The following is a 112,746-nucleotide window of genomic DNA, read 5'->3' on the forward strand; positions in this document are numbered from 1 at the left end:
GGAAGCTGCCGAAGGCCAGGATGTAGGCGCCCACCAGCCACTGGGCGGTGGCCGCGCTCATTCCGAACACACTCTGGATCTCCGGGAGAGCCACTCCGATCATGGATATGTCGAGCCCGTCGAGCAGGATCACCCCGCTGGCGACGGACAGCGCGGCCCACCACTGCGCGGGCCAGCGCACGGATGTGTCAGCCATGGAAGACGTCCCCCTCAAAAGTCGGCGTGGGCGGAATGCCCGCACACGCCGGGACGTTAAGGCCTGACATCGGTGAGAAGGTCAACTTCGGAACGGGCGGAGCACATGCTGATCGGGGAGCTGTCCCGGCGTACAGGAGTCAGTGCGCGGCTGCTGCGGTACTACGAGGAACAGGGGCTGCTCGAAGCCGGGCGCGGTGCGAACGGCTACCGGGACTACGCCGAGGATTCCGTGGTCACGGTCCGGCAGATCCGCGCGCTCCTCGACGCGGGTCTCACCAGTGAGGTGATCCGCGCGGTGCTGCCGTGCGTGTACGGCGAGCTGCCCGAGTTCGACTGGTGCGTGGATGTCCGGGCGATCCTGGACCGGGAACTGGCGGCTGCCGAGGAGCGCATCGAGGACCTCCGGCGCAGCCACGGCACGCTGGCCGGCTACCTGGCGCAGCCTTGACGCGACACCGTGCGCGTTCGGCTCCGGTCCGCGCCGAACGGCCGTCGCGGGAAGGCGGCCGGGCGGGTGATCGTCGGCCTGGGCGATGCCGACCGAGCCGTACCGGCACTGGCCGCTGTTGGTCGGCGGGTCGGCGGGTCGGCGGGTCAGCGGGTCGACGGGGCAGGGGTTCGGGGCTGCCATGCAGTCGGGCTGACGGACTCAGCTGACGGCTCATGGTTCGCACTGTGATCGACTGGCTGCTTCATCCGTGTGGTGTTTTTCCCTCTATCGGTGATCGGGGCTGGTCAGATGGGGTGAAGGGGCCGCGTGCCTCGTGTCCTGAGGCCGGCTGTGAGGTGTTGTTGGGGATGTGAGTACCGCAAGCACTGCCCCGATACTGCCCACCGCTCTCGCACCCTTGGCTCCTCCTGTTGTGCACGACTTGGGCGCGGACGCCGCGCCCGGCGTCATAGTCATCGACGCCTGCGCCACGCTCGGAACGACGCTCGTCGTCCACCTCCGCGGGGAGATCGACCGGTTCAGCGCGGCCCCGCTCGGCGCCCTGCTGATGTCGGCAGCCGCGGACGGATACACCGGCCTCCTGCTCGACGTCGCCCGTGTCACCTTCTGCGACTCAGGCTTTCTCGCCGTTCTGCGCTGGTGGCCCCGTGGCGGACGCGACCTCAGGCTCATCAACCCCTCCCGAGCCGTGGACCGGCTCTTCAGGGCGGCCGGGGCCGCAGCGCGCGGGCCGGCCGTGCTCGGCCCGCTGTCCGGGGTGATGGCGACGTGATCTTCACGGTCCTGACCTGCGTCCCGATACTCGCGGCGCTCCTGCTCGCGTACGGCCAACCGCGGCAACGTCGGCGCCGCAGGTCCACCAGGAACAGCGCGCCGCGCAGGACACTGATCCACTGTCACCTGGCGTTGCCTCTCCTGGCGCCCACCGCGTAGCCACGAAAGACACCGAGGGGCCCGCGCCCGGCGCGGGCCCCTCAGCTACTTCGCCCCACCCGTGTCCCGCGGTCAGTCGGCTAGGCGGCGGGCTTGCTTGAGTTCGTCGTGGACGGCCCAGGCGTCGGCGGTGGGACCGAGGTGGTGGAGTTTGTCGGGGTTGGTGATGGAGCGAATGGTGTGGATGTGACCGTCGAGGATGTCGAGGGTCATGGTGTGAAGGATTCTGTGGTCGCGGTCGTAGAAGACGGCACCGGGTTGACCGTTGATGTCCCGCGGTTCGACAGTGATGTCGATCTCCATCAGCCGGGGGAAGACGGCGCCCAGCAGCCGGGCGATGTTCTGTGCTCCGGCGACGGCGTTGGCGAGCTGCGGGGTCTTGCCGCCGCTGTCGCCGACGAGCTGGGCGTCGGCGGCGAGGAGGTGTTGCAGGCCGCGGATGTCGCCGCTCTGCAGCGCTCCGAAGAATCGTGTCGCCAGTTCCTGGCGCTCCTCGCGGTCCGCGGCGAACCGGGGCCGGCCGTCGTGCATGTGGCGCCGTGCGCGGACGAGTAGCTGCCGGCAGGCGTCCTGTGACCGCCCGACCGAGGTGGCTATGTCGTCGAACCCGAAGGCGAACACCTCCCGCAGGAGGAACACGGCGCGTTCCGCGGGGCTGAGGCGTTCGAGGAGCAGCAGCGCGGCCATGGACACCGAGTCGGCCAGTTCCGCCGATCGTGCCGGGTCCTGGTAGGGGTCGTTCAGCAGCGGTTCGGGGAACCAGGGGCCCACGTATTCCTCCCGGCGGACGCGGGCGGAGCGCAGCACGTCGATCGAGATGCGTGTGATCGTGGCCGACAGGAACGCTTTGGCGGATGTGGGCCGGGTCGCCGTGCCGTCGTAGCGCAGCCATGTCTCCTGTACGGCGTCCTCGGCCTCGCTGACGCTGCCCAGAATGCGGTAGGCGATCGAGAACAACAGCGGCCGCAGCTCCTCGAACTCCTCGACCTTGCTCACGCCGGCTTCCCCTTCCCCTGACGTCCCCCCACCCGGCCGTCGTGTTCGACGGCGCTCGGGCGGCCCTCTGTGATCATGAAGACCCACGGCAGGTCAGGGTAACTCCCCCCGACCCGGCTCCCGGTGGTCCGGCACCGGTGGTCCGACTCCTGCCCTGCCGGCCGGGCCGGGCCCATCGGCGATGCCCAGGGCCCGTGCCGCTTCCCGCGCTTGTGTGTTCGGTGTTCAGTGGAACTTGCCGGGGACGTAGTCTCCGGCGGGCTGCTGGGTGATGACGTTGATCCGGTTCGCCAGGTTCATGAAGGAGATCAGGAGAACGAGGGCGTGGAGCTGCTCCTCGTCGTAGTGCTTGGCGGCGCGGGCCCACACGTCGTCGTTCACTCCGCCGGCGGCGTCCGCGGTACGGGTGCCCTGTTCGGCCAGTTCCAGCGCGGCGCGCTCGGCGTCGGTGAAGACGGTGGCTTCGCGCCATGCCGCCACCAGGTTCAGGCGTACCGGGGTCTCGCCCGCGAGGGTGGCTTCCTTGGTGTGCATGTCGATGCAGACGGCGCAGCCGTTGATCTGGCTCACGCGCAGCGACACCAGTTCCTGCGTGGCGGCCGGCAGCGTCGAGTCCTTGATGACCTTGCCCGCCGACATGAGGTGCTTGAAGGCCTTGCCGGTGGTCGGGCTGGCGAAGAGGTTCAGTCGCGCGTCCATGATGTGCTCCTCAGCGGTACGTGGCCTGTGGCCCGTGGTTGTTGGCGGCTACATCCCCTGAGACGAGGTAGCCCGGCCCCCTGTGACATGGGTGGATGTGACCTGCGTCTCCCTGCCGGCTGGTGTGTGGGCGGCCGGAGGGGAGGGGCTCGGTGCCCGGGTTTGCCGTCTTGGGTCGGCAGCAATCAGCCGGCGGGTGGACGACGTGCCGTGCAGGTTGATGAAATGCTCGGCCTTGGCGCTCGTATCGCCGGTGCAGGCGGCGGCAGCCGGCGAGTCAGGACATGGTGCAGGAGGGTGCGGATGCTCACCGAGTCGATCGGGCACCTGGACCAGGTGAGTTGGCCGCGTGAGCCGAGCTCGTCCAGGAGCACCCGGTAGAGGCGGGCCGACACACGCTCACCGTCGCGTCCGCCGTCAAAGACGGCGAGCGTTGAACCAGGCGTGGGATTCAGGCTGGTTCGGGCGGACGATGGCCAGCACCGAGGGCACCAGCCAGATCAGTCCCAGGACGGGGACCACCCAGAAGAACACCAGCGCGAAGGGGAGCGCTGTCCAGCCGTACGCGAACGCCGAGATACGTAGGGCCGATTGGCGCGTCGGGAACTTCAGAGCCGTGGTGATGCCCCATGCGGCCACCGCCAGTACGAGCAGCCCGGCGAAGACGACGATTCCCGAGTGGGCTTCTCCCGGCGTGGTGCAGCACGGTGTCGAGGCGTCCGCCTCGCCCCAGATGGCAGTGGCGATGGCGACGCTGTCGGTCAGCAGTTTCAGTCCGAGCAGGGCCTGAATGCTGCCAAGGACCCACATCAGGACGCGAAGGCTCTTCACGGGTTGGGGCATCCCGCCACCGGGACGAACCGCCCCGGGTCCACCGAACCCACCAGGCCCACCGGGATCACGAGGCCCTCCAGGCCCTCCAGGCCCTCCAGGCCCTCCAGGCCCTCCAGGCCCTCCAGGCCCTCCAGGCCCTCCAGGCCCTCCAGGCCCTCCAGGCCCTCCAGGCCCACGAGGTCCGCCAGACCTACCGGTGGGGCCGGGGCCACCGGATCCTCTCGGTCCTCCGGGATTGCCGGTTGCCCGGGGGCGTCGCGCCGGTGGCTGTCCGTCCTGATCTCCTGTGCCGCTGACTCCCACCGGACCATCCCCCTGGCGCGACCCTCGACTATGAGCGTCATGGTCCGGCGGCCCGCCCCGGCTGTCCAGCCGCAATTCGGCCAGGCAGCCCGTTGCGCGATCGCCCGCGCGTTGAGTGTCCAATTCTGCTTGCTGCCAACGGATTTCGAGAGTGAATCCAGGTCTCTCCCGGGCATCTTGGACGGCGCCAGCAGGGCGCCCTGGCCGTGCTCCTGGGATACGTCCTGGCCGCGCTCGGTGGGACTCACGACCGAGCGGCACTGCCGCTCGTCGAGCGGGCAGAACTTGGCATCGCTCTGGCCGACGTCACGTCCGTGCTGAACGAGGTCGTGAAGGGAGACCGCTCAGGCACGATGCCCGAGGATCTGGCGCCGCGCCCCGCCCGGTCCTGGGAGGACCCTCGTACGGATGCATACGAATGTCCCGCCGGGCCCCGGCCGGGGGCGTGCGACGATTTCCCGGTGCGTGAGATCAACGAACTGACCGATGTCGAGGACCCGGCGTGGCCGGTCCTGGGCGAGGAGCTGCGGAAGGCGGCCGTGCCCGTCGAGGTGCTGGACGCCGACCCCGGAGGGGGAACGGCCGCGCTGCTCCAGATGCAGGTGACGGTCCGCTCCTACCTGGGGGCCGTCGTTCTGCACAGCGGTGGGATGTTCCTCGACGGCGGATGGCTGCGGGTGTACGGCAGCCCGGCCGCCGGCAACCCCCGGCGGATGCCGGGCTTCGCCCGGGTCAACGCCTTCCCCTCCGATACGGACCCCGCCTGGCTGCCTGAGGCCGGGCTCGTCGTCGCGCACGACGTGCTGGGCGGTGTCTTCGCGATCCAGGGCGGCCCGGGGGCGCGGGCCGGGCTGCCGGGGCAGCCGGGCGAGATGGTCTACTTCGCCCCGGACTCCCTGCGCTGGGACGCGCTGGGCGCCGGGTACGGGGCGTGGCTGTCGTGGATGCTGTCCGGCGGCACCGAGGAGTTCTACGAGGGGCTGCGGTGGCCCGGCTGGCGGGAGGAGACCCGCGGCCTGGACGGGGAGCAGGGGCTCAGCCTCTTCCCGCCGCTGTGGTCCGCTCAGGCACACCAGGATCTGGCGGCGACCAGCCGCAAGGCCGTACCGATGGCGGAGCTGCTCGGTTTGGAGCGGGAGACGGGCCGGGAGCTCGACGAGGCCGATCCGGGCTTCCTGGGGGAGTGGTGAAGGTGCGGACCGTCACCGCGCGGACGGAGCGGCTGGATCTGGTTCCGCTCGCGGTCGAGCATGCCGAGGAGATGGCGGGTGTGCTGGCCGACCCGGCCCTGCACACGTTCATCGGCGGCGCCCCGTCGACCGGGCCGGAGCTGCGCGCCCGTTACGAGCGGCTGGCCGCGGGTTCGCCGGACCCGGAGACGCTCTGGTGCAACTGGGTCGTGCTGCTGCGAGGCGAGGGCCGGCTGACCGGGACCGTGCAGGCGACCGTCACGGACGGCGGGCGCGTCGCGGAGGTGGCCTGGGTGACGGGGACGGCGTGGCAGGGGCGGGGGATCGCCCGGGAGGCTGCGATCGGTCTGGTGGCCCTGCTCGTGGACGAGGGCGTGCGTACCGTCGTCGCCCATGTCCATCCCGAGCACACGGCCTCCGCGGCTGTCGCCCGCGCGGCCGGTCTGGCCCCGACCGGCGAGATCCAGGACGGCGAGGTCCGCTGGGAGCGGCGGGTTTCCTGACGGTACGGACGCCACGGAAGGTCCGGTCGGCCGAGGCGTCCTCGTGCTGCACCCTGGACTGGCCGGGGCGTCCCCGTGCCGCACCCCGGACTGACCGGGGCGCCGGCCCGCGGTCCTCAGCCGCAGCGGTACGTGAACGAAGCCGAGGCCGAAACCGCAGCCCCAGATGAGGCCGGAGCCGAGGTCGTGTGTCCGGTCGGCGATTCGATCACGAGGCGTGCCGTGGCCCGGTGGGTGCCCGAACCGTGGAACGTCCACATCAGATGGAGCTCGGCCTCCTTCTGACCGCGCGACAGGCGCTCGCGCAGGGGCGCGGAGCGGGTGCCGTCGCTGCGCTCCCAGCGGTAGGTCACCGTGCCCGGCCGGCCGTCGGTCCGTACCAGGGCCACGACATCGGCCGTGCTGTCGCAGCCGAGCTCCCGGCCCGGGGCGGTGACCGTGACCTCCCGTACCGCCACGCCCGGACCGTAGTGCTGCCAGGCGAGGAAGACCAGGACGAGAGCCAGTACGGCACAGGCGGGGGCGTACCGCCACGACCGCCGACGACGTACGGGTCCCGGCGGCGGGCTGCCGGGCAGGGTGCCGTGCCAGATCTGGGCGGCGGTGGGGGTGTTCGCGGCGCGGCCTACCGCTGCTGCGGTCACCCCCGGGCCGAAGCGCAGTACTTCGCCGTCCACACGGTCCGGCTTCGCGTCCGGCTCGCCCTCCGGCCGTTCGAACCAGTGGCTGCCGAGTTCGGTTGCGCTGTAGGCGTCGTCGTCGCTCATGAGATCGTGCACCGCCGTATGAAGATCTGCTGCAGGGAGTCGCCGTTCGAGGCGGCGACCGGGTCCGTGCCGGCGCGCACCCCCCAGTAACAGCCGCCGCCCCGGACGGTGTGGGGGAGTACGAGCGTGTAGTGGGTGGCTCCCTCGCGCCGGAAGGTCTGCGAGCCGTCCGCCGCGCCCGGTGTGCCCTTGTCGTCACCGGTGAACCACTCGACGAGGACGGTCAGTGGCCCCGTCGAATCGGTCGTGATCTCGACGACGGCCTCGGCGGCCGTCGGCCCGGTCTGCCGCAGGCTGGTGACGGAGACCGCGGTGACGGAGACGGGCGGGACGGTCGGGGAAGCGGTCGGAGGGGTGGCCGTGGGGGTGGTCGGCGTTCCGGTCGGGGTAGTGGTCGGTGGGTTCGAGGACGGGACGTCGGTGGGTGGCGTGGTCGGCGTCGGTGGCGAACCGTCCGAGGGCGTCGGCGGGCCGGCCGTGGCGCTGCCCGTCGGGGACGCGCCGGGGCTGATCGCCGGATCGGCGGTGCCTGGAGAGGACGAGGCCCCCGGACCGGCCGTCGCCGTACCCGTGGTCGGCGTGGATGTGGGAGTGGGAGGGCCGAGGGCCGGAGGACCGGTGGCCGGGGCCGGGCTCGGCAGGGCGCTCGTCGTCGCGAAGGCCCGTGCCACCTCGCCGTCGTCCGCCCGCTCGACGCCGGCGAGGGCGGCGAGCGCGAGCAACAGGGCCAGGAGGAACGCGGCCGCACCCGCCGGCAGTCCGTGCGGAATCCGCCACCGCGGGCGCGGTGGCGGAGTCGGCAGCGTGGTCGTGGCGAGCGCGCTCGTACCCTCCGCCGTCGTGCGGGAGGAGGGGAAGAGCAGCGGAACGAGCGCGGCCAGCGCCGCCAGGCGGCCCCGGCCCCGCTCCTCCCAGTCCGGCCCGTACGCGGCGGTCGCCACCGACTCCAGTTCGGTGACGAACGCGGCCGCGTCCTCCGGCCGTTCCCCCGGTGCCTTGGCCAGTCCACGCCGGATGAGCGGGCGCAGGGGCTCCGGCGCCTGCCCGTCGGGCACGGGCGCACCCAGGTGTTGCAGGGCGAGTTCCGCGAAGTTCTCGCCCGCGTACGGCTTGCGGCCGGTCAGGCACTCGAAGAAGGTCGCGGTCGCCGCGTACACGTCCGCCGCCGGAGAGGCGGGAGCCCCGCCCCACTGCTCCGGCGCCATATAGGCGGGTGTTCCGGCGATGCCCGGCGTGCTGCCGTGGCCGGTCGCGATGCCGAAGTCGACGAGTTTGGACGCTCCGTCGGCCGAGACCAGCACGTTCTCAGGCTTGTAGTCGCGGTGTACGACGCCCGCTCGGTGCGCGGCGGCGAGGCCGAGGAGCGATCCCTTCAGCACCACGAGCGCCGCCTCGGGGGCGGTGGCCCCCTCCCGCGCGAGCAGCGCACGCAGCGGGACACCGTCCACGAGTTCCATCACGATGGCCGCACCGCCGGGCGCCTCGACGTACTCGTAGAGCGCCACCACGTACGGGCTGCCCAGAGCACCGAGCAGCCGCGCCTCGGACCGGAATCCGCGCACGAACGCCTCGTCCGACCGCAGCCGCTCGCTCAGGTACTTCACGGCCACCGGCAGGCCCGTGGCCTCGTGCACGGCCAGGACCACACGTCCGCTCGCGCCCGCACCCAGCTCCTGGGACTCGGTGTAGCCCGGCACCACCCACGTGCTCATCCCCGTACCCCCCTGGCGCCATGGTTCGTCTCCCCACAGGGACATATTCTGGCCACGGCCGGTTCCGCGCGGAAGCCTACGGGCGTTGGTGCGATGCCGGCTCGGAGGGTCTCATGGCGAGTCGGATTCTCTGCGGCGAGACGGCGGCACGAGTACGACACCTGGCGGGAGCACCGATGTCCATGAAGCCCGGCAGCTCAGCGAACCGATAATCGGTTGCCTCTTGGCGATGGCGGTGGATCCAATGGCGCGCATGATCACCCGGGCGCGCCCGCCGCGGCGAGACGTGACGACCGCGAACCGCCGGCCCCGGCCGGTGCGCGATCCGGGCGGACCGCGACCGCATCGCCCCAGGGGAGACGCCACCCGATGAACACGCCACCATCGCCGTCCGGAGCGGAGCCCACAGACGGGTCGCCCGTCCGCCTGGGCGCCCTCGTCCCTCTGACGCGGCCCGGCTGGGCCGAGGCGGGCCGACACCTGCTCGCGGGGCTCGACCTGGCCGTTCGCGAGGTCAACGACGCCGGCGGGATCGGCGGGAGACCGCTGGAGCTGGTGGTCCGGGACACCGCGGCCGACCCGGGGCGGGCCGCGGCGGCAGTGGACGAACTGGCGGGCCTGGGCGTGGCCGCCGTGGTGGGCGAGTACCACAGCGTCGTCGCCCGTGCCGCCGCCGCCCGTGCCGACGCCCTCGGCGTGCCCTTCCTCTGCTCGTCCGCGGTGCTCGACGCGCTCACCGAGGCGCCGACGAAGTGGGTCGCGCGCCTGGCCCCGGCCCAGTCCCACGGCTGGCGGATCTACGCGGACTTCCTCCTCGGCGCGGGCCGGCGTCGGATCGCCGTGGCGGCCCAGCCGAGCGTCTACTGGGCGTCCGGGACGCGCATCCTGCGGGACCACCTCACTCCCCGCGGTGGCACCGTCGTCGAACTCGACACGAACGCGCTCACCCCCGAGGCCCTGTGCGACGCCCTCGTCGACCACGGCGCGACCGCGCTCCTCCTGCTGGTCGGCCATCCGGAACCAGCGGTACCGATCGTCAGGGCCGTCCGGGGAGACCGGCGGCTCGCGGAGATCCTGATCGGCGCTCCGGCCGGACAACCGGAGTTCGCCGAATGGGCCGCGGAACTGGGCGAGGACGGCGCCGGGATCCCGTTCCTGCGCTACCTGCCCGAGCGCCTCGGTCCGCTCGGCGAACGCGTCGGGAAGGAGCTCCGCGAACGGCTGGGCGAAGCTCCCTCCTTCGTCGCCTTCGAAGGCTGGGACACCGTCGCCGTCCTCGCGGAGGCGCTTCGCTCCCACGGCACGGACCGGGCGGCCATCGTCGATGCATGGCCGCGTGTGGCGATCGAGGGCACCCGCGGGCCGATCCGGTTCTGCCGCACGCCGGGCATCAGCGTGTGGCAATGGGCGTGGACCCCGGTCCAGGTCGTCGATCGGGACCCGGCGGAACCCGATCGCTTCCGGACCCTCCACACCGGCTGAGAGTGCAGGGAGGTCCGACAGCCCAGACCTGTCGAGGCCGAGCGTGAGGCGGCGGCCTTTCTGCCTGCCTGCTTGCCTGCCTGCCTGCCTGCTTGTCTGTCAGTCTGTCCGTCGGCCTGTCTACGTGCGGGAGGTCGTGCCGGGTGGCTTTCCGGTCCGCCGTCTCCGCTCATGAGAGGGCCCGCCCGGTGACAACGTGCGAAGTGGCTTCCCGGGCGGGCTCGTGAACCCATCATGGACGCTGACGGGCAAGCGTGCATGTCAGCAATTCGGAGACGGGCGCAATGGCTTCGTCGTACGTGATGGCACGGACCGCCTCCCACTTCCGGTCTCCTGCCTCCAACGGAATGCGGATGGCGTCAGAAAGCCGTCGCGCTGCCCTTGGTCACCCTGATACGACATGGGGATGACTGCTGAAGTCCTTGATCCCACGGACCGCCTGGTTGCCGAGCGCGCTTGCGAGCGCCTCATCGTCGAGTTCGTCCACAAGCTCGACCTCGGCGACCCGGGTGAGGTGGCCGAGCTGTTCACGGATGTCGGAGTCTGGGAGTGGGCGGAAGGCGACCGCCGGATCCAGGGCCGTGACGCACTTCGGTCGTATTTCGCCGGTCGACCCGCGGACCGGCTCTCACGCCGGATATGCACGAACATCCTGGTTACCGTCACCTCAGAGGCAACGGCCACAGCGACCACCTACTTTACGACCTACCGTGTCGATGGACATACGGGCGGCTTCGTGCCCCCACGGGCCCCTACGCAGGTGGGCCACTATGAGGACACGTTCCTCAAGGTCGACGGCGTGTGGCTGCTCAGTTCCCGTTCCTTGTTTCTGGCCTTCGCCGGACCGACCGAGCGAATCGAACCAGCTGACGCGCCGGTTCGATCCGAGCCCATCGCGCATCGGCCAACGCCACACTCAGATCAACGATCTTGACGAAGTGATGCCTGGCTCAGACTGACCGGCACGAGGTGGACGCCCCGGACCTGCAGGGTCCGGGGCCCGGTCACCCGGTCACCCGGTCAGGCCAGCGCCTCGCGGAGCCGGGCCGCCACCCTCGCGGACTCCGCCGGTGGGACTTCCAGTACCCCGTGCTCCGGCATGAGGCTGTGGAACTGCTGCTGCGCGTACGGCACTCCGCGCGGCAGCGCGGCGACGTGCCAGTGCACGTGGGCGTTGCCCTCCTTCGCTCCCAGTGACAGCAGGTAGACGCGTTCCGGAGCGAAGACCGCCTCGACCGCCAGGGCGACCCTGCGCACCACGAGCATCATGCGGGTGTACGCGTCCTCGGTGAAGCCGCTGACGACATGGTCGACGTGCTGCCTGGGGGCGACCAGCACCTTGCCCGGGAGAGTGGGCCACCGGTCGAGGAACGCCACGTGGTCGGCGTCCTCGTAGACCATCTCGTGCCGGTAGTCCGGGTGCCCGGCGAGGAAGGCGCACACGAAGCAGGGCCCCCGACGGGCCCGCTCCTCGTACGCGGGGAGGTCCATCGGCCTTCGGACACTCCCCGTCATCCGTCTCTCCCTTGGGTCTTGGGCATGGTGGATCGACTGTCGTGCGAAGGGACGTCAGTAGGCGTGTCCCACGTAAGCAAGGGCCTGCTTCAGCAACATCCCGCGGCCGCCGGGCATCTCGCCCTGCACAGCCGGGGAGGCTGCTTCCTGCGGGCTGAACCAGACCAGGTCCAGCGCGTCCTGTCGTGGGCGGCAGTCGCCGGTCACCGGCACGATGTACGCCAGGGACACCGCGTGCTGGCGGGGGTCGTGGTACGGGGTGACACCCGCCGTGGGGAAGTACTCGGCGACGGTGAAGGGCTGCAGGGAGGCGGGGACGCGGGGCAGCGCCACCGGCCCGAGGTCCTTCTCCAGGTGGCGCAGGAGCGCGTCACGGACCCGCTCGTGCTGCATCACACGGCCGGACACCAGGGTCCGGCTGATCGTTCCGTCCGCGCCGATCCGCAGGAGCAGACCGATGCTCGTGACTTCGCCGCTGTCGTCCACGCGCACGGGCACGGCCTCGACGTAGAGGATCGGCATTCGGGCCCTGGCCGTGTTCAGCTCGTCCGTGGTCAGCCAGCCGGGCGTGGTCTCCGTCATGTCAGACATCGCTTGATCATACTTACCCGACCGCGTCTCGGCCCAGGTTGCGTGTCTGCCGGCCGGGTGGGAGTTCGGGCAGTCCTCGAACGAACCCGGCGACCGGCTCGACGGCGGCGCCTACCTGGATCTGCTCAGCGGCGACGCCACCGACCACGACGCGATGACTGCGGGGCTGGACCGGGCGCTCTCCACGCTGTCGTACCGGTTCCGCCCGGACGGCGCCGACCACGACCTCCGGTTTCGGCCCCGCGACGACGGCGTTCCCCACCTGCCGGAGCACCGCTCCTACGCTCCCTTTACGCCGCGCGGCTCCGGCCGTCTGTCCGGAACGGGAGTTTTTCCGCGGGCTCTTGATGGTAGGAGTTGATCGTTTGCACACGGCGGGAAGGGGAGAGGCGTGGCAGAGAGCGATGGCAAGGGGACCCTCGGGGCGGAGTTCTTCACCCCGGGGTCCTCCTCCTTCACGAATTTCCTGGCCGCCCACCGGCCCGAGCTGCTCAGCCTGGGCAGGCTGCTCCCGGAAGGGGTGCACGCCGGAGAGGACCAGGTGCCGCACGGCACCACGATCCTGGCCCTCACCTACCGCGACGGGGTGATGATCGCCGGAGACCGCAGGGCCACCATGGGCAACCTGATCGCCCAGCGCGATCTGGAGAAGGTGCATCCCGCCGACGACTACTCGGCCGTCGCCTTCGCGGGCAGCGTCGGTTTCGCGATCGACCTGGTCAAGCTCTACCAGGTGGAGCTGACGCACTTCGAGAAGATCGAGGGCGTTCCCATGACCATCAAGGCGAAGGCGACCCGCCTGGCCACGATGGTCCGGCAGAACCTCCCCCAGGCCATGCAGGGCATGGCCGTGGTCCCCCTGCTGGTCGGCTACGACCAGCAGGCGCCCGAGGGGCGGCACGGCCGGATCTTCAGCTTCGACGTGACGGGCGGTCCGTACGAGAAGCAGGGCTACCACGCCGAAGGGTCCGGGTCCCCCTTCGCCAGGGGTGCCCTGAAGAAGCTGTACCGGCCCGGCATGGACCGGCGGCAGGCGGCCCTGGCAGCGCTGCAGGCGCTCTACGACGCCGCCGACGACGACTCCGCAACCGGCGGCCCGGACGTCTCCCGGGCGATCTTCCCGATCGTGTCGGTGATCACCGAGGACGGGTTCGAGAGGCTGGACGAGGAGGAGACCGAGGCGCTGAGCATCGAGATGGTGGAACAGCGGCGGAGCCGGCCGGACGGGCCGACCGCACACGTATGACATCGAGAATCCGACCGGGAACGCCGACGGGGCGGCGTACTCCGACGCGGTGTCGGCGCACGCCGCCCCGGGGCGGGACGGGCTGGGGGAGGGGGCCCGCGCGGTGGTGGCGGTTACTTCTGGTCGCGGTTGAACACGGACTTCGACCAGCGGTAGCCCAGCGCCGCGAGGCCGACGCACCAGAGGATCGCGATCCACCAGTTGTCGCCGATCTCGGTGCCGAGCAGCAGGCCCCGGAGGGTCTCGATGGTCGGCGTGAAGGGCTGGTACTCGGCGATCGGCTGGAACCAGCCCGGCATCGTGTCGACCGGGATGAACGCGCTGGAGATGAGCGGCAGGAAGATCAGCGGCAGCGCGTTGTTGCTGGCGGCCTCGACGTTCGGGCTGATGAGGCCCATGCCGACCGCGATCCAGGTGAGCGACGTGGCGAAGAGCACGAGCAGCCCGAACGCCGCGAGCCACTCCAGAGCGGTGGCGTCCGTGGACCGGAAGCCGATGGCCACGCCGACGGCACCGACGAGGACGACGCTCGCGACCGCCTGCAGCACGCTGCCGACGACGTGTCCGATGAGCACCGAGCCGCGGTGGATCGCCATCGTGCGGAAGCGGGCGATGATGCCCTCGGTCATGTCGTTGGAGACGGACACGGCCGTGCCGATGGTGGTGCTGCCGATGGTCATCAGCAGGAGGCCGGGGACGATGTAGGCGATGTAGTCGGAGCGGTCGGCGCCGGCACCGCCGATGCCGGCGCTCATGACGTCGCCGAACACGTAGACGAAGAGCAGCAGCAGGACGATCGGCGTGAGCAGCAGGTTCAGGGTGAGGGACGGGTAGCGCCGGGCGTGCAGGAGGTTGCGGCGCAGCATGGTGTTCGAGTCGCGCAGGGCGAGGGAGAGGGAGCTCATCGGACTGTCTCCTGGGGCTGGTTCGCGGCACCGCCGGTGAGGGCGAAGAAGACGTCGTCGAGGTCGGGGGTGTGCACGGTGAGTTCGTCGGCCTCGATGCCGGCGGTGTCCAGCCGGTCGAGGACGGCGCGCAGTGCGCGCTGGCTGCCGTCGCTGGGGATCTGGAGGGACAGTGCCTCGTCGTCCCTGCCGGCTTCGGTGAGTGCGGCGGTGGCGGACCGGTAGGCGGTGGGGTCGGAGAAGCGGAGGCGGACGTGTCCGCCGGGGACGAGGCGCTTCAGTTCCTCGGCCGTGCCCTCGGCGGCGATCTTCCCGTCGTTGAGGACGGCGATGCGGTCGGCGAGTTGGTCGGCCTCTTCGAGGTACTGGGTGGTGAGGAAGACGGTGACCCCGTCGGCGACGAGTTCGCGGATGATCTGCCACATGTTGTGGCGGCTGCGGGGGTCGAGGCCGGTGGTCGGTTCGTCGAGGAAGATGATCCGCGGGCTGCCGACCAGGGTCATGGCGATGTCGAGGCGGCGCTTCATGCCGCCGGAGTAGGTGGAGGCGGGCTTCTTCGCCGCGTCCACCAGGTCGAAGCGCTCCAGGAGTTCGGCGGTGACCCGCCGCCCCTCGCTCTTGGGCAGGTGGTGCAGGTCGGCCATGAGGAGCATGTTCTCCTCGCCGGTGATCAGGCCGTCGACGGCGGAGAACTGGCCGGTGACACCGATCGTGGCACGGACCGCCTGCGGGCTGGTGGCGAGGTCGTGGCCCGCTACCTGGGCCTGTCCGCCGTCGGCGGTGATGAGCGTGGAGAGGATCTTTACGGCGGTGGTCTTGCCGGCGCCGTTCGGCCCGAGCAGTGCGAACACGGACCCGGCCGGGATACGCAGATCGATGCCGTCGAGGACGGTCTTGTCGCCGTAGGACTTGCGCAGACCGACGGCGGAGACGGCGGAGACGGCGGCCGGCAACGGATGACCGTCGCCCTGCCTTGAGGTGGGCATGACAGATGAAGGCATGGGCCCTCCTGTTCGAAGGCTGAAGGGGCTGGGGGAGTGGGTGAGCTGGGGCCGGTGCTGCCGAGGTCAGGCCTTGGCGCGGCGGATGTCGATGTTGCCGTACCGGGTGCGGGCGCGGACCTCGACGGTCTCCTCGGTCTGCTGCGGGGACTCGGACGCGGTGAGCGTGTTGCGCACCTGACCGGAGCCCGAGCTGACGTCGAGCCAGGCGGCCGTGCCCTCGCGGACGCCGACCTCGATGGCGCCGTAGGCGGTCTCCAGCTGGACCGAGCCGCGGGCCACTTCGCCCACCCGCAGGGTGCCGTGGGCGGTGGTGGCGGTGACCGAGCCCTCGGCGCGCCGGATCTCGATGTCGCCGTTGGCGCCACTCACCCGCAGCTCGCCGGTCGCGGCGCCGACGGTCGTGGTGCCGTGCGAGTTCTTCAGGACGCCGGGGCCGTCGACGAGACCGACGCGCAGGCTGCCGGAGCTGGTGGTGATCTCGGCCGCGCCCTCGACCCGGTCCACGGTGATCGAGCCGTGCGACGCCTTCAACTGCAGCGGGCCGGTCGTGTCGAGGCGGACGTCGCCGGACGAGGTCTTCACATGGACCTCGCCGAGCCGACCCTCGCCGAGGACCTGGGCCCAGGCGCCGGTCACGTCGACGCGCGAGCCGGCGGGCAGCTCGACCGTCACGTCGACGGTGCCGGTGCGCCCGACGAGATAACGGGCCTTGGGCGTCCTGACGGTCAGTGTGCCGCTCGCGAACGTGACCTCGGTCTGGTCGGCCGACCGCACGTCCAGGTCCTTCTTCGGGTCGCGGGGCCGTACCTCGACGAGGGTGTCGAGGCGGTCGCCCGCGGTGAACTGGATGGAACCGGCCTCCACGTGCGCGGTGACCGAGATCGGTGCGGGAGTGTCGAAAGAAGGCATGGCTGTCCCGTCCTCTTGGGTCTTCGGGGCGTCCCCGCTGGTGGGACGTGGTGTGGGTGAAGTGGCGCGGGCGGCGGTGCGGCTAGCGCACCCATCCCGTGAAGTTCTGTCCGACGCTCTGGGCCTTCTCCGTCGTACGGGGCCGGGTGCCGCCGTCGACCGCGGCCGCCACGGCCCGGACCAGCCACGCGTTGACCGACAGGCCCTCACGGTTCGCGGCCTCCTCGGCGCGGGCCTTGAGATGGGCCGGCAGGCGCAGGTTGACGCGTGCGGTGCCACCCTCGTCGCCGTCGGCCGGGGCCGGGGCCCTGAGCGGCTCGACGGGTGCGGCCGGCTCCGCGGGGGCGCCGCTGTCGGTGGGCGGCAGCGTCACCACGAAGTCGGGGTCGAGGCCGCGCAGCCGTACGTCGACCGAGCCGGGGGCGAGATCGCGGGTGACCTCGTCCATCGCGGCGGAGAGCACGTTGAGCATGGTCAGCCGGGTCGCCGACTCCAGGGGAGCGGTGAGCCTCTCGGCCAGCTCGCGGGCTTCGTCGCCGCCGGCTTCGGCGGCCACCGCGAGTTCACGGCGGAGGGTGTCGACATACGGAGTGAGGTCCATGACGCCATCATGGCACCACAGTGGCTCCATGTGCAAGCCGTCGGGGCGTGTCGCCGGTTCGGCGCTCGATAAAACGACTCTGACCTGCGGAAATATGTTGGTGCCTGCCTGGGTGGGTGTGGCGCCATGCGCGCCCACGCCCTGCGGGGCCATGGAATGGCGCCGAGTGGCGCCACTCGGCGCCATGCGACACCAGATGGCGCGATGTGGCGCCGCGTGGCACCGTTCGGCCGCGGCGCGCACGGCCAGGCAAGTGATCTTGCCAGGCCACCGCGAGTCTGTTTCCGCGGCGGTGGTCCGGAGGTTCACCTACTCGGGTCGGGCTGAGTACGTGTGCTCTGGCGGGTGTTCGGGAGGGTCAGAACACTGGGGCCATGATCAATGGACCGCAGAGATCGACCTTCCCGTTCTGGACTGCCTTGGCGTCGGCCGGGGTGGCGATGGCCGCGTGGGCCGCCTGGCTGGGCTGGGACCAGCATCGCGATGGGCATCCCGACGGCTCGACGACCGGCCCCTACGAGGCGTGGCAGGTGATCGGGCTGGGGCTGACCCTGCTGGCTCCGGTGTGCTGGGCAGCCTTCCGAGGGCATGCCACGGCCGCCGTGATCGGCACCACGGCGGGGCTGACCGTGGCCGCCTTCTACGACTGGTCGGACGACTCGAGCGGTCTCTTCGCGATCGGTGTGGTCCTGGTGATGATCGGGACCCTGGCAGTGACCGGCGCCGTCTCGCTCGTGATCGTCTCCTTGCGGCGCAAGAGCGGCGCCGGCGGCCCCGGGCGCTGACCCCGCGGGACCGGCACGGTTCCCCCGGGCGTTCCGCTGCCGTCGGCCGAGATCGCGGGGACCCGGCAGGGCTACGAGGAAGTCGGGTCGGCTGTCCGGGCGGCGACGACGTCCCGCTCAGGAGCTGACGAACACAGCGGTCAGGAGGTCGCCGTCCGGCCGTCGACGGGGATGCCCAACCGGCCGGCCACGGTGGTGAGTGCTGCTCCCAGGGGAAGTGCGACCCGGGTGAGGGCGTGCTGGTCGCCGCGGGTCGGGTCCCGGTTGACGATCAGTACCGGCTTTCCGGCCTGGACGGCCTGGCGGACGAACCGGAGACCGGACATCACCGTCAGCGAGGAACCCAGGACCAGCAGCGAGGCCGCGTCCCGGACCAGCTCGCGGCAGTGCTCGACCCGAGGCGGCGGAACGGCCTCCCCGAAGAACACGACGTCCGGTTTGAGGACGCCGCCGCAATTCGCGCAGGGCACGACACGGAAGCCCCCGACCTGTTCGTCGGTGAGGTCGGCGTCGCCGTCCGGATTCACTCCGGCCGCCACCGGCTGGAAGCCCTCATTGGCTTCCTGGAGCCGCCGGGCGAGCTCGCGGCGCGGGCTGTAGGTACCGCAGGAAAGGCAGACGACGCGGTCCAGGCCTCCGTGGAGTTCCACGACGCCTTCGCTGCCGGAGGCCTGATGCAGGCCGTCGACGTTCTGGGTGATCACACCCGAGAGCAGGCCGTGCCGCCCGAAGGCGGCCACGGCCCGGTGCCCGGCGTTGGGGAGGGCACGGCCGAAGGTACGCCACCCGAGGTGGCTGCGCGCCCAGTACCGGCGCCGGGCCTGGGCGCTGGCGGTGAAGTCCTGGTAGGTCATCGGGGTGTGCCGGCTCAGGCTCCCCCCCTCGCCCCGGTAGTCGGGGATGCCGGACTCCGTGGAGAGGCCCGCCCCGCTGAGCACCAGCACGCCGCCGGCGCTCAGCGCATCGGCGACCGGCCGCAGGTCCGTGGTACCCGGCGGCAGGTCCTCGCCAGGGGTCCAACTCAGAGTGGGGCGCATGCGCATAACGCCAGGGTACGAAAGGCCGCGATCGACCGCTCCCGCTCCCGCTCCCACTCCCATGCCCGCATCCGCATCCGCATCCGCAACCGCGCCGCATCCGCCTTCGCGGCGAGAACGGCATCCGAAGGGCGACCGCCCGCCACCGGAGACCGCGTGACCGCTCCTCCTGGCGAGCCCTATTCCTGGGGCTGCCAGAAGTAGCGGACGTCCGGCTCACGCTCCTCGTTACGCAGTCCGTCGGTACGCTCGACCGCGACGAAGCCGTGGCGCTCGTAGAACCGCTGCGCCGGTCCGTTGACCTGGAACGTCCACAGCCCCAGCCCATCCGGCCGCCGCTGCTTGGCCAGATCCACGAACCGGTCGCCCACGCCCCTGCCGCGCCACGACGGGTCGAGGTAGAGCTGCTCCAGTTCCTCGCCATCGAGTACGAGCAGCCCGACCACGGAGCCCTCGGCGAGCGCCACCCAGGTCTCGTACCGTGGCACGACCACGTGGGAGAACCAGGCCCGTATCGCGTCGTCGTCGTGCGCACGGCGCACGGTCGGCAGCGCCGTGGTGAAGGAACGCAGCCAGACATCGGCTACGTCGGCCGCATCGGAATCACGCGCACGCCGAAACACAAGATCAGGATTGTCCACAGCGCGCGACTATCGCAGACGAGTGACGGTGACGCATCCGCGTTTGGGCGGATGAAGCAGATGAACCCGTGCGGTCACAGCATCAGCGCTGCGGGACGTCCTTGACGAACACGATGCCGTCGCTGTCCGCCAGGTGGGCCGGGTCGAGAGGGGCGTAGCCGAACCAGGGGGAGACGCGGGGCGCGGGCCTGGTGTCGGCGAGGGCGGTGGCAAGGCGCCGGGCGTCGACGACACAGCGGGTCTCCGGGAGCGCGTACAGGAGTCCTTCGACGGTGTCCGGCGGCGGTGTGTCCACTCCTTGGTGCCGGATGGTGCCCAGGATCGTGGCCACGAAGGCGTACTCCTCGCCGAGCTCGGCGCTCACCAGCGCGCCGGCGCTCCACCACTCCAGCTGCATCCCGCCCATCCGCATCGTGCTCTTCTCCCGCTGGAGGTGGGAGTTGTGGGCGTGGACGAGTGCCGGGCCCCGGGCGGCGACGGCGAGGAGATTGTGGGCCATCATCTGGTCCCGCAGGCCCACCAGCCGGGTCAACCGGGCCGGCGACGTGTCGGCCATCCAGTGGTGGTAGCGCAGCAGGCCGGTCGCGGTGCGCCCGTACAGGCGCGCCCGGTCCCAGTCGTCCCGCGAAGTCGTCGCGAGGAGGTGCGGCATCTCCGCATCGAGCAGCGCGACCAGGTCGTCGGCGAGCAGCCGCAGCTCCGCGGCCTCGGTCGACTGCCCCACGGACTGGGCCGGGTCCATCATCGCGGCCTGGTTGGTCCACCGGTCGTCGGTGCCGAGCAGGCGGTCGAGCCTCTCCGCGGTGCAGGGGAGCAGGCCCGCGTCCACCCGGGACGCGAGGTAGTCGTGGAGTGCGGTGAGGGCCTGCCGGGGGCTCGCGGCACAGATGGTCTCCAGCGGGCCGTCGAAACCGGCGAAGCGGAGCCTCTCGGACGCGGGGCGGCCTTCGTTGAAGGCACGCATCCAGCGCACGAGCTCGCGGTTGGCCGCAGAGCTGCCCCAGCCGTGGCTGAACCCGTGCTCCATGACCTCGTCGAGGCTGCCCGCGCCCGAGGTGACGTGGTCGTCCACGACCAGGCCCATCATGCAGTCGCTCTCGATCGCGATCGTCCGGTAGCCCTCCTGCTCCACGAGCTCCCGGAAGAGCTCGTTGCGCAGGTCGAGCAGAGTGTCCTCGCCGTGGGTGGGCTCGCCCAGGGCGAGCAGTCGGGGCCGGGCCGGTAGCAGCCTCATCACGGCGGCAGCCTCGACGGAATGGACGGTGTCCTTGATGTCAGTCGCCATGCCTTCAACGCTATCGTTGAACCTTCGATTGAAACTTTTCCGCGCTATCTTCGGCTTCATGGGGCGAAACCTTCAAAGCAGTGATCGGCTCAGGCCGATCGATCTGGCGCGCGGACACGGTCTGTCCACACAGGCGGTCAGGAACTACGAGGAGGCCGGCATCCTTCCGCCCGCCGCTCGCACACCCCACGGCTACCGCACCTATACGTCTCTGCACGCGGGGGCCCTGCGCGCGTTCCTCGCCCTGGTGCCCGGCCACGGCCACCAGACGGCGACGTCGATCATGCGGGCCGTGAACCTCGGCGAGGTCGAGGAGGCGTTCCGCCTCATCGACGAGAGCCACGCCCAACTCCTCGACGACCGGCGGACCCTCCAAGCAGTGGAACGCGCCCTCGGCGACCTGCAGCCCACCACGGAGCCCGAGCCCGGTGCGGGGTCAGAGCCGACGCAGGTGTCCGCACCCACCCGGGCACCCGAGCCTGCCGCGGCGTCACGACCCGCCGACACGTTCATCGGCCCGCTGGCAGGAAAGCTCGGAATCCGGCCCGCGACGCTCCGCAAATGGGAGCACGCCGGGTTGGTACGCCCGCGCCGCGACCCGCTGACCGGGTACCGCCTCTACGGCGAGGCCGATGTACGGGACGCCCGGCTGGCCCACCAACTCAGGCGGGGCGGCTACCTGCTGGAGCAGATCGCCCCGCTGATCGCCCAGGTGAGGGCGGCCGGCGGGCTGGAACCTCTGGAGGCCGCGCTGCGCGACTGGCACGGTCGGCTGTCCGCACGGGGTCGCTCGATGCTGACCGGCGCCGCCGAACTGGAGGCGTACCTCCGCGCGCGGATGAGCCGTCGGTCGTCACCGACACCTTCACAGCCGCCCTGAACACGGCCACCGCCAGGTGTTCGCCTGGCGGTGGCCGGGCCGCGCCCCAAGGCTCTGCCACAGCCCGGTGGCGGCATCACACCTGAAGAGGCCGCGTGTCAGTCCTGGTCCGCACTGGACAGGGCGTTGCTGATCAGGAGGGCCTTGAGTCGAGAGTCGATCACCATGAGCGCGGCACTCACATCGCCGGCGGGGGCGTACCGGGGGTCGCAGGGCGATGACACAGGATCCCCCTCCATCCGCGGCGGTCAGCGCGGTATGTCCGTAAGGTAGACCGCCGAACACGCGGAGGTCCGGAGAATCCCGATGAAAGCACCCAGAGTGTGACGCTGCGCGGAAACCGCAGGTCAGGACGGCGGACGGTGGCTCGTGAATCGGTCACCGGCTCCTTGCTCCCTTCCGTGCCCGATAGGCGCGCCAGCCTCCGTACCCTGTGATGTCCTCGGCTCCCACCAGCGCCTCCGGTTCGCACAGGAAGCCGGGGACCGCCGTACCGTCCCCCAACTCGACCCGGCCCAGCGTCATCGGCGCCGGCAGCTCGGCCAGGAGCAGTCCGAGCCCCTCGGCCGGCAGTTCCCACACCTCGGCCTCGACCGACGCGCCCGCCTCCGCCCCGGGAGCCATACGCACCAGGCCCGGCTTCGGCGGGGTTGTCGCCAGGGCGTGCAGCCGGTACCGGGGAGCGGTCACCGTCGCCCGAACGAACCGGCCACCGAGGGTGAGGAGTTGCGGGTTCAGCGGCTCACCGGTGAGATGGGCGCCGACCACGGCCAGCGGCACCGCTGGGGTCATCCGGCGGGCGATCGCGAGCAGCCGGTCGTCGGTGTGCGGCCGGCCGATCAGCATCACCCCGAACGGGCGCCCGTCCACCGTGCCCGCGGGCACCGCAAGGGCGCACTGGCCGAGGAGATTGGTCGAGTTGGTGAACCGTCCGAGCCGCGCGTTCGCCCCGACGGGATCCGCGGCCACCTCGGCGAGCGTCGGATGCCCCGGGGTGACGGGCAGGAGCAGGGCGTCGGCCGTGCCCAGCGCGTCCCGGGCCCGGTCCGCCAGTTCGGCGAGGCGCACGCGGTCGGCGAAGAGGCGGTGGGCGGGGATCGTGCCGGCCCGGGAGACGATCCCCGCGACGGTCGGATCCAGATCGGTCGAACCCATGGCGAGCTGCTCGTCGACGAAGGCGGTGTACCGCTCGGCGACGAACGCCCCCTCGTACAGGAGGGCGGCGGCCTCCAGGAAGGGGGAGACGTCGACCGTCGTGACCTCCGCGCCGGACGCGGCGAGCGTGTCCACCGTACGGGCGTAGGCGTCGGCCCAGCCGGAGTCCAGTTCACCGAGCGCGGCCGGATCGGCTACCGCGACCCGGTGCGGCCCAGGGGCGCGCCCCGGCGGGTGGGACGGCTGCGAGGCGAGCAGCGCCAGCGCTTCCCCGGCCTCGTCGAGTGTCCTGGCGAAGACGCTCACGCAGTCCAGGCTCGCGCAGGCCGGGACGACGCCCTCGGTGGACACCAGGCCGGGAGTCGGCTTGAGGCCCACGAGGCCGTGGAAGGCGGCCGGGACCCGGCCCGAGCCCGCGGTGTCCGTGCCCAGGGCCAGATCGGCGATTCCCAGGGCCACGGCGACCGCCGAACCCGAGCTGGAGCCGCCGCTCACCCGTTCGGGGTCGAAGGCGTTGCGCACTGCCCCGTAGGGGGAGCGCGTGCCGACCAGTCCGGTGGCGAACTGGTCCAGGTTCGTGCTCCCGAGCACCACGGCCCCGGCGGCGCGCAGCGCGGCCACCGCGGGCGCGTCCCGCTCGGGGCGGTAGGCGTACGAGGGGCAGCCGGCGGTCGTCGGCAGCCCGGCCACGTCGATGTTGCCCTTCACGGCGAGCGTCCGACCCGCGAGCGGCAGCCGCTCACCGGCGGCCGTCCGGGCGTCGATGTCCCGGGCCTCGGCCTCTGCCGTGGCCTGCGGACGCAGCCCGATCCACACCTCGGGTCGTCGGACGGCGTCGATGCGGTCGTACGCGGCGCGCACGCGGGCCAGGGCGCTGCCGGTCATGGCGACTCCTCGGGAGGGAAGGGGCACGAGATGCGGATGGGGTACGGGATGGGGATGCGGAAGAGGCACGGGAGGGGGAAGAGGGGGAGAGGGGGCGGCCCTCTCCCCGGACGGTGATCAGCACGGGGTGAGGATCAGAAGCGGAGTGCCCGGTTGGACCTGGGCCCCGGGGCGGGTGAGGACTCGGGTCACGGTGGCGGCGCGGGGCGCCGGCACGCGGGACTCCATCTTCATGGCCTCCAGCGTCACCAGCGGCTGACCCGCCGAGACGACCTCGCCCTCCGCCACGTTCAGCTGCCAGACCGAGGCGGCGAACTCCGCCTCCACCAGGTGGCTGCCGGGCGGGACCTCCACGTCCGCCGTCGGCGCGGCGTCCACCGCCCCGTCCCGGTCCGCGCGGTCGAACTCTCCGGCCGCCTCCCACGCCGCGCGCTCGGCGGCGAACGCGGTGGCCTGCCCGGCCCGGAAGGCGGCGATCGATCCGGCGTTGTCGGCCAGGAACCGCTCGTACTCCGCCAGCGAGAACGACCCCTCCTCGATCCGGGGCGCGAACCGACCGGCGGCCATGTCGGCCCGCAGTTCGAGGAGTTCGTCCGCGTCCACCGGGTACCAGCGGATCCGGTCGAAGAACCGCAGCAGCCAGGGCCGGCCCGGCTCGAAGGCGCCCCGCTGCTGCCAGCCCGACCACACCTGGGTCGTACGGCCGACGAACTGGTAGCCGCCCGGGCCCTCCATGCCGTACACGCACAGGTAGGCGCCGCCGATGCCGACCGAGTTCTCCGCCGTCCAGGTCCGCGCCGGGTTGTACTTGGTGGTCACCAGCCGATGTCTGGGGTCGAGCGGGGTGGCGACCGGGGCACCCAGGTAGACGTCGCCGAGACCGAGCACCAGGTACTCGGCGTCGAAGACGGTCCGGTAGACGTCGTCCACCGACTCCAGGCCGTTGACACGGCGGATGAACTCGATGTTCCACGGACACCAGGGCGCGTCGTCCCGGACCCCCGCCGTGTAGCGGGTGATGGCCTCCCTGGTCGCCGGGTCGTCCCATGACAGCGGGAGATGGACGGTACGGGACGGGACGACCAGCTCCGCCGCCGGCGGCAGGGCCGCCTCGATCTCCCTCACGGCCCTGAGGAGTCCGGCCTGCGACGTCACGGAGGGGTCGAACTGGATCTGGAGCGAGCGGATGCCCGGCGTCAGATCCGTCACCCCGGTGGGTGCCGCCTTTTCCACCGCTTCCATGAGCGCGTGCACACGCATCCGCAGAGCCAGGTCCAGCTGCATCGGCCCGAACTCGACGAGCAGGTTGTCGTCCCCGGAACGCCGGTAGGTGACGTCCCCGTGGGTGGCGAGAACCCCGCCGTCCACGATCGGGGGTCGGTCCTCGATCGCCCCGGCGCGGGTGACCGCGACCGGACGGAAACGGACGGTGTCGCCGGGACGCAACTGGCCCAGCTTCCAGCGTTCGGATCGGACGACGGTCGCGGGACAGACGAAGCCGCCCAGGGACGGGCCGTCGGGGCCGAGGACGACGGGCATGTCGCCGGTGTAGTCGACGGCGCCGACGGAGTACGGCGTGTCGTGGATGTTCGAGGGGTGCAGCCCGGCCTCTCCGCCGTCCTCGCGGGCCCAGCGCGGCTTGGGGCCGAGCAGCCGGACGCCGGTGCGGGCGGAGTTGAAGTGGACCTCCCACGCGGCGGCGTAGAAGTCGCGGATGTCGTCCTCGGTGAAGAACTCCGGGGCCGCGTGGGGCCCTTCGGCGACGGCGATCCGCCACTCGGTGCCGAGTGAGGGCCGCTCCTCCGCCGGGACGGGGCCCGCGACCGGGCTGACCGCCGCCGGGCTGACCGCCTGGTCGGCCGTCTTCCCGGCCGTCTCCCCGGCCGTCACCGTTACGGTCCCCCCGGCCGTCTCCGTTGCCGTCTCCCTCACCGTCTCCCCTGCGAGCCGTCGGCGCGCGCTCACGCCGCGCAGTACGTCGCCCGTGCGCAGCGCCCGTCCGCCGTGGCCGCCGAAGCGGCCGAGGGTGAAGGTGGCGGCGCTGCCGAGGAACGGGGGCACGTCGAGGCCGCCGGCGAAGAGGATGTACGTGCGCAGTCCGGCCCGCTCCGGCGCGGGGACCGTGAGGGTGGCGCCGGCCGGCACGGTGAACGGCTCCCACAGGGGTACGGGAGCGCCGTCGATCCGTGCGTCGACGGGAGCGCCGGTGACGCAGACGGTCGTCGCGTGGGTGAAGCGCAGGGTCGGGCCCTGGAGGGTGCATTCGAGGCCGGGGGCGCCCTGCGGGTTGCCGAGGGCGAGGTTGCCCAGACGGAAGGAACGGTCGTCCATGGGCCCGGACGGCGGGACGCCGACCTGCCAGTGGCCGGTGCGGCCGGGCCAGTCCTGGACGGTGGTGAGGGTCCCGGCGGCCACGACCTCGATCCGGGGGGTCGGGTCGGCGACGGCGGCGAGGGTGGCGGTGGAGTGCGTGGCGGCGCGGAAGTCCCGGTCGGTCAGCGCGGCCCGTACGAAGCCCAGGTTGGTCTCGATGCCGTCCACCCGGGTCGCCGCGAGCGCCGCGTCGAGCCGCGCGAGCGCCTCCGCCCGGTCCGATCCATGCGCGACGATCTTGGCGAGCATCGGATCGTAGGCGGTGGTCACCTCGGTACCGGTCTCGATCCAGGCGTCGACGCGTACGTCCTCGGGCAGCTCGACACGGGTGAGGAGGCCGGCGCCGGGGCGGTGGTCGCGGGCCGGGTCCTCGGCGTACACGCGGGCCTCGACGGCGTGTCCGCGGGCCGGTCCCGGGTCGCGGACGACACCGGTCTCACCGCGGGCGAGGCGCAGCATCCAGGCGACGAGGTCGATCCCGTGGACGGCTTCGGTGACGGGGTGCTCGACCTGGAGACGGGTGTTGACCTCCAGGAAGTACGCCTCCTCACGGGCGGGGTCGTACACGAACTCGACGGTTCCGGCGGAGCGGTAGTCGACGGAGGCGCAGAGTTCGCGGGCGGCGGCGGTGAGACGTGCCCGTACGTGCTCGGGGAGCCCGGGAGCGGGGGCCTCCTCGACGACCTTCTGGTTGCGGCGTTGGAGGGTGCAGTCGCGGTCCCCGAGGGTGACGACCCGGCCGTGTCCGTCGCCGAAGACCTGGACCTCGATGTGCCGGGCGTGCTCGACGAGCCGTTCGAGGAAGAGGCCGGCGGAGGTGAAGGAGGCGGCGGCGGTGCGCCGGACGCTCTCCCAGGCGTCGGAGAGTTCGCCGGGGCCGCGGACGGCGCGCATGCCGATGCCGCCGCCGCCTCCGGTGGCCTTGAGCATGACGGGGTAGCCGATGCGGGCGGCCTCGGTGAGGGCGGTGGGCAGGTCGGGGAGGAGGCCGGTGCCGGGGGCGAGGGGGACTCCGGCGCGCTCGGCGGCGGCTCGGGCGGTGTGCTTGGCGCCGAAGAGTTCGAGCTGTTCGGCGGTGGGGCCGACGAAGGCGATACCGGCGTCGGCGCAGCGGCGGGCGAAGCCGGCGTCCTCGGAGAGGAAGCCGTACCCGGGGTGTACGGCCCCGGCGCCGGTGTCCTTCGCGGCCCGCAGGATCTTGTCGGCGTCGAGGTAGGAGTCCTTGGCGGGGGCGGGGCCGAGGTGTACGGCCTCGTCGGCGAGGCGGACGTGCGGCGCGGAGCGGTCGGGGTCGGAGAAGACGGCGACGGTACGCAGGCCCAGGGCGCGGGCGGTCCGGATGATCCGGACGGCGATCTCGCCGCGGTTGGCGACGAGGACGGTGTCGAAGGACGTCATGCGGGGGCCTCGCCGATCGTGATGTCGACCGCGGTCGGGTCGAAGCCGTTGCAGGGGTTGTTGATCTGCGGGCAGTTGGAGACGAGCACGAGGACGTCGGTCTCGGCGCGCAGGACGACGGTGCGGCCGGGGGCGGAGAGGCCGTCGACGATGCCGAGGGTGCCGTCCTTCTCGACGGGGACGTTCATGTACCAGTTGATGTTGGAGACGAGATCGCGGGCGGTGAGGCCGTGCCGGGCGCCCTCGGCGAGGAAGTTGTCGACACAGGCGTGCTGGGACCAGGTGTGGTGCCCGTAGCGCAGGGTGTTGGACTCCTTGGAGCAGGCGCCGCCGATGGTGTCGTGTCGGCCGACGGTGTCCTCGACGACGGTCATCAGCGGGGTGTGCTCGGTGGACATGAGCACGCTGCCGGTGGTGAGGAAGATGCCCTGCTGGGCCTGGAAGGTGTCGGGGGCGCTGTAGCGGACGGCGGTGTCGTGGGCGTCGTACACGAGGAAGTCGACGGCCTGGTTGCCGTGGAGGTCGGTGAGGGTGAGGTGCCGGCCGGCGGGGACGGTGCCGGACCAGGCGGCGCGGGCGGGTACGACGGTCATGACTGCCCCCGGCAGGTGAGGAGTTCGGCGGTGTTGAGGAAGGCGCGGCGGCCTTCGGGGGTGGCGTCCCAGAGGGGGTCGCCGGGGCGGGTGGGCTCGGCACGCCAGGCGAGGACCTCGAGGGCGGTGCTGGTGTAGGAGGGGCGGGGGTCGAGGGGGTGGGGGACGTTGGCGAGGAGGACGACGAGGTCCTGTTCGGCGCGGAGGGTGACGGAGCCGCCGGGTCCGGCGGAGCCGGTGAAATGAAGGGTGCCGTCGTTCGCGTCGACGTGGACGCCCTGGAAGAAGGAGACGGAAGGGGGCAGGTCGCGGGTGTCGAGGCCGTTCTTGAGAGCGGCGAGGGTGAGCAGTTCACGGCCGGCGGGGGTGGCGCAGTGGGTGGCGCCGTCGCCGTACCGCTCGGTGTTGAGTACGAGGGTGGAGGTGCCGCAGAGGGTGTCGTGGCGGCCGTCTGTGGTGTCCGCGACGAGGGTGGCGAGGACGCGGCCCTGGGCGGAGAGGAGGAGGTGTCCGGCGCGGAGGTAGGCGTTCCACTGCACCTTGACGGTGTCGGCGGCGTTGAACCGTTCCCAGGGGCGCCCGGCAGCGAGGAGGACGAGGTGGGCACAGGCGTCGCCGTGGAGGTCGGTGAGGCGGAGTTCGGTGCCGCGGGCGAGGACCTTGTGGGCGTAGCCGCCGCCGGCGACGGTCTCGGCCCAGACGAGGGGGCCGGCCCCGGCGGGGGGAGCGGGCCAGTCGGTGGCGGGGACGACCGGCATGGTCGGGGTACGGGTGCCGTGCTGGGCGCGGGCGTGGGCGCGGGCGCCGTGGGGTGTGGCGGTTCCCATGGGGCGAGCTCCGATTCCTGGTTGATGGGGGAGGTGGCGCCTAATTTCTGTCGTGCGACAGAAATTAGGGCGGGGGTGGGTCGCGGGCATTGCTCGTCCGTTGCGCGGGAGTTACCGAACCCTCACCAAGATCGGGCGGCGGGCGAGGTGTGCGAGGATCGCCACATGGGCAGCACCAGCGGGAAGCGCGTCGGCCGGCCGAGAGCCGAGCAACGGCCGGACAGCGGTCTGTCCGCGCGTGACGAACTGCTTCTGGTGGCCGCCGAGCTCTTCACGACGCAGGGGTACGCGGCGACGACGACCCGGGCGGTCGCCGAGCGGGCCGGGATGCGGCAGGCCACGATGTACCACTACTTCGACGGCAAGGAGGGCCTCCTCGCCGAGCTCCTGGAGTCGACCGTCACCCCCTCGCTCACGCTCGCCCGCGAGCTCCTCGCGGACGACACGCGGCCCGCGGAGCGACGGCTGTGGGAGCTGTGCCGCTCGGACGTGGAACTGCTCTGCGGCGGCCCACACAACCTGGGGGTGCTGTACCTGCTCCCCGAGGTACGCGCGGAGAAGTTCGAGGGCTTCCACCGAGCGCGGGCCGACCTCAAGGACGCGTACGGACGGCTCGTCGCCGCGACGGAAGCGGGTGCTGCCCTCGACCGGGAAGAACTGGCGGTACGGACGGACCTGGTGTTCGGTCTGATCGAGGGCGTGTTCCTGGTGGGTCGCTCCGAGCCCGCCTTCGCCCGATCGGTGGCGGACGCGGCGCTGCGGATCATCGGTTAGTGGCTGGCCCTGGACCCTTGGCCGGGCGATCTGCAGGCTGCCTCAAGTTGTTCGTTGCGGGGTCGTGACCGCTGCTGTATTGGTATGAGCTGCTGAGTTCGGACGCGGTACTGGCGCGTGGCGGAGGAACTCGGGCCACACGTAGGAGGCGGGTGCCAGGCATGGCTGTGCGAAACTCGGACACGCTTGAGGTGCTCCTCGCGGTCGCCGCGGAGGCTGGGGTGCCGTTCACCACCGTCGAGCTGGCAGGGCGGGGTATCACCGCGAGCGCTGCTGGGACCCGTTGGGTGCTTGAGGTCGGCAAGCCGCAGTTGGACGGCTTCACGCTGGCCGACAAGTTGATCGAACTGTGCGAACTGGAAGAGCGACTCATCGCCCTGTGGCAGGCCTACCGGGACGGCGAAGTCGACGCAGCCGCATTCGAGGTCGGCCTGGCGGAGGTCGTCATCGCCATGGAGGACTGGCCCGCGATCCCGCCAGAGCGGGAGTAGGGCCTCTCAAGCCGCGTTCGTCGGGTACTCGGTCCAGGTGTGGATGGATGAGTCCGTGGTGAAGTAGCGCAGGGCGGCGAACTCGGACTCGATCCACTTCAGCGAGGAGCCGAGCCGAGTCACCAGCTAGTGATCTGGTTCGGAGATCCTGTCGCAGTAGCGGCAGATCCGGTCGAGGATCTGGTCGGCGGTCTTGGTCCACTTGAAGGGCCGGGCTTCGTCGTTCCAGACCTTGATCCAGTTTTCGAGTGCGGCCTTGAGGTCGTCGAGGGAACAGAACACGCCGCGTTCAAGGCAGCGCCGTTCCAACTCGGCGAACCACCGCTCGACCTGGTTGATCCACGACGAGTAGGTCGGGGTGAAGTGGAGCTGGAAGCGGGGATGCGCCAGGAGCCACTTGTGCACCACCGGCGCCTTGTGGGCGGAGAGGTTGTCGCAGATCACGTGGACCGCCAGGTGCTTGTCGGTCTGGCGGTCGATCTCGTCGAGGAAGTCACGGAAGTCCACCGCCCGGTGCTGCGCGGACAGTTTCGTGATCACCTTGCCCGTCGCCGTGTTCAGGGCGGCGAACAGGTCGACGGTGCCGTGCCGGACGTAGTCGAAACTCCGCCGCTCGGGCACTCCCGGGACCATCGGCAGGACCGGCGCGGTCCGCTGAAGGGCCTGGATCTGCGGCTTCTCGTCCACCGCGAAGACCACCGCGTTGGCCGGCGGAGCGAGGTAGAGGCCGACGACGTCACGGACCTTGTCGATCAGGAACGGGTCCGGGGAGATCTTGAAGGTCTCCGTGCGCCAGGGCTGGAGGCCGAAAGCGTGCCAGATCCTCAGCACGCTCGCCGGGGAGATTCCCACGACCTTGGCCAGCTCCCGCTTCGACCAGTGCGTCCCGCCCGGGGGAGTCTGCTCCAGGGTGCGGACCACGACCTCTTCCACCTGGGCGTCGGTAATGGTCCGCGGCACCCCGGGCCGCGGCTCGTCCGCGAGTCCGTCCAGGCGCTGGGCCACGAACCGTGTGCGCCAGCGGCGCACGGTGCCTCTGCCGACATCGAGTCGCGCGGCGACCACGGTGTTGTTCCAGCCGTTCGCGCACGCCAGCACGATCCGTGCGCGAACGGCCAGCCCCTGCGCGGTCGAGCGGCGCTTGGCCCAGTTCTCCAGCGTCAGCCGCTCGGCCTCCGACAGCACGACAGGTTCCAGCCGGGTATCACCCATGCCCACAGGACAGCGCGAACGCGCGACCTGCCGCAGGCGAACACCGCAATCTGAAACAGGGGACGCCTCACGTGGCGACCCACGACCTCAAAACCAGATCACTAGGCCAGCTAGTGATCTGGTTCGGAGATCCTGTCGCAGTAGCGGCAGATCCGGTCGAGGATCTGGTCGGCGGTCTTGGTCCACTTGAAGGGCCGGGCTTCGTCGTTCCAGACCTTGATCCAGTTTTCGAGTGCGGCCTTGAGGTCGTCGAGGGAACAGAACACGCCGCGTTCAAGGCAGCGCCGTTCCAACTCGGCGAACCACCGCTCGACCTGGTTGATCCACGACGAGTAGGTCGGGGTGAAGTGGAGCTGGAAGCGGGGATGCGCCAGGAGCCACTTGTGCACCACCGGCGCCTTGTGGGCGGAGAGGTTGTCGCAGATCACGTGGACCGCCAGGTGCTTGTCGGTCTGGCGGTCGATCTCGTCGAGGAAGTCACGGAAGTCCACCGCCCGGTGCTGCGCGGACAGTTTCGTGATCACCTTGCCCGTCGCCGTGTTCAGGGCGGCGAACAGGTCGACGGTGCCGTGCCGGACGTAGTCGAAACTCCGCCGCTCGGGCACTCCCGGGACCATCGGCAGGACCGGCGCGGTCCGCTGAAGGGCCTGGATCTGCGGCTTCTCGTCCACCGCGAAGACCACCGCGTTGGCCGGCGGAGCGAGGTAGAGGCCGACGACGTCACGGACCTTGTCGATCAGGAACGGGTCCGGGGAGATCTTGAAGGTCTCCGTGCGCCAGGGCTGGAGGCCGAAAGCGTGCCAGATCCTCAGCACGCTCGCCGGGGAGATTCCCACGACCTTGGCCAGCTCCCGCTTCGACCAGTGCGTCCCGCCCGGGGGAGTCTGCTCCAGGGTGCGGACCACGACCTCTTCCACCTGGGCGTCGGTAATGGTCCGCGGCACCCCGGGCCGCGGCTCGTCCGCGAGTCCGTCCAGGCGCTGGGCCACGAACCGTGTGCGCCAGCGGCGCACGGTGCCTCTGCCGACATCGAGTCGCGCGGCGACCACGGTGTTGTTCCAGCCGTTCGCGCACGCCAGCACGATCCGTGCGCGAACGGCCAGCCCCTGCGCGGTCGAGCGGCGCTTGGCCCAGTTCTCCAGCGTCAGCCGCTCGGCCTCCGACAGCACGACAGGTTCCAGCCGGGTATCACCCATGCCCACAGGACAGCGCGAACGCGCGACCTGCCGCAGGCGAACACCGCAATCTGAAACAGGGGACGCCTCACGTGGCGACCCACGACCTCAAAACCAGATCACTAGGCCAGCTAGTGATCTGGTTCGGAGATCCTGTCGCAGTAGCGGCAGATCCGGTCGAGGATCTGGTCGGCGGTCTTGGTCCACTTGAAGGGCCGGGCTTCGTCGTTCCAGACCTTGATCCAGTTTTCGAGTGCGGCCTTGAGGTCGTCGAGGGAACAGAACACGCCGCGTTCAAGGCAGCGCCGTTCCAACTCGGCGAACCACCGCTCGACCTGGTTGATCCACGACGAGTAGGTCGGGGTGAAGTGGAGCTGGAAGCGGGGATGCGCCAGGAGCCACTTGTGCACCACCGGCGCCTTGTGGGCGGAGAGGTTGTCGCAGATCACGTGGACCGCCAGGTGCTTGTCGGTCTGGCGGTCGATCTCGTCGAGGAAGTCACGGAAGTCCACCGCCCGGTGCTGCGCGGACAGTTTCGTGATCACCTTGCCCGTCGCCGTGTTCAGGGCGGCGAACAGGTCGACGGTGCCGTGCCGGACGTAGTCGAAACTCCGCCGCTCGGGCACTCCCGGGACCATCGGCAGGACCGGCGCGGTCCGCTGAAGGGCCTGGATCTGCGGCTTCTCGTCCACCGCGAAGACCACCGCGTTGGCCGGCGGAGCGAGGTAGAGGCCGACGACGTCACGGACCTTGTCGATCAGGAACGGGTCCGGGGAGATCTTGAAGGTCTCCGTGCGCCAGGGCTGGAGGCCGAAAGCGTGCCAGATCCTCAGCACGCTCGCCGGGGAGATTCCCACGACCTTGGCCAGCTCCCGCTTCGACCAGTGCGTCCCGCCCGGGGAGTCTGCTCCAGGGTGCGGACCACGACCTCTTCCACCTGGGCGTCGGTAATGGTCCGCGGCACCCCGGGCCGCGGCTCGTCCGCGAGTCCGTCCAGGCGCTGGGCCACGAACCGTGTGCGCCAGCGGCGCACGGTGCCTCTGCCGACATCGAGTCGCGCGGCGACCACGGTGTTGTTCCAGCCGTTCGCGCACGCCAGCACGATCCGTGCGCGAACGGCCAGCCCCTGCGCGGTCGAGCGGCGCTTGGCCCAGTTCTCCAGCGTCAGCCGCTCGGCCTCCGACAGCACGACAGGTTCCAGCCGGGTATCACCCATGCCCACAGGACAGCGCGAACGCGCGACCTGCCGCAGGCGAACACCGCAATCTGAAACAGGGGACGCCTCACGTGGCGACCCACGACCTCAAAACCAGATCACTAGGCCAGCTAGGCCGGCTAGGCCGGCTAGGGCAGTTCGGCCAGTTCGGCCAGCTCGGCCAGCTCGGCCGGATCGGCCGGGTCAACGCGGGCGGTGGCGAAGAAGCCGGTACGCCGTACCCAGGGCGAGCGAGCCGCCGACGAAGAGCAGCGAGAACCACTGGAAGTACCAGTGTCCGCCGTTCGGGTCGTACACCTCCGCGCGCGGCCAGGCCAGATTGACGGTCATGAACAGGCCGTAGACCAGGGCGAGCGCATTGATCGGCAGCCCCCACCGGCCGAGGCTGAACACCGGCCGGCCCGTCTCGTCCAGCGCTCCCGACCGGACCCAGCGGCCGCGCAGCCGGGCGACGAGCATCGGGCCGGTGACCATCGCGTACGCCAGGTAGACCATCACGATGCAGGTCGTCCCGATGGCGAGCAGTGCCTCGGGGGAGAGGAAGTTCAGCAGCAGGAGCAGTGCGGCGAGCACACCGACCACGACCGCCGAGACCGCCGGCATGCCGGTGCGCGCGGGGACCGCGGACAGGGCGCGCGCGTACGGCAGCTGGCCGTCGCGGGCCATCGAGTACAGCATCCTCGTCGCCGAGGTCTGGATCGCCAGGGTCGCGGCGCAGATGGCCACCACCACGTCCGCGAGCAGCAGCCTGCCCACGCCGTCGCCGAGTGTGCTGGTGAGCACGTAGGAGAGTCCGTCCGCGCCCAGCTGTCCGTCGGTCAGGCTCGGGGCGGCGAGCAGGCCCCCGAGCAGCAGCAGCCCGCCGCAGACGCCCGACGTGGTCAGCGCGGTGAAGGTGGTGCGGGGAGCGGTTCGTTGGGGGTTGACCGTCTCCTCGCTCATCTCGCTGGCGCTCTCGAACCCGATGAGGACGTACGCGGCGGTGAACGCGCCGACGAGGAGCGCCCCCGTGCCCGCGCCGCCGGTCTCGAGGACGATCGACGGTTCGCGCTGGGCGTGGGTGAGGAGCAGGGCGACGATGAGTGCCACGCCGGTGATCTCCGCGGTGACGCCGACGGTGTTGACGACGGTCAGGACCCGGTTGTCGAGGACGTTCACGAGGGTGGTGAGCGCCAGCAGGACCAGGCCGAGGAGGGCGGCGTTCGCGGCGCCGCTCGGTGAGGTGGGGGAGGGATCGTCCCCCACGAGCTGGAAGCCCGGCCAGATCGCCGGGAGTACCGCCTGGAGCGCGAGCGCCGCTGCCCCGACCACGACGATCCGGCCGATGACCATGATCCAGCCCGCGAACCAGCCGAAGGCGGGGGTGGCCAGCCGGGTCGACCACTGGTACACGGCGCCCGCGATCGGATAGCGGGCGGCGAGCTCGGCGAAGCAGGCGGCGACGAGGAGCTGCCCGGCCAGGACGACGGGCCAGGTCCAGAAGAAGGCGGGCCCGCCGAAGGAGTAGCCGAGGGCGAAGAACTGGAAGACGGTGGTGAGGACGGAGATGAAGGAGAACCCCGCGGCGAACGAGGCGTACGGTCCCATCCGCCTGCGCAGCTCCTGCTGGTAGCCGAAGCCGGCCAGCTCGCCGGAACGGGCGCCGCCGGCGGCGCCGTCAGCGCTCTCGGACGGGGCGGGAACGGCCCGCTTCTGGCTGGGTGCGGTCGCGGTCATGGCAGCCCCTGTCAGGTGATTTCTGTCGGTCGACAGAAAGTAGGTGGGGGCTGTTTCGGCCACGTCACGTGCCGATGTCCGGGCAGCTCCGAACTCCTCACCCGGTCAGGGGAGTTCGTGCAGAGAGATCAGCTGGGAGGAGGCGGAGCGGCACGGCCTCCAATGCCCGACGAGAACACGGCGCGAACGCGGCGAGAGCGGCGGAGGCGCTCCGCAAGGCCTTCACCGGGCACTACGGAGTCTCGACGTCGCGATCCCGCGGCAGCATGCGCTCCACAGGCGGCTCCACAGGCGTTGGGTGGCTCCTGGTGGAAAGCTCCCAGGCCTGGATGATCTCGATGGGGACGCGTCCGCGTTGGGGCAGGTCGTACCCGTTGGAGTTGGCCCAGTCGCGGAGGGTGCGGGTACTGACGGACGTCCAGGTGGCTGCGGTCGGCGCGCTGCTGCGGGGATTCGAGGGGGTGAAGGTGGCTCCGTGCTCAAGGAGATCCATGGGGAACAGGGGGACGCGAGTTGTTCCACTGAGAACGGTGACGAGGAATTCAGTCAAGGACCCGTCGTAGGAGAACCAGGGAGCGTGCAGGGCCTCGTTGACGGTGACGGTCCAGGCATCCGGGGCGCCGGCAGGCTGGGTGACCCAGAAGAGGTAGTCCCCGTTTCCGGTGACGCCCAAGGCGAAGAGGTCTTCGGGAGCGTGCGGTAGCGATCGGGGGCGACGGGTGGCGTGGCGGACCTCTTCGATCTGCGCGCGCAGACGCGTCGACATGGGGCCGGTCAGATCGGTCCACTCGTTGGGGGAGTGAGGCTGGTAGAGGGTGAGGAAGTCGCAGAACCGGCCGGGTCCGTACGCGGTGACGAGCTCCTTGTAGTCCTGGGGCAGGCCCATGCCCAGCGTGTCTTCGATCGGAGACCAGTCGGGAGCAGGGGGAACAACGGTGGGAGGTGGGCACAGCGCGGTCAGCGCGGTGAGGGCGGTGGGAGCGGTCATCGCTGCTTCCTTGGCGGCTGAGGATGGCGTCTGTGGGGCGGGGCTGAAGGCGGGCAGGGGTTTGAGCGGGTGGGGGTGTCGACGAGCGCCCAGCCTGCTCCATCCAGCGGAGCGGGAAGTCGTGGGGGCGGCCCGGCGGCGTTCCCTGCGCATGAGTGGCCGCAGGTAGACGACCGTGCGGAAGCGTCATGTCAACCAAGGTTGACGTGACCCATGTCGTCAACGTAGGTTGACGTCATGACCGATGCGACCGATCTCGCCGCGCGGGCGGGCGACCGTGACCCCCGGGTCGGGCTGCGGGCCGTCTCCGCCCTGCGGCGACTACTGGAACAACTGGAAGCCGTCCAGGTGCGCAGTGCGCGCAACCAGGGCTGGTCGTGGCAGGAGATCGCGACCGAACTGGGAGTCAGCCGGCAGGCCGTCCACAAGAAGTACGGGAGGCAGTGATGTTCGAACGGTTCACGAAGGCCGCACGTGCCGTGGTGAAGGGGGCGGTCGAGCACGCGGAGCGGGGCGGCGCGACGGTCGTCACCGAGGAACATGTGCTACTGGCCCTGCTCGACCGGGAGGACACCCGGGCGGCGGCCGCGCTGCGAACGCTGTGCCCGCCGGACCGCCGCCCGTCCCTGTTGGCCGCACTTGCCGACGCCCGGCGGCGGGCGGGACTGTCCCGGGCCGACGCGGAGGCCCTGGCGGACCTCGGCATCAACGTCGGCGCGATCGTGGCGCGCGTGGAGGAGTCCCACGGCGAGGGCGCGCTGGCGGGCGACCGCAAGGACTCCGGGTGGTGGTCGGGCCGCCAGTCCTTCTCGCGGGAGGCCAAGACCGTCCTGGAGAAGTCCCTCCGGGTGGCGGTGGCCCGCAAGGACCGGGAGATCGGCGACGAGCACATCCTCCTGGCGCTCACCACGACCGGAGGGGTCGTCGCGGAGGCCCTGGCCGACCACGGTGTGACGTACGCCGCCGTGGACACCGCGGTCTCCGCCCCGACGGCTCCCTGACGGTCCGGTCACCGCGACGCTGAGCCGGGAGAGCACGTAGCGGCCGGAAGCCGATCGGCGGCTGCAGGCATCCGAAACCGCCCGAGCACTCTTGATCGTCGACCCCGCGAGCAAGATGATCATCTGAACCGATGAGACGTAGCTCCAGAAAGGTGCCTCCACGCATGCGAGTCAAAGCCTTCGACCACCTGGTACTCAACGTGACCGACGTCGACAGGGCACTCGAGTTCTACACCGGCCCCCTGGGCCTCGCGCCCGAGCGGGTCGAGGAGTGGCGGGCCGGCAAGGTCCCCTTCCCGTCCGTGCGCATCGACGAGAGCACGGTCATCGACCTCTTCTCACGCCCGCGAGGCGAGTCCAACGTCGACCACATCTGCCTGGTCGTGGATCCCCTGGACTGGCAGGAGGTCATCGATTCCGGGACGTTCGACGTGCTCGAAGGCCCCGTCCCGCGCTGGGGCGCACGCGGTTCGGCTCAGTCGGTCTACGTGAACGACCCGGACGGCAACACGGTCGAACTGCGCTGGTACCCGGAGGACGCCGAGGTCCAGGCGGCCGGCTGACAGGAGGGGGCGCCTCACCCGGTCACGTGTCCGCCACATGCTTCGCCGGCCTCTCAGCTGCACAAGCGGGCTTGTCAGAGGCATCCGGTTGGATTGCGGACCATGGGCAACTCAGGCGGATCATTGGTTGACAGCCGCGTGGCCTCGCTCTTCCCTGTCGGTACGGCTGCTCTGGAACCGGCGCGGATCTTCTGGGTCAAGAAAACCAAGGTCACCAGGTCCACTGGGCCTCGTCACCGACCCAGATCCTCGGCGTGGGGAGCTGCTCCTCATCCTCGCCGGACTGCGTAGAGTACCTGCGGTCACCGAACGGAGAAGACAGTGGACGCGGTCGAGTTCCCCCTCGGCGCTCGGGTACGCCGTGCCCGGCGATGGCTCGTGGTCACGGGTGCGGCGGGTGCCGTACTCGCGGGAGCCGCCGTGGCATCCGTGGCCGCCGACGCATCCGACTGGGTGCCGGTGCCGCGGGCGGTTCAGGCGGCTCTGGTGCTGGTGACGCTGTTCGTGCTGCCTGTCGCGTGGGTGGGGGTGCGCGCCGTGTGGGTGCTGCGCGGGCGGGCCGAGCTGTTCGCCGCCGCCGGAGGACATCCACGGCGACGTCCCACCGACCTGCAGCTGGTGAACCACCTGAGCAACGAACACCCGCTCACCCCGCTGTGGTGGATGGTGGCCGTCCTCGGAGGCCTCGGCACCCTCTGCCTAGGGTTCGCGTTTCCGTTCGCCCTGGCGGGCGGTGCCACCGCGCTCACCAATGTCCTCCTTGGCGCAGGGCTGGCCGCGTCCCTGGCCGCCCTGGCCCTCGCCGTGCCCGGAATCCGCCGTGCCGACGTTCAGGGCGCGGAGGACCGGAGGCGGCGTACCGAACTGTGGTCGCTGCCCTACGCCGTCGAACGCCGACTCACGGTCTCCCTCCTCGGCGCCGACGACGGGGCACACCTGGGCACCTGAACCCACGGCTACAGCTGCCCCGCTACGAGTCCACTCGCGGCCGCCAAGGCGCCGCAGGACCGGGGTGAGGGTATGGCCTGAGCTTCCCGTGCGGCGGCACGTACACGCTCAGCACCGCTTTCGCCCCGCAACATGCCCTCCGCACGAGTGCGGGAGTCACTTCGGTCTTCGTCGCGGGCCGAGTGGGGCTGCTCTTCGCTGCCTCTCGGGAATCGCGACCCTCGAATCCTGAGGGGGCGCGGCCGGTCCAGGGGCGTGCTGCCGATGAGGTCGGTGCTGTCCACGGCAGCGGAACACCGCCCCCGGAACCGGCGTCAAGGCGACCGGTCCGCCGTCAGGCGCGGCAGCGCAGCATCTCCAGCGGGGGGTTGGCGTAGAAGTCAGCCCAGTGATCCGCACCGAACTCACGCAGACCGGCCTCCGACACCGTCATCGGGACCCAGGTCACCTCGCTGAACCCGGCTGCCTGCAAGCACTTCTCGTAGACATCGCGGCGCGGGCGGTTGGCGACGAACGAGACCGGCGGGTCGAGCAGCGCCGTGGTCCGTACCTGCGGTCCGGTCTCGACCTCCTCGCCGGTGAGTTCGCTGCGGAAGCCGTACTTCTCCGGGGACGGCCCGTCGAAGCGGAAGTCGGGTGACTGGTTGAGCACGAAGAACTCGCTGCCGGGCTTCAGGCTCCGGTGCACGTTGCGGCACATCCGCTCCGTCGTGGCGATGTCCTCCGCGTAGTTGAGCAGTTGGACCGCCAAACCGACGTCGAAGCGCTGCTCGAAGGGCCGCAGTTCGGCCGCATCGCCCACCTCGTAGCGCACACCCAGCGGATTGCGCTCCTCCAACTGCTTTGCCACGGCCACCATTTCACCGGAGACGTCGATTCCCAGGACGTCCGTGGCGCCTCGGCGCTTGAACTCCCGGCTGTAGAAACCGGTCCCGGACGCCAGATCGAGGACCGACTTGCCGCGGATGTCCCCGACCATGGCGAGGAAGCTGGGCACCACTACGTACTGCTCCAGCGGCAGGGCCTTGAACCCCTCGTACGCCTCACCGATCTCGTCGTACTGCTGCTGTGCGCTCACTGTGCCGTCTTCCCTGTTCTACGTCATCTGCGTGGCCTGGGCCCAGCGCGCCCCCGGGACGCGCCGAGCCTCTGACGGGCAGTCTTCCCGCACCGTGAGAGAGGTCGTACTGACAGAAGCCACAAAGATGCGGACGTCGTCCGGGGCTCCTGCACAGGAGGGCGGATGGGGCGGAGCGGACGACGGGCAATCTCGCTGAGTCCTTCGGTGCCCCCTCAAGCTGCTTGCTGCACTGCCGCGCGTGTGGGTGCCGGTGAACGAGCGGCCCACGGGACCTGGGGCGCAGGTGGCTCGGTGATCCGCTGCACCGACCGAGTGGCCTTGGTGCAGGAGCAGACAGATGCGCGAGCTGACGAACGTCGCGCGGCACACTGTCGCGTGGTGCGAGGCCCCGACCCTCGGATCCAGTGGGCTGGCGAGGCGATCGTCGCGCCGATCGCGGTTACCTCCTGAGACGTGGCCTCCGTGATCCTGACCCGACACGGCTTCATCGACCCGCCGTTCACACTCGGCCACGCATAAGTGAGCGGCCCGAGTCGTCGACGCCGGCGACGTCGCCGTGACCGCGATGGCCCTGGCGACCTGGTCGCCGTCACCCGGTCGATCAGCTGCGTCACTTGCGACCACTCCGGCGCCGGACTGACCGCCCACTGCACCGAGGTCCCGCACATGGCGACGTACGGGGCGCCGATCGGCGGCAGCGGGCGATCACTTCCGGCCCGGCGAACGCGTCGTCTCCCACGTCCTCGACTGGGAACAACTCCCCGACGCACTAACGGAGAGCCACCTCAAACCCGTCTTCGTTCGCACCATCGCCGCCGATAAGTGATCAAGGGATCATTCTTCGGCTCAACACCGGCTGTCAGCTACGCGCATACTGCCCCCGACCGTTCGGCTCACCCGGCTCCGTGCGGGCCGACCACAGCCGCCGCCGGTCAAAGCCGTCGCCGACAAGACGTACGGTCCCGTACCTCGGGGCGTGGCTGGAAGCCGGCTGACTCGTAGGTGGCGACGGCGCCGATATTGGAGCTCGGAGTGCAGACGATCGCGCTCGACGAGCCCAGTTGCTGGAGTGCGGCCGCCGCAGCGAGGGTGATGGCCGCGCCGTAGCCGTTACGCCGATGGTCCCGGTGCACGCCCATCGGCTCGAGCAACCCGGGTCTGCCCGGGCCGGCCGACCACACCGTCACCGCCGCCACCGCGATGCCCTGGTCGTCGTACGCGAGCAGACACCGGGCGTCAGCGTAGGGCAGCCCGCCCGCCATCGCGTGCCAGCGCTCGTCCGTGAACCTCGACCCGTCGAACGCTGCCCGGTGGACGGCGGTGAACACATGCGCCTGTTCCGGCCCGACCACCTCGATCCGCATGCCAGGATCATCCACCCGCTCGGTGAGGTCTCGGCGCAGCGGCGTCCACGGCTCGTCGGCGTTCCAGCCGTCCTCGGACAGCAGATCTTGGATCACTGCACCCATCGGCGCCTCGATGTTCACCCTCCCCTCCGGCAGCACGTCGCGCTCCGGCTCGGTCACGTCTTCGAGCAACTGCTGCGCCAGCTCCCCGTCCCGCTGAGCGTCCGGCGCGATCGTCAGCCGCAGCAGCCCGGGACCGTCCAGCAGCCCGACGCCGAGAATCCGGCCGTCCCGGCTCCACGTCCTGATAGCAGCCGCGGTCGCTTCCGCACCTGACCGCCAGAACCAGCCCAGGTCCCCCGGATGCAGTTGCATCGGCGCCCCGTCGCTCTGCCACTCCCGCAGTACGCCCACGGCTTCGCCCAGCCCGTCGACTCCCGGCTTGCCCAGAACAATCGCCATGCCCCGATCACACACCACCGCACCGCCAGTCCGCACCCGGTTTCCGACCGTGCCGGCGTGTGTGTGGGTTCAGGGCCTCGGGAGGGCAGCCAATGATCGAGGAGACGGGGCTCAATTGAGGCTGTCTGAGAGCCCGTTCATCCGTAGGTGACCGGAGGCGTTCGCGTGTAAGCCGGCAACTGATACACCTTCACGACATCATGCACGACACCGGCCCGACCAACTTCCTTAGAGGAGAACGCTGACCTTCCTGGTTTTCCCGACCTTCCCGGCCTTTGCACGGGATCCGATCCGGCCTCTGCCCGTCATCGTCGTCCGCGACGCTGAACGGCATGAACAGCGACGATGAGCAGCTGCTGTACGGCCGGCTCAGTGGGCGAGGCCATGCCCCTCCCACCGACCCGGTTCGTGGCCGGACCCCACCTGCGCCGAGCCGCCGCATGGTCCGCTGCTCGGCATGGCCGGCTGGACCAAGGACGAGTTCGGCACCGGTGCCGCTCTGGCGACGGGGCTCGGCCGCTTCGGCGCCGGCGGCCGGGCTCTACTTCTCACGTAGGCCATCGATTTCGGCGGCCGGACGGCCATGTCACGCACGTGCGTGTAGTACGTGGTCGCGTACTCGTCGTTGATCGCCGGAAGGACCTTCTCGAACACCAACGTCAGCTGCGTCAGGCCCGCGCGGTGCCGTTCGCTGAATGGGCCGTTGACGACGCCTGCGGCGTATCCGTAAGCGTCCGCATCGAGCATCACCATGTCCTGGCCTTCGATGTCCAGGCCACGGAAGCCGGATGGGAACGGCGTAGCCATGTGTTCGGACATCATCCGGGAGAGCGCGTCGAGGTTCGCTTCGAGCATGCGGGAAATCCTGTCAGTAACGGCTGCGGCCCCGTGATCACACCAGCCGGCGCGAGCTCCTCACACACCGCCGGCACCGATTCGCCGAGATGAGCTGCGAAAGACGTCTCGCCGTCGACCGGCATTACTTCGACGCGACCGCCCTCCGCCATGTCGTACCCCGTGAAGGGCGTCGACGTCTCGACGATCAGGCACCAGTCAGAGCCGGTCGTGAGGCGAGTGAAGCACCCGCGGCTGTCGATAGCCACACATCATTCGCGCGGGAAAGGAGCGGGTCCGAGGGCGTAGCCTGCCCCCGGACCCTGTGGATGCCGCTCACATCACACGCCGGCACACTTGAGGACCCGGGTCATTCGTCATTGCGTCGCGTCCTGCCATTGGACCACCGCCGATCGAGCTCGGCGGACCAGATTCGAACTGGCATTTCGACGCACCAGGGCCCGGGCCCGGTCGATCCGGCGATGAGCGGCGCATGCTGAGTCTGGAGCAATAGTCTGAGATTGACCGCGGTCTGCCTCTGCCTGATTGGGCTATCCCGGCGGGTAGTGCCGGGAGGAGGACTCGAACCTCCACTGGAACCGCATGTGTCACGACAAGGCTCAGCTTCAGCTTTGCGCTCCTCGCGCGCCCCGGCCGTGTTCTGTGGCCGGGGAGTCTGTGGTGTCCCGGCTACCCGAAGAGGTAGCCGAAGACGGCGTCGCCGACCCGCTGGTCGGTAACCTCGGCGCTGTTCGCCTCCTCACGGGCGAACTTCACCGCCTGCTGGAGCTTCTCCACCCGCTCCAGCAGTTCGTTCACTCGTCGGGCCGGCAGCGCGCCCGAGAACTTCACCGTGGTCCAGTAACCGACCGGCACATCCTCGTAGTAGACCTCCACCTGCGCCGGGTGCTTGTCCGTCGCCTCCGCCTTGACGTGGTTGCGCGGAACCTTCTTCGTACGGACCGTGCGGACGACCTCGGTCTTCCACGCGTCGGTCGAGGGGTCCTGCGTCCACGCCTCGGCGGGATCCAGTACGGGAAGCTTGCGGACGAAGGTGTTGATGTCCGTCAGCTGCTTCTCCAGGAACAGCAGATACGCGACGGGCACCTGCCCCACGAGCACGCGTCCGTCGACGGTGATGTCGGCCCCTGCCTCGCAGTTCGCCCAGTCCTTGGTGGTCGTCACATCGAAGAGACGGGTCAGCGCCCGCGCGGTGTAGCGCAGCGCGTCCTCTGCCTTCACCTGCACCAGAGTCGACTCGGGCGGCAGCTGCTCGCCCTCCTCGTCCTTCGGCTGGTAGGTACGGGAGATGCCGGCGAGCAACGCGGGCTTCTGCAGGCCGTGATGCGCCGCGGTCAGGTCCTGGTGCGCCCGGGACTTGACGCCCTTCTCCACTGCGATGATCTGATTCAGAAACGTTCGAGAATCGCGTGATTAGCTTCAGGTTGGACCTAGGCGCTGCGAACGGGCGGGAGGCTCAGAATTCGTAGACGAGGCCGGTCGCGAGCTGGCGCTCGCAGTCGTTCTCGTACGTGTGCTCCCAGTGGACCGGGCGGCCCTTGTAGGCGCCGTCTGCGGTCACGGTGACGGGCCCCTCGTTGGAGCAGTAGGCCGAGTCCCGGCCGGGCAGGCGGTCGAAGTCGCCGCCGGCGGCGTGGAGGTCGGCGCAGGCCTCGGCGGTGTAGGGGTGGTCCTTTCCGGGCTTGCCGGGGCAGTTGAGGAACACGAACCCGGTGTTGCGGGTGGTGCCGTCGGTGCGGGACACGGTGAGCTGGATGTGCGCGTCGCGGGTGGCGGGGTCGACGGGGGCGGCGGCGAGCGCGGCGGGGGCGAGCGCGGCGGCGAGGAGCCCGGCGCCGAGGAGACTGGTGATGATCTTGTTCATGATCGGGTCAACGGGCGGCGGGGAGGGCTGGTCACCTCGCTCGATGGGGTCATGCCTCCGGCTCGGCGAGCGCTCGGCCGCCGAGCCCAGGTCCTGGGGGTGATGCGGTGTAACCGGTCGCCTCGCGGTCAGGCCGCGTATCGAGTCACGCCTCTCGGGGACCAGTGACGCCGATGGCGTTGTCGATCACCGCGCACACGGCCGTCAGGTCCCCGTCCTCGATCACTGTGCCCGGGTCGTTGGCGAGGGCTTTGGGGAGGCCTTGGACGCAGTGGACCATGGCGCAGAGCGCTACCCGCTGGTGCGCTGCGAGGGGGGCCATCTCTGCCATGCCGTAGATGAGGCCGTCCAGCCGCGCGCGGGCCGACTACGAGACGCCGCCGTGTCCGTGGTGGTCGATGTCGTCGCTCCGCCGGGTCCAGGCTGGTCATCGCCTCTTCGACGGCGTCGGCCAGCGGGCCGCTGATCCATGCCCCGGCCGGGAGCGGCAGGGTCCGGATCCAGTGCGCGGCCCGCTGGCCGGTGGCCGCCGCCGCGGCGAGTGCCTCGGCCTCTCCCTGCCACGCTCACGTTCCTCCGGCGCGGCGACCGGCTGCGGAGGTTCGGTGCGGAAGAGCAGGGGCGGTTCGTCGGAGGAGGGTGTCTCCGTCGGCTCGGCGGGGGTGGCGGTGGGCAGGTAGTGGAGTGTCATACCTCGTCAACGAGTTGCCGCCTGCGGGGAGTCGCCTGCCGTCGGTGGGCTGCCTCACACGCGCGGGGCCGTCGTCAGTGCCACCCGGTACAGGCCTTGAGGCGGTCGCCGGCGAGCGCGGCGCATCTGCGTACGAGGTAGCCCGGCCCGTCGTACTGCCAGCCTGTGGCCCTTCTGCCGCGATGCGGCGTGGGGGTTGTCCGTGCCGCCCTTCAGGACCCGCTTGAGGTACACCCGCTTTGCCGGCCCGCCGTGCTTCTTGACCTCCATCCACACGGCACCTCCATCCACACGGCGCCGCCCTCCTCCACAAAGCCTTCCGCCCGCGCGTGATCGCGGCCCCGCTTCTTCTGGATGTGCAGGTCAACCAGGGCCACGTTTCGCGCGGTGGCCGGTGTAGCACTCCCGGTCGCCCTCCCACCGCGACTCCGCCACGCACGGCCTGTCCGCCGCAGCTGACACCGCAGGCCCGACCGGAAGGGCCACCGCGGCCGCAGCAGCCAGGACCGTCAGACTCAAGATCTTGATTCGCATGCCCGGCCAACCTGCCGAACCTGATGCCGTCACGGGGCAGCACCGGGGATCACCCCACCGTGCGATGCATAACCGCCCGGGTGTCCGAAGAGAACGGATCCGCCCACCGCCCTGTAGACGACCGGCGCATCGCAGATGCCCCGCGTCGTATATGCCGGAGGTGGTTCGTGTACGCCGCCGATTCGTCTCGTCGAACGCTGGGCGTACCACCTCTCATATCATGGGGACATGAGTTCGAACGAGGGCGCTGAGACGCGACCGGAGCTGAGTGCGGCGTTGAGTGGGGACGAGTTGGCCCGCTGGTACTGGACGCTTGCCGAGCTGACCGTGCTCGCCCGGGAGCTTGGGGTGTCGCGGGGCGGTGGGAAGGCGGCGCTGACGGAGCGACTGCGGGCCGCATTGGACGGCGTCGCCCCGGCGGCCGCGCTGTCCCGGACGCGCAGCACCGGCCACCAGCTTGCCGCGCCGGTGAACGGCTCCACCGTGATTCCCGAGGGCCAGCGGTGCAGTCAGGTGCTGCGCGAGTACTTCCGCCGGGAGATCGGCCCGAGCTTCCACTTCGACGGGTACATGCGAGCGTTCGTTGCCGAAGGCGCAGGGCGCACCCTGGCCGACGCCATCGCCCACTGGCACGCCACGCGCCAGACCGCTGCCCAGCTTCAGGAGATCGGCGCGCAGTTCGAGCTCAACCGCTTCCTGCGTGACTGGCATGCCGAGCATCCAACTGGCAGCCGTACCGAAGCGCTCGCCGCTTGGCGGACTCACCGCGACCGACCTCGTAGCCCGGCCGCGAGGTGACCGGCCCAGACGGCACGGGCGCGGCGTCGACCTCGACGACCGCACCCGCGTCCTTGCAGCGGCGGCGACGGCGGGCCCGCCGCGCGACCGGCCGAGTTGCCTACCTGCGGCGATCGCGTAGGACTCCATGTCTTCGAAGAGCTCCGACGGAACCCGGCCGATCCTGACGCAGGCGGCGCCAGTGCCTGATCCGCTTCATCGACGCCGAGCTGCAGCCCTACCTCGGACCTGCGGATCAGGAGGAGACCAAGCGCAGTCTGAAGGACCTCCGCGAGGAACTGGGCAACATCAACTCCTACGTTGAGAAGCGGATGAACCGGATCGCCGGCGAACTGCGCGAGAACGGCCCTGAGAGCACCACCATCGAGTGCCCCGCCTGCGAGCAGGTGACGCTGGTCCTGGACGAGGCTCCCCCAGTACCGCCGACCGGCGACGGCGCCTTCGCCACCTGCCGCTGCTGCTCCAGCTTCTTCGAGCTCGGCGCTCTGGCTACGCTCTGGCTCCCGTCGATCCGGCACGACCAGGGCAGGCCCTCGTACATCCACGTCTGCCCCTGGTGCGATGAACAGACCCTCAGCACCGACGTCCGGGTCCGCAGCGAGCCCGAGTCCGTCTACTTCTGCTTCGCCTGCTCCCACATCGTCAAGGAGATCGCGCCATGCGGCGGGTGCGGCAAGCCGATCGACGTCTCGGTCGAAGGTTCCGCGCCGCTGTGCCGCCCGTGTGAGGACGCGAGGGAGCCCGATCCCGAGCCGGAGTTCGAGCTGCCCTACGAGGGCCCGGCGGACTACGGATTCCCGGACGAACGGGAGTGACCGCAGCAGAGATCACCCGAAGCACCGGAGAAGGAGGCAGATCATGAGCCGGATCCGCCAGGCGTACCAGCTGGGCCGGCACCTGACGGAGGTCGCCGTCGTCCCCGTGGAGAAGTCGTGACGGCCACCTCTGAGACGGCTCCCCCGAGCGAGGTGGCCGGCCCGGCGGGGACCGTGTTCCTGCGCTACGGGAGCGCCGACGGCACTCCCGCGACGTGGGACATGAGCCTGCCCGATCGCGGTCTCGGAAGCAACGGCTGAGGCCCTGCCAGGTCGGGGCCGGCGCAGACTTCGCAGCAACGTACTGCGATGCGATGCGATGCTGCGGCGTCGGCGACGATGACGCACCCCGAGGTGGGTCAGTCGGCAGCGGCGTGGGGGACGCCGCCCCGGGCGAACTGCCGTTCAGGAGCGTGACGAGAGGCCCACCACGTCCCGACACACCCGCCGGAGTGACACGACCCGGAACCGGGGTCCTCACCTTGCCGCGACCGTACGGTTGCGCTATCGCCTTCTCAGGCCACGGCGTTCGTTCTCGTCGAGACCGGTCATGCGTGCGACCAAGGCCTCTCCGACGGGCGTGCGTTCCTGCACTCGGCCTGACGCGCGCTGGCCGGGGAAGCAGCCGGAGGGCTGCGCGACACGCAGTCCTGGGTGCCGAATGAGGGGCAGCCGAGAATCGTTGACGCAGCCCCTGACCCCGGGTGTGGGGTCGGGGCCGCGGATCGTCAGCGGTCCTGCCCGGGTGCCGGGTCGTGCCGGTGGGGATCAGCGCTCGGCGTCACCGAGTCCTGCCGGGGCGAGGACGGCGGCAGCCAGGTGCTCGCGGAACCAACTGTGACCCGGGTCGGTCGAGTTGCGGGGATGCCAAGCCATCCCCAGGTCCATCGGTGCCAGGTCGAGCGGGATGGCGAACGTCCGCAGTCCCATGGCGGTGACGGTGTCGGGGAGCCAGTCGGCCAGGCTGAGCGCGACGAGGTCGGTGTCCCGGGCGAGCATCATCGCGCTCGTGTGGCTGGGTACCACGATCGGGGTCCGGCGCCGTAGTCCGAGTTCTGCCAGCGCGTGATCGATGGGCCCGAGGCGCTTGCCGAGTCGGGAGATGCCGATGTGGTCGGCCGCGGCGAACCGACGGGCGTCGATCGGCCTGTCGAAGAGAGGATGATCCTGGCGGGCGATGCCGATAGGCGTCATCCGCGTGAGCTGGTGGGTTCGGATCTCCGGGTCCAGGTGCCCGAGGACGCCGAGTTCGACGTCCACCCAGCCCTGTCGCAGCCCGGGGCCGCCCTCGACCGCCTCGGACAGGAAGACGACGTCGACCAGTGGGGCCTCCGCGTGGATCCGCTCGGTCAGGTTCGCGGCCAGTCCCACCAGGAGCAGGTCGGCGGCCTGCACCGTGAACGTGCGCTGGAGACGTGCGGCGTCGAAACCGGGACCCGGCCGCAGGACGTTGTCGCAGCCGCGCAGCAACGCGGCCACCTCTTCCCGGAGTTCCAGGGCGCGCGGGGTCGGGACCATCCCCTGGCCGGCCCGGACGAGCAGCGGGTCGCCGACCGCACGGCGGAGCCGGGCCAGGGTGCGGCTCACTGCCGCGGGCGAGGTACCAAGGCGTTCCGCTGCTCGGGTCACGCTGTTGTCCTGGAGCAAGGCGTCCAGGACGCGCAGCAGGTTGAGATCCATCAATGGCTCCTGAACTGCAATTTTGCATCTGAGGCAATGATTGGATGCTCATCTTTGCATTGATGTGGCGCTCTGTGGCACGGAGAGTGGAGACGCCCGCGGAAACGCGTGGCATCCCTCCCTCCGCCCCATCTCAAGGAGTCGCTGTGCGCCAGTCCCCCCGTACCGGTCGGCAAGGCGATGTCCTGGCCGTCGTCAGCCAGAGCGGGCCGACCGTCTCGTTCTTCGACGCCGCGTCCGACCGCCATCTCGGCCACGTGCAGGTCCCGGCCGAGCCCCACGAGTTGTGCTTCGACGCGACGCGCCGGCTCCTGTGGTGCACTCTGACGTACCGCTCGGGCTACTACCACGCGAACGGCGGCCGACGCACCGACCTGGCCGTCATCGACCCCGACACCCGCCAGATCGTCGAGATCGTCGACATCGGCCCGGAACACGGGCCGCACGGCCTGGCGCTGGACCCGGCGCGCGGCCGGATCTACGTCAGCGTGGAGGGCGCCGCGAACCGGCCTGGCGGTGTCGTGGTGATCGACATGGCGACCCGCCGGCCTGTGGGCAGGATCGACACCGACGCGCCCGGCCCGCACTGGTTCGCCATCGACCCGGCGGGCAGGACAGGGTACGCCACCAACAAGGAGGCGCCGTTCGTGTCGGTCGTCGACCTCGAACGGGGCGTCCTCACCTCGAAGGTCGAGGTACCGGGCAGTGAGGGCCTCGCCGTCTCCGCCGACGGCACTCATGCCTTCGTCGCCGCGCCCTACGGCGACTTCTCCGCCGCCGCGGAAGGGCGGCCGACCACGGGAATCCGGATCATCGACGCCGGCACCGCGTCCGTCGTCGACACCCTGCCCACGGAAGACATCGTCCTGCCGGTGCATCTGACTTCGACGGGGAAGCTGCTCGCGGGCGAAGTACGCATGTCACCCGATCCGGGGTCGCGACTCGGACGCCACGCACCGGGCCGCCTCACCGTGTTCGCTGCCGACACCCGCAAGCACATGGGTGAACTCGCGGTCGGGCTCTTCCCATTGACCATCACCTCGTCTCCCGACGGCCGACTCGCCTATGTGGCCTGCGCCATCTCCTCCACCGTCGATGTCGTCGACCTGGAGACGCTGGATCGCCTGGCCCGGCTGGACATCGCCAAGCTCGGCGAGGCCGGCGCGCACGGCCTGGCGTACCTCCCGCGCCCGGCCTGATAGCCGTGCGGGGCGGAAGCGGACGTCCTCGCCTTCCGCCCCGGCCGCGCGGCCAGGGCAATGATGTACTCGGCCACCCGACGTGTGACCGTACGTGCTCGCCGTTGCCGTGACACTCGTGGCGTACACCCACGCGGAGGCACCGATCGGCGAGTGGGCGCGCGGCTGGTTCGGCCTGGAGCGCAACCCCCACGACCGCTTCGGTTACCTCGTGCAGGGCTTCGTTCCGGCGATTCCGGTGCGGAACTCCTCCTCCGTACCTCGCCGTTGCGCGGCAGTCGCCGGCTCGTCCCGCTGACCGTCTGAGCCTGCCTCCCTGTGGCGGACAGTGATGCTTGGGGGTCGTCTCCCCTCCGCTGCTGGACCTCGCCTTGTGACTGCGAGCGCCGCCGCCGGCCTCGGCACCCTGGACCCGACCGCCCTCTCCTCCGGCTACGCCCTCCAGCTCGTCCTCGGCCCGCTCGACTCGCTGGTCGCGGGCCATGCGCCTGGCCCGCGACCACGAGTACGCCGTCCTCCTGCGCATGGTCCAGCGGCTCCAGCAGTCCGGCCACCCCGAAGGGTGGCCCGCGGGGGAGTCCCTGCCTGCCCGCTTCATGTGGGGGCCGCACACGCCCACCGATCGCCCCGCCGTCCTGGACGAGGTGGTCAAGGGAGTCGGCGCGGGAGTCCTGTCGGTGGAGACCGGAGCCCAGGGCAGCCCGCGGGTCAGTGATAGTTCCGTCCCTCGACAGTGGTGGCGGCCCGTTGCTCCCCTGCCATACTCCTGGCTCCTCGTCGTAGTGGTACGTGGCGCTGTTCGGATCGGTCTTCACGAGGACGCCTGCGGCGGCCGTGTTGAACGCTGCTGTACCGCGTTTGCCCAGGGGGAACCCGAAGCATGGGGTGGCACCGGGTTGGGCCCGCGGCACTTCGTGAAGCTCGTTGCAGCGCTGCGGCGTGACGGCGCTGATGGTGTGGGCGCGGTCGGCCCTGGGGCTGCCGCTGGAGTACCGGGTACTGCTGCGCTGGCGGTGATGAGCGGTTTCGGCTGCGCCCGGTGCGGCAGCAGGGCCCGGACCGCGCGTCGCGGTCCGGGCCCTGCCTTGTGCCGTGCCGCCTTGCGGCGGCGGTGCGTCAGTTCTGTGCGGTGTTGTCGCCCGCCGGCTCGGCGCCCTGGGCTGCGCCTGCCTTCTCGCGCATCTTGCGCACCAGCTCCGCCTTCCGATCAGCTGCACCCTGGCGGTCGAGGTTGCGGTGCGGACCGTTGTTCTGCCGTTCGCCGCGGGACAGCTTCTTGCGCTGGCCGCCGCCCTGGCCGGCGAGGGCGAGTTGCCCGGAGTCCAACAGTCGCATGATGGTGGCGGCGTTCACCGGGACCATCGGTGAGGCCACGCTCGTCGCCATGCGGGGCAGTCCTCTGCGGTGGCGCCGTTGCTGGCCGTGGGCGGGTTCGTCGTCGAGCGATCTATCGAAGAGCAGGTTGTCGTGTTGGTCGAAGGCCTCGAGCTGGATGTGCTTGGGGACGGAGTCCGCCGGGTCGTCCGAGTACCCAAGACAGAGGTTGTAGGTGACGACCTTCCCGCTCTTCACGGCGTCGTAGACGACGCCTTCCCAGTGCCGTATATCCGGGCTGTTGGTGGGGGTCTGCGTGATCGTGAAGAGGTTGTCGAGCGTGTCCCCTGAGCAGCCGAGGCGATTGACGAGCATGTGTCCTCGTGCCTGGTTGTAGTCACCGCCAAGGAAGCCCGGCGGGAGCAGGGACTGCTTGGCCCCGGTGCGTTCATCAAGCATGTCCCGCGTGATGACGGCGCTCATCTGGTAGGAGCGGCCGTGCTGATCCCGGGTGAAGGTGACTCTGCCTGGGGCACCGCGATGTACGCCTCCTTGGGCGTGGTGGTCGGCGTGTAACGGGACGCGGCGGGAGCGGTCGGGAACAGATCCTGGTGGATCACCTTGGCCACGGCCTGGATCGTGTTCACGCCGTAGCTCATCGTGCTGTTGCCATCGGTGAGCACGGAGATGGTGTAGTCGTGGCCGCCGCCCTGGAACGTGCCGACGCTGTGCACGCGCCAGCCGCGCGTGGCGCGCTGCAGCCAGCCGTTCTTGACGTGCTTGGACACGGAGGAGGGCGCGCCGGCCGGCGTCCCCCACCTCTGCGAGGTGACGACGTTGCCCATGAGCTTGAGGATGTAGGCGCGGGAGTTGTCGCTCAGGACGGTGTTCCTGGCGGTGATCAGCGAGAGCAGCCGCTGCTCGTCGGTGACGTTGATCTGGGTGAGCCCCCAGTAGCCGCCGGACCCGGGCACCGTCCGCGTCATGCCTGCCGCCGCCAGGAAACCCTTCACCTTGGTGACGCCGAGCTGGTTCCACAGGGAGGTGGTGGCCGCGTTGTCAGACTTGGTGATCATGGCGGTGGCGAGGTTGGTCTCGCGTGAGGTCAGATACCGATTGGTCTTCTTGGCGTCCCACAGGAGCGTGGCGAGGACGGTCACCTTCACGACGCTGGCCGAGTCGTACGAGGACGTGGCGCGCAGGGTGCAGGTGGTGTTCGTGGTGCGGTCGCGCAGGCCGACGGCGACGGTTCCGGTGCGCGTGGCGAGGGCGGCGGCGATGTCCCTCTGAAGCTTGGCGGCGAGCCCGGCCTTGCCCGACGTGCAGCTGACCTGCGGCGCGGTAGCGGCGGAAGCCGGCGCCGCGCCCGCGACGACGGGCACGAGCATCCCGGCGGCGGCCACGGCCGGAAGGACGCGGGCATGCAGGAATATGTGGTGAATCATGTGGGTCCCCCGGGAAACGAGACGAACACGCCTTCGGCGTACTCGCCTTACATGACTACTGAGCGTGCGGATGGTTGTACGAATCCAGCGACGGATGGCTGCGGCATTCCGGAGCACCAGGTCACCCGCTATATGGATCTCTTCGCACCAGCAGAACCGCAGGGGTGTCCGGATTGCCGGCAGCGGGCCGAAGCGGCTCCGGCAGAGCCGTACGCTCAAGAGCGACTTCACGACAGGCTCCAGGCCGCCGACCCGGGACAGGCCCGTGACGAGCTCCTCCAGGGGTAGGCGGGCCGCTGTTTGCGCCATTGCTCAAGCCCAGTCGGGTTCGCGATCCGTGCCCATGCGAGGTCGCCCATGCCAGCCCGGGGCGGTCACGACGGTTCCATCCGATGTCGCTGACGCGGGTTCCCCTGCCGTATTGCGGGCTGCTGGTGTTGGCCTGTCCGAGTGGTGTGCCGAGGCGCGATCGTAGTCACCGGACGTCCCGAACGACCTGGGTGAAGCGGCGAGATGAAGCACGATGGTTGTCATCGGATTGGCGGGCTACTTGGCACCAGCAGCACACAGATCTGGGTATGGAGCAGGGCGCGGCCGGCTCATGGCTACGCGGCCCGGTCGGTCAGCAGGGCGATGGCGAACCGGGTCTGCAATGCGGCCAGCCTGCGGACTACCGGGGCCGCGGTGGCCAGTAGGAGCACCCCGATGGCGGTGTTGAAGCCGATGTCGGCGGCCTGCGAGGAGGTGTCGAATATCAGCTCGGCTAGGCCCTGGTTGTCCTGTCCCCGAGGCAGGGACCACGCCCAGGTGGCGTAGAGCAGCTCGCCGATGCCGCCGAGGGTCCATGTCAGTGCCACGCTGAAGGTGATGATCTGGAGCGGGAAGGCGACGACCAGATGGACGAGGTCGCGCCAGGATCGTGGATCGCGTACCGCGCGCAGTGTTCCCGCCCATCCCGTGCCGGACGGCCGCGGGCGGTGCGACGGCAACGGGCGGCCGGTGACGGCCATGACGCGCCGGCGTTCCAGGTTGGCCAGGGCCCGGGCCGCTCGCAGTGTTCCGGCCAGGATGGGCAGCCCGACCCAGACCACGAGGGTGGACACTCCGAGGGCGGCTCCGGTCACCGCGACAGTGAACGCCGCCAGCCCGAGCGGTAGTCCGGACAGCAGGTAACCCAGCTCGCAGCGGAACCGGCGGGCACCCGGCTCGGGTGCGGTGGGCGCCTGCGGCACAGTGCGGAGTGAGGCGGTCTCAGTCATGGGAGTACGCTCGCGGATGCACGATGCCGCAGCGAGCCTGCTACCCGGCCACCGGAGGGTAGGGCTTACCCCACCCCTCAAAGTCGGGGTGTCGGGTTCGTCCACGGGACACCGAGTGTCGATCGCCCCACCCCTTCCTGGTCCTGGTGACAACATGCCTGCCTGGGTGACACTCATCGCCTTTCGGCACAGTGGATGCGGGCCTTCGTTGTCAGCGCCAGTCCAGAGTGTCGGCCGCGCCCCACTCGGGCTCGCGTGCCATGCCCCACTCAAGGGCGTCCAAGCCCCATCCGATGTCCTTCACGCGGGTCCCCTCCCGGATCGCGGGCTGCTGGGGCTGACCCGTCCGAGTGACCGTTGTGACTGAGCGCGATAGTTGGCGGCCTTCGCCAACTGAGGCGTTCACCTTGATGCCGAGCTGGTCGAGTCGGCGGCGCGGCGCCGGGTCTCCGCAAGATGGATGTTGATGTAGCCGACGAGGTTGAGCGGGTCCTGGGGATTGTCGGAGGAATTGTCAAGACTTGTGGATGAGGAGTGGTTGGCTGCTGGCAGGCATAGGGGCTTGAGTCTCCAGTAGGGGGAGACGCAAAGGTGAGGGCATGGACGGCGACACGCTCTACTCGATCGGCGAGCTCGCTCGGCGGACCGGTCTCACGGTCAAGACCATTCGGTTCTACTCCGATCGTGGAATCGTGGCGCCGACGGACCGCAGCCCGGCCGGCTACCGCCTCTACAACATCGACGCCGTCGCACGCCTGGACCTCGTGCGGACCCTGCGCGAGTTGGGACTGGACCTTCCCACGATCCGCAAGGTCGTGGACCGCGAGCTCTCGCTTCCCGAGGTCGCCGCGGCGCACGCCGAAGCACTGGCAGTGCAGATCCGCGTCCTGCGTTTGCGGCGCGCGGTGCTGATGGCGGTGGCCGAGCGCGGGTCCACACCTGAGGAGACGGAACTCATGCACCGGTTGGCCCAGCTCTCCGAGGACGAACGCCGACGTCTGATCGGCGATTTCCTCGACGTCGTTTTCGGCGGTCTTGACGCCGCCCCCGCATTCGCGGGGGTCATGCGCTCGATGACCCCCGAGTTGCCTGACAACCCGGAGGCGGAGCAGGTCCAGGCGTGGGTGGAGTTGGCTGAAATGTCCCTGGACCCGGACTTCCGCGCCGTCGTGCGGCGGATGGCCGAGGACCAGGCAGCCGAGCAGGCCCGAAGCGACACGATGGGCCCGCGCCGCGACATTGCCGCAGCCGTCCGTGACCAGGCCGGCCCGGCCCTGACCGCCGGCATCGACCCGGCCTCGCCCCAGGCCGATCCGATCGTCGCGGCGTTCACGGCGCACTACGCGCACCTCCTCGGCCGCCCCGACGACGTCGAGCTCCGCCGCCGGCTGGCGACTCGGCTGGAGAGCGTGAACGATCCCCGCAGGGAGCGATACCTCCAGCTCCTCGCAGTGGTCAACGGCTGGCCGGCCCCGGAGAGTCTGGCGCCGGTGTTCGACTGGTCCGTCCAGGCTCTGCGTGTCCGGACACAGCAATGACGGGGCGGTCGCAAGGCGGCATGGGCCGGACGCGGCTGGCGTCGGGTGAAAGCGCCGCCGCATATGATCGGTTGGTGAATGCCCCCGTCGTACTTCAGGTGGCCGCGTCGCCGGTCTCTCCCGCTCTCGTTCTTCGTCCCTGGCGCATGGAGGACGTTGCCGCATTGGTCGAGGTGAGCCGGGATCCCGCATTGCGCCGGTGGGCGAGCTCTGTCGTGGACAACGATGCTGACGGGGCACGGTGGGTGCAGGCCCAGCAGCGGGGCTGGGCAGCGGGGGGCCGGTTCGGATTTGCCGTCCTTGAGGCACAACCCGGTTCAGTTCGCGCACAGTTGGTGGGCAACGTGGTCCTCAAGGAAGCCATCTCCGGCAAACCGGCGGCCGAGGTGGGCTACTGGACCGCGGCGCACGCTCGCGGGCGGGGAGTGGCCTCCCGCGCTCTGGAGGCACTCACCAGCTGGGCCTTCGACACCTTCGAGAGCGACGGGCTGGAGCGTCTCGAACTCCTGCACCAGGTGGACAACCTGGCATCGTGCCGGGTTGCGCAGAAGAGCCGGTACGACTTTGACAGCGTCCTGCCCGCGGCGCCGCCCTCCTTCCCCCGCGATGGCCACCTGCACGTACGGCGCACGAGTGCCTGAGATCCTCCCGGCTTCTGCGGATCGGCTGAGGCTGATCACGCCGCGAGGGTCTCGGGGCGTTCGACGAGGTGGCCGCGTTCGAACCGGGCCCCGGCACGGACCAGAGCGACGAGGTGGGGTGCGTTCACGGCCCGCCAGCGGGCCTGGGCGGACTCGACCAGCTTGAAGACCATGGCCAGCCCGGCGGCCCGGCTGCCAGCACCCTTCGTCACCTTGGTCCGCAGCCGCACGGTGGCGAACGTCGACTCGATGGGATTCGTGGTCCGCAGGTGGATCCAGTGCTCGGCGGGGAAGTCGTAGAACGCCAGCAGCTCGTCCTCATCGTCCGCGATCTTCTTGACCGCCTTGGGGTATTTCGCGTTGTACTGCCGGGTGAACGCGGTGACGGCTTTGCGGGCCTGCTCCTTGTCCTCGGCGTTGTAGATGTCCTGGATCGCGCGCTTGGCCGCGGGCTGGGCCGACTTCGGCAGGGAATCGAGAACATTTGCGGTTCTGTGAACCCAGCATCTTTGTTCGTGGGTGTCGGGGAACACCTCGGCCAGGGCCTTCCAGAAGCCGAGCGCGCCGTCCCCGACGGCCAGCACCGGGGCGCGCATGCCCCGGCGGGCACAGTCGCGTAGCAGGCCCGCCCACGCCTCCGTCGACTCGCGATAGCCATCGGCCAGCGCGATCAGCTCCTTGGTGCCATCCGCACGCACGTCCATCACCACCAGCACGGCGGCCTTGGCCTCCTCCAGGCGAATGCGCAGGTGAATGCCGTCGGCCCACACGTACACGTAGTCCGTGGCCGACAGATCGCGGTCCATGAAGGCGGCGTGGTCGGCCTGCCACTGGGCCGTCAGCCGCGTGACCGTGGCCGGCGAAAGCCCGGCCGAACTGCCGAGGAACTGCTCCAGCGCGGGCACGAAGTCCCCAGAAGACAACCCGTGCAGGTAGAGCAGCGGCAGCACCTCGCTGATCTTCGGGGACTTCCGGGCCCAAGGCGGCAGGATCGCCGAGGAGAACCGCATGCGTTCGCCCGTGTTGAGGTCGGTGCGCTTGTCGTTCACCCGCGGGGCCTTCACCTCCACGGTCCCGGCCGCGGTGGTGACCTTCCTTGGCTGGTGATAGCCGTTGCGCACTACCAGCCGCCGCCCGTTCTCGTCCCGCTGGTCGGCCAACTCGGCGATGTATGCGTTGACCTCGGCTTCCAGCGCGGCGGCCAGCATCCTGCGGGCGCCCTCCCGGACGATCTCGTCCAGCAGCGACGACCCGTCTCGCGTGGCGCCGTCTTCGTTGACTACGGTGAGCACGGACGTGCCTTCCCGACCGACGCCGCGAACGTCAGTCTTGCTCGGTGACCTATCGATCAATCACCCGGGAAGGTACGTCCTCCCGGGCCCGATCCACAGGATCTGAGCATTACTCGGATTGTCGGCCTCGAAGGTGATGCGGCGCAGGAGGCTGACTCCGTCGAGTGCGATGCCCTCGCGGGCGAGGATGAAGACGAGGGTGAGGAACGCGGACCGGGCGTTGCCATCGTCGAAGGGATGGAAGAAGCAGACGTCGAGATAGGCACGGGCGGCGCGGGCGGTCAGGCCGAGAGGTCGGCCGACGTCGGATGCGCCCTCGGCCAGGCACGTGTCGAGTCGGTCGCGTGTGTCCGGTCCGATGCCGTGGCGCTCCCGGCTTCCCTTGGCGAAGGCGGGCGAGTCGCGGAACCGTGGCGGCTGCGGGGTGCCCAGGAGGTGCTGCTGCCAGCTGCTGAGCAGCGCGAAGTCGAGCCGCGCTCCGCGTGCCGCGTCGGCTCGGAGCAGTTCTAGGGCGCTGAACAGGCCTTCGGCTCGGGCAGGGTCGATGGCGCCGTCGAAAGCCCGGATGTCCTCCGCCGCGCCGTCGCGAAGGGGCGCCACCGGTCCGTCCGTACCGTTGTCCGGGATCTCGTGCCACGGCACCGATTCGCGTACCGCGAGCCAGCGCTGCAAGTGGTCTTGAGCCGGCGTGTCTGCGCGGGTACGGCCGTCGGTCGGCTGCAGAGACTGCGCGAGCTGCTCCGCGACGTCGTCGACGACCACCGTGTCAGGGCCGGTCCAGCTGTGGAACCGTCCACCGATCGCCTCGTCGACCAGGCCCCGGGCCACGTCGGGCGCGACTCCCCAGCGATGGAGGAACCAGGTGAGCACTTGGCGGCAGTGGCCGTGCCAGCCGCTGCCACACCCGGTGCGGTCGACGACCTGCAGGATCAGGTTCCTCACCGCGCGCTCCCACAAGATCCGCTGATCCTCGATGTCGGTCAGGTCCAGGGGGTACGCCTCGAACCAGCCGGCGAGGTACTCCAGCCACTCGCGCCACTCACGCAGGGCCGCCTCGGCACGGGCCAGTGTCTCTTCCGGCGTCGTGATCGAGTCCCGCGGACAGCACCAGTTTCCTATCGGTCCACCGTCGAAATCCCCCTCGTCGTGCGACCAGCGCCACCCGACGGTCCACCTGCCGTAGTGCTGGACAAGGGCGTACGACATGGCGTCGGCCCAGGACTCGGCCTCGTCATGACTCCAGGTGCTCATCGCGGGGTCCCCGAAAGGGACGTCCGGGCGGATAGGTACACACCGGGCCGGGCCGAGCGAGCGCACCGTCTGCGCTACGGACGCGCCGTCGAAGGCTTGACGGGCGGGGTCCACGTCGTCCCAGGTCAGGAAGCGAGGAGCCAACTCAAAGATCACCGCGCAAGCCTGCCACGCTCACCCGGCGCCCCAAAGTAGTTTTCCTCGCTCAGGAGCGGTCCTGATCAAAGCCCTCAACCGCGCTGTCCGGGTTGGGGCGGACCGCGCCCAGGGGGCACCCCCTTCGGATGCCTTGGCCAGGCAAAATGGGCCGGTACTCGGCGATCGAGCAGAGGCAACTGAAGTACAGGGGTTCGTGAGGTCCGCGTCGTCGTACGTACCGACCGGGTCCTGCTCGTCGTCTTCCTCGTCGGGATCCGGGTCGCCGGCGGTCGTGAGGAGCTGATTCAGCTCCACGAGGTTCACGCGCTCGAGCCGGACAGCACCGCCACCCGGGCCGGACACCTCGACGGCGGCCGGGGCGTCGAGGCCGTTGAGCTTCGCTCGACGGTCCATGAGGCGCAGCACCGCGTCCACGGCCCGGATATCGATTCCCAGGTCGATGACTTCGCCTTGCCTGTCGAGGATGGGGCGCTGCTCCGTCGCTTGGGGCAGGACGGCGGCGGGGAGTTCGTCGAGGCGCTCGTTGTCCTGCTGCCGGTACCCCCCGACTCGGCGGCTTCCTCGGCACGGTTCACCTCAAGGGCGCGGACCAGGTCCTTGCGGGCGGAACCGGGCGAGGCGTAGCCGAGGCTGAGGATGCGGTCGTCGTCGAAGCGTACGCTGCGGCGACGTAGCCGCATCAGAGTTGGACGCGCTCGCGGCAGCCAAGGGGCGGGAGGTTGACGACGACATGTACTTCTCGGCGTCGGACTTCGTAGCCAAGGTCTGCGAGCGGCTGCCGGCCGAGGACGTGAGGGAGGAGTCGCGGCCGCAGTGGCTCGCGGAAGGGCTGTTCTTCTGGGACGACGGGAAGGAGGTTCTGCTGGCCGGGATCCCGATGCTGTGCCCGGAGTGGACGGATGAGGTGAAGGCGGCGGCGTCGGGTAGGTACGAGCGGTGGTTCAACGACGGCACATACATGGTGGCGGCGAAGCCGGCGGGGGAGTTCGGGAAGATCGCGCCGGGGACGTACTGGGTTGAGGGCTCGATGTCGGAGTGCTATTGGGAGCGGACTCGTGAGGACGGCGAGATCATCGACAACCGGTTCGCGACGTCGGCACGGAAGATCACGGTGACGATCGCGCCGTCCAACGGGGGCGCGGATTAAGCCGTTGCTTCCGGACCGGACACCGAAGCGGGGTGGCGGTGGCGGGACCACCGAGAGGTGATCGACGCCATCGCCGGGAACTTTCAGACCGGGGCACATTGGGTGCAGCTGCCGGAGAAGTACGGCAACTGGCGGGGCGTCTGCAGCCGCCTGCGGCTGTGGTCCGCCGATGGCACTTGGGAGCGGGTGTTCACCGAGCTTCTGGCCCAGGCGGACGCCGACGAGGAGCTGAACTGGGTCGTCTCGGTGGACTCTACGATCGTGCGGCCCATCAGCACACGGCCGGAGCCCGCAAAAGGGGGCCCCAGCCGGCGAACCGGACGACCACGCCATTGGCCGGTCCCGCGGTGGGCTGACCACGAAGATCTATCTCGCGGCCGACGACAACTGCCGGCCCCTGGGCTTCCACCTCACCGCCGGACAGGCCGGTGACGCACCCGCCTTTTCCGTGTCCGTGATCGTGCGGGCCTGGGGGTAGTTCTTCGTGGGTGGCCGTTGGTCGGCCTCGGGTCTGTTGTGCCCCTGTGGTTGCCCTTTCGGTCCTCACGGGGGCGGTGTTGAGCCCCTAGTGTCGGGCTTCGGGGCGGGACAGTGACCTGGAGGGCTGGCGAGTATGCATGAGGCAAGGATGCCCGCGGTGTCACCGGCGGCTGTAGCAGTACCGGGGAGGCAGGTGCAGGGCGCGGCCCCGATGCGTTCGGCCGGGCAGGTGCCGCACCCCGCCGTACTGGCCGGCCTCCAAGGGACGGTGGGCAACGCGGCTGTGACGCGTTGGGTGCAGTGCCAGGAGGATCCCGGGGCGAGGGAGGAGGCGCGGCGGTATGCCGCTGATCCCACCGTGCACGGCGAGTGGGGCACTTTCCGCGACACGATGGATCAGGCGGGCTTCCCCAAGACCGTCACGGACTCCGCCTGGCAGCTCATCCTCGGTGGCATCGCCGAACAGGGGCAGCTCAACGATGAGGCCATGGCGAAGTACGCCGGCCGCCAGGAACAGCGCGACCATCGCGCGTCGAACACCTGGTACCAAGAGCTCGTGCAGCTCATCGGCAACTACCTCGAGATCGACACGCCGACGCTGGCGCTCTGGTCGGGCGGCAGGCAGGTCAGCGACTACGCCCTTGCCAAGGGCCACACCCCCCTGGAGTCCACCCCCTTCGGGGCCGTGGTCGACAAGCTGACCCTGACCTCTGACTGGATGCTCAAGACGCCGATGTGGAACGTCCTGTCAAAGGCCTTCGTGAACCATGCCCGCGGCCCCGTCCACATCTTTCTGCGGGCATACAACCCCGACAGCGTCCTCATCGCGCAGGAGGTCCCGCAACTGCGCGTGGTCATGGCACTCAACCCGGCAGTGCGGCTCATCTGGCACCCGGTCTACGCCGCGGCCGACGGGAAGCTGATGGAGGTCACCAAGAGCCTTGAGCTGGCCTCCGACACGTCCTACCCCACCCGGGACGAGTGCGTGCAGGTCCTCTACGACTACCTCCGGCTCATCCACGACCCGGCCAACGCCCACTCCCAGCGCGCCCATGCGGAGATGAGCGCCCACCTCGCCGCCAACGGCAACCCGCAGTAGCGCTGCCTTCACCGGTCCCTGCGGCGCACGCGAACACTTTTGGCCGTCTGCCGGCAGGTGTGGGTGATGCCGTCGCGGGCGGTGTTCCGGTTGCAGGTGGTGATGCTGCCGACGGCGGCGGATCGGCCGGGTCGGGTACCGGTCAGGCCGCGGAGGTGGAGGGGCCGGCGGGATCTTTTGGTGAGAGTGGTGCGAGGCCGCGCCGCCGTACCAGGGTCGGGCGCGAGACCGGGCTGGTTGTCGACCACAGGGTCCGGGGCGACCGGTACCCCCCTGCGGGGTCCAGGGAGCAGCGGCGTCCCGCAGACGCAGTGGCCGCCGACGAACCTCTGGATAGGCACCTGCGGAAAGGCCCATCTTCCGGTCAGGTGCCCTGCGACAGGACACCTGGGCGGAGCTTCCAACTTGATGGTCCGCAAGACGGAGCGCAACGTCGCCGCCGGCCGCCGGGTCGTGGCGCCGTCCTGCCCGAACGTGCAGGGAGGGCGATCCCAGTCATGGGGCCGCCCTCCTTGTTTCGGATGCTGATTACGGCTTGCGTCCGCACCACGCCACGAGGCGGTCGATGGCCGGCGCGTCCGCGTCCACCGCGGCCCCGAACGGCGCACCGTCACGCGGCCCGGTGGGCAGCCCGCGCCTCATGGCGGCGTACGAAATCGCCACGAGCTCGGGCTCCCAGTCCGGGAGTTGGCCGGTCGCGGTGGCCATGTCCCAGGTGTGCACGGTGAATTCCGAGGTCCAAACGGCTGCGGCGGCAGCGCCCGGAAGGCTGCCGAACGGCAGGGTCAGCGTCCGGCCCAGGATCGCGGGTTCCGCCCACGCCGCCTCGACCTCACGCACCGCGGCGTCCCACGCCTCTTGCCATTCGGTGTCCGCGAGGTCGTCGGCGATCGTGGGGAGACTCATCACGTCGCCGCCGCGCCCGGCGAGGGCGATCCGGCGCAGGACGGCGACGAGGTGCCCGGCCAGCCGCCGGACGGTGAATTCGGTGCATGGCGTGGGCCCGTCGAACTGCTCGGGCCGGACTGCGGCGACGGTACGTCCGGCCAGCGCGATCGCCGTCCGCAGGTGCTGGCGAGGTCGCCGGTGGCGTCGGACCGCACGCCGCGACCTGGAGGCCCTGTCCACCGCGGGCATCCCCGTCTACCCGCAGCGCGGCCGCGGCGGCGGCTGGTCGCTGGTCGGCGGCGCTCGTACGGACCTCACCGGGCTGACTGCCGAGGAGATCCGGGCACTGTTCCTGCTCGCGTGTCCTTCGTCAACCACGCTCGAGCTCCGTACGCCACTGCGCAAGTTGGTACGTGCGCTGCCTGCACCTCTGCGTTCGGGCGCCGAGGCCGCGTCGCGGGTCGGCCTTACCGACGGCACGGACTGGTCGCGCGCCGGCGTCACGGCCGCCGGTCCGCACTGCGACGCGCTCCGGCGGGCTGTGGTGGACGGGATCCAGGTCCGGCTTGGGTACGCCGGGCCCGGCAAGCCTGTGGGCGTGCGAACCGTCCACCCGCTCGGGCTCGTGGCCAAGGCGGGTCGCGACTACCTCGTCGCCGAGACGGAGCGGGGCTTGCGGACCTTCCGGCTCAGCCGGGTCGCCTCGGTCGAGGCAACCGGCGAGCCCGTCGTACGGCCGCACGGCTTCGACCTTCCCATCATCTGGCGTTTGTTCGCCGCGCGCTTGGAGGGGCGGCTGTACGCGGCGACGGTTCGGGCCCGGGCCGAGCCGGGTGCCATGGAGATCCTGGAGCGGCTGTTCGACGGGCGCCTGTACGTCGGTCCGATGCTCCCTGACGGGTGGACGGAGATACGGGTCGACGGACCGACGCCGGAGGTTGCCGCGACACAGCTGGCCGGGCTGGGGGCACGCATCGAGGTGCTGGACCCGCCGGAGGCAAGGGAGCGGCTCGCACGTCTGGCGGTTGAGCCGGCCGGTGTGTACGGACCACCGGGCTCTCCCTGAGCAAAAGGTAGCGAGCTGACCCTACGGGTCACCTCCGGCATTTCCACAGGCAGGCTGTCCACCACCCGGCCAAGAGCCGACAACGTCGTAAGACCTGCTGTCTCGGCGAGCAGGCCATGGCCAACCTCAAGGGACGGCGCCTCCTGCTGAAGCTCCGCTGCAGCACCAACCGGAGGACCGACGGCGTGAAGACGGTCCGCGTCGTTCACCTCGCATCACCATGAGGTTGGACAACGCTCAGTGCGCGGGCTCCAGTACCCGCTCTTCGCAGGTTCTTACGACCGCGCGTGCGCGGGCTCCCGCTGGGACTACCGGGCGTCGCGCCGCCGACGCGCGCGCTCGAACTCGGCGACATCCGACATCCAGGGACCGTGCTCTTCGAGTGCGGCGTAGCCGCCGCGGACGAAGGCGCTCACCAGGTTCCGGTACCCGCTGATCCCGTCGACCAGGCTGTACTCGACCCGGTACTCCGGATCCGACCTGCCGTCACCCTCGCGCAGCGTCGTGATCCGGGCGATGGAGTCCGCGTAGAAGTGGAGCTGGATCCCTTCGCCCATCTCCTCGTCCTCGATGGTGAACACTTCGTTGTCCGCGGCAGAGCGATCGCCGACGAACTCCCAGAACTCCGCGGCGGCCGTGCGGGGACTGTCCCGTTGCCACTTCTTCTCGACGCCCTTGTCGTCGGTGAACGACAGGACCGTCTTCCTCGCACTCCCGCCGAAGTCGGTGTGGTGGCCGGCCGCCTCCTCGTCATCCTCCATGGGTGTGCTCCTGGAGCGGTCCGCGGCTTCCGAGCACATCAGGAAGCTCACGGTACGCACCGCGTCATTGACGAGCTCAGGGTGTGCACGGCGCACGGCCGCTTCGACCGTCGTCTCCATCCGATCCCAGTCGCGCTTGTCCGTGGCGCGTTTTCCCCGTCGCGGATCGCGGCCGATCCGCATCCCGGCGCACGCCTGCTCCGCATTGGCGATCACCTGCATGATCTCGGGCAGCAGTGCGGGGTCGACGGCGTCGGGCATCCGCTTCGGAACCGTCGCGCCGTGCAGATACTGGCCCGTGTACCTCAGAATCGCGGCGTCGAGCGGACCGAGTACTGCTCCGCGCTCGGCACGACGGCGGTCCGCGTGGTACTCCTGAGCTCGTTTCCCGTTTGGCGTCTCTGTCGCCACGCGCATCGCCGCGCATACCTGACCGCGCTCAAGTAGACGGATGTCGGCCCCGTGGGCGATGAGCCGGCTCCTGTCCCACCGGATGCTCTGGAAGAGCGTGTCGACGTCCGCGGGCGCGGCAAGGAGGATCGGGTCCAGGAGGGCGACGGCAGCGTTCTCGTCGAGCCGGCCCCGGGTTCCGGCGGCGTCGCACAGTGGAAGAATCGCACTCCACAGCAGCAGGTGTCTGGCCAGGTCCTCACGGATCACCGCAAGATGGGCCTCGGTGATCGAGAACGTGAATGTGCGAGGCTCGTGGTTGGCGTCGGCCCCGGCACCGAGCATCAGCTTCAGCTCGCCGTCCTCGCGGATCACGTTCGGGATCCAGCCGCTCCCGCGCGTGAAAACGATGTCTCTCATAAACTCAGTCTTCCCTGGAACGGTACCGGCTGGCATCACGGCGATGTTGCAGGCCCGCCCCGCAGCATCTGTTTACGACCACCGTGTGAATTCGACGTCGAGGCGTGTGTCGGTGCGCACCCAGACTTCGCCCCCGGCGGCCTCGGCCGGGGCGTCGACTCGTTCGATACCGAGGAACTCGATCAACACGAGTAGTTCGGCTCGTTCGGCTCGGTCATCGTCGACATCGTGCGAGTCGAAGAAGACGTAGTACTGGTCGCTAGGGTCCACACAGCCCGAATCTCCCCAGATCCGAGCGACTTCTTCGATCGCCGCTGCTTCGGTCGTGATCGTGGCGGCGCGGGCGGCACCGCGAGTCTCCGGTGACGCGTCGAGGTCGGCGAGGTCGGAGAACCACTGGCCGAAGCGGTCGAGGCCGGCATATCCGTTCTCGAAGAACAGCATCGCGCTCGGAAGGTAGCGATTGCCCCTGTCGACCTGGAGGTATTCCGAACGAGGTTGGTCCGCATCTTTGACCCGGGAGATCACACCTTGCCCGGGCATGAGAACCAAACTCTGCCCCGACGGTTCATCGTTGATGGTGTAGGTGTCAGAATCTCGATCACGGAAGAACGCAGAGAACGCTACGTAGGCTTCCTGAGCGTCGCCCACGGAGACCCGTTGGTCGTTGCCATCACCGACAGCGAAGACGAACTGTTTCGGTCCGGGGTTGTAGGGGCGAGCCATATGCGTCCTTCGTTCACGTGGGATAGCTCCACCAGCGTAGTCGAATCAAAGCGGACGGACCTGCCGTTCATCGCCGACGAACAGCCAGGAGGACCGGCAGGTCGGCCTGACCCCGCCCCCGTCAGCCGTCGCGCCCCGTCAGGCCCGCCTCGTAGGCGGCGATGGCAGCCTCCACCCGGTTGCGTACGCCGAGTTACCGAAAAGCTGTCCCGCAAGTGCGGCCGTGCCGTGACCCGAGACCGGCTCGATAGAGTCAGGAGCACAGCCGACGGAGGGGGATCGTTCGATGGCGACGTACGACCAGCTGACCGAGTGGGCCGGCCTGGGGCACTCATCGAGCAATTCGTGATGCAAAGCGAGGCTGAGTCAGCCCTGCTCACGTTCCGGGGCCGCTCTACCGTTTCACCGAACAGGTGGACCCCGATGATTCGGCGGAGTGGTCATCGTTCGGCGTCGAGCCGGAGACCGGGGCGGTCTACTTCGTCATGCCGGATGGAAGGCATGGTTCGCCAACTCGGGTGTCGGCGTGTGGCTCGACGTCCTTCACTGTTACGGGAGTCGCGTCAAAACCTCAGAGCTTCTCAGCGAGCCGGATGGCCCCGAGGAGTACTTCTCTGAAGAGGAGGAAGAGCGGGCCTTCGCCGAGCTGAACCGGCGGCCGACGGGTTTGCGTACCTGGGGAGTGCCGGGAGGCGGACGTGGTTTGCGTGCATCTGGGGAGTGCCGGGAGGCGGACGTGGGTTTGCGTGCCCGAGTTCTGCCGGGTACTCGGCTGCACGCGCCGCCGGGCCCTTCGCGCCGCCGGGCCCTTCGCTGGAACGAGACGTGTCCGACGTCGTCCGGTCCTCGAAGAGGCGTGCCTTCACGGCGTACGGCGTTATGTGAGGGATGGGCCTCGTGTTCCGTCGCGTGTTGCGTGGACCTCACCTGTGGGTGCTGTTCAAGGAGAGCCTTCGACGGTCAAGCTAAGCGGCGTGCTCCGGGTCATCGCGGGTGCACTTTCCTGATCGTTTTGAGAACACGCCGTTGACGGCCACACCAGCGAACGGAGAACACTCGTGATCGTCGGAGTCTTCAAGGAAGCGCGGGCAGGTGAGAGTCGCGTCGCGGCCACGCCTACCACGGTCCAACAGATCCGCACACTGGGGTACGACGTGGTCGTCGCCCCGGGCGCGGGGGTCGCGGCCGGCTTCACCGACAGCGCCTACGAGGCCGCCGGCGCGACCGTCGGCGACGCGGCGGACGCGGACGTGGTGCTGGGGGTCAACGCCCCGGCCCCGTCGCAGCTGGACCGGGTACGGCCGGAGGCGACGGTGATCGCTCTGTTCGCGCCGGCCTTCGACCCCGGGATGGTAGAGGAGCTGGGCCGGCGTCCCTTCACGGCGCTGTCGATGGACGCCGTGCCGCGCATCAGCCGGGCGCAGTCGATGGACGTGCTCTCGTCGATGGCGAACATCGCCGGCTACCGGGCTGTCATCGAGGCCGCGCACGAGTTCGGGCGCTTCTTCACCGGCCAGGTGACCGCAGCGGGTAAGGTCCCGCCGGCCAAGGTGCTCGTCGCGGGGGCCGGAGTCGCCGGTCTGGCGGCGATCGGTGCGTCCGGCTCGCTCGGTGCGATCGTACGGGCGACCGACCCGCGGCCGGAGGTGGCCGACCAGGTGCGCTCGTTGGGCGGCGAGTACCTGTCGATCGAGTCCCCGGAGGTGGAGGTCTCGAAGACCGGTTACGCCAAGGAGATGGGTGACGACTACAAGGCACGCGAGGTCGAGCTCTACACCGCGCAGTGCCGCGAGGTCGACATCGTCATCACCACCGCGCTGATCCCGGGCCGTCCCGCGCCGACGCTGATCACCGCGGAGATGGTGGCGAGCATGAAGCCGGGATCGGTGATCGTCGACATGGCGGCCGCCAACGGCGGCAACGTCGAGGGCACCGTGAAGGGCGAGATTGCCGTTACGGAGAACGGCGTGACGATCATCGGATACACCGATCTGGCGGGCCGGCTGCCGGCCCAGGCCTCGCAGCTGTACGGCACGAACCTGGTGAACCTGCTGAAGCTGATGACGCCGGGCAAGGACGGGTCGCTGGTCCTCGACTGGGATGACCCGGTGCAGCGCTCGATCACCGTCGTACGCGGCGGCGAGTCGGCGTGGCCGCCCCCGCCGGTCCAGGTCTCCGCGGCCCCGGCCCCCGCGCCCGCGGCGGAGCAGGTGAAGCCCAGGAAGGCGCCGGCGACGGCGAAGCAGAGGTTCGGCGGCGTTGCCCTCGGCGCGCTGGCGCTGTTCCTCGCAGCAGCGTTCGCTCCTGCGGCGCTGCTGCCCCACGTGACGGTCTTCGTGCTCGCGATCGTGATCGGCTACTACGTCATCGGACACGTGCACCACGCGCTGCACACGCCGCTGATGTCGGTGACGAACGCGATCTCCGGGATCATCGTGGTTGGCGCGCTGCTGCAGATCGGCCACGCGAGCACGGCGGTCACGGTGCTCTCGTCGGTCGCGATCCTTCTGGCCAGTATCAACATCTTCGGCGGCTTCGCGGTGACGCGTCGCATGCTCGCCATGTTCAATCGGAGCTGACAATGTCTGCGACCATCGCCGCCCAGGCGGCCTACCTCGTTGCCGCGCTGCTGTTCATCCTCGCGCTGGCAGGACTCTCCAAGCACGAATCCGCACGGCTCGGCAACGCGTTCGGCATGCTCGGCATGGGTGTCGCGCTCGTCGCGACGGTCGTGCTCGCGCTGGACGGCGACGTCAGCGGTGCCGGCCTCGGCCTGATGGCCGTCGCGATGCTGATCGGCGGGCTGATCGGCCTTCAGCGGGCCCGCGGCGTCGAGATGACCGGGATGCCCGAGCTGATCGCGCTGCTCCACTCCTTCGTCGGTCTGGCCGCCGTGCTGGTCAGCTGGAACGGCTTCCTGAACGTCGAGCACGACCCGGACGGTCACGAGGCCGAGGTCCTGAGCGCGCTCGGCACGCTGGGAATTCACCACGCCGAGGTGTTCATCGGCCTGTTCATCGGCGCGGTGACCTTCACGGGCTCCGTCGTGGCGTACCTGAAGCTCGCCGCGAAGATCGACTCCAAGCCGCTGGTGCTGCCGGGCAAGAACGCCCTGAACCTCGGCTCGCTGGTCCTGTTCCTCGTCCTGACGGTGTGGTTCGTGATCACGCCGGAGCTGTGGCTGCTGATCACCGTGACCGTCCTGGCGCTGGCCCTCGGCTGGCACCTGGTGGCCTCGATCGGCGGCGGCGACATGCCGGTCGTCGTCTCGATGCTCAACAGCTACTCCGGCTGGGCGGCGGCGGCCTCGGGCTTCCTGCTCGGCAATGATCTGCTGATCATCACGGGCGCGCTGGTCGGCTCCTCCGGTGCGTACCTGTCCTACATCATGTGCAGGGCGATGAACCGCTCCTTCCTCTCCGTGATCGCCGGCGGCTTCGGCATCGAGGCGCCGGCGGGCTCGGATGTCGACTACGGCGAGCACCAGGAGACCACCGCGCAGGGCGCCGCCGAACTCCTGGGCTCGGCACGTTCGGTGATCATCACTCCCGGCTACGGCATGGCCGTCGCGCAGGCGCAGTACCCGGTCGCGGAGCTCACCTCGAAGCTGCGCGCGAAGGGCGTCGACGTACGGTTCGGCATCCACCCCGTCGCCGGCCGCCTGCCCGGCCACATGAACGTCCTGCTGGCCGAGGCCAAGGTGCCGTACGACATCGTGCTCGAGATGGACGAGATCAACGACGACTTCGCCAAGACCGACGTCGTCCTCGTGATCGGCGCCAACGACACGGTCAACCCGGCCGGAGCGGAGGACCCCAGCAGCCCGCTCGCCGGCATGCCGGTGCTCACCGTGTGGGAGGCCGGCAAGGTCATCGTGTTCAAGCGCTCGATGGCCTCCGGATACGCCGGCGTGCAGAACCCGCTGTTCTTCCGTGAGAACACCGCGATGCTCTTCGGCGACGCGAAGGCCCGGGTAGAGGACATCGTCGGCGCACTCTGAGAAGCCCTACAGGGGAGGACCTTCTGGGTGCCGGCGTGGCGGAGACGTTTCCTGGACCGGCCTGATTCGCAGGGCTCTGGTCGAAACCGGCGAGGTGGACCTCGCCCCGGACGATGGCCGGCCGAGGGATCATGGGAGTGCTGCCGGAAACCACAGAAACGATCCGCCACCCAGCGGGCATGGCCTCCCTCGGCAGGCAGGGTGCAGGGATGGCCTGGGCAGGCATCTTTTTACCGAAGACCTGTGGATGCCGCGAGGATCGGACTGGCGGGGGCGCCGTCGTGGCGGCCGCCAGATCGCAGCACCGGCTGCGACGCTCGGCCCTCTTGCCCTGCAACGCAGGAAGGAGCGCGCAGACGACAGGCAGACGCTGGAGGACGCGCACGTGCGACCGCGCGACGGATCGACGCCGTCAACCGACACCGTGCTCGCCGCCGTTAACCTCGCCGCGATGGTTTACACGGTCCGCAACGTCTTCGCCCGCTGCCGCCTCCTGACCGAGGCCTGTCGGCACCTGTTGGAGACCCTGCGCGGCCGCGCCTTCCCTCCGGGCCTGGACGACTCCATCGCCGACAAGAGCCTGGACCGCCAGGGGCGTCAGCTCACCGTGCCGCAGGAAGGCCGCCGGTCCCCGGCGCCGGACCAGCTCACCTACATCGCCGCCTTCGCCTGGCCCGCCCGCTGCTGGATCGCCGGCACCGACGGGAACCGCCACGGGCTGCCACCCAGCACGAGCGGGCCCGAGTCGCCAGTCTTGCCGTGCAGAACACGATCCGCGCCGCCCGCACCGCACCCGTTCCTGCCCGGGACGGAGCCCGGCCGCGACCGCATCGGCCGCCGCCCACACCGAGCATCACCACGACGACCAAGCGGCGTCCGCGCCGCACTGCGTCGACCACCCAGACCAGGACGCCGCCCTCACCCCGGCGCAGCGGGCCGCGGCCGTCCACGCCCACCAGCAGGCTGCGATGCCGGAACTGCTGGAAGGCCGCACGACCGATCCGGCGACGTCGACGCGTACGCGGAGAACCTTGCCCGGTTCGCCGCGTTCAAGCGCGAAGCTGATGCACGCCGCGCGCCGTCGCCGACCGGCCGCGGCCCGAGCAGCCGGCCGAAACGGCCAGTCCGGCCAGCCAGCAGCACCCAGCACCCCGGACCCAACCAGGGGAGAGGAGCGGCCCCCGAATCCTGGTGGCTGGAGCCGGCGAGGGCCGAGCCCGCCCGGCGGGACACGACATGAAGTCGCCGGGCCACCCGTCGGGACGCGACCGACGCGAACGTCCTGGAGGCGAGGGGGAGGGGCGAGTGTGCAGGACCAAACCCCCGAGTGCTTACGTCCTCGACGGAATGGCACGCCTATGACGGCCGGTTTGGCCGTCCGAAAGCCGCGGTCCTGCGGGGCGCGTGTGCGTGTGGCTGGCGTGGGCTGGCCGAGTGCCCGCTCGACAGGGCCGGGCAAGATACCCAGCAGCTCCTCTACGAGGCCGATGTCGACCTGACCGGTCCGATCGCGGACTACCCCGCACACCTCACCGTGATAGGGACGCCGTCGTCCCCCTCCCCGAACCCCTCATCGCCCTGCTGACCGTCCTGAAGGAGTACCTGGCCGCTGCTGCGGTGAAGGATCCGCTCGTCGCCTTGAAGGCCCTCGCCGACCTCCGGAACCTGATTGCCGAGGCGGGTGCGGACGCGGTTCGAGCGGTGCAGGTCGGCCGCATCCCGATGAAGACGGTCAAGACCGCGCTCGGCACGAGCGAAGCGTGCAGAGAGGAGGGTTCGACACTCAGACCCTCGCTCCAGTAGCGGGTCACTCGGGCCCTCGCAGTGGTTGTTGCGGAGCGCGTCGATCAACAGCAGGCCGAGTGTGGTGGTGTCGGCGAAGGCCACGCCGGCTTCCCGTACGGGCTTCGTCGCCGGTACGGCGTCGGCCACGGCAAGGATCACGGCCACGGCAGTCGTGGGCAGCCCCAGCAAGACAGCCACGAGCACCTGGTAGTGGGTAGGTTTCACGGTCCACTCTCGTGCTGCCGATCGAGCCGATCGAGCCGATCGAGCCGATCGAGCCGATCGAGCCGATCGAGCCGATCCAGCAGCTCACGGTCCGCGGAACACAAGGCAAAAAAGTGGACAGCCTCTGACTTGCATAAATGAGCCGGGCCTGGCGGCGCGGCCCGAGGTGTCGAGGACGGCGGTCCACCAGTCCACAGGCGGAGCCGTATCGCCGTACGGAGAAGGCCGCCCCCGGCCGGGCGGCCTTCTCCGTACGGGGTCTGTCAGTCGTCGGTCGTGTGGGGGAGGCCGTCGTCGAGGACGATGCGGATGGTTTCGCCCTGGCCGGTTACGTCTGCGAGTTCGTCGGCGATCCGGTGGTAGGAGGTCGTGGCCAGCGCCCAGTCGGCGCCCAGGGGAGCGGCGGTGGAGCGGGTGTTCCACAGCTCGATCAGCAGGGCGATGAGGGAGCGTCCGGACAAGACGGTCTGGACGCGGCCGTCCTTGATGTCCTCGACGGCGGGCGGGGTGTGGAAGTGGCCGTGGTCGGTGGCCAGGCCGGAGAGCCATTCCCAGGTGTCGCGATGCGCGACGACTTCGACGGAGGCGACGCCGGCGGCCAGGAGCAGCAGGACTCCGTGCCTGACCTCGGTGTTCTCGGACTGGATTCCGGGAGCGTGCGGCACGGTGGGGGAGGAGACCGCGAGGCTGTCGCCACCGTGATAGGCGGCCTCGATCGCGTTCTTGAGGGCAAGGTGCTGGTCGGCGCCCGCGAGTACGGTCTGTGGCTGCTGTGCGGTGTGTTCCACGGTCTCCCTCTGCGCTTCGGTCTCGGTCTCGGCGTGCTGGTGTGTTTCGGTAGCAGCGGTATCCGGCCCGGATCCGTGTTGGGCCAGCGGCCAGGGGGCGTCGGCTGGCTGGGCGGGGCGGGTCTCCGGCTCTGGCTCCGGTTTCAGATCGTCGGCCTGCTCTGGATTGCGGTCCGGGGAAGTGGCGAGGGTGCGCAGGGTACTGGCGAGGTCGAGCAGGTCGCGGAGTTCGCTGCGGGTCTCGTGGAGGTCGTTGATCATCCGGTCTTGGCGACGGCGTACTTCCCGGTTCTCCTCCCGCAGTCCGGTGACGCCCGTCATGGCAGCTTCCTGGATCTTGAAGCGGCTCTGCGTGATCTCGCCGTGCAGCGCGGCGAGCCCGACGGTCGGGTCGGTGAGGACATCCAGTTGCTCCCGGACGGACGCTGCCGCGTCTGTGGCAGCGTTGGCCGCCTCCAGCTCGCCCAAGTGGTAAGAAAAGACGCCGGATGTCGGTCATGCGACAGAGAGCAGGCCTCTCCCGTTCGATGCGGAGGGAACTCTCCTTCGGGAACCGCCTGACTTGCAGTCGGGGCGACGTAGCGTGCTGCACATGAGGGTCACCCACATCGAGCGAATCACGAGATTCCTTCGAGGACTGTCTAGGACGGTCTTCTTTGGCCCCGCCGTGACGACTTCGTATAACCCCGGGGAGGAATGGTTTGAACCGGCCCCACCTGGCTTCTGGGAGGGCCCGTTGGCGTCAGTGTCGGTGGCGACGCCTACCTTTTGCGCATGACTGATCAGCAATGGGCGGGCGTCCGTGAACGGGTCGAGGCTTTGGGGATGTCCCCTGCGAGCAACGAGGTGTTCGGGGCCTTGGGGCACAAATGGGTTCTGGAGCAGCCTCTCAACCATGCCGAGCTCGCTGAGCTCGAGGCACAGATGGGGGTGCGGCTGCCGGAGGATTTCCGAACTTTCCTCCTTCGTGTGGGCGCGGGTGGCGCTGGTCCCGCCTATGGCGTATTCCCGGTGCGGCGAGTGCAAGGCCGCTGGCGGTGGGAGGGCGACGGCGCCGAGCTGGCAGACCTGTCCCGGCTTGCCGAGTCATTTCCCGAGCAGGGCCCGGACCCGAAGCTGCTGGAGGAGCTGGCGGCCCGGTGCCCTGAGGAAGAGGACTTCGATGAAGTCGAAGAGTTCGACGACGCCATTGAGGCGTGGGACGAGCGCTGGAACGCCGTCATGTTCAACCCTGATCGAACCGTCGGTGCCATCGTCATCTCCCACCGCGGCTGCGCCCTACGCGATTGGCTGGTGATCAGCGGCGCGCATCAAGGCACGATGTGGACCGACGATCGTGCGGACGAGGTTGACCTCGCCCCACTTCGCAATGACGGCGGGGCTCCAGTGACTTTCGCTCGCTGGTACACCGACTGGCTGTGCCACGCCGAGCGCACAGCGCTGGGATCAGCCTAGATCTGGCCCCGCGCTTCGGAGCGTCGGAGTTGACCTCAAGCGCAACGGGTGTTCAGAGGCACGTGCACTCGTTTGGAGTAGTGCGGTATTGACCCGGATTCCGACCAGGATCACGCTGTGTGAGTTCCCGATTACGGCCATGCCAGGAGGCCGGGTTTTGCAGCGTGTCGAGTTGTTCGAGCGGATCCGTCGTGACCGGAGGCTGGGAGAACGCCTCCGTCCGTGAGCTTGCCCGCCGTTATGCGGTCCACCGTCGGGTGGTGCGCCAGGCCTTGGACGGTGCGTTGCCGCCTCAGCGGAAGACGCCGGTGACACGCCGGTCGGCTTTGGATCCGGCGAAGGGTTGGATCGACGAGATGCTGTGGTCGGATCTGACCGCGCCGCCGAAGCAGCGGCACACCAACAAGCGGATCCTGGACCGGCTGCGCGACGAATATGGCTTCACCGCCGTTGCCTACACCACCCTCAACGACTACCTGCGGGGCCGCCAGCCTCAGATCAGGGAGGAGGCGGACCGGGCCCGGATGATGCACGAGGGCATGGTTCCGCAGTTCCACCGGCCCGGCGAGGAGGGCGAGGTCGACTACGCTGAGGTCTGGGTGCGGGTGGACGGCAAGCCAATGCAGCGCCAGTTGCGCAGGGTCTTGGGGCCCAGTGCACCCATATCTCCGGCAGGGGCCGGGCCCGTACGGGGAGTCTGCGCTCACTCCACGCCGTGCACCGCGATGCCCAGGACGAGCACGGCGACCGACAGCGCCAGGAAGACGAGCGCCCCGCCGATCCGGAGGTCGCCGACCCGCAGATCTGCGCCGACCGCCCCGAGGAAGTACAGCACCAGCCCCACCCCGGCCGCCGTCCCGATCAGTTTGCCGAACTGCTTCGGACTCAGCTCGGAGTACGGCGCTATCCATGACGGCTCCGACGCCGTGATCACAGCCCCCACATGAAGATCATCTCAGTTGTGGTCCTGGCGTCCCTGCACGGTCCAGACCTACGGGCCCTGGATCTGCTGGCCGAGGTCAGGAGATCCAGCGGTCCAGGAGCCCTGGCCAGAAAAACCCCGCGTAGCCGTTGAAGGCCGCCGGGTCGATCTCCTTCAGCTCCTCGGCCAGCCGGTTCAGCGCGGCGAAAGCCCGCTCTTCCTCGTCTTCAGAGAGGTACTCCGCGGGGCCGTCCGGCTTTCTGAGAAGCTCTGAGGCGGTGACGCGACTGCCGTAACGGTGAAGGACGTCAAGCCACGCATTGACACTCGAGTTGGCGAACCATGCCTCCCCGTCCGGCATGACGAAGTAGACCGCCCCGGTCTCCGGCTCGACGCCGAACGATGACCGTTCGGCCGGCTCATCGGTGTCCGCCTGCTCGGTGAGACGGTAGAGCGGGCCCCGGGACGTGAGCAGGGCCGGCTCAGCCTCGCTCTGCATCACGACTTGTTCGATGAGGCGCGGAGCTACCGGGATGTCCACCTCGACGAGCTGTGCCTTCATGAAGCCCGGGATCCGCCAGCTGGCCACAACGTCCCGTCCGGCTCGCGTGACATGCCCCGGACCGGCCCACTCGGTCAGCTGGCCGTACGTCGCCATCGAACGATCCTCTTCCGTCGGCTGTGGTCCTGACCCTAGCGAGCCGGTCTCAGGTCAAGGCACAGCCGTACTTGAGGGACAGCCGTTAGAGGTTGTTGTCTTTCCGGGCTTGAGGACTGCGTTCTCGCTGGTCAGGCATAGGGTCGGCGGTCTCGTGGCAGTGGTGACGTGTCGTGTCGTTGCTTTGGTGGAGGTCGAGGATGCCGTCGGTCGTGGGACTGCTGGAACAGCGTGAGCTCACCGCTCGCCGTCGTGTCGACGATCTGCGGGAGGAGGCCGACCGCCTCCAGGCGGAGCTGGCCTTGGCTGAGCGGGAGTGGAACGAGTGGGTCATCGCCCGCTCACGCGTTGGCGAGGTACTGGCCCCGGGCAACGACGCCGTCGTCGGCCCCGCCGAGCAATCGTCAATACCTGTGGATCGGTGGCTTCTCAGTTTCGAGATGACCGGAGCCGGGCGAGTCCGTCGATTGCTGCAAGCTCGGTGTTCAGGAGCTGAGCTTGGGCCGGTGCGGTGACGATGAGGAGAACGGACACGTCGGGGTAGTCGTCCTCGAGAAGGTCATCTTCGCCGTCGTCTCCAGGAACGGCGTTCGGCTGGACATTGATGCGGGTCGTGTCGGGGAGGGTGGCGAGGAAGTAGACGCCGAGGTAGTCGCTCTCGCGCTCGGCAAAGGTCGCCGGAAGTCGCGTGGCCAGGAGGTCGGCCAGCTGCTGGGCCGTGTAGGTGTTCGTGCCGTAGGTGTCGGTGACGGTCATCGTGGCATTCTCCTCAGGCCGCGTGGTTCTCGGTGCGTTCGACCAGTCGGCCGTTCTCGAAGCTGGCGCCCGCGCGGACGAGCGGGACCAGTTGGGCTCCGGTGATCGCCCGCCAGCGGGACTGGGCGGACTCGACGAGCTTGAACACCATCGCGAGGGCCGCGGCTGGGCTGCCGGCACCACGGGTGACCTTGGTTCGGAGTTTGACCGTGGAGAACGTCGACTCGATCGGGTTGGTGGTCCGCAGGTGGATCCAGTGCTCGGCCGGGAAGTCGTAGAACGCGAGCAGTTCGTCCTGGTCGTCGGTGATCTTCGCTACGGCCTTGGGCCACTTCGTGCCGTAGGTGCGGGCGAACTCCTCGATCGCCTTCTCGGCGTGGGCTCGGTCCTCGGCGTTGTAGATCTCCTGCATGGCCTTCGTCGCGCCTGGTTGCGCGGACTTGGGCAGGCAGTTCGCGACATTGCGGGCCTTGTGGACCCAGCAGCGCTGGTGCCGGGCGGCGGGGAAGACCTCAGCGAGCGCCCGCCAAAGGCCCATCGCGCCGTCCCCGATGACCAGCTCGGGGGCGCGCATGCCGCGTCGGCGGCAGTCGCGCAGCAGGTCGGCCCAGGACTCGGTGGACTCGCGCAGGCCCTCGGCCAGGGCGATCAGTTCCTTCGTACCGTCCAACCGGACGCCGAGCAGGACCAGAACGCACGAGTGCGTCTGCCCGAGCCGCACCTTCGGGTGCACGCCGTCCGCCCAGACATAGACGAAGTCCCGGTCGGATAGGTCGCGGGCCTGGAAAGCAGCGTGGTCGTCGGCCCACTGCTTCGTCAGCCGGGTGACCGTGGCCGGTGACAGGCCGGCCGTCCTGCCGAGGAACTGCTCCAGCGCGGGCACGAAGTCCCCCGAGGACAGTCCGTGCAGGTAGAGCAGCGGCAGGACCTCGGAGACCTTCGGGGACTTGCGGCACCACGGAGGAAGGATCTTGGAGGAGAACCGCTTCCGCTCGCCGGTCTCCCGTCGATGCGCCGGTCGTTCACCCGAGGCGCGGTGACCTCGACCGGCCCGGCCGCGGTGACCACAGTCCTCGCCTTGTGGCGGCCGTTGCGGACCACCAGGCGCCGCCCCTGCCCGTCGGTCTCCGATGCCAACTCGGCTATGTACTGGTTCACTTCCGCCTCCAGCGCGGCGGCGAGCATTCGGCGGGCGCCCTCCCGGACGATCTCGTCGATCAAGGAGCCGGACTGTGTGGAGCCGTCCTCGGTGACTACGCTGAGCATGGGTGTGCCTTCCCGACCCGCGCTGCAACGCGGGCTTACTCGGAGACCTTACGGATCATTCGGGAAGGTACGCCCTCCGCGTCCCCACCCTGGGCTGATCCACAAGTCCTGAGCATTGCTCGGATCCCCCCCCGACGATGGTTGCCGTACAAGCGCCCGAGCCGCCGCCCACACCCGACGACGCATACAGCCGCCCGACCGTACGGGCTATCGAGCCGCCGCCCGTCCAGACCGGCTGGACCAGATCGTCCTTGGCATCCTGCCGAGCTACCTCGGCCATGCCGCTACCAACCCAGTGGGCCTCAATCACGCGGCTGCGCTCCTCGGTAGTGGCACCAACGTGAACCACGATGCTCACTTCAGCCGACGGTGTCTCGCCGCTTCCAGCCATCGTGCCTGAACCACAGCCCGAGACCCCCAGCAGGATCAAAGCGGCCGTGGCTGCCGCGGCCCCTGTACGTGTATTCCCCATGCGCCCTACACCCCCATCCCGGTTCTTGCTCGCGTCCCGGCTCATTGGGGCACTGCGCCCCCGCCGGTCTCGATTCGACCGTCCCATACATGCGGTCGCTCACCGCGCGGAGCTCACGACAGCGCCGGACAGCGGATGCGAGAGACGCCCAGCCACATCGCTGTGACTGAGCGCTTCAGTTGGCCCCATCGGCCATGTAGAGCGCTCAGGCCGCGAGGCTCTGCCCAGAGAAGCGTCGAGCGGCGCATCCGTATCCGGAAGGTGGACCTTTGCGGAGACTGCGGTCTGGGAGCGGCCTACATGGGCTGACCTGCGACGGCTCGGCGTCCTGACGTTGGCTGGCCCCCTATTAGGTCTTGCTCCGCACCCGCCGGCGCCGGCCTGGCGACCGTCCAGGCCAGCGGACGGGGCGACGTCACGCAGGGACGCCGAGCGGCGGGTGCTCGAGCACGCGGGGCTTGTACTCGACCAGCTGGATGCGGCCGTCGAAGGTGCGGTGCTCGATCATCTCGAGGGCAACGTCCGGATAGCCGTCGTAGATGCGTTCTTCGCCCGTGCTCCCGGTGATCACCGGGAACATTACGACCCGGAAGCGGTCGACGAGTCCGGCTCGTAGCAGGGACCGGCACAGGCTGAGGCTGCCGATCGTGCTGAGGAGCCCCGAGCCACTCGACTTCATGGCGCGGACCGCCTCGACGGCGTCGTCGCGGACGAGCGTGGAGTTGGCCCACGTCAGTGGCTCCTCGAGTGAGGAGGAGAACACCACCTTGGACGCTTGCGTGAGCTCGTCGACGGACGCCTCTTCTTCGGGCCTGAACTCGTCTTGGCCATTGGGGACCTGGCCTGCAGCGAAGCCCGACATAAGGCGGTAGGTGTTCGCTCCCATCAGGTAGGTGGCCTCGGGCTGCTCGCCGAGCCATGCGAGGTACTCCGGGCCCTCGAGGCCCCAGAACCCGGGCCATCCCTCTCCCGATGCGTGGCCGTCGAGGGAGGTGATGAAGTCGACGAGAAGCTCCGACATGGCGGTGTCCTTTCCTGGGGTGTCACGAGCTTGGACTGGCCGGGAGCCACAAACTCATCGACCGCGCCGTGGAGTAACGAGAAACCCATGACGCTGCAGCCGAACAGATCGGCGGGGCGCCACCCGCGGACGGCCCGGGCCAACCGTCACGCTCAGCCGGGCCAAGTACAACGCTCAGGGGCCAACTGAAACGCTCAGCCACAGCCGTGCGAAAAACACCCGTTTCCCGTAACCGACGATCTACCCAAGAGCTCGAAACGCCACGAGAGGCCACGTGCGGGCCTCTCGGCTGATCACAGGTCGATCCATACCAGGCGTGCCGAGTTCGTCGACTGAAGGGCCCATTCTTGGCGTCGCTTTTCGCCGTCGATTGGCGAATTGCCGGATTGGAGGCCGGAGGGAGTGACCTGTCTCAGCGAAGATGCACCGGTCTCACTGAAGATTGACGACCCGCCTGTTCGTCTCATCGAAGTTTCACCGGACGGGTCAGCGAGCCGGACCTGGACGATGACGGAGCGTGCCATCAGCAGGTGTTGGGCGCCCGGAAAGGCAAGACGATCCAAGGAAACGCTCTAGTACGGGCCGCCGCGGAAGAGCATGCTGCCGTGGTGGCGCGGGCGGTCGCCATGTTCGTGGGCTGCGTCGGAACGGTCCGCGGGGGTCGCGAGCCGGGCAAGGGCCCGGAGGGTTGCCAGGCCGGCCAGCACCTCGTCACGACGCTCAGCGGACTTCATCCAGGTCGGCAGCCGGGCGAACATCGCCATCGTCGGGGAGGCGCGACGCTCCCGCAGCCGGGCGCCCACGTAGGCGGCGAGGGCGTCGACATGCTCCTCGTCATAGGCCCACAGAATCCGTCCCGCACAACGGGTCTGAAGCCAGAGCGGCCGCCGGAAGAAGGGGTCCTCGGTGCCGCCGGGCACGGCGCCGACCAGGCCGGCGCCCCGCTCCTCGGCCGTCCAGTTGGCGACCGCGCCGCAGCCGGCGCAGGCGAGGCGGCGGGGCTGGAAGAGCAGGGCGCTGAAGTACTTCGGCGCCGCGACGCCGGGCAGAGGCACGACGAGCGCGAGACCACCGCACCTCGGGCAGACCACGAGCACCCGGCCGGTGAACTGGACGAGCCACGTGCCGTGGTCGCGGTGGCGGACGGGGTTGGGGTTCACGGGCTCGGAGCGCATGACGGACACCCTTCCAGGCCCGACCCGCCCCGGCGACCGAGATACGGCGCGAGGCCGAGAAGCCGTACGACCAGTACATCAGCCAACTGTGGTAATAGATTCGCCAGTTCAACAGAGCACAGTCACAGGCTGCCCGAATCACGAACCGGCCGACCGTGCCACCGAGATGATCTCCGGCTACGAAAATCTTGCCAGAGCCACTTTCACGCGAACGCCGACAGGGCCGGTCAAACTTCACTGAGACTGGTCAAACTTCCTTGAGACGGGACAGTGAGGTCAACTTGCTGGTGGGCTCCCCAATTGGTGTCCCGTCTCTGATGATCTGGCCCCTGTCTCAGTTGGTCGGGTCCGATTCGCTCGTTGTCTCAGAAGATCTGGTTCGCCAGGTTGTTTGAGGAGATCTGTCATTCTTTCGAGTGACATCTCTCGTCTCTGGGGCACGGGGTTCCACGGCACGTTCCACGCTCGCAGTACGGGGCGGAACGCGGCTGGCGGAGGTGCACGTGGGCGAGGCTGCGGCCGCTGCGTCTTTCTGGGAGTACGCGGCGGATGTCGATGTGGGATTCGTCGACGCTGATGGTGTCGAGCGTCTTGGTTCACTGGACCGGCACTGGGATGAACCCTTCGAATTCGCCTTGCCAGTCCGGCCGTTCACGTCCTTCAAGGGGCAGAAGAACTTCACGGGCGAGTACTGGGCCGCGACGTCGCGGGCCCAGGTGGGCTACGAGTCATGGGTCGAGCGGGATGCGGCGGTGGCCCTGGACTTCGACCCTGCCGTCGTCGCTCTGGCGTCTCAGCCCTTCCAGTTGACCTGGACGGACGGTCCGCGAGAACGCGAGCACACCCCGGACTACTTCGCCCGGCTCGTGGACGGCACAGGTGTCGTCGTGGACGTCCGTCCTCGGGACCTGGTCGATGAGGACACCGCCGAGGTCTTCGCGTTCACCGCGCGAGTCTGTGAGGCGGTGGGCTGGCAGTTCCGCCATGTCGGCGACCTGAGCCAGCCCTATCGCGTGAACTTGCGCTGGCTGGCCCGCTACCGCCACCGCCGCTGTTTCCGGGCACCGGTGGCGGATGAGTTGAGGGAGGTGTTCGCCGAGCCCCTGCCGCTGTTCGCTGGGGCTGACCGGGTCGGGGACCGCCTGGCTGTGCTGCCGGTGCTCTATCACCTGCTCTGGCGCCATGAACTGCTCACCGACCTGACCTCGGCCCCGCTGGGCGGCGACTCGTCGGTCCAGCTGGCGGCCCGGCGGCGGGCGTGATGTCCGCGCGACCGGGACGGCTTCGGCTGGGTGACCGGGTCCGTTTCCAGGAGCACACCTATACCGTCGTCGGCCTGACCGGGATGCAGGTCCGGCTGGCCGACACCCATGGCAGCGGCATGCTCGTGGATCAGGTCCATCTCCAGGCGGCCGGGGACTTCGCGGTGATCGGCGCCGGCGACCGCACCGCGCTGGCATCGGCCGCGCTGCTGGAACACCTGCCGGAGAAGGTCGCCGAACGTGCACTGTGGTGGCAGCGGCACCTGGTCGAACTCCTCACCGGCCTGCCCCCGGATGCTCCTGCTGGGACCCGACCCCGGCCCGAGTACGACCCGGCGAACTGCTCGCTGGCGGAACGCGAACGGGCCAAGGCCGCCGAACTGGTTGCGCTGGGCGAGGAGATCACCGCACGGACCGTCAAGCGCAAGCGGCAGCGTTACGAGGCAGGCGGCATCACGGCAGTCGTGGACCGTCGGCTCGCCCCGCACGCCACGCTGCTGGGCCGGGCCGATCCGCGCGTGGTGGCGGCGATCCGCCAGGCGATCAGCGAGAGCATCCCGGCCTCGACCCGCACGATCGAGCACGCACGCTGGCGGACCGAGCGGATCCTGGCCGCTGAGCACGGCGAGGGCACGGTGGAGATGCCGTCACGGGCCACGTTCTACCGGATCTTCGACAAGCTGTCGCACGGCGTCCACGTGACCGGGTCGGCCCGCACCCGCCGCTCACTCGCCGACCAGCCCGAGGGGCCGTTCCGCTACGAAAGCGTCGCGGCTCCGGGCGAGTTGATGCAGATCGACTCCACCCCGCTGGACGTGCTGGTGCGGCTGGATCGCGGTGTTCCCGGCCGGGTCGAGCTCACCGCCCTGGTCGACCTGGCCACCCGCACCATCGCGGCCGCGGTGGTGCGGCCCACCACCAAGTCCGTGGACGCCTCGCTGCTGCTGGCCCGCACCCTGACCCCGGAGCCGATGCGGCCCGGCTGGGTTCAGGCTCTGGCGATGTCCCGCTCGGTGCTGCCGCATCGCCGGCTGCTGTCCCTGGACGAGCGGCTGGAACACGCCGCGGCCCGGCCGGTCATCATCCCCGAGACCATCGTCTGCGACCGGGGCAAGGCGTTCATCTCCGAGAACTTCCGCTCCTCCTGCCGCACCCTGGAGATCACTTTCCAGCCCTGCCACCCACGATCCCCGGCAGAGAAACCTCATATCGAACGCACACTTGAATCAGTGGCTACGATGTTCTGCCAGTTCCTCCCCGGTCACCTGGGCCGCACTGCCGAACACCGCGGTCGCAACGTGGAGGACGAGCCGCTCTGGTCGATGCTGGAGATCCAGGAGCTTCTCGACGAATGGCTCGTTGCCAAGTGGCAAAACAGGCCCCATGACGGACTGCGCGACCCTGGCGTCCCGGGACGGACCTTCACGCCGAACCAGAAGTACGCCAGCCTCGTCGAGACCGCGGGCTACGTTCCGCTCGCCCTGAGCGGCGACGACTACGTGGAGCTGCTGCCTGCGGCCTGGCGGGCCGTGAACTCCTACGGCGTCAAGGTCAACAACCGGATCTACGACTGCCCCGACCTGGGCTCTTTCCGGCGCCAGCCCTCGGGTGTCACCCGCAAGAGGAACCTGTGGGAGATCCACCGCGACCCCTACGACGCCAACTGGGTCTGGATGCGCAACCACTGGGAGACCGGCTGGATCGCCATCCCCTGGAAGCACCTGGGCAGCGTCCCGCAGCCCTTCGGTGATCTGGCCTGGGACCACGCCGCAGCCGACCTGCGCCGGAAGGGCGAGCCCAATCCCACCGAGGAAGAGATCGCTGGAGCGGTTGCCGCGCTGCTGATCAAGGCCAGCCAGGGACCGTCCAATGCGGACGGTCCGTCGACGCGGATGTCCAAGCGCGACCGGCGCGTCGCCGCCCGGACCCGCGCTGCCGCCGAAAGCCCCGGGCTGCGGCCTCCGCAGCCCGAAGCACCGGCCCGGCCCGATGCTGACGGCCCACTCGCCGATGACGAGGAGGCGGTGGCCGGCACGGACGACGAGCCGATCGCCAAGGTCATCCCACTCGGCGTCTTCGACCCCTTCAAGGAGGCCGACAAACGATGGTGACCGCGACCGGACCCGCCTCTGCCCAGCAACCGGACCCCGACCGCTGGCACAGTTGGCTACGCGCCCTGGACCGCGAGGACCTGCACCGCTACCTCACCACCCTGGAAGGCTGGCGGGAGTTCACTGTCCAAGATCCGATTCCGCCGGAACTACTGCCCGATCACGCGCTCGCCGACCTGGACGACGATGCCCGGGAGGACTACGACGACGGCCGACTCGACTACCACACGCGTCTCACCGTCGCCGCGACCTCCACGTTGCGCACGGTCGTCACCTCGGGCAGGCGTCTGACCCTGCTCAACCGTCATGCGATCAGTGCCCGCCGGGGGCTGATCCTCTCCGGGCCGGCCGGGACTGGAAAGACCACCGCGCTCACCCAGTTCGGCAAGACCATCGAGGCCATCGACCGGCGTCGTCACCCTGGGGCCGACGATCGGATCCCGGTCGTCTACGTCACCGTCCCGCCCGCGGCGACCTCACGCATGCTCGCCGTCGAATTCGCCCGCTTCCTGGGCCTTCCCGTCACCACGCGCGCCAACATCACCGACGTCATCGAAGCCGTCTGCGGCGTCCTCATCGACGCGAGGGTGAGCGTTGTGTGTGTCGACGAACTGCACAACCTCTCGCTGGCAACCCGCAACGGCGCCGAGGTCTCCGACACCTTGAAGTACTTCTCCGAGCGCATCCCCGCGACCTTCGTCTATGCCGGAGTCGACCTGGAGGCCGGCGGACTGTTCGACGGAACCCGTAGCCGGCAGATCGCCGGACGCTTCGCGGTCATCGACACCGTCTCCTTCCCCCGCACCAAGGAATGGACCGGGCTGGTCAGCACCTTCGAAGACGCGCTCAGGCTCCATCGCCATCAGCCTAAGTCCCTGGAAGGGCTGGCCCATTACCTGCACGACCGGACCGGCGGAATGATCGGAAGCCTGTCCCACCTCATCCGCGGAGCCGCGATCGACGCCATCCTGGACGGCACCGAACAGATCACCCGGAAGTCCCTGGAGCGCGTCAGACTCGACCGCGCAGCCCAGAACCGCAAGACCAAGCCTTCCCCGTGATCATCGATGGAAGCGACAACGGCGACCGGCTCCGCCGGCTGCCGGTCCGTCCTCGCCCCAGGGCCGGGGAGAGTACGGATTCCTACGTCCGTCGCCTGGCCCGCGCGAATCACCTCAAGCCCAGCTACCTGCGTGGATACCTCGTCGGACCACCGGACTACGGCCGAGGAAAACGTCCCCGGGCCGACCGGCTCGCAGCAGTCACGGGACGTCAGCAGGACGCCCTGGAACGGGCGTTAACCGACCTGGTGAGACAAAAACGTACGCAGCCGGAGAAGCCCCGGCGTCGCTTCACAAGGAGCGCGGACAAACCCGCACTCTTCGCGGCGATCCGCCGAGACGCGCAAGCCGAGAAGCTGCCGATCTCGCAGCTGGCGAAGCGCCACCACGTCAGCCACGCCACAGTCCGGCAGGCGCTGAATTCGCCCACACCGCCACCCCGCAAACAGCGCGCCCCCATCCTGGGGCCCGCCAAGGAACGTGTCGGACCCACCATCGACACCATCTTGGACGAGTACGCCGTCCTTCATACAAACCAACTCCCCACCGTGAGGGAGGTCTGGGAGAAGTTGCTGGATGAACACGACGCCACCGTCTCCTACGGCACCGTTCATCGCTACATGTCCAGCCGCCGACCAACTCCGGACACCTTGACCAGACACCTCGAACACGCCTCGGGAAGCGACCTCGCCATCCGCCAACAGACCTTCCATACCAACCTGTTCAAGCACTACCGCACCCTGCTGACCACTGTCCGCCGAGAGCCCGCCCGGCATGGCCTCGATGGCACCTACGCCACGGCCACCGCCTTCGTCCTCGGTCTGGACGCCGGCACCTCGTGGAACATGCTCACCGGTTTTCAGGAGTGGCTCGTCGTCCGCCTCGACCGAGGCCACGACTTGACCTGGCCCGTCCTGATTCGCCACCTCACCCCGGGAGGCTGGGTTCACCCGCTCACGCCCGAGGCCGACACCAAGAGCGTGATCACCCTCTACCAATCCCTTGGCAAGTTCTTCGATGACCGCGAGCAGCCCGATGGACTCCCTACGATCTTCAAGAACTACCAGCGGTGGCTGAGCACCCAAGCCTGGTATCAGTTCGAAACAGCAGAAAAGGACCAAACCAACTGAGATTTCCGACGTCGCGGCGTCTCAATTCTTCTGGTCGCCACAGGTCACAGCTGTCACCACGGACCAGATCGTCAGATACGGGACAAACCTGACCCATCTCAGTCGATCTGCTCCTGTTGGACGGTGGGGGCGGCAAACGATCGTCTCTGTCACGGCCTACGATCGGGGCGACATCACTTCGCCGACTCCAGAATGCGGTCGAGTGTCCGGCGCCCCATTCTGCTCATCATCGGATTGCTCTCGACGTAGTACCAGACAAGACCCATCGCCTGTTCGAAGGCCCACGCCTTGCCGCGCTCCCACTCCAGATCGTCGCAGGCCAGTGTCCGCCGGAGCACTTCCCGTGGGCCCGGCTGCAACAGGTGCCAGGCGCTGACCAGATCCAGCGCGGGGTCGGCCGGGCCGAAGCCGCCGGTGTCGAGTACGCCGCAGAGCCGGTCTCCCATGACCAGTACGTTGCCGGGAATCAGGTCACCATGGCTCATCACGTCGGCAGCCGTGCGCGGCAACTCCCGGAGGTGGCTCCACACTTGGCGCAGCCGGGGCACGTCGAGCAGCCCCTGGCTCTCCTCGAAGCACTTCGCCATCCAGTCGTCGTGGTGAGCGAGAACGCCGCCACGGTTGTCGCCGCTGAAACGCCGCCCCCGCGTCTCGGCGTCCCGCAGGGCTGCGATGAAGGCCGCAAGGTCCTCGGCGAAAGCGTCCGACCCACTTGGGTCGGCTTCGAAGGCGACCGTTCCCGGCAGCCATGTCTGGACCGACCACGGCATGGGGTAACTCGCTCCAGGCTTTCCCAGGGCGACGGGTTCTGGAACGGGGAACCGAGACACCTGTGCCAGCTCCGCGCTCGCCTGGGCTTCCCGTTCCAGAACCGCCAGCACCTCCGCGGCATCGGTCAGACGCAGCGGGAAACGCGCGGAGAGGTAGTCCCCGATGCGGAAGATGGCGTGGACCGTCCCCGTCGACGACAGGGGTTGGATCGCCTTGCCGCTCCACTGAGGGAACTGTTCTTGGATCAAGGTCGCAACGATTTCGGTGGTCACGTCCACTTGGTCATCGTGCATGGTCAATCTTGCAGGCCCTTCCACTAGTCCAATTCGAAACGCCGGAAGCAGGCCAGATCAACTGAGACGACAGCCAGTATTCATGCGCCAGGGCCCAGATCAAATGAGATTTTCGGCAACCCAGGTGTCTCAACCGTTCTGGTCGCCCCAGGTCACAGTCGCGGCTTCGGACCAGATCACTTGAGACGGGACAATTGGGGAGCCCACCAGAGAACTTCGGCAAAGGCCGAGCAGCGGGCACGGAGTGCGGCCTTGCCGCCAGCTCCGCGCCGATGCCTGGCGCTGTGCGGCGGCAGCTACCCCCAGCGGGGGTCGCCGACCGGGCACCATCCCGGTTACCCAGTGGCCGGGTACGCGGTCAGGTCATCTTCCGGGTAGGGGGACAGGGCGAGTCCGGTGTACCCGTTGACGAGGAACGGGGCGGCACCCGGGCGGGTCGGCAGGTCTGCTCCGGTCCGTGTGTCCAGAGCGAGGGGGCCGTCGTTCGTCTTGCCGTAGATCCGTCCGTTCCAGACGGCTGTTACCCGTGGGGCGATGCGGTTGGCGGTCTGGTCTGGCAGCTGCCACAGCAGGGAGGCGGTGCGGTCGTTGAAGGCCCAGACCTTGTAGAGGTTTCCCTGGTCCCAGGAGCAGACGATGGTCTGCTGCCCATCATGGTCACAGCGGGAGCCGGCGAAGTCCTCCGGGACCTCTTGCTTCACCGTGCCGGTCTCAGGATCGAGGAACTGCCGGATGTGAACGCGGTAGTCGCTCTTGTTCTGTGCCTGGACGAGGAGGAGGTGGGGCCCGGCGGGCTTGACGTCAAGGTTGAGACGGTCCTCTCCGCGCCAGCGCTCGGTGCCAGTGAGCAGGTCGTAGCCGAGGGCGGATTCGTAGGTCCCGTCGCTCGTTTCCAGCTCGCCTGCCACGATGTTCCCGGTTACGGCGGTCGCCTCGAACCGGTCCTTCGTCCACAGGACACGGCGTGCGGTGAGGTCGATACCGTAGGTGGTCGTTGCGGAGAACAGCGACGACTTGCCGGTGCTGACCGTCACCACGGCGACCTTCTCCGAGGAGCCTACGACCGAGACGGTGCGCGCGCTGCCCTCCTTTGTCCAGGTCGGCAGTGTCAGGGGCAGTCTCCAGTGGAGCTTGTCGCTGGAAGCGTCGGTGGCAGTGAGCTCGATGAAGCTGATGGCCCCCTGTGTTCCAATTGCGGGCTTCCGTGCGAAGAACGGCGCGAGGACCAGCGGGTTGGCTCCTGGTGTGACGACTGGAGGAGCGGCGTTGTTGCGTTCATCCCGTCTGAGCACACTCAGCGCATCAGCCTTGAGAGTGATGGTGGCTGTGAGAGAACCGGTGGTCGTGTTGAAGGCCAACAGACGGTCCAAGGTTGCCACGTAGGCCTTGTCCCTGTGGAGTGAAGCTTCCCCTTGATCGTGGACACCTGGAGACTGGGACCTGAGGTTCCAGAGGAAGTAGCACCAGGTGGGAAGCAAGTACACGAAGCGGTACACCGAGGAGTTCAAGCGGGACGCGATCGCGCTCGTCGATTCCTCGGGAAAGACGGTTACCGCCGTCGCCCGGGAACTCGGCATCAGCTCCGAGTCCCTGCGGGGCTGGTACCGCCAGGCCAAGGCCGGCCGGGGCGAGGGCGCCACGGGCGAGCTGACCAGCGCCGAGCGCGAGGAACTGCGCCGGCTGCGCAGGGAGAACCGCGAGCAGCAGCAGACGATCGAGATCCTGAAAAAAGCGACGGCCTTCTTCGTGAAGGAGAGCGACCGGTGACCACGTTGTACCGGTTGATCCACGCGGAGAAGGCGAACTACCCGATCGTGCTGCTGTGCCGGGTGCTGCGCGTGACCCGCTCCTCCTACTACGCCTGGCACGAGGGCGAGGCCGCCCGCCGAGAGCGCCAGGCGGCCGACGACGCACTCGCGCACGAGATCACCGTGCTCCACATCGCCTCCCGCAAGACCTACGGCGTCCCGCGCATCCACGCCGAACTACGGCGTCTGGGGCACCGTGTGAACCACAAGCGCATCGCCCGCGTCATGCGCGAGCGCGACATCCGCGGCGTCACCCGCCGCAAGCACCGCTCGCTGACCCGGCCGGATGCGAAGGCGAAGCCGGCCCCGGACCTGATCGGCCGCGACTTCCACGCCGAGCGCCCCGGCACCAAGCTGGTCGGCGACATCACCTACCTCCCGACGGCCGAGGGCTGGCTCTACCTCGCCTGCTGGCTGGACCTGGCCACCCGCGAGATCGTCGGCTACGCCATGGCCGACCACCACCGCGCCGAGCTCGTCGTCGACGCCCTCGCCATGGCCCACGGCCGAGGCGGTCTGGAGCCCGGATGCGTGGTCCACAGCGATCGCGGAAGCGAGTACACCTCAGCTCAATTCCGCGATCGAATAAGGGAGTTGGGGCTACGGCAGAGCTGCGGACGCACCGGATCATGTTTCGATAACGCCGCGGCGGAGAGTTTCTGGGCCCTGCTCAAGGAAGAGATCGGAACCCGGACCTGGCCCGACCGGGCCACCGCCCGCGCCGAGGTCTTCACCTTCATCGAGACCTTCTACAACCGCCGCCGCCTGCGCAAGCACAAGATCTTCGGTTACCTCACCCCGGCCGAGACCAGGCAGCGGCATCAACACGCCCTCGCGGCATAACGAACGAGTGTCTAAGATCATGGGGAAACTTCAGTTCGCGTCTGCCCCTTTGCGGCGCAGCACCGTCACGAGCTTCCGGAACAGCGTTGGGCTGATCCCGGCGAACGGGCCTGTCCAGCAGGGCTCCGACGCCGTGATCACACCGGCCACAGCGAGATCATCACACCCCGGTAATGCGGAGGTCCCAGCCCAGCTCTCACAACGGAGCCCACCCGCGGGGAACGAGAGCTCCAGCGCGATGCACCCGGCGTCCGGTTCGTGTTCCTCCCGCACTACGGGAACGCGCTTCCCGATTTGGTTTGCGAACAGCGTCCTGTCGCCCATCGCTTCCACTGTGATGAGGCCCGAGTCGCCCATGTCGTAGCTGGCGTGCGGCTCCGACGACTCAACGATCAGGCACCAATCCGATCCGGTCATGATGTGCACGGCGGCCCTCTGGTCATCGATCAGCCACACATCGAACGGGCCCGCGGGGTCGTCGCTGCCGTACGACAGACACGACCCGACGACACCTGCGAGCCGGCGCCCCACCAAGCTCCCTGGATCGGGAACGGTGAAAGCCCGGCGCAGAGATCGATGAGTGAGCCAACAGGACTCAAGGAAGAGCTGTTCGCCGCCTACGTCGCGCGCAGCGCCCACAACGTCGAACGGGACGGCCAGCCCTACCCGGTCTCCCTCGACGGTACGTAGTCCGCCCGTCCGAGGAGAGCCCCCTGCGGCGCAGCCCTCAGGAGAGCGGGACCGTCGTCGGCCAGGCCTCGCGGGTCACAAGGTCGAGGACGAGTGCCGCGATGTTCCACGCGTCGTCCTCGCCGCGGTGGTGGCGGCCTTCGAGGGGCAGGTCGGCGATGCGCAGGGCGTAGGCCATGCCGGGCTTTTTGCGGAGCCCGTAGGCATCGGTGAACACGGCCTTGGCATTGGTGTGGGTGCGGTCCGTCGGGTACCCGAAGGGGTAGGGGACCCGGTCGCCCTGGCACTGCCGGGCGAACTGCTGGCGGTCGTACTCGCCCCAGCTGGCCCAGGGGCGTACCCCGGCCTCGTACTCGTCGGAGAGGATCCGGCATGCCTCGGCGAAGGTGACGCCCTGGTCCACCTCTGCCTGGGTCAGGCTGGTCAGTTCGGTGCAGAAGTCGCTCACCGTCGACCGGCCAGGGCGGACCAGGATGCGGTGGCGGGACACGCGCCGGCGGGCCGGCACGTCCACGACGGTGAGGCCGATCTCGATGATCTCGTTGACGGACCCGGGCGGCGGTTGTCCGTTCCAGCAGGTGGCTTCCACGTCGATGATGTTCAGTAAGGCGGATCTATGGTACATGGGGGTGAGGGTAGGGATGTCAGGCGATTGCGGCACCTGAGTTTCCGGCTGCCTCATGGCCGCCATCAACGGCCTTTGTGCGCAAGGGTTTTCCGTCTCTCTGTCGGCGCGCTTCCTGGGAACCTCCGCCCGACCTCGATGCCCCGCACCTGATGATCTGGGATGGCGGCATGGTGAGGCGCAAGAAGGAGAAGAAGCGACCGTCCTTCGGTGTTCCGGCCGGGACTCTTCTGATGGTCACGTCCACGGGCTGGGTTGCCAGCTTCCGCACCGTGGAGGGCGGAATGGTGTGCGGGCGTCTGGACCTGCCGGTCCATGCCGACCCGCAGGACGCACGGGACCAGGCGGCCGCGAATGTGACGGCAGTCACGCGCACCGTCCATGGATTCGACGTCGAGGTGACGTGGGAGGAGCCGCTGGAGCCCTGGGTCTGGAACGCCCGGGTGACTCGCGTGGCGGAGAAGGGGTCGCCTCCGGAGGGGAACTGACGGTGGGGAGGGTGATCGACGCCTGTATGTGCGAGGAGGGCCAGCTCTTCGCGACGGGAGGTTCCGGGCGGAGAGGATCGGCTGCCTGTCCTCGTTGGTCAGGACGTTGAGGGCGCCCGGGTTCGTGGCTCCCGTGGGAACGTCGGATGTCGGATCACGGGGACGGATTCCGGCCGGATTTCCGATATCCCTGACGGCCCCGCGGTCAGTGGGTAGCGTCTGCGCTCAAGATCCGGCTGTGGCGTGAGGTCAGCCGAGCGGTCGCGAACACAGAGAGCGAGTACTGATGTTGACTGTGGAGACGTCTCTGAAGGAGGCGATGACTTCGATCGAGGGGAGTCTGGGGGTGGCGCTCGTCGACTACACGAGCGGCATGGCGCTGGGGACGCTGGGCGGGGGCAAGGACCTCGACCTGTCGGTGGCCGCGGCGGGGAACACCGACGTGATCCGCGCGAAGGTCCGCACGATGGAGATGCTGAACCTCAGGGACGACATCGAGGACGTGCTGATCACCCTCGGGAGCCAGTATCACCTCATCCGGCTGCTGGGCGGTCGTGGGAGCAACGGTCTGTTCCTGTACCTCGTGCTGGACAAGGCGCGGGCGAATCTGGCCATGGCCAGGCACCAGCTGAAGCGCATAGAAGCGGAACTGGAGCTCTAGTCCTTCCCTCTTGTCCCCGGCTTCGTGCGCCCATGAGTTGAAAGATTCTTCAACTCGACACATCTGAAAGTGATCAGCCGGGGGTGTGCCGGAGCCGGGAGGCGGGAGAATGACAAGAGCTGGGCATGGAGACCGGCAGGTCTGGCCGGTAGCCCTTGGATTCGTCGTACCCGGGCGGGAGTGTTGTCACATGCAGGTGCCGCTATACCAGGCGAAGGCGGAGTTCTTCCGCATGCTCGGACACCCTGCCCGGATCCGCGTACTCGAACTGCTACAGAACGGCCCGGTACCCGTACGCGAGCTTCTGAACGAGATCGACATCGAGCCGTCCAACCTGTCCCAGCAGCTCGCCGTTCTCCGCCGGTCCGGCATCGTCGTGTCCGTCCGTGACGGCTCGACCGTCAGTTATGCACTCGCTGGCGGCGACGTGGCGGACCTGCTGCGCGCCGCGCGGCGCATCCTCACCGAAATGCTCGCCGGACAGAGCGAGTTGCTTGCCGAACTCCGGGACACCGACACGGCGGTGCAGGCGAGTCCGCCCCGGCGATGACCGAGCCGGCCGGCGTCGGTCCGTGTCCGCCGATGCAAACCGCGGGCCCGACGAGCGCCTGACGGAGCTGCCGCACTGAGTCTTTTCCAACCTGACCGCGCTGGCCGCGTGTTGGACGGATCTGCGGAACGACGAAGCTCCTGGTAGACGGGTTCTCGACCAAGATCGCCCGTAGCCACCAGGAGCTTCGTGTGCTCGTCTACCCGTCGTCGATCGACCTGTCCAGTCGCACCCTGCGGTACCTGACCGGACGACTCGCTGCCCGGCGAGGGAAGATCGGGACCCGGTGGCGGCGTCTGACCGCCGGTCGTCAGGCTCTCCTCGCCCTGGCCCATCTGCGGTGCGGTGACACCTACGCCCAGCTTGCCGCCGGGTTCGGTATCGGCATCGCGACCGCATACCGCTACATACGCGAGGCCGTCGACGTGCTGGCCGCGCTCGCGCCCACCCTGGCCGAGGCGATGCGCATCGCGCGGACCAAGGCGTTCGTGATCCTGGACGGCACCCTGCTGCCGATCGACCGGATCGCCGCCGACACCCCGTACTACTCAGGCAAACACAAGCGCCACGGCATGAACATCCAAGTCCTCACCGACCCGTTCGGACGCCTGCTGTGGGCCTCGCCCGCGCTGCCCGGCTCCACCCACGACCTGACCGCCGCCCGCACCCACGGCATCGTCGAAGCACTCACCGACGCCGGCCTCAAGTGCTGGGCCGACAAGGCATACCAGGGCGCCGGCGGCTCCATCCGGGTGCCCTTCCGCGGCCGTCGCCTCAAGCGGTGGCAGCGCCGCCACAACAGCACACACGCCAAGATCCGCTGCCTCGGCGAGCAGGCCATGGCCACCCTGAAGCGCTGGCGTCTCCTACGGAAGCTCCGCTGCAGCACCAACCGCATCACAGCGATCATCCAGGCCGTCCTCGTCCTTCACCACGCGTCAGCGTGAGGTTGGAAAAGGCTCAGTGGCAGGCGGAATCCGCGGCAGCCGAAGGCCGGGCCAGGGGCATCGAGGCCCTGGCCGAGCTGGCGCACACTCACATGGCACAGGCCGACGCTGAGACTCAGGCCCGATACATCGAGATGTTGGACATCAGGGCGAAGGTCGCCGGGGAGCCGACCATGCGGAAGGCCGGGCGTAAATGCTCGGTTGGCCAGTGGTTCGCCGACCGCCAGCGGCTCGTCCCCGAGTTGACCGACGAGGCGTGGGAACGGGTGGCCCCGCTGATGACGGGACACTGGGGCGTGGACCCGAGGAGGATGCTCGATGGCATCTTCCACAAGGCGCGTACCGGCGCCAGCTGGCCCGAGGTCTTCGCAAGGTTCGAGTCCCGGTCGGTGAAGACCTACTGGGACCGCTGGCGGACGAACGGCCGTTGGGAGGCCGTCATGGCGACCCTCTCTATCGAGGGTGACGCCGTACACGCGGAGCCTGTGCGGGTGCCGCCCCTGGAGATCGAGGGGGCGATCAGGCCTGCCCTTCTCGTTGGCTCTGATCGCGACATTCTCGAATCTTGCGCTTGAGTTTCGTTGCCACGTCGCTGACCTTAGAGTGCGGGGCTGTGGTTGATCGAACGGTTTTTCCGCCGGTCGAGACTCCGATGGAGACTCCGATTTAGCGCAGCGCCACGGAGACCGGCCTGACAGCCACGGCGGGACCACCCCCAACGGTTCCGCCGCCGCCCCCAGGCTGGGCTGATGGGGTCCCAAGTCGCGGGGCCCCTGGGATCCGCCGGGGCGCTTCCAAGGTGTCAGATCATCAGCAGGAGCCGCGTGTGCGGGACGAGCTTGCGGTTCACGCTGGTGCTCTGCACGAAGATGGTGAAGTCGTCGTTGTGGTCCGGCTTCACGCGCGTTTCCACGTCCGGCAGGCCAAGCAGAGCTCGGGCTTCCGGTCCCGTGTAGACCCGGTCGGTCTTCTTCTCCAGTACGCGATCTGCTTCCGTGCCTGGACCTTCTCCGGCTTACTCAGCTGGTAGAACGCACAGCCGGTGCGGTAAGTGTGCCCGCACTCGATCACCCAGTCCCGGATCGCCGCGTCACGGGCCACCGGGATCAGCTGGTACTCCGACGGCTTCACCGGGGTGAGACCGGCCGCCTTGATGGTGTCCTTGTTGACCGCCTCCGCGCCGGTGGAGAACACCGCCCGCGATCCCCGAATGCCCTGGGCGCGGCCCACCATGAAGTTCTCGGTGGCCTGCTGGATGACTTGCCCGGCCTCCTCCAGGCCCTGGGTGCTCGTGGCGTCCCAGATGGCGATGTTCTCCTTCGGGAAACCGCACTGCATGGCCTCGCGCTTGCCCATCTGGTCCGGCACGAGGACGGCCAGCGTCCAGTTGTCGTCCTGCGTGGCGATCATCTCGGCTACGGCCTTCACCAGTTCACGCGGATCCCTGGTAGGGGCGTCCGCGCAGCGATGACTCGCGTTCTCCTGCCCGTCGGTCAGCACGAACGTCAGGAAGCTGTGGTCGCCGTAGAGTTGAGCTGTCTGAGCCAGTTCCCGCTGGGACTTCAGCGCGGCCGCCAGCAGAGCCGTCATCCCGCCGACCCGGTACAGCTGCTTCAGCGACGGCATCCGCAGCACGTCCTTGTCGTAGATGACGCACTCCACCTTGTCCGCGAAGGCGTACACCGTGACACGGGTTTCCTGGTCCAGTTCCCTCGATCGGCGGGCGAGGTACGCGATCTGCTGATCGGCGACTTCGACGACCTTGCGGCTCAGGTGCGACATGGACGAACTGGCATCCAGGACAAGGGCGACGTGATTGATGTAGTTCTGGTTTCCGGACATGGCAACTCCCCCTGTTTCCGACTCGATGCTCCTACCGTCTCACCCACCACTGACAATCGATCTTGGCTCCCAGGCTGGATGAAGCGCCGACCACGCCAAGGGCGGCGGATCGCTGCCGTCTGGGCGAGCTGGAGCATTAGCCGGCTCCCGGTGGGGGACCGATCCGGCTCCAGGTAACCCGGGCCGTGGTCGCCCGCGTACTCCAGGAACCTCGCCGGTGTCCCCTGCCCGGGCCTCGACGCCGGGACGACTCGACACTCGGGGGCTGCCCAGAGCGCGCCCCGGACCGGGCTGTGGCAGCGCGTTCCTGGATGTCACGGGTGAGGTGGTGTGGTGGAGGAGGAACGCGAGCTGGACTCCTGCTTTGCCGGTATGGCAACAGGAGTGGCGTGATCGGGAAGTGATCGGTGACGGTGGGGCCATGACTGATGACATCGCCGCAGGATCGCCCGTGTCCGACACTTCTCCGCCTGGTGACGGATACCTCGGAGACCCGGCGGTACGGGCGGAGTGGGACAACCGTTACGCGGACCGGCAGCAACTGTGGAGCGGCCGGCCCAATGGTGCGCTTGTGGCCGAGGTCGCCGGGCTCGCACCCGGCCGGGTGCTGGACGTCGGGTGTGGCGAGGGCGCGGACGCGGTCTGGCTCGCGCGCGGTGGCTGGGACGTGACCGCGCTGGAGGTCTCGGGTGTGGCGCTGGAGCGGGCTGCCGGGCATGCGCGGGACGCCGGTCTCACCGTTCGCTGGGTACACGCCGCACTGACCGAGGCCGGACTCCCGCCAGCCTCCTTCGACCTGGTCTCCGCGCAGTACCCGGCCCTGCTGCGCACCCCCGACGCCGCGGCCGAGCGAGCACTGCTCACGGCAGTCGCGCCCGGTGGCGTGCTGCTGCTGGTCCACCACGCGGGGATGGACACCCGGCAGGCGGACGACAGCGACTTCGACCCGGCCGACTACGTCTGGCCCTCGATGGTCGCCGCTCTGCTCAACGATGACTGGGTGGTGGAGGTGGACGAACAGCGGCCACGGGTTGTACCCGACGGCGGCGCCGGAGTGCACCACACCGACGACGTGGTGCTGCGCGCGCGTCGGCTGCGCTGAGCCCTTCGTGCACATGGCAGGCGGGACCCCTGGGCAGGCTCGATCTCGTGGAGTCACCGACCGCGGCGCGACACCGGAACGGTCCCCGTAGGAGTTCCATGGACTTCACCGCCCGCCGTGCCCCGACCCCGGCGGTCCGGTCCGCCCGTCACCGACGGGCTGGCCGCCGTGCAGGACTTCTCGGTCGTCAAGATCGGACTCGAGAGCGTCGACCCGCTCATCCTGGCCGGGATCAGGTTCACGCTCTGCGCACTGCCTGCGGTGTTCTTGCTCAAGCGGCCGCAGGTGCCGTGGCGGTACACCATCGGCTACGGGCTCATGTTCGGCCTCGGACTGTGGGGCGTGGTGAACCTCGGCGTCAAGGCTGGGGTGTCGCCGGGGATCGCGTCCCTGGAACTGCAGTTCAGCGCGTTCCTGACGATCCTGCTCGGGGCCGCGGTCTTCCGCGAGTCATTGTCGCGGTTCCAGTACCTGGGGATCGCGGTCGCACTGGCTGGCCTGTTCTCGATCATGTTCGTCACCGACGGCACGGTGACACTCGTCGGCGTCGCTCTCTTACTGTTCGTCGCGGTCTCCTGGAGCGTCGCCGACGTGATCCTCAAGCAGGCCGCGCCCAAGGAGATGTTGGCGTTCCTGGTGTGCTCTTCCAGACGTACCCGAACACCGTCCTGGGATACGCCGTGTGGAACTGCCTGCTGCGCGAGTACCCGATGTCGACCGTCGCGCCGTTCTCCCTGCTCGTTCCGGTCTTCGGCGTCCTGGGCTCGGTGCTGATCTTCAACGAGCCGCTGCCGCCGCTCAAACTGGTGGCCGGAGCGCTGATCGCCGCCGGTCTGGTCATCGGCTCGTACGGTGAGCGGGTGACCGAGTCCCGCGCCACCGACGGGTCCGCCTCCTCGCCTACAAGCTGGGGGAGAGGGTGTGGCTGGAGGCGTGCGACGGAGCCCGTCGTCGCGACGGCAGGCGCGTTCGACCTCAAGCGGTTCCACCAACAGGCCCTGGAACTCGGGTCGATGGGCCTGGACCTGCTGCGCACCGAACTGACCAGCAAGCCCGGACCAGCAGTCCTGCCCAGCAAGTCCTGACCAGCGATTCCTGCCCCGCCGGGCCGACGGCGCGCCAGCACTGAATGACTGAACGCTCTGCCTCTACCGGGTCTTCTGTACGTGGGTGGAGTCGGTGTCGAGCAGGGTGCCGTCGGCGCCGGCGGGCGCGAATTCCGGCACGGGGGTGCCGTGCTGGTCGACAAGGACGGAGTGGGGCTCGCCGGGGGCGAAGGCGTGCCGCTCTCCCCACTGCCGCAGGGTGAGGATCACGGGGAAGAGAGCGCGGCCGGCGTCGGTGAGGACGTACTCCTGGCGGCGCCCCGACGGCGCGGTGCGCTGGGTGATGACCCCGTGAGCGGTGAGCTTGCGCAGGCGGTCGGTGAGGATGTTGCGGGCGATACCGGTCCGTCGCTGGAACTCGGTGAACGATCGTGCCCCGTCCATCGCGTCGCGGACGACGAGAAGGCTCCATCTGTCGCCGACGAGGTCGAGCGTGCGGGCGACGGGGCAGTCGGGGTCGGTCCAGTCGAGGTCCGGGGCGTTCATGGTGGTGCGTGGCATGACACCTCCCAATGGGTTGCGGATTGAAACCATCATGCCGTAGCGTCGAAACGGTTGCAATATGCTACCGATTGGGGTTGGAGCGGTATGGACGTATGGCGCCGGTTACTGCTGGCGGTGGTGTGCGGTGTCGCCGTGGCGAGCATCTACGCCGCGCAGCCCGTCCTGGAACCGATGGGACGCGATCTCGGCGTACCTCCGGAACTCACCGGATGGATCGTCGCGACCGGCCAGTTCGGTTACCTGGCAGGACTGCTGCTGCTGGTACCGCTGGGCGACGTGGTCGACAGACGCCGCCTCATCGCCGTGCACCTGGCGATCACCGCGGCGGCCATGATCCTGACGGCGTCGGCGTCAGCCGCATGGTTGGCCTTCGCAGGGCTCGCGACAGCAGGGGTCTTCGCGGTCGTGGTTCAGACCACGGTGGCCTACGCCGCGTCGGTCTCGCCACCTGCCGAACGCGGACGGAACATCGGCGTCGTCACCTCGGGCGTCGTGGTCGGCATCCTGGGCGCGCGGGTCGTCACCGGCGCGCTCGCCGAGGTGTGGGGATGGCGGAGCGTCTACGCCGTACTCGCGGTCCTCTCGCTCTGCCTCGCGGCCCTGGTCCTGGTCGCACTGCCGTCAGAGGAGCGCCTCCACCCGGCCGCGGGATACCGGCAGATCGTCGGCTCACTCGGCGGACTGTTCACCCAGCGCGTCTTCCTGACACGCGGACTCATCGCGTTCTTCCTGTTCGCGTCGTTCGGAACCCTGTGGAGCGGACTGTCCCTGCCGCTGGCGGACACGCCGTGGCAACTGAGCGAGAGCCAGATCGGACTGTTCGGCATCGCCGGCCTCGCCGGCGCACTCGGCGCGGCACGCGCGGGACGCTGGGCGGACGCGGGACGGGCCACCCCGGTCAGCGGACTCGCGCTCACCCTGCTCATCCTCTCGTGGGCGGCGATCGCGCAGTTGCCGTGGTCGCTGTGGCTCCTCATCGTCGGAATCGTGCTCCTCGACTTCGCGGTCCAGGCCGTGCACGTGAGCAACCAGCACGTGCTCGCCGCCGCGCACCCGGAGCGCGTCAGCAGCGTCATCGGCGGCTGCATGGTCTTCTACTCGCTAGGCTCCGCCCTCGGCGCGGCAGCGACCACAGCCGTCTTCACCACGTACGGCTGGACGGGCTCCAGCCTCCTCGGAGCGGGATTCGGGGCCTGCGCGCTCGCCGTCTGGGCGACCAACAGGCGACTGCCCCGCGAAGGCGCGAACCATCCATCCGAGAAGCCGGGCACGCGCCAGGTGCAGGAGGAAACGCAAGGCGCCGGCCAAGCCGGACCAGTGATGAACAGCCCCAAAGCCCTGTAAACGCTGCCCGATCTCCGTGAGACCAGCCAGGGATTTCTGAGGACCTGTACCTGGTCCGGTCGGCCGGTGGGGGAGAGGCGGTGGGGGAGGCGCCCCGCCGACGCTGACCTCTCCTTCGGCAAGCCGCCGAAGGCAGCCGGCCGGCGGTCTCCCGACCCACTGTTCCGGCGTCAGACCGGGCGAGGTCCCCTCCGGGGCGAAGTCCGGCTCCGCCCCCGGCTCCGGACCGGCACTGCGTTCGCCACATGGGTCGCGCACTGGGCTGCGGGCCGGCCGGGGTCGGCAAAGATGACACGGGAACGGGACAACAGGGCAACCTTGTGAGGGGGCTGTGAGTCTCCTGGTCGGTCACACAGTGATCGCACCTACGAGGAGACCATCATCACCGCCATACGCAAGACCCTCACCGCCACCGCAGTCGTCGGCGCCGTCCTGGTCGGTTCGGCCGCCTGCGGCACGGTCGAGCAGCTGTCCGCCGGGAAGAAGCTGGACCAGGCCTTCGAGAAGCTGGGCAAGGAGAAGTCGATCTCCTTCGAGCTGGACCTGGACGTCGACGCGAAGACCCTCAAGCAGATGGACGCCGAATCGGACCCGGAGCCCGGCGAGGAGATCCCCGACGAGGCCGCCGAGCTGATCAGCGGCGCGAAGATCAGCGTCACGGTGGAGTCGAGAAAGCCGATCGACGAGTCCGAGGAGAAGGACTTCGTCGGTATGGCCATGAAGGTCAGCAACCCCGACGGCGACCTCGTCGAATACCGGGTCGTCGGCGACTACACCTACATCCGGTCCGACGTACAGGCCCTCACCAAGGCGATGGACGCCCCCATGCCGCCCGCCGACGAACTGCCTCCGGAGGCAGGGGGTCTGAAGAAGGTGTTGGAGGGCGAGTGGGTCAAGTTCAACACCGAGGAGATGAAGAAGGCCGGCCAGGAGATGGGCCAGGCGCCCGGCACCAAGCCGTCGCCGGAACCCTCGCTGGACGCCAAGACCCAGAAGAAGCTCCTGGACGCCCTTCGCGAGGTCATCGCCCGTGAGGTCGACTTCAAGACCGCCGGGGGCGAGGACGGCACCGAGCACATCACCGCGACGGCTCCCTTCCGCACACTGATCACGGAACTGATCGGCGAGATCCGTCCGCTCACCAAGGACCTGCCGCCCGGCATGGACCTGCCGTCGGACAAGGATCTGAAGGACGTCCCCGACACCAAGGTCTCGGCCGACTTCACGCTCAAGAACGGTGAGCTGACCGAGGTGTACGTCGACCTCGCCAAGCTGACCGAGAACGCGAAGGTCAAGAAGTTCGGTCTGGTGCTGAAGATGAGCGGGGGCACCAAGCCCACGGCCCCGGCCGGAGCCACCGAGCTGGACATGGAAGAGCTCATGGGCGGCTTCGCCGGCGCCATGATGCAGGACGAGGAGTTCGGCGAGAGCGACCTCTCCGACGAAGGCCTCGAAGAGGGCCTCACCGAGGACGCCGCCTAGGCACACGCCAGGCTTGGGGCGGCGCTCCCGTGGTGCGCGCCGCCCCGCGTCCCGAAGCAGCACAGCTTCCGTCTCCTTCCCGCACGCGCTGAGCGAGCGAGGAATCGGCAGGACACGATCCGTCGCCGTTCACTACTGTCACGTGAGAAGGGACGTGGGCATGGCACTGGTCAAGAAAGGATCGCGGCTCATCGACGTGGACGGCACCGCCTACCGGTGGCGACTCCGCGGACGGCCGACCTACGATCAGGGACTGGTCCGGTCCCCCCTCGCCTATGCGGTCGAACACGCCGACACTTCCGGCACCACACTGGTGGTCACCACCAACCAGCCGCACCCGAGCAACTGGCTCGGAACGCAAGGCGGCCCAATCCTGCCCACCCAGGTTGCTGACAGCATCCGCACCGCTCTCACCGACGGCTGGGCACCCGAGAGCCCCGGCTCGCCATTCCACCTCGGCCCGTCACCGGGCTTCGTCTTGTCCCCTGGGAGGTGCTCCGGGCCGTCCCTCCGCCACGCAACCCGATCACCCTCTCCTGAGGAGGGGGCCGGCCCGGGCCCCTGGACTGCAGGAGAGCCGCGGTGCCCGGTAGGATCCGGCGGCCGTGTAGTGGGGTAGATCGCGGTGGTCCTGGACCACCGCGACCGCCACCGCCTTGCATGATCCGAAGAACCCGTTCAACGAGGTGGTCGTCGCGCTCGACGTTCAGGCCTCCGGCGGGCTGGGCACCTCGTACGCGCCGGCCCTCTCTGCCTGACCGCGGGTGATGTCGAGCGTCCGGGCCTGCTCTCGTCCGACAACGGACTGCGGATCGTTCCCACAGGTCTGTCGCCGTCCGCTGTCGTGTCATGGCGACGGCAGTCCTGACGCTCTGGCTCACTCCGTCACGGGCAGGCATTCGGCGAGCAGGCCGACGATGTCGCGCCAGGCTCGCTGTGCGTGCCGTGGGTGGTAGCCGACGCCGGGGACCACGGTGTGGTCGACCGGCGGGTGGTGGAAGGCGTGCGGGGCGCCGCCGTAGACCACGAGGCGCCAGTCGACGCCTGCGGCCTGCATCTCGGCAGCGAAGGCGTCCCGTTGCTCAGCGGGCATGATCGGGTCCTCCGACCCGACCCCGGCCCACACGGGGCAACGGATGCGCGCCGCCTCGCCCGGTCGGCCCGTGGTCAGCGCGTTGACCGTCCCGATCGTGCGCAGGTCGACCCCGTCACGTCCGAGTTCCAGCACGATCGCGCCCCCGGTGCCGTAGCCGATAGCGGCGATCCGGTCGGGGTCGGTCCGCGGTTCGGCGCGCAGTACATCGAGTGCCGCATGGCCGATGCCCCGCATCCGGTCGGGGTCGGCGAGCAGCGGTGTCACGCGTGCCAGCATCTCCTGTGGGTCGGTGAACCAGCGCCCTCCGTGGATGTCGAACGCCAGTGCCACGTAGCCGAGTTCGGCGAGGGCGTCGGCCCGGCGGCGCTGGAAGTCGTTCAGGCCCGGTCCTTCGGGCCCGATCAGGACCGCGGGCCGGCGGTCGACACCGGCGGGGAGCGCGAGGTGCCCGATCATTGTCAAGCCGTCGGCCGGGTATTCGACCGTGCGCGTGGTGACCGTCGTCATGAGACTGGACTGTAGTGATTGTCGAGCCAGGTCGGGCCTGACTTCACCGTCGGCAGAACGGCGCGAGCGTAGGTCCGTGGGCGGAACGTCTGCGCCGTCTCGAGACCGTCAAGCGACCGTTCGGCGAGCTTGGCCCAGTACTCGCGTGACGCGACGACCGCCGGGAGATGGCGGCGCGCTCGACGTTCGGGCCTTGCCGATAAGGGAAAGAACGTCTGGTTCCGCGGCTGCATCCGTAGACCGATGGGACATCCGCCTGGGCCAACGACGCGTACCCGTACGCGGCGCGCCACCGATTCGCGACAAGCTTGTCGATTCCATGGGACGGCAAAAGGCAAAGGCAAGGAGAATTCTCTCCTTGCCACTCTCAACGTATAGCGCGCTGGGGGGCTTGCCGCAAGACCCGGGTCACGGCGCAGAATCGTCGGCCTATGCCACAACCTGCGGAAAGGGGGGACAGAGGTACGAGAGTGCGCGCCGCCCGACCGGGCGGAGCGGCCGGCCGATTCGTCAGAGGGAAGGCAACCAGGGATGAGGACGTGCTCGACAAGAGGTTCGGCAGAGTGGGAGGTGCCGGTGATTCGATCGGTCACCGCACTGCGACGGAGCACGGCTGCCTCGGAGGGAGCGCAATGATTGAGCCGTACGTGCGGGATCTTCAAGAGGTTGACGAGACGCAGGTGGCGGTCGTCGGCGGCAAGGGTGCGCACCTGGGCGGGCTGTCGCGGATCGAAGGCATCCGTGTGCCGGGCGGCTTCTGCGTGACGACGGACGCCTTCCGGCGGATGATGGCGGAAGCGCCGTCGATCGACGAGCGGCTCGATCAGCTGTCGCGCTTGAACCCGGACGACCGGGAGGCGATCCGCAAGCTCAGCGCGCAGATTCGTCGGACAATCGAAGAGATTGCCATCCCCGGCGATCTCGCGTCGGCGATCATCCGCGCGCTCGCCCAGCTCGGCGAGCAAGCCGCCTACGCCGTCCGATCCAGCGCGACGGCAGAGGACCAGCCGACGGCCTCCTTCGCCGGCCAGCAGGACACGTATCTGAACGTCGTGGGGCCGGCGGCGATCCTTCAGCACGTCAGCCGATGCTGGGCCTCGCTGTTCACCGAGCGGGCCGTGACCTACCGCCGGCGGAACGGGATCGACCACCGTACGGTCCACATGGCCGTGGTCGTGCAGCAGATGGTCTTCCCGGATGCCGCCGGCATCCTGTTCACAGCCGACCCCGTCACGGGCAACCGGAAGGTCGCCACGGTGGACGCAGGCTTCGGCCTCGGCGAGGCCCTGGTCTCCGGCCTGGTGAACCCGGACGTCTTCAAGGTGCGACACGGCGAAGTCGTCTCCAAGACGATCGCCGCCAAACAGCGCGCCGTTCACGCCCTGCCGGCCGGCGGTACGCAGGAAGTGGTGATCGACTCGCAGCGGCAGGAGCAACCGGCGCTGACGGATGCGCAGGTCGTGCGGCTCGTGCAGCTCGGGCGGCGGATCGAAGCGCACTTCGGCCGCCCGCAGGACATCGAATGGTGCCTGGTCGATGATGGCTTCCAGATCGTTCAGAGCCGGCCGATCACGACGCTGTTCCCCATCCCCATCCCCATCCCCGAGACCGGCGACCAGGAGAATCGCGTCTACGTCTCCGTCGGTCATGGGCAGATGATGACCGACGCCATGAAGCCCCTGGGGCTCTCCATGTGGCAGCTGACGGCCATGGTGCCGATGCACGAGGCCGGCGGGCGGCTGTTTGTCGACGTCACCCGGCGCCTGGCCTCGCCCGCGAGCCGGGACGGCCTCCTGGACGCCATGGGGAGAGGCGATCCGCTGGTCAGGGACGCTCTGGAGACCGTCCTCGACCGCGACGATTTCGTCCTGTCACTCCCGGATGCGGGTCCCGGCGGGCGGCCGGCCGTCGGAGCGTCCGCCCCGATCGCGACCGATCCGGCCATCGTCACCGAGCTGATCGAGCGCAGCCAGGCGTCCATCGCCGCCCTGGAGCGCGACATCCGGACGAAGACCGGACCGGCGCTGTTCGACTTCCTGCTGGAGGCCTTCGAGGAGCACAAGCGAGTCCTCGGTGATCCGCTGAACCTTCAGGCGATCATGGCGGGGATGGACGCCACGTGGTGGCTCAACGACAAGCTGCAGGAGTGGCTGGGCGAGAAGAACGCGGCTGACACGCTGACGCTGTCCGCCCCCGACAACGTCACGTCGGAGATGGGACTGGCGCTGCTCGACGTCGCGGACGTGATCCGCCCGCAGCCGGCGGTGGTGGCGTTCCTGCAAGGCGTCGAGGACGAGGACTTCCTGGACGAGCTGGCGAAGCTCGCGGGCGGGACGGAAGCGCGCGACGCCATTGAGGCCTACCTCGACAGGTACGGCATGCGCTGCGTCGGCGAGATCGACATCACGAGGCCACGGTGGCGCGAGCGCCCCACCACGCTCGTGCCCGTGATCCTCGACAACGTCAGGAACTTCGAGCCGGGCGCCGCCGAGCGGCGCTTCGAGCAAGGTCGGCAGAAGGCGCAGAAGAAGGAAGAGGACGTGCTGTCCCGCTTGCGGGCCCTGCCGGACGGGGAGCAGAAAGCCGACGAGGCCAAGCGGATGATCGACCGGGTCAGAACCTTCATCGGGTACCGGGAGTACCCGAAGTACGGCATCGTCAGCCGCTACTTCGTCTACAAGCAGGCACTGCTGAAAGAGGCCGAGCGCCTCGTGCAGGCCAAGGTGCTTTCTGAGAAGGAGGACATCTTCTACCTCACGTTCCAGGAGCTCCACGACGTCGTGCGCTCGAACCAGGTGGATGACCACCTCGTCCAGCAGCGCAAGGACGCGTTCCGGTCGTACCACGCGCTCACACCGCCCCGGGTGCTCACATCGGATGGCGAGGCCGTCACCGGGGCGTACCGGCGCGACAACGTGCCGGCGGGCGCCCTGATCGGCCTACCGGTTTCCGCTGGGACCATCGAGGGAAGGGCCCGCGTCATCCTTGACATGGCGGAGGCCGATCTCGAAGCGGGCGACATCCTGGTCACGACCTTCACGGACCCCAGCTGGTCGCCGCTGTTCGTCAGTATCGCGGGCCTGGTGACGGAGGTGGGCGGCCTGATGACCCATGGTGCGGTGATCGCCCGGGAGTACGGCTTGCCGGCCGTCGTGGGCGTGGAGCAGGCCACCCGGCTGATCCGGGACGGGCAGCGGATCCGCGTGCACGGAACCGACGGCTATGTCGAGCTCCTGCCTTGACCAACCACACCGAGAAGCCCCACCCGTAGCTTCCGACCAGACAACGCCGAGCAGCGGATGACCACCCACGACCGCCGCCGGCAACGCGCACCCGCGGATGCGACCCGTAACTGTTCCGCACCCTGGGAAGTGCCTCTTCCGCTACCACGTACAGGACCCTCAGCACGTCCTGTCGTGGCGGCTCGGAGACGTTTTCTACGTCATTGAGGCGGAGACGTTCACCGGGGTGCGAATGCGTCAGTTCGAGCGACTGTTGAAGGTGGTCCGGGAACGGGGGCGGAAGCGGGCCCGGTGGCGGTCGACGTGGTGCCTGCCGCTGGCCGAGTACTACCGCACGTGTGGGACAACCTGCGCATGCACCTTATTGCTCCACTGCGGGAGTTCTTCGAGGCCAACGCCGCCTGGCTCACCATGTTCCAGCTGCCGACGTACGCTCTGGACCTCAACCCGCAGGAGGGCATCTGGTCCCTGGTCAAACGTGACATCGGACCTTGGCGAGGTCGGCCTCGTCCAGCTCGCCCACGACCTGGGCATCCCCCGTTCCGAGGAAGGCACCGGGGTTGTCCGCGCAGACCAGAGCCAGTGAGCCGAACTTGCTCACACGGACGACGATCCGGGTTCCGGTCGCGTCCCCGGGCACAACGACGCGTCTGTACTCGCTGGAGTCCTGATCGTGCGCTCGGGCCACTGCGGTGGCGGTGCCGAGGAAGATTGAGGAGGACAGGGGCCACGTCAGCCGCTTGCCCGGCCGCCGGTCAGGCCGGCCGTGTTGTGGATGCTGTCGGACCGGCACGCCACCTGAGGCAGCAGGCCGGTTCGCGGGCTGCTACTCGCCAGGAGCCCGATACTGGATCTGCTCAGCTTTGCGCAGGGCGTCCAGCGTTTCCTCGATGCTCAGGAGAACGGTCGTCTCGAACGAGCTGAGCGCGCCGCCTCCGCTGATCGCCAGCGCAACCGCGGCCATGGACACGTTGTCCGGCGCTTCCCAGAGGTTGTAGCCGTCGTGCGTGCCGAAGGCGTACCAGAAGCCGTGCAGCTTCCCGCCGACGGACTCGATGTACGACTGAGCGGCCTTTGCGCGGTCCTCAGGGTGGCCGATCAGCCTCGCCCAAGTCTCCGGCGTGTAGCTGAACCTGGACAGATAGAGCGGCATCGTGTCTCTCCTTCGTTTCATCAACGATGCCCGCGTTGGGTGGGAGAAGGACCTTGGTAGATCGCGGTTCCCCCGAACAGCCGGGGACGATGACCGCCATGGTCCACAAGCGACGGGTGAGCGGGCCGCCGCCGCATGAGGTTGGAGAACTCTCGGTGTAGCGACGGCGTAGGTGGGCGATCAGCACGACCCGGTGGCGAAGGAGTGGCACTCCGGCGCGCCCGGCCATGATGCGTTTCTGGAGTTCACGTCGGTGATGCGGCCTTCGTCGACTCCGGAGTTGTAGGGGGTCGTGATCCCCTGGGCAACCGCGTGCTGGTCTTCGCGCAGGGCGGTGACGATGCCCGCGAGGGGCGGAAGGCAGCGTGATTTTGGCCCGGAACCAGGGTCAATACCGCACCACTGGTGGGGCCACACGAAGCCGGGCGGTTTCCTCTGGCCCCACGTCTGGGCCATCCGGGTGATGGGCTGGGCGGTGCCGAAGGGGAACGGTTCGGAGTGGCCCCACCCCTCGATCGGGTGCGTTTCCAGGGCGATCTGGGGCGGAGGGGGTTGATTTCGGAAGGGGATCCGTGCTGACTGGCAGCGTGGGTCCACGGAGCCCGCCCGGCTGCTTCTCCTGATAGGAAGGTGGACGGGCGGGCACCTTTTGTCGCCCGCCCGGTGATGGTCCGCCTTGTTCTCAGATGTATTGCTGGATCCACTCTTGGCCGTCGGCGGCCGCGATGGCGAGACGCATGGCGCCTCGGGCGACGACCAGGTCCGTGGCTTGGATTCGGTCGACGGTGCAGACATCCCACAACTCCGGGAGGCTGTGGGCCCGTGCCGTCTCCAGCGCGGTGTCCCAGTAGCCCGTGTAGCCAAGGGTGCCGCCGGCGATCCGTACGACGTCGGGGTTGAGGATGTTGACCAGCGAGGCGATGGCGAGTCCGAATGCCTCGCCGGCCGCGTTCACGACGTGCTCCGCCCGGTGATCGCCATGGGCGAGCGCAGCATGGATCTGCTCTGGACGCTTGCCCAGCGCGTGCACGATCGCGGCGCCGCCGGCCACGTCGTCGAGCCGTTTGACGCCTTGAGGCGTCGACATAGGCATGCTGCCAACCTCGCCGGCCCATCCCCGCGAGCCGCGAACGACTCGACCCTCACACAAGTAGGCCGAACCGACTGCCGTCCCGCAGACGATCACCACCGTGGATGAGGTCCGGGGGAGACCAGCCGTCTCCTGCGCGAGAGCGCCCCGAATATCGTTGACGAGCAACTGAGGGGCGCCGTCAGGGATACCCTGCCAACCTCGGAGCTGGGGCAAAACGTCGGAGACCTTCACCTGCCCGTGCTCCACAAGGCCCGGGACTGCGATCCCCAGCGCCATGGGCTTCAGGAAGTTGTCAGCAAGGAACGCCTGAACGGCTGCCTCGATGTTCCCAGAAGTAGTCGAGGGCCCAGTGGCCAGACGCCGCGTGATCGGTGTCTCAAGATCCGGCCCTTCCGCCAGCATGAGCAACTTCGTGCCACCGATGTCCACGCCCACTGTTGCGTGCCGCATTGCCCCACCTCACGCGTTGGTCTCGGACAGCAACCTATCGTGGGCCGTCCAGGTCAGGTGGGGCCACTTCAAGCCGTTCCTCGGTGGGGCCCTCACGAAGCCTTCACCCCGGGGCCCCAAGACCGTCCTAGACAGCCAGGCACTCTTTCCCGGGGGATGGCCACAAGGCCGGGTGTTGTCGATCTGAAGCCTGTTCACCCACTTCTGGGCCGCTGCGAGGTCGGGCGCAGCACCGACCACCCTGGTACGTGAGGCCGCTTTATTCCTCCAGCACCCGCGGCTCGTCGGAGCGGAGGTGGCCGAGCCGCCGTGGATGGGCCGGTGACGGCCGCCATCGGTAGGCGGCGCTCGGGGTCCGCGGCGAGCGAGTCATCGGTGTCGACGCACGAGACAGCTGTTCCGAAGGCCCAAGACAGGAGTGCTTGCCCATACGCTCGATGGTTCCAGGTATCACTCGTGATCCGGGGGAGACCGGCGCCGGACGCTTGGATCGTAGCGGCGCGCCGCCAGGCCTTCGCCCAAGCAGCGCAGACGAAGGCGGCACGGTGTCATGGAACCGCCGTGCCTGCGGGGTGACCCCCGGAGGCACCACCTCCGGGCGTTCCGGTCAGCACAGGGAGAGCTGCTCATGATCCGGCATGCCGAAGTGGGTGACGCGAGCGTGCCCGCCCATGGCATCCAGCAGGGCTGAGTCTCCTGGGCACTGCGGACGAGGAGCTGCTGACAACGAAACTGGGGCGACAGCAAGGCGAGTTCAGGTCAAGGGCGCACGATTCCGTACAGCGAGTGGAACGCTCCGCGCGAGTACAGCGGGATGCCGTACGTGAAGGTCTCGGCCACCCGCGGAACCCCCGGGATCTCGACCCACAACTTCTCGTGTCGTGCGAGCTCGGCCGCGGCCGTGAGCAGTTCGGCCGCTGGGCGACGGACACGGCCGACCACCACGCCCGTGCGGACTCTTCCCGCCTGCCGCGCCTTCTCCTCCCGCTCCGCGGCCTCCCGGGCTTGCTGCTCCTCCAGCGCCCGCCGGCTCGCTTCGAGGACGCGCTGGTACTCCTCCTGCCGACGCCGCCGTTCGTCCGCCTGGACGCGGCGCCGCTCGCGCTCCGCCACAAGACGCCGATGGTTCTCCTCGGCGCGGCGCTGCTCGCGCAGATCCGCCAGCTGCCGGCGCCGCTGCACCGCCGCAGGTGTCTACCGCCGGGCCTCGATCTCCCGCTGGATCCTCTCCCTGCGCTGCCACGCCTGCTCTGCTTCGTCCTGGGCACGCACGGACTGCACCGACGTCCACCAACGGACCCTGCGGAGCCAGAAGGTCTCCCTGCCGGCAGACCGGGTCACCTCGCGGTAGCGCGGCAGCACCCGCGCGGGAACGAGCTGCCCCTGAAGGACCCGCCGCCCGAACCGTCCCAGCTCCTCCCCCTTGAAACATCACTTCCGGCCCACTGGCCGAACCCGACGAGCCCGTCATCCACCATCCACCGCTCGTGTCGCTCCGTGGGAGTACGTACCCGTGCCGCTGGCACCACGTCGATCCAGTTCGGCGGCTGGCTTTGTTCACGTTCAGCGGTTCTGGCCCAAGTTCTGTGGTGTCGCGTCACGTGGGCGGTCGCCCGACGTCGCCCAAGCCACCGACCTGGCGATTCCTTCTCCCACTGGCTCTACCGCCAAACCCGGTCGGATCCTCCCCGAGGGCCTACATCCGGTCGAGGCCGAACATCCGGTTCACGGCCCGCTTGATGGTGAGCCCGCCTTGCTCTCGCTGGGCGGGGACCGGCGAGATGGGCGGGAGCTCGACCGAGAGGACTTCGACGCGCTGGCCGGGCGCGGCCTGGGCGGCGATGCGGCTGCGCTCGCGTTCGGTGGCGGCGAAGAGGACGAGTGGCGCCAGCGTGTCGCGCAGGGCGGGGACGCGGCTGGCCACGGGGCAGATCACCGCGTGGGGCTTACCGCGGACGTACACCGGCACTCCCATGGCGAACTCGGGGATGCCGTCGGGGCCGACGGTCGGGGAGTCGCCGGCCTCGTGGAAGACGAACTCCACCACCGGCTTGACCAATGCCTTCTGCCGCTGGAGCAGGGCCTCGATTGCCGCGATGTGCTCCCGCTCGGCCGCCGCCTTGGCCTCTCGCTGACGCCGCTGAACAGCGGCCAGCCGCTCCATCACCTTCTCCCGCCAGGCCCTGGCCCGGACTTGTTCCTCTTCCAGCTCGAAGTACCGCCGGGTGATCCACCGCCAGGTCTCGACCTTCTCCCAGCTCGGCACGCGCAGGCGGTGCGGACGGGTGGCGTTCGCGCAGATGGCGACGACGAACCGGTCGAGCGGGAACTGCTCGACCGCCGACCACTTCCCGTGGCCGCCACACGGCACGGCCCCTTCGACGCACCCGCTGTTCCAGTCGCAGTCGGCACGGTCACGGCACCACTCCGGCTCGAAGCGGGCGGCCCCGGCAGTGACCTGGACAAGGCCGCCGTCTTCGGGGCGAGCAATCTGGACGGCCCTGTTCTCGTATAGCTACGGCGAACGGACATGTAGCGCAGGGCAAGGCTCGGGGTTGCGCCAGGTCGCCAGCGGGGGGCCTCGCCGTAAGTGGAGGAAGCAACTGGCGGCCGGGGCCTCTGTGGGGGTGAAGCACGTTTCCCGGCGATCCGGGGAACCCGGCGGCGCTGCCGCATCACAATCTCAGGCATGCGAAGAGAAGACTTTTACATCGAGCAGTACTTCGGCGACGAGCACCAGTCCATCACCGACGCGCCGCAGTGGAAGCAGCAGGCGTTGCCCATGACGAAGCTGAACATGAAGCACAGGGATCGGTACATGAATCCCCTGACGGCGAAGGTGCTGCTGGGCGACCACTTCGATCTCGGGCGTCTACCGCCCGCGGATGTCGTCGCGACGGTACGACGCCAGTCGTGGAAGGACCTGGAGGACGCAGGGGGGTCTCTCGATGCTGTCGGTGACCGGTTGTACGTCCTGTATTTCCGGTCCATGTACTCGAAGCTGTCGTACGTCAAGGTCGGCCGGGCGGAGAACGAGGCCCCCGCGAAGAAGGACCCCGCAAAGAAGAAGGACACTGCGCAGGTCCGGAAGCGGATCTCGGCTCATGAAGGCGAGGCCAAGATCGCCCAGGCGGTTCTTTTCAATGCGTGGATCTCCCGTCCCTGCGAGTCGGCCGTCGAATGGGAGAAACGCGTCAAGGCCCATCTGCGTGATACGGCGGCGGCCCCGGACATTGATCTGGGTGAGCAGGTGAAGGCGGAGTACTTCCGTGGCGTCCCCTTCCGCCGGGCTGTCCTGGTAGCCGAGTTGTGCGAAGTCCCGAGTGGTGCTGTTCGTCTCGCACAGTGATGGGCCAGCCCAGAGCATCACGGTGCGCTACATGTCCGTTCGCCGCAGCTACACGAGAACAGGGCCCAGTAGTACGTGCCGCCACTGGGCCGGGGGCGGTCGTGGCGAGGGCGCTGTCGTCCGGCGCGTGCCAGGGCCAGCCACGACGATGCCGGTCCGCGCCGGTCGGCAGTGACCGGAGCGGGGGGCCGGGGGGCCGGCGAAGGCCAATGCAGTTGCTTTAGGGCGGTGACGGGGTCGGGGACGACTTGAGCACGGGTCTCCCCGCCCGCCGATTGCTCTTGGCCTTCTTGGTCTGGTTGAGGACCCAGCGGCCCGGCTCGACCGATCCCCGTTTCGCCCGGGTCCGTAGCACCGGCCACCGATTGGGCTTCTTGACCGCCCGTGGGCAGTTCCGGTTCCGCCGAGCTGGGAGCAAGCGGCTGCGTGCCTCCTGCCCAGCCTCGGCGAGGGAGCGGGCGAGTTTGGCCGTAGTGGCTCCGAGCTGGGATGGAACGCTTCGGCGGATAATGCGGACGCACTTCAGATAAGAGACCCGGTCCGCGTCCACGGCGGGGCTGGCGAGGGCTGCGGCGTGGGCGAACCGGCGGATCGCGTGGTGGACGGCGAGGTAGGCCCACAGCTCCTGCCGGACGCCTTCCGGTTTGCGGGACCGGATCGGCCCGCCGGGGCCGAGGTGGTTCTTGATCTCATCGAAGGTCAGCTCGATCTCCCAACGTTCCCGGTAGAG

103 protein-coding genes and 11 pseudogenes (2 of these 114 running past the window's edge) are annotated in these 112,746 nt (G+C 69.2%); 50 read left to right on the forward strand and 64 right to left on the reverse strand.

Features of this window, described 5'->3' with window-relative positions:
- Nucleotides 1-196, reverse strand: the beginning of a protein-coding gene (locus tag OG361_RS40235; RefSeq protein WP_405861739.1) for an MFS transporter. The gene continues 1,190 nt to the left of window position 1, outside the view; only the first 196 of its 1,386 coding nucleotides appear in the window; it begins with the start codon at nt 194-196; its stop codon lies off the left edge, out of view.
- A gap of 105 nt (nt 197-301) precedes the next feature.
- Here OG361_RS40235 and OG361_RS40240 point away from each other — a divergent pair, with 105 nt between their 5' ends.
- The gene (locus OG361_RS40240) at nt 302-646 is read left to right on the forward strand and encodes a MerR family transcriptional regulator (protein ID WP_405861741.1); all 345 of its coding nucleotides are present in this window, start codon (nt 302-304) and stop codon (nt 644-646) included.
- Between the two features lie 415 nt (nt 647-1,061).
- A complete protein-coding gene (locus tag OG361_RS40245; protein ID WP_405861743.1) occupies nt 1,062-1,421 on the forward strand; it encodes an STAS domain-containing protein in 360 nt (119 codons plus the stop codon).
- Nucleotides 1,422-1,654: 233 nt separating this feature from the next.
- Here the strand turns inward: OG361_RS40245 and OG361_RS40250 are convergent, their stop codons facing one another.
- The 5 genes and pseudogenes from OG361_RS40250 to OG361_RS40270 all read right to left on the reverse strand — a co-directional run bounded on the left by OG361_RS40250 (nt 1,655) and on the right by OG361_RS40270 (nt 4,323).
- Nucleotides 1,655-2,578, reverse strand: a complete 924-nt coding sequence (locus OG361_RS40250; RefSeq protein ID WP_405861745.1) for an RNA polymerase sigma-70 factor — start codon at nt 2,576-2,578, stop codon at nt 1,655-1,657.
- A gap of 225 nt (nt 2,579-2,803) precedes the next feature.
- The gene (locus tag OG361_RS40255; RefSeq protein ID WP_384567576.1) at nt 2,804-3,277 is read right to left on the reverse strand and encodes a carboxymuconolactone decarboxylase family protein; all 474 of its coding nucleotides are present in this window, start codon (nt 3,275-3,277) and stop codon (nt 2,804-2,806) included.
- 293 nt (nt 3,278-3,570) lie between these two features.
- A pseudogene (locus tag OG361_RS40260) lies at nt 3,571-3,675 on the reverse strand (IS5/IS1182 family transposase); the annotation flags it as partial.
- A 19-nt stretch (nt 3,676-3,694) separates the two neighbouring features.
- Nucleotides 3,695-4,108, reverse strand: coding sequence for a hypothetical protein (locus OG361_RS40265; RefSeq protein ID WP_405861747.1), 414 nt, complete (start codon nt 4,106-4,108; stop codon nt 3,695-3,697).
- Nucleotides 4,105-4,323: a hypothetical protein gene (locus tag OG361_RS40270; protein ID WP_405861749.1), complete on the reverse strand. Its 219-nt coding sequence runs from the start codon at nt 4,321-4,323 to the stop codon at nt 4,105-4,107. Before OG361_RS40270 ends, OG361_RS40265 begins: the two co-directional genes overlap by 4 nt.
- A gap of 552 nt (nt 4,324-4,875) precedes the next feature.
- Between OG361_RS40270 and OG361_RS40275 the strand changes: the two genes are divergently transcribed.
- Nucleotides 4,876-5,604 carry a DUF2625 domain-containing protein gene (locus tag OG361_RS40275; protein WP_405861751.1) on the forward strand — a complete coding sequence of 243 codons (729 nt, stop codon included), beginning with the start codon at nt 4,876-4,878 and terminating at the stop codon, nt 5,602-5,604.
- 2 nt (nt 5,605-5,606) lie between these two features.
- The gene (locus OG361_RS40280) at nt 5,607-6,107 is read left to right on the forward strand and encodes a GNAT family N-acetyltransferase (protein WP_405861753.1); all 501 of its coding nucleotides are present in this window, start codon (nt 5,607-5,609) and stop codon (nt 6,105-6,107) included.
- A gap of 116 nt (nt 6,108-6,223) precedes the next feature.
- On the opposite strand, the gene OG361_RS40285 is transcribed toward OG361_RS40280, so the two are convergent.
- Both OG361_RS40285 and OG361_RS40290 read right to left on the reverse strand, forming a co-directional pair.
- Nucleotides 6,224-6,874 (reverse strand): hypothetical protein, encoded by a 651-nt coding sequence (locus tag OG361_RS40285; protein WP_405861755.1) that lies wholly within the window; start codon nt 6,872-6,874, stop codon nt 6,224-6,226.
- Nucleotides 6,871-8,586, reverse strand: coding sequence for a serine/threonine-protein kinase (locus OG361_RS40290; protein WP_405861757.1), 1,716 nt, complete (start codon nt 8,584-8,586; stop codon nt 6,871-6,873). The genes OG361_RS40285 and OG361_RS40290 overlap by 4 nt, the downstream gene beginning before the upstream one ends.
- A gap of 369 nt (nt 8,587-8,955) precedes the next feature.
- Between OG361_RS40290 and OG361_RS40295 the strand changes: the two genes are divergently transcribed.
- Both OG361_RS40295 and OG361_RS40300 read left to right on the forward strand, forming a co-directional pair.
- Nucleotides 8,956-10,068 carry an ABC transporter substrate-binding protein gene (locus OG361_RS40295; protein WP_405861759.1) on the forward strand — a complete coding sequence of 371 codons (1,113 nt, stop codon included), beginning with the start codon at nt 8,956-8,958 and terminating at the stop codon, nt 10,066-10,068.
- 406 nt (nt 10,069-10,474) lie between these two features.
- Entirely contained in the window at nt 10,475-11,002 is a 528-nt protein-coding gene (locus tag OG361_RS40300; protein ID WP_405861761.1) for a nuclear transport factor 2 family protein, read from the forward strand.
- Between the two features lie 86 nt (nt 11,003-11,088).
- On the opposite strand, the gene OG361_RS40305 is transcribed toward OG361_RS40300, so the two are convergent.
- Both OG361_RS40305 and OG361_RS40310 read right to left on the reverse strand, forming a co-directional pair.
- The gene (locus OG361_RS40305) at nt 11,089-11,583 is read right to left on the reverse strand and encodes an HIT family protein (protein WP_405861763.1); all 495 of its coding nucleotides are present in this window, start codon (nt 11,581-11,583) and stop codon (nt 11,089-11,091) included.
- Between the two features lie 54 nt (nt 11,584-11,637).
- Nucleotides 11,638-12,174: an NUDIX hydrolase family protein gene (locus OG361_RS40310; protein WP_384567596.1), complete on the reverse strand. Its 537-nt coding sequence runs from the start codon at nt 12,172-12,174 to the stop codon at nt 11,638-11,640.
- Between the two features lie 391 nt (nt 12,175-12,565).
- Between OG361_RS40310 and prcB the strand changes: the two genes are divergently transcribed.
- On the forward strand, nt 12,566-13,420 hold the full coding sequence (gene prcB, locus OG361_RS40315) for a proteasome subunit beta (RefSeq protein ID WP_405861765.1): 855 nt from the start codon (nt 12,566-12,568) through the stop codon (nt 13,418-13,420).
- Nucleotides 13,421-13,533: 113 nt separating this feature from the next.
- Here the strand turns inward: prcB and OG361_RS40320 are convergent, their stop codons facing one another.
- The 4 genes from OG361_RS40320 to OG361_RS40335 form a co-directional block, all read right to left on the reverse strand.
- A complete protein-coding gene (locus OG361_RS40320) occupies nt 13,534-14,325 on the reverse strand; it encodes an ABC transporter permease (RefSeq protein WP_405861767.1) in 792 nt (263 codons plus the stop codon).
- Nucleotides 14,322-15,326 carry an ATP-binding cassette domain-containing protein gene (locus OG361_RS40325; protein ID WP_405861769.1) on the reverse strand — a complete coding sequence of 335 codons (1,005 nt, stop codon included), beginning with the start codon at nt 15,324-15,326 and terminating at the stop codon, nt 14,322-14,324. The genes OG361_RS40320 and OG361_RS40325 overlap by 4 nt, the downstream gene beginning before the upstream one ends.
- A gap of 66 nt (nt 15,327-15,392) precedes the next feature.
- Nucleotides 15,393-16,238: a DUF4097 domain-containing protein gene (locus OG361_RS40330; protein WP_384576328.1), complete on the reverse strand. Its 846-nt coding sequence runs from the start codon at nt 16,236-16,238 to the stop codon at nt 15,393-15,395.
- Between the two features lie 82 nt (nt 16,239-16,320).
- A complete protein-coding gene (locus OG361_RS40335) occupies nt 16,321-16,839 on the reverse strand; it encodes a hypothetical protein (protein WP_384576331.1) in 519 nt (172 codons plus the stop codon).
- A gap of 374 nt (nt 16,840-17,213) precedes the next feature.
- Between OG361_RS40335 and OG361_RS40340 the strand changes: the two genes are divergently transcribed.
- Entirely contained in the window at nt 17,214-17,624 is a 411-nt protein-coding gene (locus OG361_RS40340; protein ID WP_405861772.1) for a hypothetical protein, read from the forward strand.
- Between the two features lie 140 nt (nt 17,625-17,764).
- Here OG361_RS40340 and OG361_RS40345 read toward each other — a convergent pair whose 3' ends face one another.
- From OG361_RS40345 to OG361_RS40355, 3 genes are all read right to left on the reverse strand, one after another.
- On the reverse strand, nt 17,765-18,667 hold the full coding sequence (locus OG361_RS40345; RefSeq protein WP_405861774.1) for an NAD-dependent protein deacetylase: 903 nt from the start codon (nt 18,665-18,667) through the stop codon (nt 17,765-17,767).
- 173 nt (nt 18,668-18,840) lie between these two features.
- Entirely contained in the window at nt 18,841-19,302 is a 462-nt protein-coding gene (locus OG361_RS40350) for a GNAT family N-acetyltransferase (RefSeq protein WP_405861775.1), read from the reverse strand.
- 82 nt (nt 19,303-19,384) lie between these two features.
- Entirely contained in the window at nt 19,385-20,587 is a 1,203-nt protein-coding gene (locus OG361_RS40355) for an erythromycin esterase family protein (protein WP_405861777.1), read from the reverse strand.
- 58 nt (nt 20,588-20,645) lie between these two features.
- On the opposite strand from OG361_RS40355, the gene OG361_RS40360 reads away from it, so the two are divergent.
- Nucleotides 20,646-21,467, forward strand: a complete 822-nt coding sequence (locus OG361_RS40360; RefSeq protein ID WP_405861779.1) for a TioE family transcriptional regulator — start codon at nt 20,646-20,648, stop codon at nt 21,465-21,467.
- 378 nt (nt 21,468-21,845) lie between these two features.
- Here OG361_RS40360 and OG361_RS40365 read toward each other — a convergent pair whose 3' ends face one another.
- The 4 genes from OG361_RS40365 to OG361_RS40380 form a co-directional block, all read right to left on the reverse strand.
- A complete protein-coding gene (locus OG361_RS40365) occupies nt 21,846-23,507 on the reverse strand; it encodes an allophanate hydrolase (protein ID WP_405861780.1) in 1,662 nt (553 codons plus the stop codon).
- 117 nt (nt 23,508-23,624) lie between these two features.
- Nucleotides 23,625-27,278 (reverse strand): 5-oxoprolinase/urea amidolyase family protein, encoded by a 3,654-nt coding sequence (locus tag OG361_RS40370; RefSeq protein WP_405861781.1) that lies wholly within the window; start codon nt 27,276-27,278, stop codon nt 23,625-23,627.
- Complete coding sequence (locus tag OG361_RS40375) at nt 27,275-27,871, reverse strand: urea amidolyase associated protein UAAP2 (protein ID WP_405861783.1); 597 nt, start codon at nt 27,869-27,871, stop codon at nt 27,275-27,277. Before OG361_RS40375 ends, OG361_RS40370 begins: the two co-directional genes overlap by 4 nt.
- Nucleotides 27,868-28,698, reverse strand: coding sequence for an urea amidolyase associated protein UAAP1 (locus OG361_RS40380; RefSeq protein WP_405861785.1), 831 nt, complete (start codon nt 28,696-28,698; stop codon nt 27,868-27,870). Before OG361_RS40380 ends, OG361_RS40375 begins: the two co-directional genes overlap by 4 nt.
- A gap of 165 nt (nt 28,699-28,863) precedes the next feature.
- Here OG361_RS40380 and OG361_RS40385 point away from each other — a divergent pair, with 165 nt between their 5' ends.
- Together OG361_RS40385 and OG361_RS40390 are read left to right on the forward strand one after the other, a co-directional pair.
- Complete coding sequence (locus OG361_RS40385) at nt 28,864-29,472, forward strand: TetR/AcrR family transcriptional regulator (RefSeq protein WP_405861787.1); 609 nt, start codon at nt 28,864-28,866, stop codon at nt 29,470-29,472.
- Nucleotides 29,473-29,633: 161 nt separating this feature from the next.
- A complete protein-coding gene (locus tag OG361_RS40390) occupies nt 29,634-29,963 on the forward strand; it encodes a hypothetical protein (RefSeq protein WP_405861789.1) in 330 nt (109 codons plus the stop codon).
- Between the two features lie 126 nt (nt 29,964-30,089).
- On the opposite strand, the gene OG361_RS40395 is transcribed toward OG361_RS40390, so the two are convergent.
- The 5 genes and pseudogenes from OG361_RS40395 to OG361_RS40415 form a co-directional block, all read right to left on the reverse strand.
- Nucleotides 30,090-31,175: an IS630 family transposase gene (locus tag OG361_RS40395; protein WP_405851442.1), complete on the reverse strand. Its 1,086-nt coding sequence runs from the start codon at nt 31,173-31,175 to the stop codon at nt 30,090-30,092.
- A 110-nt stretch (nt 31,176-31,285) separates the two neighbouring features.
- Complete coding sequence (locus tag OG361_RS40400; protein ID WP_405851442.1) at nt 31,286-32,371, reverse strand: IS630 family transposase; 1,086 nt, start codon at nt 32,369-32,371, stop codon at nt 31,286-31,288.
- A gap of 110 nt (nt 32,372-32,481) precedes the next feature.
- Nucleotides 32,482-33,566 (reverse strand): annotated as a pseudogene (locus OG361_RS40405) (IS630 family transposase).
- A 183-nt stretch (nt 33,567-33,749) separates the two neighbouring features.
- Nucleotides 33,750-35,282 carry an amino acid permease gene (locus OG361_RS40410; RefSeq protein WP_405861791.1) on the reverse strand — a complete coding sequence of 511 codons (1,533 nt, stop codon included), beginning with the start codon at nt 35,280-35,282 and terminating at the stop codon, nt 33,750-33,752.
- Nucleotides 35,283-35,514: 232 nt separating this feature from the next.
- Nucleotides 35,515-36,270 (reverse strand): SMI1/KNR4 family protein, encoded by a 756-nt coding sequence (locus tag OG361_RS40415; protein WP_405861793.1) that lies wholly within the window; start codon nt 36,268-36,270, stop codon nt 35,515-35,517.
- A gap of 237 nt (nt 36,271-36,507) precedes the next feature.
- Between OG361_RS40415 and OG361_RS40420 the strand changes: the two genes are divergently transcribed.
- The 4 genes from OG361_RS40420 (at nt 36,508) to OG361_RS40435 (ending at nt 38,782) form a co-directional block, all read left to right on the forward strand.
- Nucleotides 36,508-36,717 carry a helix-turn-helix domain-containing protein gene (locus tag OG361_RS40420; RefSeq protein ID WP_030315760.1) on the forward strand — a complete coding sequence of 70 codons (210 nt, stop codon included), beginning with the start codon at nt 36,508-36,510 and terminating at the stop codon, nt 36,715-36,717.
- The gene (locus OG361_RS40425; protein ID WP_405861796.1) at nt 36,717-37,271 is read left to right on the forward strand and encodes a Clp protease N-terminal domain-containing protein; all 555 of its coding nucleotides are present in this window, start codon (nt 36,717-36,719) and stop codon (nt 37,269-37,271) included. The genes OG361_RS40420 and OG361_RS40425 overlap by 1 nt, the downstream gene beginning before the upstream one ends.
- Nucleotides 37,272-37,435: 164 nt before the next feature.
- Nucleotides 37,436-37,834 carry a VOC family protein gene (locus OG361_RS40430; RefSeq protein WP_405861798.1) on the forward strand — a complete coding sequence of 133 codons (399 nt, stop codon included), beginning with the start codon at nt 37,436-37,438 and terminating at the stop codon, nt 37,832-37,834.
- Nucleotides 37,835-38,155: 321 nt separating this feature from the next.
- Nucleotides 38,156-38,782, forward strand: a complete 627-nt coding sequence (locus OG361_RS40435; protein WP_405861800.1) for a hypothetical protein — start codon at nt 38,156-38,158, stop codon at nt 38,780-38,782.
- A 334-nt stretch (nt 38,783-39,116) separates the two neighbouring features.
- Here the strand turns inward: OG361_RS40435 and OG361_RS40440 are convergent, their stop codons facing one another.
- The 6 genes from OG361_RS40440 to OG361_RS40465 all read right to left on the reverse strand — a co-directional run bounded on the left by OG361_RS40440 (nt 39,117) and on the right by OG361_RS40465 (nt 44,721).
- Nucleotides 39,117-39,860, reverse strand: coding sequence for a class I SAM-dependent methyltransferase (locus OG361_RS40440; RefSeq protein WP_405861801.1), 744 nt, complete (start codon nt 39,858-39,860; stop codon nt 39,117-39,119).
- A gap of 935 nt (nt 39,861-40,795) precedes the next feature.
- The gene (locus OG361_RS40445) at nt 40,796-41,671 is read right to left on the reverse strand and encodes a GNAT family N-acetyltransferase (protein ID WP_405861803.1); all 876 of its coding nucleotides are present in this window, start codon (nt 41,669-41,671) and stop codon (nt 40,796-40,798) included.
- A 369-nt stretch (nt 41,672-42,040) separates the two neighbouring features.
- Nucleotides 42,041-42,526: a hypothetical protein gene (locus tag OG361_RS40450; RefSeq protein ID WP_405861805.1), complete on the reverse strand. Its 486-nt coding sequence runs from the start codon at nt 42,524-42,526 to the stop codon at nt 42,041-42,043.
- A gap of 669 nt (nt 42,527-43,195) precedes the next feature.
- The gene (locus OG361_RS40455) at nt 43,196-43,918 is read right to left on the reverse strand and encodes a hypothetical protein (RefSeq protein WP_405862692.1); all 723 of its coding nucleotides are present in this window, start codon (nt 43,916-43,918) and stop codon (nt 43,196-43,198) included.
- A 64-nt stretch (nt 43,919-43,982) separates the two neighbouring features.
- Entirely contained in the window at nt 43,983-44,390 is a 408-nt protein-coding gene (locus OG361_RS40460; protein WP_405861807.1) for an SSI family serine proteinase inhibitor, read from the reverse strand.
- A gap of 145 nt (nt 44,391-44,535) precedes the next feature.
- Nucleotides 44,536-44,721, reverse strand: a complete 186-nt coding sequence (locus OG361_RS40465; RefSeq protein ID WP_405861809.1) for a hypothetical protein — start codon at nt 44,719-44,721, stop codon at nt 44,536-44,538.
- 1,122 nt (nt 44,722-45,843) lie between these two features.
- On the opposite strand from OG361_RS40465, the gene OG361_RS40470 reads away from it, so the two are divergent.
- The 3 genes from OG361_RS40470 to OG361_RS40480 all read left to right on the forward strand — a co-directional run bounded on the left by OG361_RS40470 (nt 45,844) and on the right by OG361_RS40480 (nt 47,489).
- Complete coding sequence (locus tag OG361_RS40470; RefSeq protein ID WP_405861811.1) at nt 45,844-46,413, forward strand: DUF6434 domain-containing protein; 570 nt, start codon at nt 45,844-45,846, stop codon at nt 46,411-46,413.
- A 311-nt stretch (nt 46,414-46,724) separates the two neighbouring features.
- Nucleotides 46,725-47,228 (forward strand): hypothetical protein, encoded by a 504-nt coding sequence (locus OG361_RS40475; protein ID WP_405861812.1) that lies wholly within the window; start codon nt 46,725-46,727, stop codon nt 47,226-47,228.
- 117 nt (nt 47,229-47,345) lie between these two features.
- Nucleotides 47,346-47,489 carry a hypothetical protein gene (locus tag OG361_RS40480; RefSeq protein ID WP_405861813.1) on the forward strand — a complete coding sequence of 48 codons (144 nt, stop codon included), beginning with the start codon at nt 47,346-47,348 and terminating at the stop codon, nt 47,487-47,489.
- A 507-nt stretch (nt 47,490-47,996) separates the two neighbouring features.
- Here OG361_RS40480 and OG361_RS40485 read toward each other — a convergent pair.
- Complete coding sequence (locus OG361_RS40485; protein WP_405861814.1) at nt 47,997-48,908, reverse strand: LysR family transcriptional regulator; 912 nt, start codon at nt 48,906-48,908, stop codon at nt 47,997-47,999.
- 146 nt (nt 48,909-49,054) lie between these two features.
- Between OG361_RS40485 and OG361_RS40490 the strand changes: the two genes are divergently transcribed.
- Nucleotides 49,055-50,107 (forward strand): YncE family protein, encoded by a 1,053-nt coding sequence (locus OG361_RS40490; RefSeq protein WP_405861816.1) that lies wholly within the window; start codon nt 49,055-49,057, stop codon nt 50,105-50,107.
- A 124-nt stretch (nt 50,108-50,231) separates the two neighbouring features.
- A pseudogene (locus OG361_RS40495) lies at nt 50,232-50,410 on the forward strand (DUF2238 domain-containing protein); the annotation flags it as partial.
- Nucleotides 50,411-51,223: 813 nt separating this feature from the next.
- Here OG361_RS40495 and OG361_RS40500 read toward each other — a convergent pair.
- The 3 genes from OG361_RS40500 to OG361_RS40510 all read right to left on the reverse strand — a co-directional run bounded on the left by OG361_RS40500 (nt 51,224) and on the right by OG361_RS40510 (nt 54,125).
- Nucleotides 51,224-51,442, reverse strand: coding sequence for a DUF6243 family protein (locus tag OG361_RS40500; RefSeq protein ID WP_405862694.1), 219 nt, complete (start codon nt 51,440-51,442; stop codon nt 51,224-51,226).
- Between the two features lie 458 nt (nt 51,443-51,900).
- Nucleotides 51,901-52,809 (reverse strand): serine hydrolase, encoded by a 909-nt coding sequence (locus OG361_RS40505; RefSeq protein ID WP_405862696.1) that lies wholly within the window; start codon nt 52,807-52,809, stop codon nt 51,901-51,903.
- 662 nt (nt 52,810-53,471) lie between these two features.
- Complete coding sequence (locus tag OG361_RS40510) at nt 53,472-54,125, reverse strand: sensor domain-containing protein (protein WP_405861818.1); 654 nt, start codon at nt 54,123-54,125, stop codon at nt 53,472-53,474.
- A gap of 599 nt (nt 54,126-54,724) precedes the next feature.
- Between OG361_RS40510 and OG361_RS40515 the strand changes: the two genes are divergently transcribed.
- A complete protein-coding gene (locus OG361_RS40515; RefSeq protein WP_405861820.1) occupies nt 54,725-55,663 on the forward strand; it encodes a MerR family transcriptional regulator in 939 nt (312 codons plus the stop codon).
- A gap of 74 nt (nt 55,664-55,737) precedes the next feature.
- Nucleotides 55,738-56,304 carry a GNAT family N-acetyltransferase gene (locus OG361_RS40520; protein ID WP_405861822.1) on the forward strand — a complete coding sequence of 189 codons (567 nt, stop codon included), beginning with the start codon at nt 55,738-55,740 and terminating at the stop codon, nt 56,302-56,304.
- Nucleotides 56,305-56,339: 35 nt separating this feature from the next.
- On the opposite strand, the gene OG361_RS40525 is transcribed toward OG361_RS40520, so the two are convergent.
- Genes OG361_RS40525 through OG361_RS40535 form a run of 3 tightly spaced genes read right to left on the reverse strand, consistent with a single transcriptional unit; the run spans nt 56,340 to nt 59,420 of the window.
- The gene (locus tag OG361_RS40525; protein ID WP_405861824.1) at nt 56,340-57,596 is read right to left on the reverse strand and encodes an IS256 family transposase; all 1,257 of its coding nucleotides are present in this window, start codon (nt 57,594-57,596) and stop codon (nt 56,340-56,342) included.
- 60 nt (nt 57,597-57,656) lie between these two features.
- Complete coding sequence (locus tag OG361_RS40530; protein WP_405861826.1) at nt 57,657-59,003, reverse strand: cell filamentation protein Fic; 1,347 nt, start codon at nt 59,001-59,003, stop codon at nt 57,657-57,659.
- Between the two features lie 18 nt (nt 59,004-59,021).
- Complete coding sequence (locus tag OG361_RS40535) at nt 59,022-59,420, reverse strand: hypothetical protein (protein ID WP_405861827.1); 399 nt, start codon at nt 59,418-59,420, stop codon at nt 59,022-59,024.
- Between the two features lie 271 nt (nt 59,421-59,691).
- On the opposite strand from OG361_RS40535, the gene OG361_RS40540 reads away from it, so the two are divergent.
- The 4 genes and pseudogenes from OG361_RS40540 to OG361_RS40555 all read left to right on the forward strand — a co-directional run bounded on the left by OG361_RS40540 (nt 59,692) and on the right by OG361_RS40555 (nt 61,732).
- Nucleotides 59,692-60,153 (forward strand): hypothetical protein, encoded by a 462-nt coding sequence (locus OG361_RS40540; protein WP_405861828.1) that lies wholly within the window; start codon nt 59,692-59,694, stop codon nt 60,151-60,153.
- A 33-nt stretch (nt 60,154-60,186) separates the two neighbouring features.
- Nucleotides 60,187-60,333 (forward strand): annotated as a pseudogene (locus tag OG361_RS40545) (transposase); the annotation flags it as partial.
- A 154-nt stretch (nt 60,334-60,487) separates the two neighbouring features.
- Nucleotides 60,488-60,598, forward strand: a pseudogene (locus OG361_RS40550) (IS5/IS1182 family transposase); the annotation flags it as partial.
- Between the two features lie 393 nt (nt 60,599-60,991).
- Entirely contained in the window at nt 60,992-61,732 is a 741-nt protein-coding gene (locus tag OG361_RS40555) for a hypothetical protein (RefSeq protein ID WP_405861830.1), read from the forward strand.
- Between the two features lie 528 nt (nt 61,733-62,260).
- Here the strand turns inward: OG361_RS40555 and OG361_RS40560 are convergent.
- On the reverse strand, nt 62,261-62,860 hold the full coding sequence (locus tag OG361_RS40560; protein WP_405861832.1) for a TIGR03086 family metal-binding protein: 600 nt from the start codon (nt 62,858-62,860) through the stop codon (nt 62,261-62,263).
- A 166-nt stretch (nt 62,861-63,026) separates the two neighbouring features.
- On the opposite strand from OG361_RS40560, the gene OG361_RS40565 reads away from it, so the two are divergent.
- The gene (locus tag OG361_RS40565; RefSeq protein WP_405861834.1) at nt 63,027-63,686 is read left to right on the forward strand and encodes a helix-turn-helix transcriptional regulator; all 660 of its coding nucleotides are present in this window, start codon (nt 63,027-63,029) and stop codon (nt 63,684-63,686) included.
- Nucleotides 63,687-63,994: 308 nt separating this feature from the next.
- Here OG361_RS40565 and OG361_RS40570 read toward each other — a convergent pair whose 3' ends face one another.
- Nucleotides 63,995-65,257: a DUF6357 family protein gene (locus OG361_RS40570; RefSeq protein ID WP_405862698.1), complete on the reverse strand. Its 1,263-nt coding sequence runs from the start codon at nt 65,255-65,257 to the stop codon at nt 63,995-63,997.
- A gap of 72 nt (nt 65,258-65,329) precedes the next feature.
- Nucleotides 65,330-65,983, reverse strand: a complete 654-nt coding sequence (locus tag OG361_RS40575) for a hypothetical protein (RefSeq protein ID WP_405861836.1) — start codon at nt 65,981-65,983, stop codon at nt 65,330-65,332.
- A 1,058-nt stretch (nt 65,984-67,041) separates the two neighbouring features.
- Between OG361_RS40575 and OG361_RS40580 the strand changes: the two genes are divergently transcribed.
- Both OG361_RS40580 and pntB read left to right on the forward strand, forming a co-directional pair.
- Nucleotides 67,042-68,562 (forward strand): Re/Si-specific NAD(P)(+) transhydrogenase subunit alpha, encoded by a 1,521-nt coding sequence (locus OG361_RS40580; protein WP_405861838.1) that lies wholly within the window; start codon nt 67,042-67,044, stop codon nt 68,560-68,562.
- A 2-nt stretch (nt 68,563-68,564) separates the two neighbouring features.
- Nucleotides 68,565-69,983: a Re/Si-specific NAD(P)(+) transhydrogenase subunit beta gene (gene pntB / locus OG361_RS40585; RefSeq protein WP_405861840.1), complete on the forward strand. Its 1,419-nt coding sequence runs from the start codon at nt 68,565-68,567 to the stop codon at nt 69,981-69,983.
- 1,515 nt (nt 69,984-71,498) lie between these two features.
- Here the strand turns inward: pntB and OG361_RS40590 are convergent.
- Complete coding sequence (locus tag OG361_RS40590) at nt 71,499-71,966, reverse strand: hypothetical protein (protein ID WP_405861842.1); 468 nt, start codon at nt 71,964-71,966, stop codon at nt 71,499-71,501.
- Nucleotides 71,967-72,256: 290 nt separating this feature from the next.
- Nucleotides 72,257-73,249: a hypothetical protein gene (locus OG361_RS40595; RefSeq protein WP_405861844.1), complete on the reverse strand. Its 993-nt coding sequence runs from the start codon at nt 73,247-73,249 to the stop codon at nt 72,257-72,259.
- A gap of 306 nt (nt 73,250-73,555) precedes the next feature.
- On the opposite strand from OG361_RS40595, the gene OG361_RS40600 reads away from it, so the two are divergent.
- The gene (locus OG361_RS40600; RefSeq protein WP_405861846.1) at nt 73,556-74,236 is read left to right on the forward strand and encodes an SMI1/KNR4 family protein; all 681 of its coding nucleotides are present in this window, start codon (nt 73,556-73,558) and stop codon (nt 74,234-74,236) included.
- An 859-nt stretch (nt 74,237-75,095) separates the two neighbouring features.
- Here the strand turns inward: OG361_RS40600 and OG361_RS40605 are convergent.
- The 6 genes and pseudogenes from OG361_RS40605 to OG361_RS40630 form a co-directional block, all read right to left on the reverse strand.
- Nucleotides 75,096-75,179, reverse strand: a pseudogene (locus tag OG361_RS40605) (IS5/IS1182 family transposase); the annotation flags it as partial.
- A gap of 76 nt (nt 75,180-75,255) precedes the next feature.
- Nucleotides 75,256-75,816 carry an SUKH-4 family immunity protein gene (locus OG361_RS40610; RefSeq protein ID WP_405861847.1) on the reverse strand — a complete coding sequence of 187 codons (561 nt, stop codon included), beginning with the start codon at nt 75,814-75,816 and terminating at the stop codon, nt 75,256-75,258.
- Between the two features lie 429 nt (nt 75,817-76,245).
- Entirely contained in the window at nt 76,246-76,572 is a 327-nt protein-coding gene (locus tag OG361_RS40615; protein WP_405861849.1) for a hypothetical protein, read from the reverse strand.
- 34 nt (nt 76,573-76,606) lie between these two features.
- A pseudogene (locus tag OG361_RS40620) lies at nt 76,607-77,838 on the reverse strand (IS256 family transposase); the annotation flags it as partial.
- Between the two features lie 887 nt (nt 77,839-78,725).
- Nucleotides 78,726-79,331 (reverse strand): dihydrofolate reductase family protein, encoded by a 606-nt coding sequence (locus tag OG361_RS40625; protein ID WP_382912713.1) that lies wholly within the window; start codon nt 79,329-79,331, stop codon nt 78,726-78,728.
- 572 nt (nt 79,332-79,903) lie between these two features.
- Nucleotides 79,904-80,506 carry a hypothetical protein gene (locus OG361_RS40630; protein ID WP_405861851.1) on the reverse strand — a complete coding sequence of 201 codons (603 nt, stop codon included), beginning with the start codon at nt 80,504-80,506 and terminating at the stop codon, nt 79,904-79,906.
- A gap of 503 nt (nt 80,507-81,009) precedes the next feature.
- Here OG361_RS40630 and OG361_RS40635 point away from each other — a divergent pair.
- The 4 genes from OG361_RS40635 to OG361_RS40650 are packed head-to-tail and all read left to right on the forward strand — an operon-like array spanning nt 81,010 to nt 86,070.
- The gene (locus tag OG361_RS40635) at nt 81,010-81,768 is read left to right on the forward strand and encodes a TnsA-like heteromeric transposase endonuclease subunit (RefSeq protein WP_405861853.1); all 759 of its coding nucleotides are present in this window, start codon (nt 81,010-81,012) and stop codon (nt 81,766-81,768) included.
- The gene (locus tag OG361_RS40640) at nt 81,768-83,879 is read left to right on the forward strand and encodes an integrase (protein WP_405861855.1); all 2,112 of its coding nucleotides are present in this window, start codon (nt 81,768-81,770) and stop codon (nt 83,877-83,879) included. Before OG361_RS40635 ends, OG361_RS40640 begins: the two co-directional genes overlap by 1 nt.
- Nucleotides 83,873-84,940, forward strand: coding sequence for a TniB family NTP-binding protein (locus tag OG361_RS40645; protein WP_405861857.1), 1,068 nt, complete (start codon nt 83,873-83,875; stop codon nt 84,938-84,940). The genes OG361_RS40640 and OG361_RS40645 overlap by 7 nt, the downstream gene beginning before the upstream one ends.
- Entirely contained in the window at nt 84,937-86,070 is a 1,134-nt protein-coding gene (locus OG361_RS40650) for a TniQ family protein (RefSeq protein ID WP_405861859.1), read from the forward strand. Before OG361_RS40645 ends, OG361_RS40650 begins: the two co-directional genes overlap by 4 nt.
- A gap of 173 nt (nt 86,071-86,243) precedes the next feature.
- Here the strand turns inward: OG361_RS40650 and OG361_RS40655 are convergent, their stop codons facing one another.
- Nucleotides 86,244-87,134, reverse strand: coding sequence for an aminoglycoside phosphotransferase family protein (locus tag OG361_RS40655; protein WP_405862700.1), 891 nt, complete (start codon nt 87,132-87,134; stop codon nt 86,244-86,246).
- Nucleotides 87,135-87,469: 335 nt separating this feature from the next.
- On the reverse strand, nt 87,470-88,618 hold the full coding sequence (locus OG361_RS40660; protein ID WP_405861861.1) for a hypothetical protein: 1,149 nt from the start codon (nt 88,616-88,618) through the stop codon (nt 87,470-87,472).
- Between OG361_RS40660 and OG361_RS40665 the strand changes: the two genes are divergently transcribed.
- Nucleotides 88,602-88,901 (forward strand): transposase, encoded by a 300-nt coding sequence (locus tag OG361_RS40665; RefSeq protein WP_405852256.1) that lies wholly within the window; start codon nt 88,602-88,604, stop codon nt 88,899-88,901. The genes OG361_RS40660 and OG361_RS40665 overlap by 17 nt on opposite strands.
- Nucleotides 88,898-89,785 carry an IS3 family transposase gene (locus OG361_RS40670; RefSeq protein WP_405852257.1) on the forward strand — a complete coding sequence of 296 codons (888 nt, stop codon included), beginning with the start codon at nt 88,898-88,900 and terminating at the stop codon, nt 89,783-89,785. Before OG361_RS40665 ends, OG361_RS40670 begins: the two co-directional genes overlap by 4 nt.
- A gap of 36 nt (nt 89,786-89,821) precedes the next feature.
- Here OG361_RS40670 and OG361_RS40675 read toward each other — a convergent pair.
- Nucleotides 89,822-89,935, reverse strand: a pseudogene (locus OG361_RS40675) (IS5/IS1182 family transposase); the annotation flags it as partial.
- A gap of 577 nt (nt 89,936-90,512) precedes the next feature.
- Nucleotides 90,513-91,100 carry an exonuclease domain-containing protein gene (locus OG361_RS40680; protein ID WP_405861863.1) on the reverse strand — a complete coding sequence of 196 codons (588 nt, stop codon included), beginning with the start codon at nt 91,098-91,100 and terminating at the stop codon, nt 90,513-90,515.
- Between the two features lie 170 nt (nt 91,101-91,270).
- On the opposite strand from OG361_RS40680, the gene OG361_RS40685 reads away from it, so the two are divergent.
- The 5 genes from OG361_RS40685 (at nt 91,271) to OG361_RS40705 (ending at nt 94,321) form a co-directional block, all read left to right on the forward strand.
- A complete protein-coding gene (locus OG361_RS40685) occupies nt 91,271-91,588 on the forward strand; it encodes a hypothetical protein (protein ID WP_405861865.1) in 318 nt (105 codons plus the stop codon).
- 286 nt (nt 91,589-91,874) lie between these two features.
- A complete protein-coding gene (locus OG361_RS40690; RefSeq protein ID WP_382902887.1) occupies nt 91,875-92,249 on the forward strand; it encodes a hypothetical protein in 375 nt (124 codons plus the stop codon).
- 190 nt (nt 92,250-92,439) lie between these two features.
- Complete coding sequence (locus OG361_RS40695; RefSeq protein WP_405861867.1) at nt 92,440-92,799, forward strand: ArsR/SmtB family transcription factor; 360 nt, start codon at nt 92,440-92,442, stop codon at nt 92,797-92,799.
- A gap of 191 nt (nt 92,800-92,990) precedes the next feature.
- Entirely contained in the window at nt 92,991-93,746 is a 756-nt protein-coding gene (locus OG361_RS40700; RefSeq protein WP_405852512.1) for a transposase family protein, read from the forward strand.
- 92 nt (nt 93,747-93,838) lie between these two features.
- Nucleotides 93,839-94,321, forward strand: a complete 483-nt coding sequence (locus tag OG361_RS40705; protein WP_405861869.1) for a transposase — start codon at nt 93,839-93,841, stop codon at nt 94,319-94,321.
- Between the two features lie 227 nt (nt 94,322-94,548).
- On the opposite strand, the pseudogene OG361_RS40710 reads toward OG361_RS40705, so the two are convergent.
- Nucleotides 94,549-95,588, reverse strand: a pseudogene (locus OG361_RS40710) (VWA domain-containing protein).
- Nucleotides 95,589-96,009: 421 nt separating this feature from the next.
- Here OG361_RS40710 and OG361_RS40715 point away from each other — a divergent pair.
- The 3 genes from OG361_RS40715 (at nt 96,010) to OG361_RS40725 (ending at nt 97,775) form a co-directional block, all read left to right on the forward strand.
- Nucleotides 96,010-96,690: a class I SAM-dependent methyltransferase gene (locus tag OG361_RS40715; protein ID WP_405861870.1), complete on the forward strand. Its 681-nt coding sequence runs from the start codon at nt 96,010-96,012 to the stop codon at nt 96,688-96,690.
- A gap of 168 nt (nt 96,691-96,858) precedes the next feature.
- A complete protein-coding gene (locus OG361_RS40720) occupies nt 96,859-97,464 on the forward strand; it encodes an EamA family transporter (RefSeq protein ID WP_405861872.1) in 606 nt (201 codons plus the stop codon).
- A complete protein-coding gene (locus OG361_RS40725; protein WP_405861874.1) occupies nt 97,371-97,775 on the forward strand; it encodes an EamA family transporter in 405 nt (134 codons plus the stop codon). The genes OG361_RS40720 and OG361_RS40725 overlap by 94 nt, the downstream gene beginning before the upstream one ends.
- A 63-nt stretch (nt 97,776-97,838) precedes the next feature.
- On the opposite strand, the gene OG361_RS40730 is transcribed toward OG361_RS40725, so the two are convergent.
- Nucleotides 97,839-98,297 (reverse strand): winged helix-turn-helix transcriptional regulator, encoded by a 459-nt coding sequence (locus OG361_RS40730; RefSeq protein WP_405861876.1) that lies wholly within the window; start codon nt 98,295-98,297, stop codon nt 97,839-97,841.
- 87 nt (nt 98,298-98,384) lie between these two features.
- Between OG361_RS40730 and OG361_RS40735 the strand changes: the two genes are divergently transcribed.
- Nucleotides 98,385-99,644: an MFS transporter gene (locus OG361_RS40735; RefSeq protein ID WP_405861878.1), complete on the forward strand. Its 1,260-nt coding sequence runs from the start codon at nt 98,385-98,387 to the stop codon at nt 99,642-99,644.
- Nucleotides 99,645-100,009: 365 nt separating this feature from the next.
- Here OG361_RS40735 and OG361_RS40740 read toward each other — a convergent pair whose 3' ends face one another.
- Nucleotides 100,010-100,159: a hypothetical protein gene (locus OG361_RS40740; protein WP_384576403.1), complete on the reverse strand. Its 150-nt coding sequence runs from the start codon at nt 100,157-100,159 to the stop codon at nt 100,010-100,012.
- A 58-nt stretch (nt 100,160-100,217) separates the two neighbouring features.
- Here OG361_RS40740 and OG361_RS40745 point away from each other — a divergent pair, with 58 nt between their 5' ends.
- A complete protein-coding gene (locus OG361_RS40745; protein WP_405861880.1) occupies nt 100,218-101,126 on the forward strand; it encodes a hypothetical protein in 909 nt (302 codons plus the stop codon).
- Nucleotides 101,127-102,003: 877 nt separating this feature from the next.
- Here OG361_RS40745 and OG361_RS40750 read toward each other — a convergent pair.
- Nucleotides 102,004-102,729 (reverse strand): dienelactone hydrolase family protein, encoded by a 726-nt coding sequence (locus OG361_RS40750; RefSeq protein WP_405861882.1) that lies wholly within the window; start codon nt 102,727-102,729, stop codon nt 102,004-102,006.
- A 632-nt stretch (nt 102,730-103,361) separates the two neighbouring features.
- Here OG361_RS40750 and rph point away from each other — a divergent pair.
- The 3 genes and pseudogenes from rph to OG361_RS40765 all read left to right on the forward strand — a co-directional run.
- The gene (rph, locus tag OG361_RS40755) at nt 103,362-105,971 is read left to right on the forward strand and encodes a rifamycin-inactivating phosphotransferase (RefSeq protein ID WP_405861884.1); all 2,610 of its coding nucleotides are present in this window, start codon (nt 103,362-103,364) and stop codon (nt 105,969-105,971) included.
- A 232-nt stretch (nt 105,972-106,203) separates the two neighbouring features.
- Nucleotides 106,204-106,308 (forward strand): annotated as a pseudogene (locus tag OG361_RS40760) (IS5/IS1182 family transposase); the annotation flags it as partial.
- Nucleotides 106,309-106,325: 17 nt separating this feature from the next.
- Nucleotides 106,326-106,397, forward strand: a pseudogene (locus tag OG361_RS40765) (DDE endonuclease); the annotation flags it as partial.
- Nucleotides 106,398-106,443: 46 nt separating this feature from the next.
- Here the strand turns inward: OG361_RS40765 and OG361_RS40770 are convergent.
- The 5 genes from OG361_RS40770 to OG361_RS40790 form a co-directional block, all read right to left on the reverse strand.
- On the reverse strand, nt 106,444-106,572 hold the full coding sequence (locus OG361_RS40770) for a hypothetical protein (protein WP_405862758.1): 129 nt from the start codon (nt 106,570-106,572) through the stop codon (nt 106,444-106,446).
- 225 nt (nt 106,573-106,797) lie between these two features.
- Nucleotides 106,798-107,124, reverse strand: coding sequence for a GYD domain-containing protein (locus tag OG361_RS40775; RefSeq protein ID WP_405861886.1), 327 nt, complete (start codon nt 107,122-107,124; stop codon nt 106,798-106,800).
- A 682-nt stretch (nt 107,125-107,806) separates the two neighbouring features.
- Nucleotides 107,807-108,667 carry an ROK family protein gene (locus OG361_RS40780; RefSeq protein ID WP_405861888.1) on the reverse strand — a complete coding sequence of 287 codons (861 nt, stop codon included), beginning with the start codon at nt 108,665-108,667 and terminating at the stop codon, nt 107,807-107,809.
- Between the two features lie 759 nt (nt 108,668-109,426).
- Nucleotides 109,427-109,849, reverse strand: coding sequence for a hypothetical protein (locus tag OG361_RS40785; protein WP_405861890.1), 423 nt, complete (start codon nt 109,847-109,849; stop codon nt 109,427-109,429).
- Nucleotides 109,850-110,363: 514 nt separating this feature from the next.
- On the reverse strand, nt 110,364-111,038 hold the full coding sequence (locus tag OG361_RS40790; protein WP_405861892.1) for a hypothetical protein: 675 nt from the start codon (nt 111,036-111,038) through the stop codon (nt 110,364-110,366).
- A gap of 318 nt (nt 111,039-111,356) precedes the next feature.
- Between OG361_RS40790 and OG361_RS40795 the strand changes: the two genes are divergently transcribed.
- Entirely contained in the window at nt 111,357-112,016 is a 660-nt protein-coding gene (locus OG361_RS40795; protein WP_405861894.1) for a hypothetical protein, read from the forward strand.
- Between the two features lie 220 nt (nt 112,017-112,236).
- Here OG361_RS40795 and OG361_RS40800 read toward each other — a convergent pair whose 3' ends face one another.
- Nucleotides 112,237-112,746, reverse strand: the 3' portion of a protein-coding gene (locus OG361_RS40800) for an IS4 family transposase (protein WP_405861896.1). 393 nt of this gene lie beyond the right edge of the window; 510 of the gene's 903 nt are visible here — the last part of the coding sequence; the start codon falls outside the window, past its right edge; its stop codon occupies nt 112,237-112,239.

It is taken from the genome of Streptomyces sp. NBC_00090, from assembly GCF_045160815.1.
GTDB lineage: Bacteria > Actinomycetota > Actinomycetes > Streptomycetales > Streptomycetaceae > Streptomyces.

What these genes read in the sequence shown, in the direction of transcription:
- OG361_RS40240 (WP_405861741.1), top strand. Translation starts at nt 302, where the DNA reads ATGCTGATCGGGGAGCTGTCCCGGCGTACAGGAGTCAGTGCGCGGCTG.
- OG361_RS40255 (WP_384567576.1), bottom strand. Translation starts at nt 3,277, where the DNA reads ATGGACGCGCGACTGAACCTCTTCGCCAGCCCGACCACCGGCAAGGCC.
- OG361_RS40285 (WP_405861755.1), bottom strand. Translation starts at nt 6,874, where the DNA reads ATGAGCGACGACGACGCCTACAGCGCAACCGAACTCGGCAGCCACTGG.
- OG361_RS40290 (WP_405861757.1), bottom strand. Translation starts at nt 8,586, where the DNA reads ATGAGCACGTGGGTGGTGCCGGGCTACACCGAGTCCCAGGAGCTGGGT.
- OG361_RS40295 (WP_405861759.1), top strand. Translation starts at nt 8,956, where the DNA reads ATGAACACGCCACCATCGCCGTCCGGAGCGGAGCCCACAGACGGGTCG.
- OG361_RS40300 (WP_405861761.1), top strand. Translation starts at nt 10,475, where the DNA reads ATGACTGCTGAAGTCCTTGATCCCACGGACCGCCTGGTTGCCGAGCGC.
- OG361_RS40305 (WP_405861763.1), bottom strand. Translation starts at nt 11,583, where the DNA reads ATGACGGGGAGTGTCCGAAGGCCGATGGACCTCCCCGCGTACGAGGAG.
- OG361_RS40310 (WP_384567596.1), bottom strand. Translation starts at nt 12,174, where the DNA reads ATGTCTGACATGACGGAGACCACGCCCGGCTGGCTGACCACGGACGAG.
- OG361_RS40320 (WP_405861767.1), bottom strand. Translation starts at nt 14,325, where the DNA reads ATGAGCTCCCTCTCCCTCGCCCTGCGCGACTCGAACACCATGCTGCGC.
- OG361_RS40325 (WP_405861769.1), bottom strand. Translation starts at nt 15,326, where the DNA reads ATGCCTTCATCTGTCATGCCCACCTCAAGGCAGGGCGACGGTCATCCG.
- OG361_RS40330 (WP_384576328.1), bottom strand. Translation starts at nt 16,238, where the DNA reads ATGCCTTCTTTCGACACTCCCGCACCGATCTCGGTCACCGCGCACGTG.
- OG361_RS40335 (WP_384576331.1), bottom strand. Translation starts at nt 16,839, where the DNA reads ATGGACCTCACTCCGTATGTCGACACCCTCCGCCGTGAACTCGCGGTG.
- OG361_RS40340 (WP_405861772.1), top strand. Translation starts at nt 17,214, where the DNA reads ATGATCAATGGACCGCAGAGATCGACCTTCCCGTTCTGGACTGCCTTG.
- OG361_RS40345 (WP_405861774.1), bottom strand. Translation starts at nt 18,667, where the DNA reads ATGCGCATGCGCCCCACTCTGAGTTGGACCCCTGGCGAGGACCTGCCG.
- OG361_RS40355 (WP_405861777.1), bottom strand. Translation starts at nt 20,587, where the DNA reads ATGGCGACTGACATCAAGGACACCGTCCATTCCGTCGAGGCTGCCGCC.
- OG361_RS40360 (WP_405861779.1), top strand. Translation starts at nt 20,646, where the DNA reads ATGGGGCGAAACCTTCAAAGCAGTGATCGGCTCAGGCCGATCGATCTG.
- OG361_RS40365 (WP_405861780.1), bottom strand. Translation starts at nt 23,507, where the DNA reads ATGACCGGCAGCGCCCTGGCCCGCGTGCGCGCCGCGTACGACCGCATC.
- OG361_RS40370 (WP_405861781.1), bottom strand. Translation starts at nt 27,278, where the DNA reads ATGACGTCCTTCGACACCGTCCTCGTCGCCAACCGCGGCGAGATCGCC.
- OG361_RS40375 (WP_405861783.1), bottom strand. Translation starts at nt 27,871, where the DNA reads ATGACCGTCGTACCCGCCCGCGCCGCCTGGTCCGGCACCGTCCCCGCC.
- OG361_RS40380 (WP_405861785.1), bottom strand. Translation starts at nt 28,698, where the DNA reads ATGGGAACCGCCACACCCCACGGCGCCCGCGCCCACGCCCGCGCCCAG.
- OG361_RS40385 (WP_405861787.1), top strand. Translation starts at nt 28,864, where the DNA reads ATGGGCAGCACCAGCGGGAAGCGCGTCGGCCGGCCGAGAGCCGAGCAA.
- OG361_RS40390 (WP_405861789.1), top strand. Translation starts at nt 29,634, where the DNA reads ATGGCTGTGCGAAACTCGGACACGCTTGAGGTGCTCCTCGCGGTCGCC.
- OG361_RS40395 (WP_405851442.1), bottom strand. Translation starts at nt 31,175, where the DNA reads ATGGGTGATACCCGGCTGGAACCTGTCGTGCTGTCGGAGGCCGAGCGG.
- OG361_RS40400 (WP_405851442.1), bottom strand. Translation starts at nt 32,371, where the DNA reads ATGGGTGATACCCGGCTGGAACCTGTCGTGCTGTCGGAGGCCGAGCGG.
- OG361_RS40410 (WP_405861791.1), bottom strand. Translation starts at nt 35,282, where the DNA reads ATGACCGCGACCGCACCCAGCCAGAAGCGGGCCGTTCCCGCCCCGTCC.
- OG361_RS40415 (WP_405861793.1), bottom strand. Translation starts at nt 36,270, where the DNA reads ATGACCGCTCCCACCGCCCTCACCGCGCTGACCGCGCTGTGCCCACCT.
- OG361_RS40420 (WP_030315760.1), top strand. Translation starts at nt 36,508, where the DNA reads ATGACCGATGCGACCGATCTCGCCGCGCGGGCGGGCGACCGTGACCCC.
- OG361_RS40425 (WP_405861796.1), top strand. Translation starts at nt 36,717, where the DNA reads ATGTTCGAACGGTTCACGAAGGCCGCACGTGCCGTGGTGAAGGGGGCG.
- OG361_RS40430 (WP_405861798.1), top strand. Translation starts at nt 37,436, where the DNA reads ATGCGAGTCAAAGCCTTCGACCACCTGGTACTCAACGTGACCGACGTC.
- OG361_RS40445 (WP_405861803.1), bottom strand. Translation starts at nt 41,671, where the DNA reads ATGGCGATTGTTCTGGGCAAGCCGGGAGTCGACGGGCTGGGCGAAGCC.
- OG361_RS40450 (WP_405861805.1), bottom strand. Translation starts at nt 42,526, where the DNA reads ATGCTCGAAGCGAACCTCGACGCGCTCTCCCGGATGATGTCCGAACAC.
- OG361_RS40460 (WP_405861807.1), bottom strand. Translation starts at nt 44,390, where the DNA reads ATGAACAAGATCATCACCAGTCTCCTCGGCGCCGGGCTCCTCGCCGCC.
- OG361_RS40465 (WP_405861809.1), bottom strand. Translation starts at nt 44,721, where the DNA reads ATGGCAGAGATGGCCCCCCTCGCAGCGCACCAGCGGGTAGCGCTCTGC.
- OG361_RS40470 (WP_405861811.1), top strand. Translation starts at nt 45,844, where the DNA reads ATGAGTTCGAACGAGGGCGCTGAGACGCGACCGGAGCTGAGTGCGGCG.
- OG361_RS40475 (WP_405861812.1), top strand. Translation starts at nt 46,725, where the DNA reads ATGAACCGGATCGCCGGCGAACTGCGCGAGAACGGCCCTGAGAGCACC.
- OG361_RS40485 (WP_405861814.1), bottom strand. Translation starts at nt 48,908, where the DNA reads ATGGATCTCAACCTGCTGCGCGTCCTGGACGCCTTGCTCCAGGACAAC.
- OG361_RS40500 (WP_405862694.1), bottom strand. Translation starts at nt 51,442, where the DNA reads ATGCGACTGTTGGACTCCGGGCAACTCGCCCTCGCCGGCCAGGGCGGC.
- OG361_RS40505 (WP_405862696.1), bottom strand. Translation starts at nt 52,809, where the DNA reads ATGCTCGTGCCCGTCGTCGCGGGCGCGGCGCCGGCTTCCGCCGCTACC.
- OG361_RS40510 (WP_405861818.1), bottom strand. Translation starts at nt 54,125, where the DNA reads ATGACTGAGACCGCCTCACTCCGCACTGTGCCGCAGGCGCCCACCGCA.
- OG361_RS40515 (WP_405861820.1), top strand. Translation starts at nt 54,725, where the DNA reads ATGGACGGCGACACGCTCTACTCGATCGGCGAGCTCGCTCGGCGGACC.
- OG361_RS40570 (WP_405862698.1), bottom strand. Translation starts at nt 65,257, where the DNA reads ATGAGAGACATCGTTTTCACGCGCGGGAGCGGCTGGATCCCGAACGTG.
- OG361_RS40575 (WP_405861836.1), bottom strand. Translation starts at nt 65,983, where the DNA reads ATGGCTCGCCCCTACAACCCCGGACCGAAACAGTTCGTCTTCGCTGTC.
- pntB (WP_405861840.1), top strand. Translation starts at nt 68,565, where the DNA reads ATGTCTGCGACCATCGCCGCCCAGGCGGCCTACCTCGTTGCCGCGCTG.
- OG361_RS40600 (WP_405861846.1), top strand. Translation starts at nt 73,556, where the DNA reads ATGACTGATCAGCAATGGGCGGGCGTCCGTGAACGGGTCGAGGCTTTG.
- OG361_RS40610 (WP_405861847.1), bottom strand. Translation starts at nt 75,816, where the DNA reads ATGGCGACGTACGGCCAGCTGACCGAGTGGGCCGGTCCGGGGCATGTC.
- OG361_RS40615 (WP_405861849.1), bottom strand. Translation starts at nt 76,572, where the DNA reads ATGACCGTCACCGACACCTACGGCACGAACACCTACACGGCCCAGCAG.
- OG361_RS40625 (WP_382912713.1), bottom strand. Translation starts at nt 79,331, where the DNA reads ATGTCGGAGCTTCTCGTCGACTTCATCACCTCCCTCGACGGCCACGCA.
- OG361_RS40630 (WP_405861851.1), bottom strand. Translation starts at nt 80,506, where the DNA reads ATGCGCTCCGAGCCCGTGAACCCCAACCCCGTCCGCCACCGCGACCAC.
- OG361_RS40640 (WP_405861855.1), top strand. Translation starts at nt 81,768, where the DNA reads ATGTCCGCGCGACCGGGACGGCTTCGGCTGGGTGACCGGGTCCGTTTC.
- OG361_RS40645 (WP_405861857.1), top strand. Translation starts at nt 83,873, where the DNA reads ATGGTGACCGCGACCGGACCCGCCTCTGCCCAGCAACCGGACCCCGAC.
- OG361_RS40655 (WP_405862700.1), bottom strand. Translation starts at nt 87,134, where the DNA reads ATGCACGATGACCAAGTGGACGTGACCACCGAAATCGTTGCGACCTTG.
- OG361_RS40680 (WP_405861863.1), bottom strand. Translation starts at nt 91,100, where the DNA reads ATGTACCATAGATCCGCCTTACTGAACATCATCGACGTGGAAGCCACC.
- OG361_RS40685 (WP_405861865.1), top strand. Translation starts at nt 91,271, where the DNA reads ATGGTGAGGCGCAAGAAGGAGAAGAAGCGACCGTCCTTCGGTGTTCCG.
- OG361_RS40690 (WP_382902887.1), top strand. Translation starts at nt 91,875, where the DNA reads ATGTTGACTGTGGAGACGTCTCTGAAGGAGGCGATGACTTCGATCGAG.
- OG361_RS40695 (WP_405861867.1), top strand. Translation starts at nt 92,440, where the DNA reads ATGCAGGTGCCGCTATACCAGGCGAAGGCGGAGTTCTTCCGCATGCTC.
- OG361_RS40705 (WP_405861869.1), top strand. Translation starts at nt 93,839, where the DNA reads ATGGCACAGGCCGACGCTGAGACTCAGGCCCGATACATCGAGATGTTG.
- OG361_RS40715 (WP_405861870.1), top strand. Translation starts at nt 96,010, where the DNA reads ATGACTGATGACATCGCCGCAGGATCGCCCGTGTCCGACACTTCTCCG.
- OG361_RS40730 (WP_405861876.1), bottom strand. Translation starts at nt 98,297, where the DNA reads ATGCCACGCACCACCATGAACGCCCCGGACCTCGACTGGACCGACCCC.
- OG361_RS40735 (WP_405861878.1), top strand. Translation starts at nt 98,385, where the DNA reads ATGGACGTATGGCGCCGGTTACTGCTGGCGGTGGTGTGCGGTGTCGCC.
- OG361_RS40745 (WP_405861880.1), top strand. Translation starts at nt 100,218, where the DNA reads ATGGACGCCGAATCGGACCCGGAGCCCGGCGAGGAGATCCCCGACGAG.
- OG361_RS40750 (WP_405861882.1), bottom strand. Translation starts at nt 102,729, where the DNA reads ATGACGACGGTCACCACGCGCACGGTCGAATACCCGGCCGACGGCTTG.
- rph (WP_405861884.1), top strand. Translation starts at nt 103,362, where the DNA reads ATGATTGAGCCGTACGTGCGGGATCTTCAAGAGGTTGACGAGACGCAG.
- OG361_RS40775 (WP_405861886.1), bottom strand. Translation starts at nt 107,124, where the DNA reads ATGCCGCTCTATCTGTCCAGGTTCAGCTACACGCCGGAGACTTGGGCG.
- OG361_RS40780 (WP_405861888.1), bottom strand. Translation starts at nt 108,667, where the DNA reads ATGCGGCACGCAACAGTGGGCGTGGACATCGGTGGCACGAAGTTGCTC.
- OG361_RS40795 (WP_405861894.1), top strand. Translation starts at nt 111,357, where the DNA reads ATGCGAAGAGAAGACTTTTACATCGAGCAGTACTTCGGCGACGAGCAC.